The following is a 115,343-nucleotide window of genomic DNA, read 5'->3' on the forward strand; positions in this document are numbered from 1 at the left end:
TGCCGCGCCTGAAGGCCGGCCGAAAGTTTTTCGGTGAGCCCGTCGTAGCCCTGGAACTGCTGGATCTCGACGTAGATGTCGTTCTGGGATTCGTTGAAACGGCGGATCAGTGCGGCGAGGACCTCGCCGTTCGTGCCGGCCCAGCCGCTCCAGAACACCACATTGGTGCGACCTGCGAACTCACCGGGCGGATCGACATCGGGTTGACCGAACGAACCGGACGACCCGCCGGCAGGCGAGCCGCACGCGGCCAGGATGGGGACGGACGCCGCGGCGATTCCGGCCACGGTCAGGAACCGACGTCGGCTGAGTGACGGAACGGGTGCGGTGTTTCGTCGGATGGACGGGAACATGAATTCTCCTCGAAGGGGATTCGTGGGGAAGGGGAGGTCAGCGCCGTGCGGCAGCGCCGGCGAAACCGGCGATGATGTAGCGCTGGGCGAACAGGAACAGCAGGAGCATCGGCAGGATCACCAGGACGGTGCCGGCCATGATCGGGCCCCACTGGTCGACACCTTCGGTCTCCTTGAGAAACATCAGACCGATGGGCAGCGTGCGGGCCTGCAGAGTGTTGGTCACGAGCAGCGGCCAGATGAAGTCGTTCCACTCGTCGATGACCGCGATCAGCGCCACCGTGACGACGGCGGGACGCGACATCGGAAGGACGAAGTGCACGAGTCGGCGCAGATGACCGCAGCCGTCGAGCTCGGCGGCTTCGAGCACTTCCTTCGGCAGTGCCAGGAAGTGTTGACGCAGAAGGAAGGTCCCGAAGGCACTCGCGAGACCGGGAAGGAAGATGCCCGCATAGGTATTGATCAGACCGAGGTTGCCGATGGTGATGTAGTTGATCAGCAGGGTGACGTGGCCCGGCACCATGAGCGCTCCGAGGACGGCGAGGAAGAAGATCTTCTTGCCCGGAAAACGCAGGAACGCGAAGGCATAGGCGCTGAAGACCGCGAGCAGCACCTTCAGCGTCGATCCGACCGCGGTGACGATCACCGAGTTGACGAAGAACTGTCCGAACGGCACCGCCTCCCATGCGCGGGCGAGATGCTCGAGCGTGATCGTCGACGGAATCCATTGCGGCGGCCACGAATAGATCTCGTGTTCCGGTTTGAACGCCGAGGAGACCATCCAGTAGAAGGGGACGAGGAAGACTGCGGCGACGACGACGAGCCCGAGGACGGTGAGGGGCTTGCCGATTCGTCGTCCGCGGAGACGGCGACCGGGCTTCGTGCTGCGCACCCTGAAGGGGCGTTCGACGGTGGTGGTCATCGGTAGTGCACCTTCTTCTCGACGAAGCGCATCTGCAGAACGGTGACGACCATGAGCAGGACGAACATGATCATCGCGCCGGCCGCGGCGGATCCGGCCTTGAATTGCCGGAATCCCTCGTTGTAGATGAACCAGCTCAACGTGGTGGTCGCACCGGCCGGTCCGCCGCCGGTCATCATCGCGATGAGGTCGAACGACTGGAACGCGCCGATGACCTGGGTGACGAGCAGGAAGAACGTCGTGGGGGAGAGCAGGGGCATCGTGATGTGCCGGAAGGTCTGCCATCGCGACGCGCCGTCGAGTCGCGCGGCTTCCATCACGTCCCGGGGGAGGGCGAGAATCGCCGCGAGGTAGACGATGGCGACGAATCCCACGCCTTTCCAGACGGCCACGATGATGAGCGCGGGCAGTGCCCAGCTGCTCGAGGTCGTCCAGTGCGGGGAGTCGAGTCCGAAGGTGTCGAACAGGATGCGGGACAACCCGTAGTTGGGATCGAAGAGGAACAGCCAGATGGCGGCGACCGCGGCACCCGACAGGATGTGGGGTGAGAATGCCAGTGCCGAGACCGCCGATCGCCCTCGGTTTCCGGAGGCGAACAGCAGGGCCAGCGCGAGGCCCCCGGTGAGGCCGATGCCGACGACGGCGAGGACCCAGACCGCTGTGATGCGAAGAACTCTCAGGAACGACGGATCGCTCAGCAGGGTGACGTAGTTGTCGAGCCCCACGAAGGTGGGGGACGGCGCGATCATGTCCCATCGCGTCAGACTCAGCGCGGCGTTACCGAGCACCGGCCAATAGGCGAACACGACGATCAACGCGAGATTGGGGAATGCGAACAGCGCGAACAACAGGTACTCGCGCCGCTTTCGGTCGCGGGCGCCGCGGCGGCGGTCGGACCGCCTGCCCGGGGGAGCTGCTGGGGTGACGGGCGCCGCCGTTGCCCGCACGGGTGTGTCGGGAGCGCGCTGGGCGGTGACGGACATGTCCGCCCTCCTTCCGAGTTATCAACGAACTGTTATTTCCGGGGTGGAATGCCGATCATGGTGGCACTGCCGACGGGGGTGGTCAAAATGGACGTCGGCACCCCTGGTGAGAGCTGTCGGTATGTTGATATGTGAGATGAAGGCTTGTGATACAACGCAATTCACGGGAATGTCGGTCATCGCTCACCGTGGGTGTCAAGTTCCGTTGGGTCGGGATCCAGCGAAGTTTCCTTTCGTGTTCACAACCCGTTAATCACATGAAAAGTGATATAAACAGCGTCACCGATCCCCGATTCGACGATGGAGGCGACCGCTGTGCCCTCGAAAGCCATCAGCACGTCACGCCAGGAACGGCTCGATGCGATCATCGAAGTGCTGCTCGCCGACGACACGACCTCGGCGCAGGCGCTCGCCGAGACGTTCGGGGTCTCGCTCATGACCGTCCACCGCGATCTCGACGAACTTCAGCGCCGCGGCATCGTCCGCAAGTTCCGTGGTGGAGTCAGCGTGGCGCGTACGAGCACGTACGAGATCAGTGCCGCGCTGCGCCGACGCCTGGCCGTGCCGGAGAAATCTGCGATCGCCGCAGCGGCGGCCCGCACGGTGACGCCCGGAAGTTCGATCCTGCTCGACGATTCGACCACGGTGGCGATCATGGTCGACCACTTGCTCGACGTCGAGGACCTGCACGTGGTCACCAACTATCTGCCCACCCTCACCCGTCTCGGGCGTGCCGCCACCGGAGTGGGAAGCAGCACCGTGACGGGACTCGGAGGCACCTACAACGTGAGTCACGAATCGTTCCTCGGGGTCGGCGCCGTGAGTGCGATCCGGGCGCTCCGCGTCGACGTCGCCTTCCTGTCCACCACGACGGTCGACACAGAAGGCCTCTACCATCAGGAGGAATCGATCGTGGCGGTCAAGTCCGCCATGATCCGCTCCGCGCGCCGCAGTGTGCTGCTGGCCGATTCGACCAAGCTCGGGGCCACGTCGCTCCACCGCATCTGCGACTGGGACGTCGTCGACGAGTTGATCACCGATGCCGGTGCTCCCGTCGACCTGCTCGACACGATCCGTGCCCGCGGGGTGCAGGTGACCACGGTCGACGCCGAACGGGACGAGAACGCAACCGCCTGCTCCGAACGAGAGCAGGGCGCCGAAGAACACGACGAGGAGAACACGTGAGCCAGACGGACACCGACCGGACACCGCGGGTGCAGATCGACACCGGCGTCCATGCCGTGCTGTGGGACATGGACGGCACGCTCGTCGACACCGAACCGTACTGGTTCCGGGCCGAGACCATGCTCACAGCCGAACACGGTGTTCCGTGGACTCACGAGCAGGCGGCCGCACTGGTGGGCAACTCGCTGCCCACGTCCGCTGCGATCCTGCGGGAGGCCGGCGTCGGCCTCGGAATTCGGCAGATCATCGACACCTTGGTCGACTCCGTGGTCGAGCAGGTCCGTGAGGCCGTGCCGTGGCGCCCGGGCGCCCGGGAACTGCTCGCCGAGATCCGGGATGCCGACGTCCCGTGTGTCATGGTCACGATGAGCGAGCGAAAGCTGGCCTCCGAGATTCACCGGCTCCTGCCCTCCGGCACCTTCGAATTCGTGATCAGTGGCGACATGGTCGAGCGCGGGAAGCCCGATCCGCAGCCCTACGATCTGGCCGTGGAACGACTCTCCGCGACCCGCGGAGTCCTCTCGCGTGAGCGGATCGTGGCCATCGAGGACTCGCTGCCCGGTCTCGCGTCGGCCAAGGCGGCGGGTGTCGTGACCCTCGGTGTGCCGAACATGGTGGCCTTGCCCGACGGTCCCGGCCACACGCTGTGGCCGACACTCGAAGGTCGTGGTCTCGCCGACCTCGGTCGTTTGCTCGACGCGGCCTGACAGTGGCGGCGGGACCCGCGCGGGTCCCGCCGCGGTGGGGTCTATGCGCTCAGCCGACGACCGGTGACCCCATCGAAGAGGTGCACCGCCGACGCATCCGGACGCACGCGCACCGTCGTGTCCACCGCAGGATGATTGTTTCCGTCGGTGCGCACGGTGAGCGGGTACGAGTACTCCGCACCGGTCACCCGTCCGTACAGATAGGCATCGGCACCGAGAACCTCCACGGCATCGACGATCATGTCCACACCGTCGGAATCCCCGGTGAGATGCGCGGATTCGGGTCGAACACCCACCGTGACCTGCCCGCTCGTGACCGCTCTCGAGACCGTCCGCTCCACCGGAACGACGGTACCCGCGAAGTCGACGCCACCGTCGACGAGCGGCAGATCGAACAGACTCATGGCCGGTGATCCGATGAACCCGGCGACGAACCGGTTCGCCGGACGTTCGTAGAGCGCGCGCGGGGTGTCGACCTGCTGCAGGAGCCCTCCGTCGAGCACTGCGACACGGTCGCCCATCGTCATCGCCTCGACCTGGTCATGCGTGACGTACACGGTGGTGACGCCGAGACGGCGTGTCAGCCGCGAGATCTCGTTCCGGGTCTGCACACGCAGCTTGGCATCCAGATTCGACAGCGGCTCGTCCATGAGGAAGACCTGCGGATTGCGGACGATGGCGCGTCCCATCGCCACCCGCTGACGTTGTCCACCGGACAGTGCGGAGGGCTTACGCCCGAGATGCTGTTCGAGATCGAGCATGCGCGCTGCCTCCGTCACGCGGCGGGTGCGTTCGTCCTTCGAGACCCCGGCGATCTTCAGGGCGAATCCCATGTTGTCCGCGACGGTCATGTGCGGATAGAGCGCGTAGTTCTGGAAGACCATCGCAATGTCGCGTCGCGAGGACTCGACATCGGTGACGTCGGTGTCGCCGATGAACAGATGCCCCGCATCGATTTCCTCGAGACCGGCGAGCATGCGCAATGAGGTCGTCTTGCCGCAACCGGACGGGCCCACGAGCACGAGGAACTCGCCGTCGGCGATGTCGAGGTCGAGCCCGTCGACCGCGGGACGGGGCGCGCCGGAATAGTGCCGGGTGACGCCGTCGAAAGTAACTGTTGCCACGAAATATTCCTCTCACGGGCAGGAACGTGCCCGACGATCCGAAGTGAAGAGACGTCCGAGACGGACCGATGCATCACATCGGGTCTCCGTGAACGACAGGCAGCGTCGATCCGAACGGGATGTGGACCGTGCGAGAGGAGTGTGCGGGGGACCGTTCGAGCACCGGGACCCCGAGCACGTCACGCGATCAGCGAGCGGTGTTCGCCGGTCGGCCCGCACCTCGTCGTGCAACGATGTCGTCGAACGCATCGATGAGACCGGCGGGATACCAGCGGGAATTCGTATCCGCGGTGGTGGCGACGAGCAGCAATTGCCGTTCGCTTGCGCCGGTCGCGATCGCGGCGAGCCGCTCCCGTCCCTCGTCGTCGAGCGCCGCGACCGCTGCCGCAAGGTCGGCGACGAGGAGCACGCGCGGGGGTCCGACGATCGGTGAATCGAGTGCGGCCACGACACGGGTGATCTGCTCGGCGGTCGTAGCCCAGCAGCTCGGCCCCGAGGGAAGCGGGGCCGATCCTCCGAGCCAGCGATGCCGACGGTGGGGGTCGACGACGACCAGATCATGGGTGTCGCCGGTCAGCGTCGTCATGGCGATCAGATCGAGCGACACGCTGGGCGCCGAGCGGCGCTCGTCGCGTTGGATCAGCAGGTGTCGTCCGGCGGAGAGATCCCACGAGACGGGTGTGCCGTCGCTGTCGCGCCCGAACGGGATCGTCGTTCTACATATGGTGGCCCGTGTGGTGAGTCCACGAGCAGATCGCATCGGGAGGGAAGGCCGGCACGATCGATGTGTGGGCGGCATGGCGGGCATCGGCATGGCGGATCCGTTTCGTATCGCTGGGTCCGGAGCGATCCCCGGACGGCAGAACTCTAGAGGGGGCTACCGACAGGAACGGTCGAGCGCAGGTCGCAGCCGTTACGGAGCGCCGACTTCGGGGTAATCGCCGTCATGCGCCCGATTGCGACAGTCCTCGCCGTAGCCACCATCACCGCCTTCGGCGGTCACCTCGCCTCCGCAGCGCCCGCTCCGATCGTGGACGACAGCGGCGCAATCGCCGCCCCGAGCAGTACACAGATCTCGTTCGCCCACACCCCGAGCGGTCTGCGCGCCGGCACCGCGAACGAACACGAGTCCCGCGCCGGTGTGTCGATCGTCAAGCTGTACCTGGCCGAGTACGTCCTCACCTCCGGCGAGCCCGCGGACCATGCCGACGCGACCGAGATGATCCGGTCGTCGAACGATGCGATCGCCGACCGTCTGCACGCGAAATACCCGCAGGCGATCTCCTCGATCGCAGCGGAATTCGGACTCACCGACACCTACGTGCCCGGCTACTGGGGTGTCGGCACCACGTCGACGCACGACATGGTCACCTATCTCGAGACGAAGAAACGCACCGATCCCGGTTCACCGGTGCTCGCCGCGATGGCCTCGGCCTACGACACCGCGGCCGACGGATATCCGCAGGATTACGGCACGGCGCTGATCGCCGGTGTCATCGGCACGAAATGGGGATGGAGCGACGACCGCTCGTTCCACGCCTCCGCCTCGTTCGGTCCCGACTTCTCCGTCGCGGCGTCGACCTACGGCTCTGCCGCACAATTGTCCGAGCATGTCCTCGGCGCATTCACCGAAGGGGTGCCGCCCGGACCGGAACCCGGTCCTCGGCTGCAGGACTGCCCGCCGCTCGGTCTGCTCGCCGGCGATCCCCTCCTGGGAGCACCCGCGCAGGACCTCCTCGACGGACTGCCGCCGGTCGTCACCGATCCGATCTGCGGCTGACCACGACAACGATCAGATGCGGCGCATGACGGACACGACCGTGCCCAGCACGATCGCCTCGTCACCGTCGAGGACGGGGTAGGCGGAGTTCCGCGGTTCGAGATAGACGTGACCGGACCGGCGTCGATACACCTTGACCGTCGCTTCGCCGTCGATCATCGCCGCGACGATCTGACCGGAGTGGGCCTCGTGCTGCCGCCGAACCACCACCGTGTCGCCGTCGCAGATCGCCGCATCGACCATCGAATCGCCGCGCACACGCAACGCGAAGACGGTGCCGGAGCCCACCAGATCGCGGGGGAGTGTGAGCAGGTCGTCGGTGTGCTCCTCGGCGAGAATCGGTGCGCCCGCCGCGATGTCGCCGACGACCGGCACGGTCACGGTGTCGTCGGACGCTCGTTCCCCACCGGTTGCGCCGAGGAACGGGCGCACGTCGAGCTGTCGGGCGACGGCGCTGCCGCGGCGCAGGAAGCCCTTCTCTTCGAGGCTCGCGAGATGCTTCGACACCGTCGACGTCGACCGGAGACCCACCGATTCGGCGATCTGACGGGTGCTCGGCGACGACCCCTGAGCGACGATCCAGTCCCGGATCGCAGCCAGGATCTGCTGCTGGCGCAGCGGCAGGGAAGCGGGGTCGAGGCCCCCGAACATGTCGAAATCGTCGTAACCGGTCACCCGGCGAATCGTAGTGGGCGAGACGGGCTCGGTCCGCTGCGGGCGGCGGACCGGACGAGAGAGCGGAGCCGGCACCGCTACGCGGTCTCCGCCAGGTCCGGGGGAGTACCGGCGGAGCCCGGTCCGTTCTGCAGCTGCTCCATCGCGCGGCGTTCCCTCAACGCACGGATGAGCTGCCGGTCCTGCACCTCCGCCGGATCGGCGGACAGGGCCGGAATCGAGAATCCGACCAGGGCGCCGCCCAGCAGCGCGAGGGCCACCCGGACCGAGTCGTCCTCCCGGATGTTCAGGACGAGCTCCAGGAACACGAGGGCGCCGACGACCAAGAGCACGACTCCGGCCAGAGCCAGGATCCGGCGCACCCGAGGCTTCGGGCGCGATCCCGGTGGCAACGGCATCGACTGGGCCGCCAGATGCCACAGCCGGGCATCGATGCTCTCGCGGACCGGACGCTTCCGGAACTCGTCGCCGAGTTCGTTGTAGATGGCGAGATCGGCTGCGATCCGGATCCGGAGGTTTCTGCGGGCCAGCTCGCGCGACAGGCGTACGGCTGCCCACGCCACCGTCCCGGTGACGAGTGCAACGACGACAAGAATCCAGATACTCACGTCGGAACATTACGACAGGGAAGCAGGAATCGGCGGGAGGCGGCCGGCTTCGTGCGGACCGCGCGGCGCCGGCCGAGAAATGGGCCGACCGAGAAGCGAAAGGCGGTGCCCCCGGTGAGACTCGAACTCACACTGGACGGGTTTTGAATCCGTTTCCTCTGCCAATTGGGATACGGGGGCGTTGCGGACACCACTGTAGAGGATCGGGCGAAGCGGGCGCGCACCGGTACCCTTCTTACGTTCCACCCCCGCACCGGGGACCGCCAGTACCGAGGGGAAGGCCCGACCATGACCTCCGCGCCGCACGACAGCACACCAACTCCGCGTCGGGTCGTCGTAGCGGAAGACGAGGCCCTGATCAGGCTCGATCTCGTCGAGATGCTGCGGGAAGAGGGCTACGAGGTGGTCGGCGAGGCCGGCGACGGACAGCGCGCCGTCGAGCTCGCCGACGAGCTCCGTCCCGATCTGGTGATCATGGATGTCAAGATGCCGCGACGCGACGGCATCGACGCCGCGTCCGAGATCGCACAGCGCCGCATCGCCCCTGTGGTCATTCTCACAGCCTTCAGCCAGCGCGAACTCGTCGAACGCGCCCGCGACGCAGGCGCTATGGCGTACCTCGTCAAGCCGTTCTCGAAGAGCGATCTCGTGCCCGCCATCGAGGTGGCCGTGAGTCGCTTCTCCGAACTGCGCGAACTCGAGCGCGAGGTGCAGGGCCTCAACGAGCGCTTCGAGACCCGCAAACTCGTCGACCGGGCCAAGGGTCTGCTCATGGAGAAGCACGCGATGACCGAGCCGGAAGCGTTCCGGTGGATCCAGCGGGCAGCTATGGACCGCCGCACCACCATGAAGCAGGTCGCCGTGGTGGTTCTCGAGACCCTCGGAAACGACACCACCGAGTAGCTGTCCGAACCGGTTTCGCGTGCTCACGGCGCTGTGCCGTGTTACCGCCACATCAAATCTCCGCCCCGCAGATAACGGTCGTATCACAAGGATTTCGGCCCGGTTCGCGGGGTCCTTCCGACCGCTATGTTTCGACCACATCCGGAATCCGCCGGATGCGGTGTCAGGCGTTCGAAGGAGAGTTGAATGGCAAGACGGACTCTGGTCCGCGCCGTAGCGGTACTCGGTGCTGCGACGCTCGCCCTCGCCGGGTGCAGTTCGGACAGTGACGATTCGACGTCCGGCACGTCGGCCGGCGACGAGGGATCGGCGGCCGCGACGACCGTCGAGACCGATTGCGAACCGCAACAGGCCACAGCAGGGGCGACTCCCGCCACGGGACCGCTGAAGATCGGCACGATCCTCCCCGAGACCGGCAGCCTCGCCTTCCTCGGACCGCCCGAGGTCGCCGCCGTCCGACTCGCCGTCGACGAGATCAATGCCGCGGGTGGAGTTCTCGACCAACCCGTCGAACTGTTCCCCGGCGATTCCGGCGACACGACGACCGATACCGCGAACACCACCGTCGACCGGCACCTCGCCAGCGGCACCCAGGTGATCGTGGGCGCAGCCTCGTCGTCGGTCTCGCTCAAGGTGATCGACAAGATCGTCAGCGCCGGCGTCGTGCAGTTCTCGCCGGCGAACACGTCCGACCAGTTCGTCTGTTATCCCGACCGCGGGTTGTACTTCCGTACCGCCCCCACCGACGTGCTCCAGGCGCAGGCGCTCGCGCAGTTGATCGCCGAGGACGGAGCGCAGCGCGTGTCGATCCTGGCGCTGAACGATCCGTACGGCACCGGCCTCGCCGAGAACACCGTGAGCAACCTCGTCGACGCCGGTATCCCGGAGGACCAGATCCAGAAGATCATCTACGACCCCAACGCGCAGTCGTTCAACGCGGAGGTCGACCAGGTGGTCAACTTCGGACCGGATGCGGTGGCGCTCATCGGGTTCGAGGAGTCGGCGAAGATCATCACCCGCATGCACGAGGTGGGCATCGGCCCGTCCGACGGCACAGCGGTGTTCGGCGTCGACGGCAACATGGGTAATGCGCTGGGCGAGAACGTCGCCGAGGGACTGCTCGACGGCATGGCCGGCACCACACCGCTGACCGACACCGGGCAGGAGTTCCAGCAGCGATTGCTCGGCGTCGATCCCGGTCTGATCGACTTCAACTATGCCGGTGAGTCGTACGACGCGGTAGTGGTCTCGGCGCTGGCCGCCGTGCAGGCAGGATCGACCGCCGGGGTGGACATCGCCGCGAACATCAACTCGGTGACCCGTGACGGGGCGAAGTGCACCAGTTACCAGCAGTGCCTCGACCTTCTCCGTGCGGGTGAGGACATCGACTACGACGGTGCCACCGGCGAACTCACCTTCGTGGACGCGGGCGAACCGGGTGTGGGGTCGTACGGCCGACTCGTGTTCGGTCCCGACAACACGCTGACCACCGAGGACTACATCGTGGTCGGGGAGTGACCGGCAGGTCGTGAGCGAAGGGGTGGCCGCCGGTGGGCGGTCACCCCTTCGGCTTCTCCCGGCTGCCGGCGAGAGTACCGAGATACAGTTCCACGACCTTCGGGTCGTGCATGAGATTCGTGCCGGTGTCGGTGTAGGCGTTGCGGCCCTGGTCGAGAACGTAACCGCGGTCGCAGATCTGCAGGCAGCGCCGTGCGTTCTGCTCGACCATGATGATCGAGACCCCCGCGGCGTTGATCTTCTTGCAGCGGATGAAGACCTCGTCCTGGAACATCGGAGACAGTCCGGCCGACGGCTCGTCGAGGAGCAGCACCGACGGCTCCATCATCAACGCCCGGCCCATCGCGACCATCTGGCGCTCACCGCCGGACAGCGCCCCCGCCTTGACCTTCCGGCGCTCGGCGAGCAGCGGGAACAGCGACGCCACCCGCTCGAACTGCTTCTCGAACGCCTTGGGGCGCAGATAGATCCCCATCTCGAGGTTCTCCTCGATGGTGAGCGAGGGGAACACGTTCTGCGTCTGCGGCACGTAGCCGATCCCTTTGCGCACGAGGACGTGCGCGGGCGCCGACGTGATCGGGTCCCCGCCCAGCGTGACGGTACCGCTGCGGATGGGGATGAGACCGAACAACGCCTTGAGCAGAGTGGACTTGCCGGCTCCGTTCGGACCGATGATGCCCACGATCTCTCCGTCGCGCAGGTAGAAGTTGCAGCCGCGCAGGATGTCCACCCCGGGGAAGTAACCGGCCACGAGGTCGTCGGCGCGCAGGAGTGCGTCGGTGGCGAGGCGGGCATGCTCCTCCGGGGACGCCGCACGCTCGGCCGGCGTGGTCCCGGTGGGCGTGGTTCGGGTGGGTATCGCCTCGGCGGGTGTCGTCTCGGTGGGCGTAGGAGGGATGTTTTCACTCACGGCTTCTCCAGTGTTCTCGCCGTCGTGTCCGTCGACGCGGCATCGGACAGGTCGCCTCCGGCTTCGAGGGTCTGCGCCTCCGCGTCGGCGAGGGCGTCGGCGAGTTCGGCGGTCGCGCCCACGGGATTGCCGTCGTCGTCGAATTCGAGTGCCTGATCGTGATGACTGCCGAGATAGGCGTCGACCACGGCGGGATCGGACGACAACGCCTCCGGTGGTGCCTCCGCGATCACCGAACCCTGCGCCATCACCACCACCCAGTCGGAGATGTCGCGGATGACGTCCATGTCGTGCTCGACGAACACCACCGTCGTCCCGTCGTCGCGCAATGTCTTGATGTGCCCGAGCAGGCTCTGCGTGAGCGCCGGATTGACCCCGGCCATCGGCTCGTCGAGCATGACGACGGTCGGCTCGGTCATCAGCGCCCGTGCCATCTCGAGCAGTTTGCGCTGGCCACCGGACAGCGAACCGGCGAAGTCCTCGGCCTTCGCCGCCAGCCCGAAGCGGTCGAGCAGTTCGTGCGCGCGTGCGGTGATCTCGCGTTCCTGCCGGCGCCACGTCCACGGCAGCAGCGCACCGGCCATGCGCTCCCCGGTCTGGTGCCGGGCGCCGAGGCGGACGTTGTCGAGGACGGTCATCTTCGACAACGCCTTGGTGAGCTGGAAGGTGCGCACGATCCCGCGGCGTGCCACCTGATGGGGATGAAGTCGGCCGAGCCGGACGCCGTCCATCGCCCACGTGCCGGTGTCGGGCCGGTCGAAACCGGTGAGGAGATTGAACAGGGTGGTCTTGCCGGCGCCGTTCGGGCCGATCAGACCGGTGATGCACGAGCGTTGGATCTCGAGATGGCCCACGTCCACGGCCTTGAGTCCCCCGAAAGTGCGGCACAGGTCGTCGACGACGAGGATCGGGTCGGGTTTGGCGGCACCGGGCGTGCGGGGGACGCCGGCGAACAGGGCGGCGCGTTCGTCCGCGCCGAGGATCGTCCGGGACGTCTGCGGGTCGGGTCGGATCGTGTCAGGCATCGAGTTGCACCTTCCGCTTACTTCCCAGGATGCCTTGTGGCCGGAAGACCATCATCACCGCGATGAGAACGCCGAGCAGTACGTACCGCATCGCGCCGACCTGCTGTTCGGTGAGGGGTAGCAGCGGGTCGGGTCCCGCGATCGCCTGACGCAGGAAGGCGTCCGGGAGGGTGAGCAGGAACCAGAACACCATCGCACCGAGCACCGGTCCGAAGACCGTTCCCGCCCCGCCGAGGATGAGCGCGCCGAACGCGAAGAACGTCTGCGCCGTCGAGTAGAAGTCGGGGTTGATCGACTTGGTTTGCAGCGCGTTGAAGATACCGCCGAGACCACCGATCATGCCGCCGAGCACCAGGGCCTGCATCTTGTAGGCGAAGACGTTCTTGCCCAGCGCCCGGGCCGCGTCCTCGTCCTCGCGCACCGCTTCGAGGACCCGCCCCCACGGACTGTGGGAGAGGAGATAGACCAGGCCGCACAGCAGCAGCACGAGCGTCCATCCGACGACCATCGCCCACAGGTCGTCGCCGTAGAACCGCATGCCGAGCAGGTTGTACTGGCGACTCGAGTCGAACGGGCTCAGAGAGGTGAACGGGTCGGCGAATCCCCACAGGCCGCGGGTGGAGCCGGTCACGGAGTCGGATGCGGTGGAGCGGAACACCAAGCGCAGGATCTCCGCCGCGGCGATCGTGGCGATGGCGAGATAGTCGGCGCGCAACCGCAGGGTGGGGATGCCGAGGACCAGGGCGAGCACACCTGCCAGGGCGAGGCCGACGAGGATGCCCACCCACAACGGCTGGTCGTAGGTGACGGTCATGATGCCCACGCCGTAACCGCCCAGCAGCGCGAAGCCGATCTGCCCGAAGTTCAGCAGGCCGGCGTAACCGTAGTGCAGGTTCAGCCCGATCGCGAGCAGGGCGTAGAAGATCGCCGACGGGCCGATGAGCTGGGCGAAGGAAACCTGTAGTACCGCAACGAGATCCATGGGTCAACCGATCCTTGTCCGACTGCCGAGGATGCCCTGGGGGCGGATGACCAGGATCACGATGAGTACGAGCAGACCGCCGATGTACTTCAGGTCCGGGTTGATCAGGAGGGTGGACAGCTGGACGAGGAGGCCCACCACCACGCATCCGACCAGCGCGCCGTAGGCGGTACCGAGGCCGCCGAGGATGATGCCGGCGAACATCAGCAGGAGAAGTTTGAAGCCCATCTCCCACTGCACGCGCCCTCCGAGCTCCGACAGGCCGAAGAGCACACCGCCGAGTGCGGCGAGTCCGCCGCCGAGCCCCCACACGAAACGGATGACGTGTTCGACGTCGATCCCCGATGACGCCGCGAGGTCGCGGTTGTCGGCCACGGCGCGCATGGCTTTGCCGATCCGGGTGCGCTGCAGCAGCAGGGCCACCCCGACGAGCACCACGAGGCTGATCACGATGCACGCGAGGTTGACCGGTGTGATCGCGATCGGCCCCCATACCAGCTGTTGCTGGGCCTGGTAGTCGTCGAAGGGCTGTGTGCGGTCGGAGAAGAAGGCCAGGATGAGATACCGCAACGAGATCGCGAGGCCGATCGAGACCACCAGCTGAGCGATCAGGCCGGTGCGGCGCCGCCGGAGCGGAGCCCAGATCAGCGTGTTGTTGAGCAGGCCGATGATGATGCCGACGATCACCGCCAGGATCGTGGCGGGTATCAAGTGGACGCCGAGCGTGACGTTGAAGATCCACGCCGCGACCGCCCCGAGGGTCACCAACTCGCCGTGGGCGAAGTTCGTCAGGCCCGTGGTGCCGAAGATGAGGCTCAGGCCCACCCCTGCGATGGCGATGACCAGGCCGAAACGCAGACCGTCGACGATCGTGCGCACCAGCGTCTCGCTCCAGGCGACCGTCGAGCCGGTGCGTGCCTCTCCGAACGAGAAGATCACCGTGTTGGCCTGTCCCGGCGCCACTTCCCGGGTGACGGAGGTCTGGACGGTGACGTCGTCGGGCAGGCTCTCGGTGTCGATGTCGAAGACGTAGGTGCCCGGCGGGACGGTGAGTTCCCAACGTCCGCCGTCGGCCGACTCGGCTTCGGCGACCACCTCGCCGCCACTGGTCGTCGCACGGACGACGACGCCGTCGAGGCGTTCACCGGCGTTGTTGAGTGTGCCGCGGACCGTCACCCCCTCCGCGGACTCCTCGCCGGGGGACGCCGGTGCCGTGTTCGCGGGCGGCGAAGGTGGATCCGGGGGATCCTGCGCGGAGGAGAATCCGACGCCGAGAAGGACGAACAGGACACTCGCGAGCGTGACGAGTGCGGCGCGGACCGATCGGCGGAGTGTCGACGTCGGTGGTCGCCGACATCCCGAGGTTGGGGCCACGCAGGTCCTCCCGGTCGGTGCGCTGTCATCGAGCGCGGCACCGCGCCCGAGGTGTCATCCGAACAGGGATGACACCGGACTACGGTGTCGTGACAGGGGACTCTATCGGCTGCGACGCGGCTCGAGGGAAAAATTGGATCACCCGGACGTTTCGGTCTCGTTTCTTCGGTCGACGAGCGTTCGCAGATGGCGGCGGGACGCAGGTCGGGCGGTGTGGCCGACGCTGTCGCCCACGGTCCCTAGACTGGCACGCGTGACCCGTGCATCCACTTCCGCGACGTCCACCGCGGCCACCGACGACCGCCCGACCCTGCTGCTCCTCGACGGCCATTCGCTCGCGTTCCGCGCGTTCTACGCGCTGCCCGCCGAGAACTTCAAGACCCACAGCGGGCAGACCACGAACGCGGTCTACGGGTTCACCTCCATGCTCATCAACCTGCTGCGCGACGAACAGCCCACGCACGTCGCGGCGGCATTCGACGTCAGCCGCAAGACCTTCCGTGCCGAACTGTTCGCCGCCTACAAGGCCCAGCGCAGCGCCGCGCCCGACGATTTCAAGGGCCAGATCGACCTCACCAAGGACGTCCTCGGCGCGATGGGTATCCCGGTCATGGCGATCGAGGGTTACGAGGCCGACGACATCATCGCCACGCTCGCCACGCAGGCGCATGCCCAGGGCTTCAAGGTGCTCGTGGTGACGGGCGACCGCGACGCGCTCCAGCTCGTCAACGGCGACATCACGGTGCTGTACCCGCGGCGCGGCGTCTCCGACCTGACGCGGTTCACCCCCGAGGCGGTGGAGGAGAAGTACGGGCTCACCCCCGAGCAGTATCCCGACTTCGCGGCGCTGCGCGGCGACCCGAGCGACAATCTGCCCGGCATCCCCGGTGTCGGCGAGAAGACCGCCGCGAAGTGGATCCGCGAGTACGGAAGCCTGAGCGGACTCGTCGACCGGGTCGACGAGGTACGCGGGAAGACCGGAGACGCGCTGCGCGAGAATCTGTCCAACGTGCTGCTCAACCGTCAGCTCACCGAGATGGTGCGCGACGTGGCGGTGCCCTACGCCCCCGAGCAGCTCGCGCTCGCCCCGTGGGACCGCGACCGGATCCACCGCCTCTTCGACGATCTCGAGTTCAAGGTGCTGCGCGACCGGCTGTTCGAGACGCTCTCGTCGGCCGAGCCCGAGGCCGAGGAGGGCTTCGAGGTGCGCGGCGGGATCGTCGAGCCGGGTGCTCTCGGCGACTGGCTGGCCGAACACGCTCCGGCGGGCCGACGACACGGACTCGCCGTGGTGGGCACCGGCACCCCCTACGGCGGCGACGCGACCGCGATCGCCGTCGCCGGGGCCGACGGCGAGGGTGCCTACGTGAGCACCGTGGCGCTCACCCCCGAGGACGAGAACGCCCTCGCTGCATGGCTCGCAAATCCTGCGGTGGAGAAGGCGGTGCACGAGGCGAAGCCCGCCATCCACGCGCTGCGCGGTCGCGGCTGGTTGCTCGCCGGCATCACCAGCGACACGGCGCTCGCCGCCTATCTGGTGCGGCCCGGGCAGCGCTCGTTCAAGCTCGACGACCTGTCGCTGCGCTACCTCAAGCGGGAGCTTCGGGTGGAAGAGTCCGGGGCGCAACAACTCTCGTTGCTCGACGACGAGGACGCGGCCGACGCACAGGCGGCCGAGGCCCAGATCCTCGCGGCGCGCGCCGTCGTCGACCTCGCCGCGGCCCTCGACACCGAACTCGGCGACATCGAGTCGGTGCGGCTGCTCACCGAGATGGAACTGCCTCTGCTCGAGGTCCTTGCGGACCTCGAGGCCACCGGCATCGCCGTCGACGCGACGCACCTGCACGACCTGCAGTCCGAATTCGCGGCCCAGGTCGCCGCGGCCGCGAACGCCGCCTACGAGGTCATCGGCAAGCAGATCAATCTCGGTTCGCCGAAGCAGCTGCAGGTGGTGCTGTTCGACGAGCTCGAGATGCCGAAGACGAAGAAGACCAAGACCGGCTACACCACCGACGCCGACGCGCTGCAGAACCTGTTCGACAAGACGGGCCACCCCTTCCTCGAACACCTGCTCGCGCACCGTGAGCACACCAAGATGAAGACCACCGTCGACGGGCTGATCAAGTCCGTCGCCGACGACGGCCGCATCCACACCACCTTCAACCAGACCGTCGCGGCGACGGGCCGGCTCTCGTCGACCGAGCCGAATCTGCAGAACATCCCGGTGCGGACCGAGGCCGGTCGCCGGATCCGCGACGGCTTCGTCGTGGGCGACGGCTTCGACGTGCTGCTCACCGCCGATTACAGCCAGATCGAGATGCGCATCATGGCGCACCTGTCGGCCGACGAGGGGCTCATCGAGGCCTTCCGCACCGGCGAGGACCTGCACACCTTCGTGGCGTCGCGCGCGTTCGGGCTGCCGCTCGAGGAGGTCACCCCGGAGCTGCGTCGCCGGGTCAAGGCGATGTCCTACGGCCTCGCCTACGGGCTGAGCGCCTACGGATTGGCCCAGCAGCTGAAGATCTCCACCGACGACGCCCGCGAACACATGGAGGCCTATTTCACCCGCTTCGGCGGCGTGCGCGATTACCTCTACAACGTGGTCGAGGAGGCCCGCAAGGTCGGCTTCACGTCCACCCTGTACGGCCGCCGGCGGTACCTGCCCGACCTCAACAGCGACAACCGGCAGCGCCGGGAGATCGCCGAGCGCGCCGCGCTGAACGCCCCCATCCAGGGCACGGCCGCCGACATCATCAAGGTCGCGATGATCGACGTGCAGAAGGCGCTGAACGAGGCCGGGTTGCGGTCGCGGATGCTGCTGCAGGTGCACGACGAACTCGTGCTCGAGGTGGTCGAATCCGAACGCGAGCAGGTCGAGGCGCTCGTGCGCGACAAGATGGATTCGGTGATCGAGCTGTCGGTGCCGCTCGAGGTCTCGGTCGGCTACGGCCGCAGCTGGGACGCCGCCGCACACTGAGCCCTACAGGAACACCGAGACGCACATACGACGGCGCCCGCCCCCGGAATTCCGGGGGCGGGCGCCGTCGACGCGAGTGGGTCAGCCCTGCTCGGCGCGAGCCTCCGCGATCTGCTTGCGCACATCGTCCATGTCGAGGTTCTTCACCTGCGAGACGAGATCCTCGAGGGCGGCAGGCGGAAGAGCGCCGGCCTGGTTGTAGACGAGGATGCCTTCGCGGAACGCCATGATCGTGGGGATCGAGCGGATGTTCGCCGCCGCCGCGATGGCCTGCTCGGCTTCGGTGTCGACCTTCGCGTGCACGACGTCGGGGTGCTTGTCCGAGGATGCCTCGAAGGTGGGCGCGAACTGCTTGCACGGGCCGCACCAGTCGGCCCAGAAGTCCACGAGCACGATGTCGTTGCTCGTGACGACCTCGTCGAAGTCCTGCTGAGTGAGAGCCTTGGTTGCCACGGAAATCCTTTCGGTCGGGCGTGTCGACGGGTCCAACATCCGGCCGCCGTTGTTTCTTCCCGTCACGTGTTCCTTTCGCCCACGCTACGTGACGGCACCGCTTCGGGGGACGCGTCGAGACGGGCGAATCGACGGATGCGTCACACGCCTACAGGCTCGACGGCGCGACGGAAGGTTCGGCGATAGGCCTGCGGTGTGGTCTGCCGCAGCCGCAGGAAATGCTGACGCAGCACCGCGGCGGTGCCGAACCCGACACGGTCGGCCACCACGTCCACGGGAAGGTCCGTCTCCTCGAGAAGCCGCTGGGCGGCCAGTACCCGCTGGTCGCGGAGCCAGCGGGCGGGGGTGGCCCCGACTTCGGCGACGAAACGACGCGCGAACGTGCGTGCCGACATGTGTGCCTTCCGGGCCAAGGCGGCCACGGGGAGTTCCTGATCGAGATGTGCGCTCATCCAGTCGAGCAGCGGCGCCAGCGACTCGTCCTTGCATTCGGGCAGCGGCATCGCGACGTACTGTGCCTGTCCGCCGTCGCGATGCGGCGGTACGACCATGCGCCGGGCGATCGTGTTGGCGACCTGCGCTCCCTGCACGGTGCGCACGATGTGCAGGCACAGGTCGATGCCGGCCGCGGTGCCTGCGGCGGTGAGCACGGACCGGTCGTCGACGTAGAGCACGTCCCGGTCGACCTGTGCTGTCGGGTACATCCGGGCGAGACGATCGGCGTGCATCCAATGGGTCGTGCAGCGGCGCCCGTCGAGTAGCCCGGCCGCGCCGAGGATGAACGCGCCGGTGCACATGCTCGCCACGCGCGCGCCTCGATCGACGGCTGCGCGCAGTTTCGCGAACAGCGGTTCGAGGCGCTCGTCGTCGAGCCCGATGCCCTCGCTGTTCACCGCCGGCAGCAGGATCAGATCGGCGTCGTCGAGCAGATCGAGCGTGTGAGGCACTTCGATGGTGTAGCCGAACCGGGTGTGCACGGGCTCGGTGGTCGCGGCGACGAGGTGGAAGTCGTAGGTGGGCAGGCCGTCGTCGGAGCGGTCGAACCCGAACACCTCGCACGCCACGCCGAGTTCGAACGTCTCGACGTAGGGGAGGAGGGGGACGACCACCTTCTCGAGCCGGCCGGTGATTCGAGGTGTTCCGGACACGGTATCCAGTGTGACAGCGCGATGGCAGAAAATCGAGGTTCTCCGACGATTCTGCCACTGTCGAGGCAGGCTCCGACGCAGCATGCTCGAAGCATGATCCTGACGGTCCTGGTTCTCCTGACGACCTTCCTGCTCCTCGACGTGCTGGCCCTCACCGGTCGCACGCCCGACACCCATCGGGAAGTGACGCAGTTCGGCGACTACCGCTTCTGAACCCCGCCCCTCACCGCGCTCAGGTGAGCAACCACTCCCGCTTGGCGTCGCCGTCCCAGCGCCGCACACCCGCGCTCGACCCGGACAGCTGCCGTTCCGGTGTCTGCGCCGCCACGATTGCCGCCCCGACCCGTGCGGCCGGCACCCGCCGTGCCAGGGTGACGTGCGGTGTCCACTCGCCCGGCCGGATGTGCGCCGGAATCCCCGGGCACTCCGCCAGTGACTCGAACACCCGCGCCTGGAGTTCGAGCAGGTCGATCGACGGCACGACCGTGCGGGCGAGCGTCGCGTACCGGCCGCCGAAGATCACCACACCGCCGAGCCGGACAGTGATCCGCCGGACCGTGATCGCGGCACGCACCGCGTCCTCGAGTTCGGGTGGCACGGCGTGAGCGACGAACAGCGTGACGTGCGGACGGTTGGATTCGGAACGGACGCGCGCCTGACTGTGCAGGCCTGCCTCGAGCAGGCGCGTCCACTCGTCGCGCACCGCCGCGTCGAGCGGGGTGTCGAGGAGGAGTTCCACCGACTGGACCACGGTAGGCAATGATGGCCGGGTGACCGACGACACCGCAATGCTTCAGCGCCACCGCATCGGACTTCTCGAGGGAGACGGCATCGGCCTCGAGATCGTGCCGGCGACCCGCAGGGTCGTCGACACCGCCGTCGCAGCAGTCGGGGGAGTCGCGATCGACTGGGTCCCGTTGCCGGTGGGCGCCACCGCCATCGACACCCACGGCAGTCCGCTGCCGCAGGAGACCCTCGACGCCCTCGCCGAGCTCGACGTGTGGATCCTCGGCCCGCACGACAGCGCCTCCTACCCACCCGAGTTCCGGGGGCAGCTCACCCCGGGCGGACGGATCCGCAAACATTTCGACCTCTACGCGAACATCCGGCCCGCCTGCGCGCTGCCCGGGGTGGCGTCGGTCTCGCCGAGGATGGACCTCGTCGTCGTCCGGGAGAACACGGAGGGCTTCTACGCCGACCGCAACATGGCCGTCGGCAGCGGCGAGTTCATGCCCACACCCGACATCGCGCTCGCGGTCGGGGTGATCACCCGCGCGGCCTGTGAACGCATCGCGCACACCGCCTTCGACCTCGCGTCGCGTCGCCGCAAGCGTGTCACCATCGTGCACAAGGCGAACGTGCTCTCCCGCACCACCGGACTGTTCCGGGACGTGTGCCAGGAAGTGGGACGCCTCTACCCGAGCGTCGCCGTCGACGACCAGCACGTCGACGCGATGGCCGCGCTGCTCGTGCGCCGCGGCGCCGACTTCGACGTGATCGTGACGGAGAACATGTTCGGTGACATCCTGTCCGACCTCGCCGCCGAACTCTCCGGCTCGCTCGGCACCGCGGCGTCGATCAACGCGTCGCGTACCAAGGCGATGGCTCAGGCCGCGCACGGCGCCGCACCGGACATCGCCGGGCAGGGCCGCGCCAATCCGATCGCGCTGATCCTCTCCGCCGCCATGCTTCTCGACCGCCTCGGTGCCCGAGCGGACATCGAGTTCTCCGCCGCTGCCCGCAACATCGAGGACGCGGTACGCGCGACGGTCGCGGCGGGTGTCGCCACCGCCGATCTCGGTGGTACCGCCTCGACGGACGAGTTCACCGCCGCCGTCGTCGCTCGCCTCGGGGCCTGAGCTTCGGGTTTGCATTCGCCCCCCTCCCGGGTTGGATACTGTTCGACTGTGAATCGAGCAGTGCACACCCGCCGCGCGACCTCGTGGGTGCGTGGTGGCGCCCGGATCCTGAGCCGGCTGGCGGGGGGAGTCGCGGTGCTCGCCCTCGCGACCGGGTGCGTGGTGAACACCGAATCGACCGTCCCGCCCGGCGACCGGGTCGGCGTCGAGAAGGTCGACGCCATCGCCGACCGGTTGCCACCCGACATCGCCGACGGCGGAACCCTCGACGTCGGGGTGAACGTCCCGTACGCCCCCAACGAGTTCAAGGACGACGACGGGACCATCGTCGGCTTCGGTGTCGAACTCGTCCAGGCCCTCGGCGACGTCCTCGGACTCGAGGCGGTGCTCAACGAAGCGGACTTCGACCGGATCATCCCGGCCGTCCAGGCCGGCACGTTCGAGATGGGCTCGTCGTCGTTCACCGACACCAAGGAACGCGAGGAATCGGTCGACTTCGTCACCTACTACAGCGCCGGGGTGCAGTGGGCGCAGCGCACCGGCGAATCCGTCGACCCCGCCAACGCGTGCGGACTGCGGGTGGCGGTGCAGACCACCACGATCGAGGACCTCGAGGAGGTCCCGGCCAAGAGCGAGGAGTGCGTCGCCCGCGGGCTGCCGCCCATCGACAAGGTCAAGTACGACAGCCAGGACGAGGCCGCCAACGCCCTGATCCTCGGCCGGGTGGACGCACTGTCCGCCGACTCGCCGGTCACGGCGTACGTCATCTCCCGCAGCGAGGGACGACTCGAGCCTGCCGGTGAGGTCTTCGACGCTGCGCCCTACGGATTCGTCGTCGCCAAGGGCTCGCCGTTCGGTCCCGTACTGCAGCAGGCGATGCAGTACCTCATCGACTCCGGTGCGTACGACGAGATCATCGCGCGCTGGGGCATGGAGGACGGCGCCATCACCACGTCGCAGATCAACGGCGCGACGAGCTGAGAAAGGGAACCATGAGCGAGTCCACGTCCGCGAGACCCGCGGAACAGCGACCGAACGAACCGGAGCCGATACGCGCAGTACCCCTGCGTCATCCCGGGCGATGGATCTCCGGCGCAATCGTCCTGATCGCACTCGGGCTGTTCGCCTGGGGAGCGGCCACCAACGAGGCCTACCGATGGGACATCTACGCCCAGTACCTGTTCGACGCCCGCATCACTGCGGCCGCCTGGAAGACCGTGCAGCTGACGGTGCTGGCGATGCTCATCGCCGTGCTCCTCGGCGTGGTGCTCGCGGTGATGCGCCTGTCCCCGAATCCCGTGCTGCGCTCGGTGGCGTGGCTGTACCTGTGGGTCTTCCGCGGCACCCCCGTGTACGTGCAACTCGTGTTGTGGGGGTTGTTCCCGTCGATCTACAAGCAGATCGACCTCGGAATCCCGTTCGTCCACCAGTTCGTCCACATCGACGTGCAGGGCCTGAACGCGGCGTTCCTGTTCGCCGTCATCGGCCTGGCGCTCAACGAAGCGGCCTACATGGCGGAGATCGTGCGCGCCGGCATCACCTCCGTGCCCGAAGGACAGCTCGAGGCGTCCACCGCGCTCGGCATGTCGTGGTCGCAGACGATCCGTCGTACCGTCCTTCCTCAGGCGATGCGGGTGATCATCCCGCCCACCGGCAACGAGCTGATCAGCATGCTCAAGACCACCTCACTGGTCGCCGCCGTGCCCTACAGCCTCGAGCTGTACGGCCGCGCCCGCGACATCTCGGGTGCGAACTTCCAGCCGATCCCGCTGCTCCTCGTCGCCGCGACCTGGTACCTCGCGATCACCAGCCTGCTCATGATCGGCCAGTACTACCTCGAACGGCACTACTCGAAGGGCCTGACCCGGCAGCTCACCGCCCGTCAGCTGCAGGCACTCGCCGACGCACAGAACGCACCGGTCACCGAGGCCGGCAAGCCGACGCCGAAGCCCGGCGCACCGGGGGAGGAACGCATATGACGTCCGTCGACACGCCGATGGTGCGGGCCGACCGGGTCTGCAAGAGCTTCGGCGCCGTGAAGGTGCTCAAGGGCATCTCGCTCGAGGTCGGACGCGGCCAGGTGACCTGTCTGATCGGCCCGTCCGGATCGGGCAAGTCGACCTTCCTCCGGTGCATCAACCACCTCGAGCGCGTCGATGCCGGTCGCCTGTACGTCGACGGTGATCTCGTCGGCTACGCCGAGCGCGGCTCGAAACTGTACGAACTGCACCCGCGTGCCGCCGCGAAGCAGCGTCGCGACATCGGCATGGTCTTCCAGCATTTCAATCTGTTCCCGCACCGCACCGTGCTGGAGAACGTCGTCGAGGCGCCGATCCTCGTGAAGAGGGTCAAGCGCGGCCAGGCGGTCGAGAAGGCCCGCGATCTGCTCGCCCGGGTGGGGCTGGCCGACAAGGTCGACGCCTATCCCGCGCAGCTCTCGGGTGGCCAGCAGCAGCGTGTGGCGATCGCCCGCGCGCTCGCGATGGATCCCAAGCTCATGCTGTTCGACGAGCCCACCTCGGCTCTCGACCCCGAACTCGTCGGCGAGGTGCTCGCGGTGATGCGCGATCTCGCGGCCGGCGGTATGACGATGGTCGTCGTGACGCACGAGATGGGTTTCGCCCGGGAGGTCGCAGACCAGCTGGTCTTCATGGACGGCGGTGTCGTCGTCGAGGCGGGCGATCCCCGCAAGGTCCTGGCCGACCCGAAGGAGAGCCGCACCCGGGAGTTCCTGTCCCGGCTGCTGTGAAGGCCGAACCCTGAAGCCGGCGTGGGTCGTGGGTCGGGGTCAGGCGGGTTTGCGGCTGCAGAAGATGGCGGTGCCCGGGAAGATCGATCCGCGCAGCGGACTCCACTGCCCCCACTCGCGATCGAGATGCTCGGGCCACTCGGGTTCGACGATGTCGTAGACCTCGAGCCCGGCGGCCACGAGTTCGCGCACCCGGTCGCCCACCGTGCGGTGGTGCTCGGCGTAGGTCGCGCGACCCGTCGGGTCGACCTCCACGTAGGGGGTCCGGTCGAAGTAGGGGAACATCGCGACCAGGCCCTGCTCGCCCGGGTCGTCGGGGAAGATCCACCGCATCGGGTGGTTCACGGAGAACACCCATCGTCCGCCGGGGCGCAGCACCCGCGCGACCTCGCGCATCACCCGGGCGGAATCGGCGACGAAGGGCACCCCACCGAAGGCCGAGCACACGACGTCGAAGCTGGCGTCGGCGAAGGGCAGGTTCTCGGCGCCGGCCTGTACGAGCGGAACCGCCGGGCCGGAGGCGGCCATCGCCGCGCGCCCGCGCTGCAGCATCCCCATGGAGATGTCCAGTCCGACCGCGCGGGCGCCCTGCCCCGCCAGCCAGCGGGCGCACGGGGCCGAACCGCATCCGAGTTCGAGAACGTCGCGTCCGGAGACCGGGCCGAGCAACTGCACATCGGCCTCGTGCAGTCCCTCCGGGCACCACACGAACTCGCCGTCGGTCGAATCCACGCCGAGGAACTCGCCGTGGGTGCGGTGATAGTCCTCGGCGTCGGCGTCCCACCACACCCGGTTCGCGCGTTCGCTTTCGAGGGAGCCGAGGCGGGTGCGGGTGGGCCGGGTCTCGCCGAGAACGGTCTCCGCGTTCGCGTGTCGCGTGGCTTCGTCGGTCCCGTCCGGGTCGCCGGAAAAGTCTGGGGAAGGGGTGTTCGCGGAGCCCGACATGTGCGTGAGCCTAACGGGTCGGCAGGACGGACCACGATATCGGTTTGCCCGGGTCCCCTCGAAGCGCGTAGCCTGGTGATCGCGAGTGTCCGCAGTTCGGCTCCAGGGCCGAGCGAGGAACTCGCCGTGACTCACACATCGCCGTATCGCAGTGGGTGATTCACGTGCCCGACCGAATTTGACCAACCGACTATCAACCCGTCCGGAGCAACTCAACACATGGCCTCCACCACCGTCACCTCGCCGCAGGTAGCCGTCAACGACATCGGCTCCGCCGAGGATTTCCTCGCCGCCATCGACGCCACGATCAAGTACTTCAACGATGGCGACATCGTCGAGGGCACCATCGTCAAGGTCGATCGCGATGAGGTGCTGCTCGACATCGGTTACAAGACCGAAGGCGTCATCCCGTCCCGCGAGCTCTCCATCAAGCACGATGTCGACCCCAACGAGGTCGTGTCGGTGGGCGATGAGGTCGAGGCTCTTGTTCTCACCAAGGAGGACAAGGAAGGCCGTCTGATCCTGTCCAAGAAGCGTGCGCAGTACGAGCGCGCCTGGGGCACGATCGAGGAGCTCAAGGAGAAGGACGAGGCCGTCAAGGGCACCGTCATCGAGGTCGTCAAGGGCGGCCTGATCCTCGACATCGGCCTGCGCGGCTTCCTGCCCGCCTCGCTCGTCGAGATGCGTCGCGTCCGCGACCTCCAGCCGTACGTCGGCAAGGAGATCGAGGCCAAGATCATCGAGCTCGACAAGAACCGCAACAACGTGGTCCTGTCGCGCCGCGCATGGCTCGAGCAGACCCAGTCCGAGGTCCGCAGCGAGTTCCTGCACCAGCTCCAGAAGGGCCAGGTCCGCAAGGGCGTCGTGTCCTCCATCGTCAACTTCGGCGCGTTCGTCGATCTCGGCGGTGTCGACGGCCTCGTGCACGTCTCCGAACTGTCCTGGAAGCACATCGACCACCCGTCCGAGGTCGTCGAGGTCGGCACCGAGGTCACCGTCGAGGTTCTCGACGTCGATCTCGACCGCGAGCGCGTCTCCCTGTCGCTCAAGGCCACGCAGGAAGATCCGTGGCGTCAGTTCGCCCGCACCCACGCGATCGGTCAGATCGTGCCGGGCAAGGTCACCAAGCTCGTTCCGTTCGGCGCGTTCGTCCGCGTCGAGGAGGGCATCGAGGGCCTCGTCCACATCTCCGAGCTGGCCGAGCGCCACGTCGAGGTTCCGGACCAGGTCGTTGCGGTCGGCGACGACGCGATGGTCAAGGTCATCGACATCGACCTCGAGCGTCGTCGTATCTCGCTGTCGCTGAAGCAGGCGAACGAGGACTACACCGCCGAGTTCGACCCGTCGAAGTACGGCATGGCCGACAGCTACGACGAGCAGGGCAACTACATCTTCCCCGAGGGCTTCGATCCCGAGACCAACGAATGGCTCGAGGGCTACGAGAAGCAGCGTGAGGAGTGGGAGTCCCGCTACGCGGAGGCCGAGCGCCGCCACAAGATGCACACCGCTCAGATCGAGAAGATGGCTGCCGACGAGGCTGCCGAGGCTGCGGCCGGCGTGTCCGGTGGCAACTACTCGTCCGAGTCGGGTGCCGAGGCGGCTCCGGAGACCACCGGCGGATCGCTCGCGAGCGACGCCCAGCTCGCCGCTCTGCGCGAGAAGCTGTCGGGCAACGCCTGACATATCGTTCCCACGGACGGCCCCGCACCATTCGGTGCGGGGCCGTCCGCGTTCCGGGGAATCGTTGCGCCGGGCGCGCAGTCGTTCCGGGACATGACGAGACCGACCCCCTCCGGAACGGAGGGGGTCGGTTGTCTGGACTTCGGTAGGCGGGCGTTCAGCTCACGGCGAGCTCAGCCCACGGCAGGAGTGGCCCACTGCGTGGGCAGAGCCGTCGCTCGCTTGCGCATCGCCGCGTGGCTGTGGCGCGCGTTCGTCAGCAGCGCGGTGAACCAGTTCCGCCGGTGCTCGGCGAGGGCGGCAGCAACCTCGGGGATGAGGATGCAGTGAACACCGTTTTCCATGCCGAGGCGATGCCGACCTGTGGTGGAGGTGGAGGATCGCATGGCCTGCCTTCTCGAATGCTCCGGACGAGCCGGGACGGACGCTTCGCAACGACGATATCGGACAGCCCGGCGAATTCTGCGCATTTACCCCAGGTGGGAGGGGGTGTGTCCGGTCGCCGAGTGGTGTTGCGACCGCCCCGTGACCCCGCCGTGATCGGTGTGTGATCCTGCGGGTGCTCCGGACGCTGGTCTCGACCACAGGATGCCCGACGGGCACCCGCACGGACACGACCCGGAGAGGCTCTACGGCACACCCCTTTTCGGTATGCACTACTGCACGACGGACGAGTACGTCGTCGCGCTGTCGCGCCGACGAGGTGCGAAGCGTCGTAGGGACCGCGGAGATGCCTCGGCGGCGCGGTGATGCGAGACTGGCAGCGTGCTGCGAATGGGGTTGACCGGAGGAATCGGTGCGGGCAAGTCGACCGTCGCCAAGGAGCTTGTCGAACTCGGGGCGGTGATCGTCGACTCCGATGTCGTCGCCCGAGAGATCGTCGCTCCCGGCTCCGACGGCCTCGCCGAACTCGTCGACGCCTTCGGCGAGGACATCCTGCACGCCGACGGCACGCTCGACCGCCCGGCGCTCGCGGCGAAGGCGTTCGCGAGCGACGACGCGCGCGCCGTCCTCAACGCCATCACGCATCCGCGGGTCGGCCGCCGCACCACCGAGTTGGTGGCCGCCGCGCCCGCCGACGCGGTGGTCGTGCAGGACATCCCCCTGCTCGTCGAGGGTGGCATGGCGCCGGCCTTCCATCTCGTCGCCGTGGTCCACGCCGACGAGTCCGAGCGGGTCCGCCGCCTCGTCGAGCTGCGGGGTATGCCCGAGGCCGACGCCCGGGCGCGCATCGCGGCGCAGGCGACGGAGGAACAGCGGCGTGAGGTCGCCGATGTCTGGCTCGACAACACCGGAGATCAGCAGGTGCTGGTCGAGCAGGTCCGCAGGCTGTGGAACGAGCGCCTGGTGCCCTTCGAGGAGAATCTGCGCACCGGCGTCGCGGTCGAGGCGGAACCGGTGCTCGTGCCCGCCCGCGAGGAGTGGCATCGTCAGGCCCAGCGGCTCATCGCCCGGCTGGCCCTCGCCGCCGGAGGCGCGGCGAAGCGCATCGACCACATCGGCTCCACCGCTGTGCCCGGTCTGGCCGCCGTCGACGTCATCGACCTGCAGATCACCGTCGGCGACCTCGCGGCGGCCGACGCGCTCGCACCCGCACTCGCTGCTGCGGGCTTCCCGCGCATCGACGACGTGGTGACCGACGAACCGAAGCCGTCCTACGGTGCCGGGGGAGAGACCGACCCGGCCGTGTGGGAGATGCGGTTGCACGGCAGCGCCGATCCCGGCCGTCCGGCGCGGGTGGCGGTCCGCGTGGACGGCTGGCCCGCCCAGCAGTTCGCGTTGCTGCTGCGCGACTGGCTGTCCGCGGTCGACACCGCGAAGCGCGAGTACGCAGACCTCAAGGCCGACGCCGCAGCCGAAGCAGGGCAGCGGTCCGACTCTGCCGAGGCGGCGGCCGCCTATGCGGCGCTCAAGGCGCCGTGGTTCGACCGTGCGCACCATCGCGCGTGGGAGTGGGCCGAGAGCACCGGCTGGTCGGCCTAGAGGCGTCCGGATCCGGCTGGATTCCCACCCGGGAATGTTCTGGGCGCACCGTCCGTTAGAGTAGTTGACAGTTCAACTACTTGACGGAGGTTCCATCGTGCAGTTCGGCATCTTCACCATCGGCGACGTGACGCGCGACCCCACGACGGGCCGGGTCCCCACCGAACACGAACGCATCGTCGCAATGACGAAGATCGCGCTGAAGGCCGAGGAGGTGGGGCTGGACGTCTTCGCGTCCGGCGAGCACCACAATCCGCCCTTCGTCCCGTCCTCGCCGACGACGATGCTCGGCTGGATCGCCGCGAGGACCGAGAAGCTCATCCTCTCGACCGCGACCACGCTCATCACCACCAACGACCCGGTCAAGATCGCCGAGGACTTCGCGATGCTGCAGCACCTCTCCGGTGGCCGCGTCGACCTCATGATGGGCCGCGGGAACACCGGGCCGGTCTACCCGTGGTTCGGCAAGGACATCCGTCAGGGCATCCCTCTCGCCATCGAGAACTACCACCTGCTGCGGCGGCTCTGGCGCGAACGCGTCGTCGACTGGGAAGGCGAGTTCCGCACGCCGCTGCACGGCTACACCTCCACCCCGTGGCCGCTCGACGACACACCGCCCTTCGTCTGGCACGGCTCCATCCGTTCGCCCGAGATCGCCGAACAGGCCGCCTTCTACGGCGACGGCTTCTTCCACAACAACATCTTCTGGAACAAGGAACACATCCAGCAGATGATCACCCTCTACCGGCAGCGATTCGAGCAGTACGGACACGGCGCTGCCGACCAGGCGATCGTCGGGCTCGGCGGACAGGTGTTCATGGCCGAGACGGAGGCCGAGGCGAAACGGATCTTCCGTCCCTACTTCGACAATGCTCCCGTCTACGGCCACGGCCCGTCGCTCGAGGACTTCTCGACGATGACACCACTGACCGTCGGCACACCCGAACAGGTCATCGAACGCACGCTCGGCTTCGCGGACTACGCCGGCGACTACCAGCGTCAACTGTTCCTCATGGACCACGCCGGCCTGCCGCTCGACGTCGTGCTCGAACAGATCGAGATCCTCGGGCGAGAGGTCGTGCCCGTGCTGCGAACGGAATTCGAACGCCGTCGCCCCGCCCACGTGCCGTCCGACCCGCCCACACACAGCACGCTCGCCGCGCAGGGAGCCGACTCGGCGCACCGGCAGGTGATCCCGGCCCGCGTCGACCTCGTGCCGGAAGAGGCGGAGGCCCGATGACCCGCCGCATCGTCGTCCCCTGCTGAGCTACCTGCGCGCTCGTCGTGCCCACGGGGGTGTTCGCCGCGATCGAGGACTTCGGGGCCGGTGCCGCGCTGAGCACCCGAATCGGCAGAGCTGCAGAAGAACTTGCTCGGCAGATCACGCGCGGCACCTGCGCGGTCGGCCCGCCGTCACGAACGATCCCACCGGAAGACCGTCGCGGCGACCGCCGCGCCCACCCCGATCGCGGCGGCGAGACCGATGAGGTTCGCGGGTGCGATCGCGGTGCCGGCCCATGCCGCCGACAACGCCTCGACGGAGGCCCCGAAGGGCAGCCACCCCCCGACCTGCGCGACCGGATCGGGTAGCGCATCGGGACTGCCGAACAACCCGCCGCATGCTCCCAGGGCGAAGAAGACGACGAGTCCGATCGCCACCGCTGCGTTGGGAGTCGGCGCGATCGCCGCGACGATCATCCCCACGGCATACATCGCTCCCATGACCAGAGCGAAGACTCCGACCGCCGCGAACGGATCGACGGGAGGGCGAGCACCGAAGAACGAGAATGCCGCGAGCAGAGCCGCACCGACACCGAGCAGCGTCTGCACGGCGCCGACCACGACCTGGGCGACGAGCATCATCGCGGGTGAGGCGGGCGTGACGGACAGCCTCCGTAGGATGCCCGAAAGCCGGTAGTAGGCGAGAAAACTCGGCATGTTGACGAGACCGATCGTGGCGACCACGATCGCGATCACCAAGGGCAGGACGAACACCTCGAGCACCGTGCGCTCGTTCACCACCGTCTCGGTGCTCGCTGTCGACGCACTCATCGCCAGGATCAGCAACGGCAACCCGACCGGCACGACGAGCCCGGCGGTGTCCCGCATCACCATCTTCGCTTCGCAGCGGACCAGCATCAGCCATGCCGTGGCGCCCGGGCGGTGAGTCCTCGAGGCGGTCATCGCGTCTCCCCGAGGTCCCGGCCGGTGAGTGCGACGAAGGCGTCGTCCAGGTCGGCGGCCCCGGCGCTCTCGACGATCCCCGCAGGCGTGCCGACCGCGACGACGCGTCCGCGGTCCAACAGCACGACCCGGTCGCACAGATGCTCGATCTCCTCCATCGCGTGGCTGACCAGCAGAACCGCGACGCCGTCGGCGCGCAACCGTTCGATCGCCGACCACATCCGGCGCCGCGCTCGCGGGTCGAGACCGGTGGTGAGTTCGTCGAGGACGACCACGCGAGGCCTGCCGACGAGAGCGAGTGCCACCGACAATCGTTGCTGCTGACCGCCGGAGAGATTCTCGAACCGCGTGTCGCCCCGATCGGACAGTTCGACCGAGTCCAGGAGTTCCGCGGCCGGGACAGGGTCGGGGTAGAAGCTGCGGTACAGGTCGACGAGTTCCCGCGCGGTCAGCGCGTGGTGGAGGGTCGCCCGTTGCAGTTGGACGCCGAGCACCTGCCGCAGCGCCGTCCGATCCCGCAGTGGATCGAGACCGAGCACGCGCACCCTGCCGCCGTCGGGTGCCCGCAATCCGGCGATCGTCTCGACCGTGGTCGTCTTTCCGGCGCCGTTCACACCCACGATTCCGACGGTCTCACCGATGCCGACCGTCACGCTCACATCGTGTACGGCGACCGTATTGCCGTAGCGCTTGCAGAGGTGCTCGGCGACGATCGCCGGTGTGCCCTGCTCGTTCTGGAGACCGTCCATGTCCTCGACGCTACGAGTGGACGCTTCCGCGGCGCGCGTGCCGAAAGTCGGGATCGGCGCCCATGACTTTCGGCACGCCCCCACGAGGTCACCGAGCCCTACAGTGGTGATGTGCGTCGATGGACTGCAGACGAGCTGTCGGGCCTGGCGATGCTCGTGATCGTGGTGGCCGTGGGACTTCCGGTGTTGTTCGGAGCCGCGACCCCGAGAATCCCCAGGGGCGTGTGGGCCGCGCTGTTCGTCGTCACCGTGACGGCGTTGTTCTGGGCAGCGGTGATCGAACAGCGCTCGCGGAGAGCCCGTTTCGCACTCGCGGTCGCCGTCGGATCGTCGTGGGCCGTCGTTGCGACCGCCCCGGCGATGGGACTGCTTCCGATCCTGCTGGTCGTCACCGCCGCGGTGAGCGTCTATCTGGTGCCGGTGCAGGTGGCGCTGACGATCGTCGCGCTGAACACGGTCGTGCTCGCCGCGTCCGCCGCGATCCCGGGTGCGGCCGGCGAGATCCCCCTGATGGTCGGCTTCTACCTGCTGATCCAGCTCGCCACCGTCTTCGGATCGGTGTCGCTGCTCCGGGAACAGCGCATGCGCCGGGAACTCACCGAAACCCACGTCGACCTACGGGCCGCGACGGTGCTGCTGGCCGAATCGGCGCGCACCGCCGAACGCCTGCGGATCTCCCGCGACCTCCACGATCTGATCGGCCACCAGCTCACGGTGCTCGCCCTCGAACTCGAGGCCGCTCGCCATCGAGACGGCGACGGCGCACACGAGCACGTCGAGCGTGCGGCCGGGGTCGCGCGCGCACTCCTCTCCGACGTCCGGAACACAGTGGGGGAGTTGCGCGCCGAACCACGCGATCTCGCGGACGCCCTGCACCGGGTGGCGCACGACCTCCCCGGCCTGGACGTGTCGATCGCCGTCGATCCCGAAGTGCGGGTGGGGGACGAGGAAGTCGTCGCCTTCGTGCGGGCGTTGCAGGAGATCGTCACCAACACCCTCCGCCACGCCGACGCCCGCGAACTCCGGGTCGCCGTGACCGGTGACGGCAGGGGGACGGCCATGTCGGCCGTCGACGACGGATCCGGTGCCCGCACGCCGGTGATCGGGAACGGCTTGCGAGGGCTGTCCGAGCGATTCGAGGCGCTCGGCGGAGAAGTGACCGTCGACGGGAGTCGGGGATTCCGCGTGACGGCCCGGGTGCCTGCGCCGTGACCCGTCTCGTGGTGGTCGACGATCAGACCCTCGTACGGCAGGGTATCCGCACCCTGCTGGAGATGGCGGGCTTCGAGGTGGTCGCTGAAGCGGACGATGGGCGGGTCGCGCTCGAGGTCATCGTCGCGACATCCCCGGACGTGGTGCTCCTCGACCTGCGTATGCCCGGTGCCGACGGCATCTGGACACTCGACCGCCTGCGCGAGCAGGGCATCGAGATTCCCGTGCTCGTGCTCACGACCTTCGACGACGACCAACTCGTCCTCGCGGCGCTGCGGGCCGGTGCTCGCGGATATCTGCTCAAGGACGTGACCTTGGACCAGCTCACCCGTGCAGTGCGGACCCTCGACGAGGGAGGCACGCTCGTCGCGCCCTCGATCACCGACCGGCTGCTGCGCGCCATCAGGTCCGCCCCGCTGCCCGACGACACCGTCGGCGTACAGGACTTGACCGCACGCGAAGTCGAAGTGCTGCGATTGATGGCGGAAGGCTTCGGCAACCGCACGATCGCCGAAGCGCTGTTCCTCGCCGAGGGCACGGTGAAGAACCACGTGTCGTCGATCTTGCTCAAACTCGGCGCGCGGGACCGCACGAATGCGGTCCTGCGCGCGTTGCGGGAGGGGATCCTGCACTGAGGATCGGATCTTCGGGGTCGCGGTGCCGGCGCGGAAGAGCGAGTGCTCAGCGCCAGCGGACGGGCGCGCCCCGCTCGCGGAGCCACGCGTCGAGATCGTGACCGTGCGCGGCAATGCCGTCCACCGCCCGCAGCGCCGTGTCGATCGCGGTCTCGGCCGTGGCCGCGTCGATCATGCCGGCGGTGACCGCGACGACCAGTTCGTCGATGTCCTCGACGGCGGTGTCGCGACCGGTGCGGACGATCAGGTCGAGATAGTGGTCGTGGGAGTACCAGACATCGCCGTCGCGCCGGAACTCGCCGACGTCGACGTACCGGTCCTGGTCGCGTTCGTTGCCCGGTGTGAAGTGGAAGATCGAGGCCCGCAGTCGCAGGTCCGGCAGCAGCCACGACTCGAGGTAGTGGAACTGCGGGTGATCGGACGGCCGCGCCATGTAGAGGCCCCACTCCTCGACGCGGTACTCGTCGACGGCGCGCACGAAGCCCTTCGGGTCGATGTTGGTCTTCGCTGCGACGTCGAACGTCTCGGTCTTCACAGGATGCGGGGTCGCGGACACGGGATGCACGCTAGCGGTCGGGCCGTCCCGCGTGCAGGACCACGCTGCGTGTCCCGCACGCAGGAGCACATTGCGTGTCGGTGGGAGCGCTTACTCTGGTTTCCATGGCGTTCGCAAGTGAACATCCCGTCGTCGCCCACTCCGAGTTCCGGCCGGTGGGTGAGATCGAGCGCACCGAGGCCCGCTTCGAGGTCGTCAGCGAATACGAGCCGGCGGGTGACCAGCCCGCCGCCATCGACGAGCTCGAACGCCGGCTGAAGGCGGGGGAGAAGGACGTCGTCCTGCTCGGTGCCACCGGTACCGGCAAATCCGCCACTACCGCGTGGCTCATCGAGCGCGTCCAGCGTCCCACCCTCGTGATGGCGCCCAACAAGACCCTTGCCGCGCAGCTCGCCAACGAGCTGCGAGACATGTTGCCCAACAACTCGGTCGAGTACTTCGTCTCGTACTACGACTACTACCAGCCCGAGGCGTACATCGCGCAGACCGACACCTACATCGAGAAGGACTCGTCGATCAACGACGACGTCGAGCGTCTGCGGCATTCGGCGACTTCGTCGCTGCTGTCGCGTCGCGACGTCGTGGTGGTCGCGTCCGTCTCGTGCATCTACGGCCTCGGCACCCCGCAGTCCTATCTCGACCGGTCCATCCAGCTCGAGGTGGGTGTGGAGGTGCCGCGCGATGCGTTGCTGCGCCTGCTCGTCGACGTCCAGTACACCCGCAACGACATGGCGTTCACCCGCGGCTCGTTCCGCGTCAAGGGCGATACCGTCGACATCATTCCCGCCTACGAGGAACTCGCCGTGCGGATCGAGTTCTTCGGCGACGAGATCGACGCGCTGTACTACCTGCACCCGCTGACCGGCGACGTCGTGCGCAAGGTCGACTCCCTGCGCATCTTCCCCGCCACCCACTACGTGGCCGGTCCCGAACGCATGGAACGCGCCGTCGCGAGCATCGAAGCCGAACTCGAGGAGCGCCTGGCCGATCTGGAGAACCGTGGCAAGCTGCTCGAGGCGCAGCGTCTGCGCATGCGCACCCAGTACGACATCGAGATGATCCGGCAGGTCGGCTTCTGCTCCGGCATCGAGAACTACTCCCGTCATATCGACGGCCGTCCCGCCGGGTCCGCTCCCGCGACGCTCATCGACTACTTCCCGGAGGATTTCCTTCTGGTCATCGACGAGTCGCACGTCACCGTGCCGCAGATCGGCGCGATGTACGAAGGCGACATGTCGCGTAAGCGGAACCTCGTCGACTTCGGCTTCCGCCTTCCCTCTGCGGTCGACAACCGGCCCCTGACCTGGGAGGAGTTCGCCGCCCGCATCGGGCAGACGGTCTACCTGTCGGCCACCCCCGGCCCATACGAGCTCGGGCAGACCGGGGGCGAGTTCGTCGAGCAGGTCATCCGCCCCACCGGCCTCGTCGACCCGCAGGTGGTCGTCAAGCCCACCAAGGGCCAGATCGACGATCTCGTGCACGAGATCCGTGAGCGTGCCGACCGCGACGAGCGCGTCCTCGTCACCACGCTCACCAAGAAGATGGCCGAGGACCTCACCGATTACCTGCTCGAACTCGGCATCCGGGTGCGCTATCTCCACTCCGACATCGACACCCTGCGGCGCGTCGAACTACTGCGGCAGCTGCGGCTCGGCGAGTACGACGTGCTTGTCGGCATCAATCTGCTCCGTGAGGGCCTCGACCTTCCCGAGGTGTCGCTGGTCGCGATCCTTGATGCCGACAAGGAGGGCTTCCTGCGGTCGACGACCTCGCTGATCCAGACCATCGGCCGCGCGGCGCGCAATGTCTCGGGCGAGGTCCACATGTACGCCGACAAGATCACCGACTCGATGGCCCGAGCGATCGAGGAGACCGAACGGCGCCGCGAGAAGCAGGTCGCCTACAACGCCGAGCACGGTCTCGATCCGAAGCCGCTGCGCAAGAAGATCGCCGACATCCTCGATCAGGTCTATCAGGAGGCCGAGGACACCGAGACCGTCGAGGTGGGCGGCTCCGGCCGCAACGCCTCGCGCGGCCGGCGCGCGCAGGGCGAGTCCGGGCGCGCGGTCAGCTCCGGTGTGGTGGAAGGTCGCGACACCTCGACGATGCCGCGGGCCGAACTCGCCGATCTCGTGCAGCAGCTCACCGATCAGATGATGCAGGCCGCACGCGACCTGCAGTTCGAGCTCGCCGCGCGGTTGCGCGACGAGATCTCCGACCTGAAGAAGGAACTGCGCGGCATGGACGCCGCGGGGCTGAAGTAGCCGCCCGGCCCGGTCGAGGGCCGGAGACTCGGTAGGGTCCTTTCCCATGGAGCCCTCATCGGCCGGGCGTGCTGCCCGCGCGCTCGAACTGCTGCACTCGGTCGTCTACTTCGCACCGGAGGTCGCGAGTGAACTCGCCGCGCTGGGCGTCGAGGGGCCGGCCGCACAGTATTTCGGTGGACGCTCGGCGCCCCTGGGTGCCGTCGGACCCGGCGTCGTAACGGCGACGTTCTACAGTTTCTCGCCCCGTCTGGTGTCCTCGGCCGTCCCGGCGGTGTGGGAGACGGCTGCGCCGGCGGCGATCACGACAGCGCGGTTGCGCGGGCTCGACGCGCTCTATCGGCGCGTCCTGGGGCAGGACGTGCTCGACTCCGCGGAGATGAGCGAGGCAGCGGATCTTGCCGCCACCGCGGCCCGCGCGATTCCCGGCCCCGACGGGCGACCGCTCTACGCCGCTTACGCCGACCTGCCCTGGCCCGAACAGGTGCATCTCCGCCTGTGGCACGCGCTGACACTGCTGCGCGAGTACCGCGGGGACGGCCATATCGCAGCGCTGCAGACGGCGGGGCTGTCGGGGATCGAGTCGCTGGTCACTCACACGGCGACCGGTATCGGATTCGCCACCGATCCCGCCCGGAAGCTTCGCGGATGGTCGCGGGACGACTGGGCGGACGCAGAGAAGGGACTGCGTGGGCGCGGCCTGCTGGACAAGCGCGGCGAGCTCACCGGGGAAGGGTTCGAGGTCCGCGAGCTCGTCGAGGATCTGACCGACGACCTGGCGGTCGCCCCGTGGGGTGTGGTCGGGGAGGACGGTGTGGAGCGTCTGCTCGACCTCGCGTTGCCGTGGCGCGACGCGTTCGTCGACGCCGAGGTGTTCCCTGCCGGTCTGTTCGGTCCCCGTTACGGTGACGCGCGGTAACATCAAACGCAATTGTGGGATGAGACCCAAACGTCCCACCCGGGCCGCTCGTCCCGCTACTGTCGACGCAGCGTATGGCGGGGGAGCGTGCGTGTCCTCCGTCGACGACGGCATCGGCGGCACGCGTCGATGGACCACACACTCGATGGAGGATGAATGAGCGCCTACCGGACCATAGTCGTCGGAACCGACGGTTCCGAATCGTCGTATCGGGCCGTGGAGAAGGCAGCTGCTCTGGCCGGCGACGCCGGCGCCCAACTGGTGATCGCCTGCGCCTACTACCCGGCCGACCCCAAGGACACCGCGCAGGCCGCCGACGCGCTGCGCGAGGAGGCGTACCAGGTCACCGGTTCGGCACCGACCTACGAGATCCTGCGCACCGCACGGGAGAAGGCGACCGTGGCGGGCGCCCGCAAGATCACCGAGCGCCCCATCGTCGGTGCTCCCGTCGAATCGCTCCTCACGCTCGTCGAGGAGGTCGACGCCGATCTCATCGTCATCGGCAACCGCGGTCTCAACACGCTGACCGGACGCTTGCTCGGCTCCGTCCCCTCGGACGTCGCCCGCAAGGCCCTGTGCGACGTGCTGGTGGTGCACACCGTCCGCTGACGGATCAGCAGTACTCCTCGCGGGCAATCCCGAGGTAGCGGACGGCGGCGTCGTCCGCTGTCATCTGCGACCCCGTGGCCCCCGCGGCATAAGCGGCGATCGGCCGGAGCGTGGCGAGGACGTCACGCTCCGGCACTCCCGCATTCAACTGGTCGCACACCCCGCGCACCACCGCGAGCACGGTGTCGTCCTTGACGTCGGCGACCAGACCGGACGCTTCCAGTGCCTCCTTCACCCGCAGGAAGCGCGCGTCGGGCGGGGTCGTCGACGTCGTCGGCACGATCGAGGCCGTGGAGGTCGCGGCCTGCGCCTCGTCCGGGGCGGGCGCCCCCGACCCGCAGGCGGCGGAGACGAAGAACCCGATCAGCGCCGCGATCGCCGCGCACCCCGCTCGACGTACCCGATGGTGCGCTGCCGAATAGGCCACTTGTTCGTTCCTCCGCGGATGATCCGTCCCGTGTCCCTGCCCGGAAGGACGGTACCCTCCTTCCGGCCGGCCATGGGTCGGCTCAGCAGCGGGTCGGCGCCGCGAGACCCGAGAGCACGTCCGGCAGCGGCTCCGAGTGCACCACCCCGAGACGCTGGGTCGCGCGGGTCAACGCCACGTACAGATCGTTCATCCCGCGCGAGGAGTCGGCGAGGATCTCGGCCGGTTCGACGAGCAGGACCGCATCGAACTCCAGGCCCTTGACCTCCTTGACGGTCGCGACCGTGACCGAATCGGACGCGAGATGTTCCCACGCGCCCACGAGGCGTGCGGGAGCGAGCACGGCCGTCGTGCCCGGGCCGGTCTCGGCGTCGAGAGCGGCCCGCACGGTCGCGGAGACCGCCTCCGCGTCCACGTGCTGCGCCCACGGCTCGAAACCGGATTCGCGCACCGATTGCGGCGGCACCTGATCGGGATCGATCTCCGCCAGCACCGCATGCGCGACCCGCATGATCTCCGCGGGGGTGCGGTAGTTGACGGTCAGCTCGGTCTTCTTCCACCGGTTCGCGACGTACGGTTCGAGGATCTGCTGCCACGACTCGGTTCCCGCCGGATCACCGGTTTGTGCGGTGTCGCCCACCAGGGTCATCCAGCGATTCGGAATGCGGCGCATGATCGTTCGCCACGCCATCGCGGAGAGCTCCTGCGCCTCGTCGACGATCACGTGACCGTAGGTCCAGGTGCGATCTCCGGCCGCCCGCTCGGCCGTGGTCTCGTGGCGGCGGTGGTTCTGCCGTTCGGCGAGCTGAGTGGCATCGATGAGGTCGTACGCCATGAGCAGTTCCGGATCGAGATCGTCCTCGAGGTCCTGGGGCGCCGAACCGGTGAGGATGTCGAGAGCGCCCTGAGCGTCGGCGATCTGCTTGCGCCAGCGCCGTTTCGCGCGTTCGCGCTCGGCGGCGTCGTCCACGCCGAGCAGTTCGGCGAGTTCGTCGAGCAGGGGAGCGTCGGCCGCGCTGAAACGTCCCGGTGCGCCTGGCCGGTGCAGCGCGTCGATCTGCTCGTCGGACAGCGCCGGAGCCGCCGACGCGATCCGGTCGCGCGAAGCGAGCAGGTCCGAGAGCACTTGCTGCGGAGACAGTTCCGGCCACAACGCGTCGATCGCGGCGATGATGTCGCGGTCCGAACGCATCTCGGACCGGATGTCCTGGATGTCCTCCCGGCTCAACAGATTCGCGCCGCCGAGAGGATTCGATCCGATGATCCCCGCGAGCTGGTCGGCAAGTGCGTCGATCACCCCGCTCACGAAGATCGGCCGGGCCAGGTTGTGCGGTCGGCGGGACGACCGGGCGCGACCGCGTGCGCGGGTGACGATCTTGCGGTCGAGCGTGAGCGCATAGGTGTCGAAGCTCAGGTGCACGGGGGAGCGGGGCACCTCCTGCCGGTCGCGGACGGCCTTCTCGAGCACCTTCACCATGTCCGGGGAACCCTTGAGCTCGCCGCCCTCGGGGCTGTCCTCGACGGTCGGCGTCACCCCCGGATACAGATCGCCGACGGTGGAGAGCAGCACTCCGGTCTCACCGAGCGACGGCAGCACCTGACCGATGTAGTCGAGGAAGCGGCTGTTCGGCCCCACGATGAGCACACCGCTCTTGGCCAGCTGCTTGCGGTAGGTGTAGAGCAGGTAGGCCGCGCGGTGCAGTGCCACCGCGGTCTTGCCGGTTCCCGGACCACCCTGGACGACGAGCACACTGCGATGCTCGGAGCGGATGACCGTGTCCTGCTCGGCCTGGATGGTCGCTACGATGTCGTGCATCTGCCCGGTGCGCGCGGCGTTCAGTGCGGCGAGCAACGCCGATTCACCCGCGACGCCCCCGGCCGCCTGGGTGTCGGCGTGTTCGAGGGCAGCGTCGAGGTCGAGGTATTCGTCGTGCAGTGCGGTGACGGTCCGGCTCCGGCTGCGGATGTGCCGTCGCAGCACGACGCCGTCCGGAGCGGCGGGGGTGGCGAGGTAGAAGGGGCGGGCCTGCGGGGCCCGCCAGTCGAGCAGCAGCGACTCGTAGTCGTTGTCCTCGTCGAGGATGCCGAGCCGACCGATGTACCGGGTCTCCGTGCCGTCCTCCGTCGTCACTTCGGCGTCGGTCCCGTCGTCGCGGACATCGATGCGGCCGAAGCACAGGCCGTGCTCGGCGGCGTCGTATTTCGCGATGTCCTCGGTGTACATCTGCGTGAAGGACTCGCGTTCGCTGCGCGCCTGAGGGGTGCCTCCCGTCTCCTTCAGCACGCGGGTCAACCGAGTCTTGGCATAGTCGCGCAGCGCGTCGAGATGCGTGTAGAGCATCGCCACGTAGGCCTGCTCGCGATCGAGCTCCGGATGGGACGCGCCATCAACCGGCACAGGGACTCCTCGGGATAGACAGGACGAGATCGCTCCGCCGTGCGCGGGGTGATGCGTCGACGAAAGTGCCCGAGAAGTCTAGTCGTCGCCGGAAGGAAACGGACAGAAATCCTGGTCACAGCAGTGCGGGCGTGCGATCTGTTCGCACGCCCGCACTGCTGTGCCGTACTCGATTACTTCTTCTTCTCGAGCGCCCTCAGGTTCTTCGCGAGCTTCTTCTCCGCCTTCGTGCCCTGCTTGCGGGCGGCCTCGGCGCGCAGGCGTGCCTTCTCTGCGGCGACGTGGGCCCGAGCGTTCAGGATCGCGGACTGCTCCTCGGCAAGCTTCGCCCACTCCGAGCTGCGATCGACCGTCGTGTCCCACAGCTTCGACCCACGCTTGCGGGCCACGTCGGCCAGCTCGGGGGTGCGCTCCCGGGCCAGCCCGAGCAGCTCGGTGCCGCGTTCGCGGGCACCCTCGGCGAGCTCGGGGGCACGCTCACGCGCAACCCCGAGAATCTCGGCGCCGCGATCGCGCGCCCGCTCGGTCAGCACCGGGCCCCGGTCGCGGGCGACCTCGAGCAGTTCGGTGCCGCGTTCGCGCGCGACTTCGGCGAGTTCCGGTCCACGTTCCTTGGCGATCTCGAGGAGATGGCCGCCCTGTTCACCGGCCTCTTCGGTCAGTGCCTTCACCCGTCCGGCGACGGTGTGCAGCGCTTCGGCCGTGTGGCCGTCCGAGGCGTGGCCGGGCAGGGCGGCGGCCACCGACTTCTGCGCGGCGCGCGCGGCACGACGGCCTCGCCAGCCGAGCGACGGCTTGCCTTCGGTGTCGACGGCCGCGATGAGCAGTCCGCCGATCAGGCTCACGTTCTTGATGAGCTGAGTGCGCTGCTGGGCGCGGGCCTCCGGGTCCTCGACGTTCCAGAAGTCGTGGCCCGCAACGGTGGTGGGCACGAGGCTGCCGACCAGGGCGAGAGCGGACAAGCGCGGCGCCTTGCCGAGGGCGAACAGGGTGCCGGCGCCGATCTGGACGGCGGCGTTGATCTGTACGAGAGTCTCGGGATTGCTGGGCAGCCGGTCGGTGATCGATGCCGGCAGTGCGTTCACAGCCTGATCGAGCCCGGGCTGCGCGGCCCCTGCCTTCGGCTCGGGCTTCCGCAGGGCGTCGATACCCCCGGCGATGAAGATGGACGCGAGCATGGGCCGCGCGATTCTCCGGACGAGCATGTGGTTCCTCCCGTGGTCGGCTGTGTTTCCAAACCTTGACACAGGTACCCCGGGCGTCACGGGAATATGCGTGAAGCAAGGCCAAAGGGCACAGAACAGTATTTCGGATGGTACGGAAACCAGTTAATAACAGAATACATCGCGGTGGAGTACCGCCCCTCCCGCATCACTTCGACGGCCTGCCCGCCGCGCGGGCCGACGAGATCCGGGGCGGCCGATCCTCGGTGGTCAACGGCAAGTCCGCGACCTTCTCGAACAGATGCGTACCAGCTGCGGTATCGATGCTTCGCTCGACGGTCAGATGCGCGACACGGCCTCGCGTCCGGAGCGTGGCGATCTGATTTCCGAAACTCGGTCCCGACATCCTCGACCACGAGAACGACGCGACGGGAACTGCCGTCACGCGACCGAGCAGTAGCCGCACGACATGCTCCGCCGTGCGGCTCCATGCAGCGCGGAAGGCGACTCGGACGGCTGCGGGGACATGGTTGTGCAACGGTGAACAGGTCAACTGGTAGACCGCACCGGCGGTCGGCGTCCCGAACCGGACACGGGCGGCATACGCATGGTGCACGTCGCCCGAGAGGACACAGATCGTCGCGGGCGCACGACCGGACGTCCCGGCGCGCCGCCCGGCGGCGACGTCCCGCAGCAGCCGTCCGAGTCGCTCGAAAGAGTCGCGAAAGGCCGACCAGTGTTCGAGATCCGCAGCACGACGAAGCTTCTCGGCCCAGCGAGCCCAGCGGTCTCCGCGCGCACCGGACGCGAGTTTCTCGTCCCAAGCCTCGAGGTCGTGCATCGCGCGAGGGAGCAGCCACGGCAGCGACGTGCCGACCAGCAGATGGTCGTAGTCGCCGTCGGTCTGCTGCTCGATCCAGTCGAACTCCGGATCGGACACCATGTCCCGCCGGTCGGGCGCAAGCACTCGCCCGCACCGCGAGTCGATCACCAGCAGACGCACCGACCCGAAATCGCGGCGGTAGGACCACCGTGCACCCGGACCCCCGTCCGCTTCTTCGTCGGCACCGGATGCGAAGACGCGCAGGATCGGTTCGGCGTCCCCGGCGCAGTTCCGCACCCGCTCGTAGAGCGGCTCCTCGTCCAGCTCGGCGGGGGAGAGGTTTCCGAGATGCTGGTAGATCCAGTACGACGCGAGTGCCCCGACGATGCGTTCCTCCCACCACGCGGATGCTTCCATCTCCCTGCGCCACGAGTAAGAGGTGTTCCAGTCGTCGTGCACGTCGTGGTCGTCGAAGATCATCGACGTCGGCACGTTCGACAGCAGCCACCGGACGTTGTCTTCGGACCACGACCGGTGGTACAGCCAGGTGTACTCCTCGAAGTCACGGACCTGCGCCCCTGGTGGTTCCGACAGATCGTGCCGCTCACCGACCCGCCGCTTCATTTCCGGGGACAGCTCGTCGGCGTACACCTGATCGCCGAGCAGCAATAAGGCATCGGGCCACTCGTCGGTGGGCAGGGAGTGCATGCGCTGCGCGTACGCGACGAGCGCGTCCTTCCCCATGACGGCCGTCGGTTCTGCGCTCTCCGACGCCACGCGGCACGACCCGAACGCGAGCACGAAGTTGTCGGTGTCGCCCCCCGAAGTCCGGATCGACGGGGCTGCGTCACCGGCCGGCGGCCACACGAGGTGTCCGTCCGCTCTCACCTCGTAGGGCGTCTCCGATCTGGCTTCCAGCCCTCGGACGACGATGAGCGCGTAGTGATGGCCCGCGACGGTCCACGTGCGTTCCGAACTGCCGAGCACCTCGACCGTGCAGGGCTCGGACGTCTCCACCCAGATCGTGGCGTCCGTGTCGCCGATGTGCCGGAGTACCGGCCCGAGTACGAGATCCGCCACGGTGTCAGCGCCTTCGTGCTCGAGCGAGCTCGTCATGGGTTTCGAGCGTACTCGCGGCGGTCCTGCCCAGGATGGTTCCGGCGAACTTCGATTCCGGTTCGGCCTCCGGGATGCCGCGACGGGGAGCACCCTGGAACGGACGCATCCGAATCGACCCACATGGGTCGGTGCTGCGTAGTGGAAGGGGGCCCGGACATGACCGACGCAGAGGAACCGACCCGCTGGGACACGCTCGACGAGGACGAGCAACGGCAGGCACGTGAAAAGGCCGAGGAGATCGACCGGATGTACGAGCCCGGGGTTCGGCCGACCACCGTCGTGCCGGGGACGAACGGGATGGTCTCGGGAACGGCGTTCGCCGACATGGTCGACGAACACGCGAAGGATGAGCTCCCGGCCGGCGGGCAGTCGACAGCGGGGAAGTCCGACGCGGACGCGAACAGGGAACGCTCGGACGATTGAGGCGCTGCCGTAGCCGTGAGGCCGTCGGCCACGACCGTGGGCCGACTACGGCCGCTGCGATCCGGGCTCGGTGCCCGCTGCTGCCCGCACCGCACGGATGATGCCCTGATAGCCCGTGCACCGGCACAGATTGCCGGAGAGCCCTTCGCGGATGTCGTCGTCGCTCGGCTCGGGGTTGTCTCGCAGGAAGGCGGTGGCCGAGACGATGAATCCGGGTGTGCAGAAGCCGCACTGCAAGCCGTGCTGGTCGCGGAAGGCTGCCTGCACCGGTGACAATTCTCCGTCCGGCCCGGCGAGTCCTTCGATGGTCGTCAGTTCTGATCCGTCGACCTGGACGGCGAACAGTAGGCATGCCCGCACCGCCTCGCCGTCGAGCAGCACCGTGCACGATCCACAGACGCCGTGTTCACATCCCAGATGGGTGCCGGTGAGTCCGCAGCGATCGCGGAGATAATCGGCCAGGGTCAGGCGCGGCGGGACCCGGTCGGTGCGATTCGAGCCGTTGATGCGTACTCGAATGTCGATGTCGGTCACAGGGCCTCCTTCAACGCTCGCGCCCACGCGCGCGTGACCATCACGGCGCCCACTCGTCGTCGGTACTCAGCGGTGCCGTGGATGTCCGACGGCACCGAGTCGAGCAGATCGGTTACCGCGCCGCCGAGATCGGTCGCGTCGATCTCGGTCGCCGCCCGGCCGACGAGCTCCGCTTCCACCGCACGGGCGCGTGCAGGAGCCGGCGAGAGACCGAACACGGTGATGGCGCACTGCTCGATTCGCGCGTCGGCGTCGAGTTGCACGGCCACCGCCGCTCCGGCGATCGCGAAATCGCCGCTGCGCCGGGTGAATTCTTCGATCGCGAAGCCCCACCGGCCGTGCAGGACAGGGAAGGCGATGTCGGTGACGAGTTCGTCGGGTTCCATGGCGGTGGTCCACATGCCGCGGAAGAACTCGGATGCGGCGATGCTGCGCCGGCCGCGTGGGGACAGGGTGCCGATCGTGGCATCCAGGGTCAGCGCGACAGCCGGATATTCGGCGGCGGCATCGGCGTGCGCGAGGGATCCGCCGAGGGTGCCGCGATTGCGGATCTGGAAATGCCCGATGAGCGGTGTGGCCCGGGCGAGGAGGGGCACGAGTCGCCGGATATCGGCGTCGCGGCCGATCGATGAGTGCGTGGTCGTTGCGCCGATCCGCACTGTGGTCCCTTCCGTCCGGATACCGTGCAACTCGGTGAGTCGACGAAGGTCGACGAGATGTCCGAAGGTGGCGAGTCGCAGCGTCAGCAATGGCATCAGGCTCTGGCCGCCCGCGATGAATTTCGCGTCGTCGCCGAATCGGGAGACGAGATCGACTGCTTCGGCCGGGGTGTGCGGGGCGTGGTACTCGAACGCCGCGGGTTTCACAGCGCCTCCATCTTTTCGGCGTGCGCCCGATCGATCATCGAGACGATCCTGGCCGGCGAGAGCGGCAGGTGGGAGATCTCCACCCCGAACGGACTCAGCGCATCCGCTACCGCGTTGAGTACGGCCGGGGTCGCGCCGATCGCGCCGCCCTCTCCGACCCCCTTGACATTGCCCGGTCCCGGACTCGGGGTCTCGATGTGCCCGATCTCGATCGTCGGTGCCTCGGTCGCGGTCGGAAGCAGATAATCCATGAAGGTCGTGGCGATCGGGTTCCCGGCATCGTCGTAGGGCAGGTGTTCGTAGAGTGCCCCGCCGATTCCCTGCACCGTGCCGCCGCAGATCTGACCTTCGACGACGTTCGGGTTGATCATCGCGCCGCAGTCCTCGCTGACGATGTACCGCAGCAGGGTCACCTTGCCGGTTTCGATATCCACCTCGCAGGTGCACAGGTGGGTCGCGTTGGCCCAGATCGCCATATGAGGTGTGCGGTACCGGCCGCTCGCTTCGAGTCCCGGCGGAACACCGGGCGGCAGGCCGTCGCCCTGGAAGTACGCGATGTCGGCGATCTCGGCGATCGTCAGTCGTGGACCGGGATCGTTCCGGAGCCTCGCGATCCCCTCGGCGAACACCACGTCCTCGGGCAGAACATTCAGGCGGTGAGCGGCGATCGCGACGATGCGTTCTCGCAGTACCGACGCGGTCTCGGCAATCGCACCCGCGGTCATCGAGCCCGAGCGACTGCCGCCGGTACCGCCACCGAACGGGGTGATCGAGGTGTCACCCTGGATCGTGCGAACGTCGGCGATCGGGACGCCCAGAGCGTCCGCCGTCAACTGCACGACGGTCGTCTCGATACTGTTGCCCGCCGAACCTCCCGCCACGTACACGTTGACCTTGCCGGACGGTTCGATCCGGATGGTCGCGCCTTCGGTGCTGTGGAATGCGGTGCTGCCGGTCGTCGGCTCCAGATACGTGCACGTGCCTACGCCGAGATAGCGGCCCTGCTCGCGGGCGCGACGCTGATCGGCGCGGAACCCGTCGTAACCGAGCATCCTGACCGCCTGCTCGAGGGTCTCGAGCGGCGAGACATGGTCGTGCGGCATGCCGTTCGGGTTCATCATCGGCAGGTCTTCCTGCCGCAACATGTTGCGTCGACGAAGTTCTATGGGGTCGATGCCGATTCGGCGGGCAGCCTGGTCGAGGAGGAGTTCGCGGGTGACCGACTCGAACTGCCACGGACCGCGATAGGCGAGGCGCCCGACCGTGTTGGAGTACACGAACTTCGAACTGAACGACGCGTCGGTGATCCGGTACGGCCCGGGAAACAGGAGGCCGACGACCACACCTGCGGTGATGGGCGACGGAGTGGGGTATGCACCGACGTTCTGCACGTGATCGATCCCCGCCGCCAGGATTCGGCCGTCGGAATCGAAAGCCATTCGCACATCGGCATGTTCGTGGCGTGCCATACCCGACGCCATCAAGTGTTCCTGCCGGTCCTCGATCCACTTGACGGCGCGGCCGAGTTTGCGGGCCGCGAGTTGCACGCAGATCTCCTCCCGCAGCGGCGCCACCTTGAGCCCGAAGCCACCGCCGGTATCGCGGGCGATCACGCGCACCTGATGCTCGTCGATCCCGAGGAGCCGGGCACAGAAGCCCCGTACCTCGTGCGGTGACTGCGTCGAGATCCACACGGTCATCTCCGCGGTGGGAGCGGACCACTCGGCGACGACCCCGCGGGTTTCCATCGGCACCGGGATGTAGGCCTGCTGGAAGATCGTCTGCTCCACCACGTGTGGAGCGGTCTCGAAGATCGGATCGAGATCCGCGGCCGGACGACCGGCCATCTCGCCGGCCGAATTCCCGGCGAACCCGGCGTGGACCAGGTGGGGGGACGTGTGGGCGGTGGTGTAGTCCACCACCGCGTCGAGTGGTTCGTAGTCGACATCGACGAGTTCGACCGCGTCCTCCGCCACGTACCGGTCGCAGGCGATCACCATCGCGACCGGGTCGCCCACGAATCGAACCTCCTCCTCGGCCAGAGGCGGGCGGGGCACGGGAGGTAGGCCGGGCATGTCCAGCGCGTAGGAGATGCGGTGCGCGACGGGCCCGAGTTCGGCCGCGGTGTACACGGCGACGACCCCGTCGAGTTCGGTTGCGGCGGCGACGTCGATATCGATGATGCGCGCACGGGCGAAGGGGCTGCGCACGAAGCACACGTGCACCATGCCGGGGCGGGTGACGTCGTCGACGAACGTTCCCGCACCGGTCACCAACCGCAGGTCCTCGACCCGCGGAACGGATGTGCCCACGCTCCCGCGGGTGGGGGGTGCCGCTATGTCGGTCATGCGTCTCCTCGCTCCGCCGGAGGACCAGAGGGTCGTACTTCAGTACGAGACGAGAAATGTGCACAATCGAGAATTTCGCTCTCGATCGGGGCAGACGATACACCGCGGTGCACGTTCGGTGACCGAAACGGGTAGATCCGAGTCATCGTTGCGCCGGTATGTCGACGCCGTTCGAAGTGCGGTCTCCGGGCGACCCGACGTCTACGACCACACCCGCGAGCGGACGGTGTCTGTCATCGGAAGGCGCTTGCTGCCCGCCCGACGACGTGTGCTGCGTGCAGAACGGTCACCAGCCGCGCTCCCGCCACTCTCCGAGATGCGGTCGCTCGGCTCCGAGGGTCGAGTCCTTGCCGTGCCCCGGATAGAAGATCGTCTCGTCGTCGAACCGGTCGAAGATCTTGGACTCCACGTCGCCGAGCAGGGAGCGGAAGGCGTCGTCGTCCGGGGTCTTGCCGACCCCGCCGGGGAAAAGCGAGTCGCCGGTGAAGATGTGCGCGCGGCCCGCGCCCTGTTCCGTGAGGACCAGTGCGACCGACCCCGGGGTGTGCCCTGAGAGGTGGATCACCTCGAGATTCAGCTCACCGATCTGCACAGTGTCGCCCTCGGCCAGGATCCGGTCGGGCGTCACCGGCAGGGGAGCGGCGTCGAGTTCGTGCGCCGCCGTCGGCACACCGGTCTCCGCGGCGACCCGCTCGAGGCCCTGCCAGTGATCCCAGTGCTGATGGGTGGTGACGATCAGCTCGAGTTCCGGTGCGTTGTCGCGGAGGAACTGCACGAGCCGTCCGGGTTCGTTTGCGGCATCGATGAACACGGACTTGCCGGTCGCGTCGTCGGTGACGAGATAGGTGTTGTTGTTCATCTCGCCGACGGCGAGTTTGACGATGCTCGCTCCGGGAATCCTTCGGCGTTGCGCGGGTCCGCCGGGAGTGACGTCGCCGGTGTAGGTGTCCTCGATGATCACGGGCTGCTGCGTCATGCAGCCAACCTACCTTCGCGTGCGCGCGCAGGAGTGCCGGACGTGCGGTTCGTCGACCGGGATGCGGTTCGTCGGCACGGAAACGTGTCGGTACCCGCGCCTACCATGGCTGAGGGCCGAACTGCGGCCTTGTCTACAGGAAGGATGTGGCGTGGCAGACCGCCTGATCGTGCGAGGAGCCCGGGAACACAACCTGCGTGGTGTCGACCTGGATCTGCCGCGCGACAGTCTGATCGTTTTCACCGGACTGTCGGGTTCGGGCAAGTCGAGCCTCGCGTTCGACACCATCTTCGCCGAGGGGCAACGGCGCTACGTCGAGTCGCTGTCGGCCTACGCCCGTCAGTTCCTCGGGCAGATGGACAAGCCGGACGTCGACTTCATCGAGGGTCTCTCGCCCGCGGTGTCGATCGACCAGAAGTCCACCAACCGCAACCCGCGGTCCACCGTCGGCACCATCACCGAGGTCTACGACTACCTGCGTCTGCTCTACGCCCGTGCCGGCACCCCGCACTGCCCGGTGTGCGGTGAGCAGATCTCCCGGCAGACGCCGCAGCAGATCGTCGACCAGGTGCTCGACATGGAACCCGGTGCCCGGTTCCAGGTCCTCGCACCCGTCGTGCGTACCCGCAAGGGCGAGTTCGTCGACCTGTTCGAGCAGCTCACCATCCAGGGCTACTCCCGCGTGCGGGTCGACGGCGTCGTTTATCCACTGTCGGATCCCCCGAAGCTGAAGAAGCAGGAGAAGCACGACATCGAGGTCGTCGTCGACCGCCTCGCCGTCAAGCCCAGCGCGCAGCAGCGCCTCACCGACTCCATCGAGACCGCGCTCCGGCTCGCCGAGGGGGTCGTCGTGCTCGACTTCGTCGATCGCGAGGAGGACGCCCCCGACCGCGAACGCCGGTTCTCCGAGACCCTCGCGTGCCCGAACTCGCACCCGCTGTCCATCGACGAGCTCGAGCCACGGTCGTTCTCCTTCAACTCGCCCTACGGCGCGTGCCCCGAGTGCGCCGGCCTGGGCGTGCGCAAGGAGGTCGACCCCGATCTCGTCGTTCCCGATCCGGATCTGAGCCTGGCCGACGGCGCGATCGCACCGTGGTCGATGGGCCAGAGCGCCGAGTACTTCGGCCGGTTGCTGTCCGGTCTGGCCGACGCCCTCGGATTCGACATCGACACCCCGTGGCGGAAACTGCCCGCCAAGGTGCGCAAGGCCGTGCTGGAAGGCAGCACCGAGCAGGTGCACGTGCGGTACAAGAACCGCTACGGCCGCGTTCGCTCGTACTACGCCGAGTTCGAAGGCGTCATGCCGTTCCTGCACCGCCGCCTCGAACAATCCGAGTCCGACCAGGCCAAGGAACGCTACGAGGGCTACATGCGGGAGATCCCGTGCCCGGCCTGCGCCGGTGCGCGGTTGCGCCCGGAGATCCTCGCCGTGACGGTCAGCGCGGGCGACTTCGGGGCGATGTCCATTGCCGAGGTGAGCGACCTGTCGATCGCCGAGTGTGCGCGTTTCCTCGACGGTCTCGTCCTGGGCACGCGGGAGGCGGCGATCGCGGGGCAGGTCCTCAAGGAGATCCAGGCCCGGCTCGGCTTCCTGCTCGACGTCGGACTCGACTACCTCACCCTGTCGCGCGCGGCGGGAACCCTGTCCGGCGGTGAAGCGCAGCGCATCCGTCTCGCCACCCAGATCGGTTCCGGTCTCGTCGGCGTGCTGTACGTGCTCGACGAGCCGTCCATCGGTCTCCACCAGCGCGACAACCGTCGCCTCATCGACACCCTGACTCGGCTGCGCGATCTCGGCAACACGCTCATCGTCGTCGAGCACGACGAGGACACCGTCCGCGCCTCCGACTGGGTCGTCGACATCGGTCCCCGCGCGGGCGAGCACGGCGGCAAGGTCGTCCACAGCGGCACCTACAAGGAACTGCTCGACAATCCCGACTCGCTCACCGGGGCCTATCTGTCCGGGCGCGAGGAGATCGAGATCCCCGCGGTTCGCCGACCCATCGACACGAGCCGGCAGGTCACCGTCGTCGGTGCCCGCGAGAACAATCTGCGCGAGATCGATGTGTCGTTCCCGCTCGGCGTCCTCACCTGCGTCACCGGTGTCTCCGGCTCCGGGAAGTCGACGCTCGTCAACGACATTCTCGCCACCGTGATGGCCAACAAGCTCAACGGCGCGCGGCAGGTCCCCGGGCGGCACACCCGCATCAACGGGCTCGACCAGCTCGACAAGCTCGTCCAGGTCGACCAGTCGCCGATCGGCCGCACACCGCGGTCGAATCCGGCGACCTATACGGGCGTGTTCGACAAGATTCGCACCCTGTTCGCGTCCACCACCGAGGCGAAGGTGCGCGGCTACCAGCCGGGCCGGTTCTCGTTCAACGTCAAGGGCGGCCGGTGCGAGGCGTGCTCGGGCGACGGCACGTTGAAGATCGAGATGAACTTCCTGCCCGACGTGTATGTGCCGTGCGAGGTGTGCCACGGCGCCCGCTACAACCGCGAGACGCTCGAGGTGCACTACAAGGGCAAGACCATCGCCGAGGTGCTCGACATGTCGATCGAGGAGGCCGCCGAGTTCTTCCAGCCGGTCACCTCCATCCACCGCTACCTCAACACGCTGGTGGAGGTCGGTCTCGGCTACGTCCGCCTCGGCCAGCCGGCGACGACCCTGTCCGGCGGTGAGGCACAGCGCGTCAAGCTCGCCGCCGAACTGCAGAAGCGCTCCAACGGGCGTACCGCCTATATCCTCGACGAGCCCACCACGGGCCTGCACTTCGAGGACATCCGCAAACTGCTCGGGGTCATCAACGGTCTGGTCGACAAGGGCAACAGTGTGATCGTCATCGAGCACAACCTCGACGTCATCAAGACCGCCGACTGGATCATCGACATGGGTCCGGAGGGCGGTTCCGGGGGCGGCACGGTCGTTGCGCAGGGCACCCCGGACGAGGTGGTCACGGTGGAGGAGAGCTACACGGGACGCTTCCTCGCGGAGATCCTCGACGGTCGGTCCGCCGCGCCCACCCGCGCTCCGGCACGCAAGCGTGCCGCGAAGACGAAGACCACCGCGACGAAGACGACCGCGAAGGCCAAGACCGCCAAGAAGAAGGTAGCCGCCGCGAGCTGACGACCCGATCCGCCCGCCTCAGGGGCGGGCGGATCCGGTCGTACGGGTCGGAGGTGGGGCGGAAACGGTGCTGCGTCGGGTCAGTAGACCGGACCGGTGTATTTCTCGCCCGGACCCTTGCCCGGTTCGTCGGGCACCGCGGACGCCTCGCGGAAGGCGCGCTGCAGCGCCTGCAGTCCTTCGCGCAGCGGGCCGGCGTGCGGACCGAGATATTCCACCGAGGAGGTGATCAGTCCGGCGAGTGCGGTGATCACGCGGCGGGCCTCGTCGAGGTCGAGTCGTGTGCTGCTGTCGGGATCCTCGTCGGCGAGACCGAGCTTCTCGGCAGCCGAACTCATGAGCATCACGGCTGCGCGGCTGATCACCTCGACGGCCGGAATGTCGGCGAGCTCGCGCACATCCTGTGCCGCAGCGTCCTGATCGGGGGTCTCGGGAGCGTCCGTCATAGGGACGAGCATAGGGTCGTCGCTCGTCGCCGACGGCGCGGGTGGGGCGCGAATGCGCCGATTCGTCGTCGACGTGCATTTTTGTTAGACTGACTCTCACGACCGCCCGCGGTGATCCTCCGTGGGCAGCAAAGTGGAGTCCGACTCCCACCTCTGGCGGCACATCGATGCAGCTCAGGGGTCCGGTCCTCCGGGTGCGTACGCTCCGGATGTCCGCCCTTCATCGGGCGGTGCGGATCACGCAGCGCGAGCTGGGTGCCGCCGACCGGTCGGTATCGGACCCCGCGTGGAGCCTCGGCGCCACAGCGGGGTCTTCTTGTCGAGGAGTAGGGCCACGTGCTGCGGTGCGGTCAGACCGACCACACCGCTCTACCTAGGAGGCCCCATCAGCGCTGAGACCCGCATCAACGAACGCATCCGAGTTCCCGAGGTCCGACTCGTCGGACCCGGCGGTGAACAGGTCGGAATCGTGCGTGTTGAAGATGCCCTCCGCCTGGCAATCGAAGCCGACCTCGACCTCGTCGAGGTGGCACCCGACGCCCGGCCGCCGGTCTGCAAGATCATGGACTACGGCAAGTTCAAGTACGAAGCCGCGCAGAAGGCGCGCGAATCGCGCAAGAACCAGCAGCAGACCGTGATCAAGGAGCAGAAGCTCCGCCCGAAGATCGACGACCACGACTACGAGACCAAGAAGCGCAACGTCGTGCGCTTCCTCGAAGCCGGTTCGAAGGTCAAGGTCACCATCATGTTCCGTGGCCGCGAGCAGTCGCGCCCCGAACTCGGATTCCGGTTGCTGCAGCGCCTCGGCGCCGATGTCGCCGAACTCGGCTTCATCGAGACCAGTCCGAAGCAGGACGGCCGGAACATGACCATGGTGCTGGCCCCGCACAAGGGTGCGAAGACCCGCGCGAAGGCTCAGGAAGCCGCGCAGGCCGCACCGGCGCAGGCCGCTCCGCGCCCGGCAGCCTCCGCCGCCCCGACCACGGAGTCCGCGCCGGCTCCCGAGACGGGCGACGCCCCGAGCAACTAGCCCGCTCAGGCAGCACATCCGGTGCTGTCCGTGAGCACCGATGTACGCACACGACAAGAACTGAGGACTCCATGCCCAAGTCGAAGACCCACAGCGGCACCGCGAAGCGATTCAAGGTGTCCGGTAGCGGAAAGGTCCTGCGCCAGAAGGCGGGTCGCCGCCACCTGCTCGAGCACAAGTCCTCGCGGGTGACGCGTCGCCTCGACGGCAAGGCCGTCGTCGCCGATGCCGACGCTCCGCGCGTCAAGCGCATGCTCGGGCTCTGAGCCTCTCCGACCGATCCACCCGGGGACGGACACCTCGTCCCCCGAACTCTGACAGGACATAACCAGTGGCACGCGTGAAGAGGGCCGTCAACGCCCAGAAGAAGCGTCGTTCGATTCTCGAGGCCTCGAAGGGCTACCGCGGACAGCGCTCGCGCCTGTACCGCAAGGCCAAGGAGCAGCAGCTTCACTCGCTGACCTACGCCTACCGCGACCGTCGCGCCCGCAAGGGTGATTTCCGCAAGCTGTGGATCAGCCGCATCAATGCTGCTGCCCGCGCCAACGACATCACCTACAACCGCTTCATCCAGGGCCTGAAGGCCGCCGGTGTCGAGGTCGACCGCAAGATCCTCGCCGAGCTCGCCGTCTCCGACGCCGAGGCCTTCGCCGGTCTCGTCGCCGTCGCCAAGGCTGCACTGCCGGCCGACGTCAACGCTCCGGCTGCCTGAGTGCTGCCCTGAGCAACGACAACATCCAGGAACGACCCGTGGACACGCTCACCGAGCGCACACCACGGGTCGTTTCTGCTGTGAAACTGCTCCGGACCGCCGAGCGTCGCAAGACCGGGCGGTTCCTCGCCGAGGGTGAGAACTCCGTCACCGAGGCGCTCGCCGCCGCACGGGTGCACGAGTTGTTCGTCACCGAGGCCGCCGCCGGTCGCTACGGCCGACTCGTCGACGACGCTCGCAGCCGCGGTGTGCGCGTGGGGATCGTCACCGAACGGGCCGCCGCCCGGCTGTCCGACACCGTCACCCCTCCCGGTCTCGTCGCCGTGTGCGACACCCTCGACGTGCCGCTCGCCGAAGCCGTGACCGCGCAGTCGCGGCTGCTCGCCGTGCCCGTCGCCGTCGCGGAGCCCGGCAACGCCGGCACCCTGATCCGCGTGTCCGACGCGGTCGGCGCCGACGCCGTGGTGCTCGCCGGCGACAGCGTCGACCCGCACAACGGCAAGTGCGTGCGCTCCTCGGCCGGCAGCATCTTCCACCTGCCGGTCGCCCGTGAGCGCGACACCGACCGGGTCCTGGCCGCCCTGACCGACGTCGGCGTGCAGATCCTCGCGACCGCCGCCGACGGCGAGATCGACCTCGACGACGCCGACGATCTGCTCGCCGCACCCACCGCGTGGCTGTTCGGCAACGAGGCCCACGGGCTCGACCCGCAGGTCGCCGCCCGCGCCGACCACCGCGTCCGCATCCCCATCCGCGGACGCGCCGAATCGCTCAACCTCGCCACCGCCGCCTCGATCTGCCTGTATGCGAGCGCGCGGGTGCAACATCGGGCCGCTCGGCCCATCACATAGGATTTCCCCCGGTGCGCCGCGGACTCCGGCCCGGACCGCACCTACCGAGATCACCCGTTTCGTCCGAAGAAGGAGATGCACCGGTCGTGGCCAAGAAAGAGGGCGGCACCCCGCCGGCAGTCGATCCGAGCGCTCTGACCGAGGATGCGCTCACCGCCGCCGAGAAGTCCGCGATCGACGCGTTCGCCGCTGCGAGCGACCTCGACGCGCTCGCCCAGGCGAAGATCGACCACCTCGGCGACAAGGCGCCCATCTCCCTCGCCAAGCGCGCCCTCGGCGCGCTGCCCGGCAACGAACGCGCCGACGCCGGCAAGCGGGTCAACGCGCACCGCACCGCCGTGCAGGCGGCCTTCGACGACCGCAAGGCGGCGTTGCAAGCCGAACGCGACGCCGCGGTCCTCGTCGCCGAGGCCGTCGACGTCACCCTGCCTGCGACCCGCAGCGCGCTCGGCGCCCGCCACCCGATCTCGATCATCTCGGACGAGATCGCCGACGTCTTCGTCGCGATGGGCTGGGAGGTCGCCGAAGGCCCCGAGGTCGAGACCGAGCACTTCAACTTCGACGCACTGAACTTCCTGCCCGACCACCCGGCGCGCACCATGCAGGACACCTTCCACATCGCCCCGGAAGGCTCGCGGCAGGTGCTGCGCACCCACACCTCGCCCGTGCAGGTCCGCACCATGCTGCACCGCGACATCCCGATCTACGTCGTGTGCCCGGGCCGCACCTTCCGCACCGACGAACTCGACGCCACCCACACCCCGGTTTTCTCGCAGGTCGAAGGTCTCGCCGTGGACAAGGGCCTGACCATGGCGCATCTGCGCGGCACCCTCGACGCGTTCGCGCGGGCACTGTTCGGACCGGAGACCCGCACCCGGATGCGGCCGAACTACTTCCCGTTCACCGAACCGTCCGCCGAGGTCGACGTGTGGTTCCCGAACAAGAAGGGCGGCGCAGGCTGGGTCGAATGGGGCGGCTGCGGCATGGTCAATCCCAATGTGCTCCGGGCCTCGGGCATCGACCCCGACGTCTACACCGGCTTCGCGTTCGGTATGGGTCTCGAACGCACCCTGCAGTTCCGCAACGGCATCCCCGACATGCGCGACATCGTCGAGGGCGACGTGCGCTTCACCCTGCCGTTCGGCGTGCAGGGCTGAGAGCCCCGGCCTCTCTGACGCCGCCTCCCGACACCGATTCCATCGACCGACGACCGAACGAAAGAGCTGAGCACAAGTGCGAGTAGCGCAGTCCTGGCTGACCGAGATCCTGCAGCGCGCCACCCCGGAGTGGAACGTCACCGCCGAGGAACTCGACGCGGGATTCGTCCGGGTCGGACTCGAGGTCGAGGACGTCGAGACCCTCGGCCGCATCGACAACCTCGTCGTCGGGCGGGTCGCGGAGATCACCGAGCTCACCGAGTTCAAGAAGCCCATCCGCTTCTGCAAGGTCGACGTCGGTGAGGACGAACCGCGCGGCATCGTGTGCGGCGCCCGCAACTTCGCCGAGGGCGACCTCATCGTCGCCGCACTGCCCGGCGCCGTGCTCCCGGGCGACTTCGTCATCGCCTCCCGCAAGACGTACGGGCACATCTCCGACGGCATGATCTGCTCACTGGCCGAACTGGGCATCGGCAAGGACCACTCGGGCATCCTCGTGCTCGAACCGGGCAGTGCCGAACCCGGCACCGACGCCAACGACCTGCTCGGTCTCGGCGACACGCTCGTCGAGCTCAATATCACCCCCGACCGCGGTTACTGCTTCTCCGTCCGCGGGCTCACGCGCGAACTCGCGTGCGGTTTCGACCTCGAGTTCGCCGATCCGGCGACCGTGCCGGCGCTGCCGTTCGACGGTGGAGAGGCCTACCCGATCCGGCTCGACGCCGAGACGAACGCGACCCGGTTCGTCGCGCGCCGCGTCACCGGCATCGACCCGAAGGCCGTCACCCCGTGGTGGATGCAGCGTCGCCTGCTCACCGCCGGTGTCCGCCCGATCTCGCCCGCGGTCGACGTGACCAACTACGTCATGCTCGAGCTCGGCCAGCCGCTGCACGCCTTCGATGCCGCGACCCTGCAGGGCGAACTGGTCGTGCGGCGTGCCCGGCCAGGGGAGAAGCTCACCACCCTCGACGGTGTCGAGCGCGACCTCGATCCCGAGGACGTCGTCATCACCGACGACTCCGGGGTGATCTCCCTCGCCGGCATCATGGGCGGCGCCACCACCGAGGTGAGCGACTCGACCACCGACGTGCTGCTCGAGGCCGCCACCTGGGACCCGCTCGCCGTCTTCCGCGGCAACCGTCGGCACAAGCTCAGCAGCGAGGCCGGCAAGCGCTTCGAGCGCACCGTCGACCCGGCCGTGGCCCGCGCCGCGCTCGACCGGGCCGCGAGCCTGCTCGTCGAGATCGCCGGTGGCCGGGTCGAGCCGACGCTCACCGACATCGTCGTGCCCACCGAGAGCCCGACGATCCGCATGGACATCGACCTGCCCGACCGCGTGGCCGGGGTGAGCTACCCGAACGGCACCGCCGCCCGCCGCCTCACGCAGATCGGCTGCACCGTCGAGGTCGGTGTCGGCAACGACGGTCACGGCCAGCTCGTGGTGACCCCGCCGACCTGGCGTCCCGATCTGCGTCAGCCCGCCGACCTGGTCGAGGAGGTGCTGCGTCTCGAAGGACTCGAGCAGATCCCGTCGGTGCTGCCCACCGCCCCGGCCGGTCGCGGCCTGACGGCCACACAGAAGCGTCGCCGCGCCGTCTCCCGCGCCCTGGCCTACGACGGCTACGTCGAGGTGCTCGCCCCGGTGTTCCTGCCGGCGGGCGTGTTCGACACCTGGGGCCTCGATGCCGACGATCCGCGCCGGGTCACCACCACGGTGCTCAACCCCCTCGAGTCGGACCGCCCGGAGCTGGCCACCACGCTGTTGCCGGGCCTGCTCGAGATCCTCGGCCGCAACGTCTCGCGCGGCCAGCGCGACCTGTCGCTCTACGCGATCGCGCAGGTCGTGCAGCCCACCCCGGAGACCAAGCCGGTCGACGCGCTGCCGGTGGACCGTCGTCCCACCGACGACGAGATCGCCCTGCTCGAAGGGTCGCTGCCGCAGCAGCCGGTCCACGTCGGCGGTGTGCTCGCCGGTCTGCGCGAACCGGCCGGACCGTGGGGCACGGGGCGGGCCGCGGATGCCTTCGACGCCTTCGCCGCCGCGGAGAGCGTGGCGCGCGCCGCGGGAGTGCGTCTCGAGCGCCGCGCCGCGCAGTATCTGCCGTGGCATCCGGGACGCTGCGCCGAACTGCTCGTCGACGGGGTCGTCGTCGGTCACGCCGGTGAACTGCATCCCGCGGTGATCGAGCGGGCGGGCCTGCCCGCACGCACGTGCGCGTTCGAAGTCGACCTGGACGCCTTGCCGATCGTGGAATCTCTTCCGGCCCCGATCGTCTCGCCGTTCCCGGCGGTCCTGCAGGACGTCGCGGTCGTCGTCGATGCGAGCGTTCCGGCCGCCGATGTCGAGAGCGCCCTGCGCTCGGGTGGCGGCGACCTGCTCGAGGACATCCGCTTGTTCGACGTCTACGAGGGCGCCCAGCTGGGCGAGAACCGCAAGTCGCTCGCGTTCGCGCTGCGCTTCCGCGCCCCGGACCGCACCCTTACCGAGGACGAGGCCAGCGCCGCCCGCGAGGCGGCCGTCGCCGCCGCGGCCGCCGCGGTCGGCGCGCAGCTACGCGCCTGAGGTGACGCCCGTGTCCCCGCCCGGCAGCCACACGTCGGGCGGGACCGTGGCGACCTTGCGACCCGCCCGGTCGAGGACGTGTCCGGCGAGTTTGTGGATGCGCAACACGAGGACACGATCGCGGATCGTCAGATCGGGGCACCGCGCGAGCACCCGGGCCTCGAAGTCGGGAACGTCGGCAGGGGAGTGCAACCACGCCTGCACCACGAGGTTCGAGGCGCCGATGACGGCGAAACAGTTGCGCACTTCCGGTTCCCGGCTCACCACCCGCCCGGTGGCGGTCAGCCGTCCGACGGGCACCGTGCACCACAACGTGACGAGCACCGCGAACCCCGCTGCGGGATGAGCGAATTCGCACCGAAGGCCGACCACTTCGGCGGACAGCAGTGCCTCGACCCGGCGCTTGACCGTCGCCGCGCCGGCACCGGCGATCTCCGCGAGAGTGCGCATCGGGGTCCGACCGTCGACCGCCAGGGCCGAGAGAATCGCCCGGTCGGTGGCGGTGACCGTCGTGCGTCCGCGACGTTCACCCGCCCGGCGGGCACCCGGCGCCGAGGTCAGTTCCCCGCGCTCGCCCGGGCCGAGCGCGTTCAGTCGCCACGCCCCGCCCTCGGTGAACCACTCCGAGACCACGTGCGTGCGGATCGACGCGACACCCGGCAGCTCGGCCAGGTCGTCGACGACCAGCCGGGTCATCTGCTCGTAGGTTGCGGTGGCGGCGGTGACGAGCAGATCTGCCCCCGCGGACGGCACCTCGACGGTCACCGCGTGCGGACGCCCGGTCATCGCCTCGTTGACCGAATTCCTCGCGCCGGGCATCACGGTGATCTCGAGGAGCGCGGTGGTCACCTGCTCGAGGATGCGCGGGCCCGGAGTGATCGTCGTCCACGCGAGGTGTTCGCGTTCGAGGCGACGCCAATGGCGGGCCAGGGTGGCGGCGTCGAGACCGAGCGGACCGGCCAGCGCATCCCAGGTGGAACGTGGGGACCACTGGAGCGCATTGATTATCCTCAGGTCGATTTCATCGATCGATCGCGCACTTCCGTACTCGGAATCGTCCATTTCGTCATTATCCTGCAAGATTCGTCTCTGATCGGCGGGGCCTGCCAGCCTACGAATCATGCAGACGGAGCAGAAGTATGCGCTGATCGGGGCGGGCCCATCCGGGCTCGCCGGAGCCCGCGCGCTGTCCCGGCAGGGCATCGGCTTCGTCGGCTTCGAGTCCCACAGCGCCGTCGGGGGGCTGTGGGACATCACCAATCCGGTGAGCACGGTGTACGAGTCGGCACACCTGATCTCCTCGAAGACCACGACGGAGTTCGCCGAGTTCCCCATGTCGCCGCAGACGCCGGACTATCCGGACCATGCGGCGCTCGCCCGCTATTTCCGGGACTACGCCGACGCCTTCGGGTTGCCCGAGCACTACCGCTTCGGAACCACCGTCACCCGCGTCGAACCTGACGACGACCGGTGGCGGGTGACCGCCACGGACCGGACCGGCACCGAGACCACCGAGCTCTACCGCGGGGTCGTGGTCGCCAACGGCACCCTCGCCACGCCGAACCACCCGTCGATCCCCGGCGCATTCGACGGCGAGATCCTGCATACCAGTGCCTACAAGGACGCGGCGATCTTCCGCGGCAAGCGGGTGCTGATCGTGGGCGCCGGCAACAGCGGCTGCGACATCGCCGTCGACGCCGTCCATCACGCCAGGTCTGTGGATCTGAGCGTGCGCCGCGGCTACCACTTCGTCCCCAAGTACCTGTTCGGGCGCCCCGCCGACACCCTCACCCGCGGACGGCCGCTTCCGGCGCCGATCAAGCAACGTCTCGACGCGCTGCTGCTGCGCCAGTTCACCGGCGACCCCACCCGATTCGGGCTGCCGGCCCCCGACCACCGCCTCTATGAATCGCACCCGGTGGTCAACTCACTGATCCTGCACCATCTCGGTCACGGGGACGTGCAGGTCCGGCCCGACATCGAGCGCTACGACGGCGCCGAGGTCCGGTTCCGGGATGGCTCCGCCGCCGAGTACGACATGATCGTGCACGCCACCGGCTACGTCCTCGACTACCCCTTCGTGGACCGCGACCTTCTCGACTGGCGCGGCCACGCCCCCGACCTGCTGCTGAACATGATCAGCCGCCGGTTCCCGGACCTGTTCGTCCTCGGCATGGTCGAGTCGTCCGGGCTGGGCTGGCAGGGACGCTACGAACAGGCCGAACTTGCCGCCGCCGCGATCCGCCTCGCCGACGCCGACCCGGCAGCGGCCGAGCGGTGGCGCGCGGCGCTGGCCGCCTCGCCCCCGGATCTCACCGGCGGCTACCGCTACCTGAAACTCGGCCGGATGGCCTACTACGTCAACAAGGACGCCTACCGTACCGCGCTGCGCAAGCAGACCCGCGCGGTCCACGAAGCCCTCACGCCGACGAGCGCGGCGGGCGCGCGGTGAATGTCGACGACGCCACGCTCTCCTTCGACTCCGGTTCGCTCGTCGTACTCAACGTCGTGCTCGCCGCGATCATGCTCGGCATCGCCCTCGACACCTCCGTCGACGACTTCCGCCGGGCGCGCGCCGAACAGGACGCAGCGGGAGCCGGGCGACGTAGCCTGGATGCATGAACAAGGACGAAGCCGGCCGGATGCCGTCACCGGAGGAGCCCGACAGACCGGAGCAGCCCGTCCCCGACGTGACTCCGGCCGGGCCGGAGACGCCGACCGTGCCGGATGTGCCGCCGGGCCCGGACATCCCGGACGTGCCGCCGATCGACCCGGAACCGAGCCCCGATCCCGACGTGACCCCGCGCGATGCCGCGAATCCGCACGCTGTGCAGGTTCACGACGCCGAGATCGTCGACCCGGGAGTCGTCGACACCGGAGTTGTCGACAGCGGGGTCCGTGCTCCCACGATCGAGGAGATCACCGGCTACACCGCGGACGGGGTGCCGACCTTCGAGTCGGTGCGTGAGAAGATCGAGCAGCGCTCGGCGACCGCGCTCGGCGCCGAGGAACTCGCTCACGCGACCGGCGTGGGTCGCACGCTCGACGAGCAGTACGAGGACCGTAAGGCGGCCGCTGCCGACCGGCTCGCGGAGATCCGACGGTCGATGCGGTCGGAGTGAATCCTCCCGAAAGGGACACCCGGTATGAAACGATTTGCATGAGAGTGCATAATCATTCGTATGGGTACTTCACCGGACTTCACCGCCACCCCCGAGTCGCCGCTACGGGTCGCCGTGGCCGGCGCCAGCGGCTACGCGGGCGGCGAGATCCTGCGCCTGCTTCTCGGCCATCCCGGCTACCAGGACGGGTCCCTCGTCATCGGCGCCCTCACCGCCGGAGGTAACGCCGGCGCCACCCTGCGTGAGTTCCACCCCCATCTGCTGCCGCTCGCCGACCGCGTGCTCGGCGCCACCGACATCGACACCCTGCTCGGGCACGACGTCGTCTTCCTCGGCCTTCCGCACGGCCACTCCGCCGTGATCGCCGAGCAGCTGCCCGACACCACCGTCGTGATCGATTGCGGCGCCGACTTCCGGCTCGAGAACGCCGCCGACTGGCAGCGCTGGTACGGCAGCGATCACGCCGGCACCTGGCCCTACGGCATGCCCGAGCTGCCCGGCAAGCGCGACGCCCTCGTCGGCGCCACCCGCATCGCGGTCCCCGGTTGCTATCCGACCTCCGCCTCACTCGCCCTCGCCCCGGCCGTCGCCGCCGGCATCGTCGAACCCGTCGTGCAGGTCGTGGCGGTCTCCGGCACCTCCGGGGCCGGGAAGTCCCCGAAGGTCGACCTCCTCGGCTCCGAGGTCATGGGCTCGGTCCGCGCCTACGGCATCGGCGGCGCCCACCGCCACACCCCGGAGATCAAGCAGAACCTGTCCGCCCTCGCCGGCACCGACGTGAAGGTCTCGTTCACCCCGGTCCTCGCTCCCATGCCCCGCGGCATCCTCGCGACCTGCACCGCACCGACCACGGTGACTGCCGTCGAGGCGCGTGCCGTCTACGAGAAGGCGTACGCCGACGAACCCTTCGTGCAGCTGCTGCCGGAGGGCGCGCTGCCCACCACCGGGGCGGTGGTCGGCTCGAACGCCGTCCAGATCGCCGTCACCGTCGACACCGATGCGGGCCTGCTCGTCGTGATCGCCGCGCTCGACAACCTCACCAAGGGCACCGCCGGTGCCGCCGTGCAATCGATGAACCTGGCGCTCGGTCTGCCCGAGACCGCCGGCCTGTCCACCGTGGGAGTGGCCCCGTGACCGAGAACAAGTACGCAGACGACGTCTACACCGGCGCCACCGAGATCGCCGGGGGACGCCTGATCCGCAGCCAGGGCGTCACCAGCCCCGCCGGATTCCGGGCCGCCGGCATCCCCGCGGGCATCAAGATCTCCGGCAGGCAGGACCTCGCGCTCGTCGTCAACGAAGGGCCCGAACTCACCGCCGCCGGCGTCTTCACCACCAACAAGGTCAAGGCCGCCCCCGTCCTGTGGTCCCAGCAGGTCCTGAAGTCGGGCAGCCTGCGCGCGGTGATCCTCAACTCCGGTGGCGCCAACGCGTGCACCGGCGCCGGCGGTTTCCAGGACACCCACGCCACCGCCGAGGCCGTGGCCGACGCTCTGAGCAACTGGGGCACCGAGACCGGGGCCGGTGAGGTCGCCGTGTGCTCGACCGGCTTGATCGGCGACCGCCTACCGATGGACAAGGTCTTGTCCGGCGTGCAGGAGATCGTGCACGAACTCGCCGGCGGCATCTCCGGCGGCACCGACGCCGCCTACGCCATCATGACCACCGACACCGTGCCCAAGCAGGCCGCCCTGCACCACGCCGACAAGTGGAACGTCGGCGGCATGGCCAAGGGTGCCGGCATGCTCGCCCCCGCCCTGGCGACCATGCTGTGCGTGGTCACCACCGACGCCGTCGCCACTGCCGAGCAGCTCGATGCCGCGCTGCGCCACGCGTCCCGGCTCACCTTCGACCGCCTCGACGTCGACGGCGCGACCTCCACCAACGACACCGTGCTGCTGCTGGCCTCCGGCGCCAGCGGGATCACCCCGGGCCAGGACGACCTGAACGCCGCCGTCCTCGCCGTGTGCGACGACCTCGCCGAGCAGATGATGGCCGACGCCGAAGGCGTCACCAAGCGCGTCACCGTCACCGTCCGCGGCGCCGTCAGCGAATCCGACGCCCTCGTCGGTGCCCGCACCGTCGCCCGCGACAGCCTCGTCAAGACCGCTCTGTTCGGCTCCGATCCCAACTGGGGCCGCGTCCTCGCCGCCATCGGCATCGCCCCGATCGAACTCGACCCCGACAAGATCGCGGTGTCGTTCAACGGCAATCCCGTGTGCATCGACGGCGTCGGTGCCCCCGGCGCCCGCGAGGTCGACCTGTCTGCCGCCGACATCGCCCTCGACATCGACCTCGGTCTCGGCGACGCGCAGGTGTCCATCCGCACCACCGACCTCTCGCACGCCTACGTCGAAGAGAACTCGGCGTACTCGTCGTGACCGGCACGAGCACAGGAGACGACGTGACCGACTCACTGATCGCCGACCTCACCTCGCACCAGAAGGCGTTCGTCCTCGCCGAGGCCCTGCCGTGGCTGCAGAAGTTCCGTGACAAGATCGTCGTCGTCAAGTACGGCGGCAACGCCATGATCGACGACACCCTCAAGTCCGCCTTCGCCGCCGACATGGCGTTCCTGCGCACCGTCGGCATCCACCCCGTCGTGGTCCACGGTGGTGGTCCGCAGATCAACGCCATGCTGAAGCGACTCGGCCTCGAAGGCGAGTTCCGCGGCGGCTTCCGCGTCACCACCCCCGAGGTCATGGACGTCGTGCGGATGGTGCTCTTCGGACAGGTCGGACGCGAACTCGTCGGTCTGATCAACAGCCACGGTCCCTACGCCGTCGGCACCTCCGGTGAGGACGCCGGACTGTTCACCGCGACCCGCCGCACGGTCGTCGTCGCCGGCGAGGACACCGACATCGGTCTTGTCGGTGATGTGACCAGCGTCGATCCCGGCGCGGTGCTCGACCTCATCGCCGCCGGCCGCATCCCTGTCGTCTCCACGATCGCGCCCGACGCCGACGGCGTGGTGCACAACATCAACGCCGACACCGCCGCGGCCGCCCTGGCCGAAGCGCTCGGCGCGGAGAAGCTGGTCGTGCTCACCGACGTCGAAGGCCTCTACACGAACTGGCCCGACCGCGGCTCGCTCACCTCCCGGATCGACGCCGACGCCCTCACCGCGCTGTTGCCGTCGCTCGACTCCGGCATGGTCCCCAAGATGGAGGCGTGCCTGCGCGCCGTGCAGGGCGGAGTGCCCACCGCGCACGTCATCGACGGGCGCCGACCGCACTCCGTGCTCCTCGAACTGTTCACCGAAGAAGGCATCGGCACCATGGTGGTGCCGGCCTCCGAGAAGGAAGGCCCCGCATGACCGGCACGTCCGACCTCCAGCAGCGCTGGGCGGGTTCGCTGATGAACAACTACGGCGTGCCCAAGGTCGCCCTGGTCGCCGGTGACGGCGCCGTGCTCACCGACGCCGACGGCAAGCAGTACCTCGACCTGCTCGGCGGCATCGCCGTCAACAGCCTCGGCCACCGTCACCCGGCGATCATCGAGGCCGTGACCGCCCAGTTGAACCAGCTCGGCCACGTGTCGAACCTGTACGCCTCACCGCCGGTGCTCGAACTCGCCGAGAAACTTCTCGCGCATTTCGGCCACGAGGGCCGCGCCTTCTTCTGCAACTCCGGCACCGAGGCCAACGAGGCGGCGTTCAAGATCGCTCGGCTCACCGGACGGCCGAAGATCGTCGCGTGCGAGAAGGCCTTCCACGGCCGCACCATGGGCGCGCTCGCCCTCACCGGCCAGCCCGACAAGCGCGCGCCCTTCGAACCGATGCCTGCCGGCGTCGAGTTCGTGCCCTACGGCGATCTCGACGCGCTCGATGCCGCGATCGACGAGAACACCGCCGCCGTCTTCCTCGAACCGATCATGGGCGAGTCCGGCGTCGTCGTCCCGCCCGAGGGCTATCTCGCCGGCGCGCGCCGCCTCACCACCGAACGCGGCGCCCTGCTCGTGCTCGACGAGGTCCAGACCGGCATCGCCCGCACCGGTACCTTCTTCGCCCACCAGGCGGCGGGAATCACCCCCGACGTGATCACCCTCGCCAAGGGGCTCGGTGGTGGTCTGCCCATCGGCGCCGTCCTCGCGACCGGCCGGGCCGCCGAGCTGTTCCAGCCCGGCAAGCACGGCACCACCTTCGGCGGCAACCCGGTGTGTGCCGCGGCCGCCCTCGCGGTGCTCCGCACCATCGACGAGCAGGGCCTGCTCGACCACGTGAACGCTGTCGGCAAGACCCTCGCCGCCGGCATCGAGGAACTCGCGCATCCGCTCGTGTCGCACGTGCGCGGTTCGGGGCTGCTCCTCGGTGTCGTCCTCACCGCCGCGAAGGCACCGGCCGTCGAAACCGCCGCCCGCGAGGCCGGTTTCCTCGTCAACGCCGCCGCCCCCGAGGTGATCCGTCTCGCGCCCCCGCTGATCCTCACCGAACAGCAGGCCGAGACCTTCGTGACGGCGCTCCCCGCGATCCTCGACACCGCCGACCAGGAAGGGAACTGACCCGTGCTTCGTCACTTCCTGCGCGACGACGACCTCACCCCGGCCGAACAGACCGAGGTGCTCGAACTCGCCGCCGAACTCAAGAAGGCGCCGCTGTCCCGCCGCCCCCTCGAAGGCCCCCTCAGTGTCGCCGTGCTGTTCGACAAGACCTCCACCCGCACCCGCTTCTCCTTCGACGCCGGCATCGCCCAGCTCGGCGGCCACGCCATCGTCGTCGACACCGGCGCCACCCAGATCGGCAAGGGCGAAACCCTCGAGGACACCGCCCGGATGTTCTCCCGGTTCACCGAAGCAGTGGTGTGGCGCACCTACGGCCAGGACCGCATCGAGACGCTCGCTGCGCACTCCACCGTGCCCGTCGTCAACGCACTCACCGACACCTTCCACCCCTGCCAGGTCCTCGCCGACCTGCAGACAGTCCGCGAACGCAAGGGCAGCACCGCGGGGTTGCGCATGACCTACTTCGGTGACGGTGCGAACAACATGGCGCACTCGCTCATGCTCGGCGGCGTCACCGCCGGCATGCACGTGACCATCGCGTCCCCGGCCGGGTTCACGCCCGACCCGCAGGTCGTCGCCGCCACCCGCGCGCGGGCCGAGCAGACCGGCGGCAGCGTCACCGTCACCGACGACCCGCGGGCCGGAGCCGCCGACGCCGACGTGCTCGTCACCGACACCTGGGTGTCGATGGGGCAGGAAGACGACGGCAAGGACCGCGAAGCCCCCTTCCGGCCGTTCCAGCTGAACGACGAACTCGTCTCCCTCGCCGACACCGACTCGATCGTGCTGCACTGCCTGCCCGCCTACCGCGGCAAGGAGATCACCGCCGAGGTCATCGACGGGCCGCGTTCGGTGGTGTGGGACGAGGCCGAGAACCGCCTGCACGCACAGAAGGCCCTGCTCGTGTGGCTGCTCGAGCAGAGCCGGAGCTGACCGTGAGCACGGCGGCGAACCATGCGGACAGCGCGGCGAGCGCACCGACGCGCGCGGCGCGGCAGGCCCGCATCGTCGCTCTGCTCGCCGCGCACCCCGTGCGCAGCCACACCGAACTCGCCGCTCTGCTAGCCGCGGACGGCATCGAGGTGTCCACCGCCACCCTCTCCCGCGACCTCGAGGAACTCGGCGCCGTCAAACTCCGCGCGGCCGACGGGGGAGCGGGGGTGTACGTCGTCCCGGAGGACGGCAGCCCCGTGCGCGGCGTGACCGGCGGCACCGACCGCCTGTCCCGGCTGCTCGGCGAACTCCTGGTGTCGACGGACTCGAGCGGCAACATCGCCGTGCTGCGCACCCCGCCGGGGGCAGCGCACTATCTGGCCAGTGCACTCGATCGGGCATCATTACCCGAGGTGGTCGGAACGATCGCCGGCGACGACACCATCGCGGTCATCGCCCGCGAACCGACGACGGGAGCCGAACTGGCCGCGAAAATCGAATCACTCACCTGACCTACCACTCATAGACGCACGTCGAAATACAAAGGAGCACAAAGACAATGGCCGAACGCGTCGTACTCGCCTATTCGGGCGGGCTGGACACCTCCGTCGCCATCAGCTGGATCGGCAAGGAGACCGGCAAGGAGGTCGTCGCCGTCGCCATCGACCTCGGCCAGGGTGGCGAGGACATGGAGGTCGTGCGTCAGCGCGCCCTCGACTGCGGTGCCGTCGAATCGATCGTCGTCGACGCCAAGGACGAGTTCGCCAACGAGTACTGCCTGCCCACCGTCCAGGCCAACGCGCTCTACATGGATCGCTACCCGCTGGTCTCGGCCATCAGCCGCCCGCTGATCGTCAAGCACATCGTGCAGGCCGCCCGCGAGCACGGCGGCACCATCGTCTCCCACGGCTGCACCGGCAAGGGCAACGACCAGGTCCGCTTCGAGGTCGGCTTCGGTGCCCTCGCCCCCGACCTCCAGGTCATCGCACCGGTCCGCGACTACGCCTGGACCCGCGAGAAGGCCATCGCCTTCGCCGAGGAGCACAGCCTGCCCATCAACGTCACCAAGCGCTCGCCGTTCTCCATCGACCAGAACGTGTGGGGCCGCGCCGTCGAGACCGGCTTCCTCGAGGACCTGTGGAACGCCCCCACCAAGGACGTCTACGACTACACCGAGGACCCCACCGCCCACTGGCAGGCTCCCGACGAGCTGATCGTCAGCTTCGAGGCCGGCCGCCCGGTCGCCATCGACGGCAAGCACGTCACCGTCCTCGAGGCCATCCAGGAACTCAACCGTCGTGCCGGCGCCCAAGGCGTGGGCCGCCTCGACATGGTCGAGGACCGCCTCGTCGGCATCAAGAGCCGCGAGATCTACGAGGCCCCCGGCGCCATCGCCCTCATCACCGCACACCAGGAACTCGAGCACGTCACCCTCGAGCGCGAACTCGGCCGCTACAAGCGGCGCGTGGAGGAGCGCTGGAGCGAGCTGGTGTACGACGGCCTGTGGTTCTCCCCGCTGAAGACCGCCCTCGACGCCTTCATCAAGAACACCCAGGAACGCGTCACCGGCGACATCCGCATGGTCTTCCACGGCGGCCACATCACCGTCAACGGACGTCGCAGCCCCGAGTCGCTGTACGACTTCAACCTCGCCACCTACGACGAGGGCGACAGCTTCGACCAGTCCAACGCCAAGGGCTTCGTCCAGATCCACGGCCTGTCCTCGAAGGTCGCCGCGAAGCGCGATCTGGGCCTGTAGTCATGACGGCTCACGGCACCAACGAAGGTGCCCTGTGGGGCGGCCGGTTCGCATCCGGACCGGCCGCCGCCATGGCGGCGCTGAGCAAGTCCACGCACTTCGACTGGGCCCTGGCCCCGTACGACGTGCGCGCCTCGCAGGCCCACGCCAAGGTCCTGCACCGCGCCGGACTCCTCACCGACGACGACCTCGCCACGATGCTCGACGGCCTCGACCGCCTTGCCGCCGATGTGGCCTCGGGTGCGTTCGGTCCCGCCGAGTCCGACGAGGACGTGCACGGCGCGCTCGAACGGGGACTCATCGAGCGGGTCGGTCCCGAGGTCGGTGGCCGGCTCCGCGCGGGCCGCTCCCGCAACGACCAGGTCGCGACCCTGTTCCGGATGTGGCTGCGCGACAGCGCGCGGCGCATCGCCGACGGTGTCCTCGACGTGGTGGAAGCGATCGCCGGTCAGGCCGCGGCCCACCCCGATGCCGTGATGCCGGGCAAGACGCATCTGCAGGCGGCGCAGCCCGTGTTGCTCGCACACCACCTGCTGGCCCACGCGCACCCGCTGCTCCGCAACGTCGACCGGCTACGCGACTTCGACAAGCGCGCGGCGGTGTCGCCGTACGGTTCGGGTGCGCTGGCCGGATCGTCGCTCGGTCTCGACCCCGAGGCGATCGCGGCGGACCTGGGCTTCGACTCCGCGGCCGACAACTCCATCGACGCGACCAGCGCTCGCGACTTCGCGGCGGAGGCGGCCTTCGTCTTCGCGCAGATCGCCGTCGACCTCTCCCGTATGGCGGAGGAGGTCATCCTGTGGAGCACCCCCGAGTTCGGGTACGTCACCCTCGCGGACGAGTGGTCGACGGGGTCGTCGATCATGCCGCAGAAGAAGAACCCGGACGTCTCCGAACTCACCCGCGGTAAGGCCGGTCGCCTCATCGGCAACCTCACCGGTCTGCTGGCCACGCTCAAGGCGCAGCCGCTGGCCTACAACCGCGACCTGCAGGAGGACAAGGAGCCGGTCTTCGACTCCGTCGCGCAACTGGAGCTGCTGCTTCCGGCGATCGCCGGTCTCGTCTCGACGCTGACCTTCCACACCGAGCGCATGGCCGAACTCGCTCCCGCCGGATTCACCCTCGCGACCGACATCGCCGAGTGGATGGTCCGGCAGGGCGTGCCGTTCCGCGTCGCCCACGAGGCGGCCGGTGCGTGCGTGCGGGTCGCCGAAGGCCGTCGGGTGGGCCTCGAGGACCTCACGGACGACGAGCTGGCCGGTGTCGATCCGGCACTGACCCCGCAGGTGCGGGACGTGCTCACCGTCGAAGGCTCGATCGCCTCGCGCGACGCGCGCGGTGGTACCGCCGGTGTGCGGGTCGCCGAGCAGCTCGGCCGTGTGCGCGACGCCGCGGTGCAGCTGCGCGGCTGGGTCCGCGGCTGACACACCTGCCGTCCCGGGCGCGCCCCGAGTTGCCCGGGACGGTCACGGTGGTGTGGCAGGCTGGCACATACTCTCGGCATGCAGCGGGTACCGGTGTAGAACCGCAGGTGCCGGGGGCCGGTGCGGATACATCGTCGAGAAGGGGAGCGGACCGTGGGACTGGACGCCGATGTAGTGACCGAATCGGTGCGACGGCTCGTCGCCACCGCCCAGAACGGTCTCGAAGTCCTGCGGTTCGGTGGCCTCGAACCCGGCCGATCGTCCTCGCCGTACCAGGTCGTCGAACGCACCTCCATGTACCGGCTCCGCCGGTACTTCCCCGAATCGGACACCGCCTCCACGGGCATTCCGATCGTCCTCGTGCCGCCCATGATGGTGTCCGCCGAGGTGTACGACGTCACCCGTGACGCCGGCGCCGTCGGCACCCTGCACGAAGCGGGTCTCGACCCGTGGGTCGTGGACTTCGGCTCGCCGGACCAGGAGGAGGGCGGCTGGAAACGCACCCTCACCGATCACCTCCTCGCCCTCGACGAGATCGTCGACTGCGTGCGCGCCTACACCGGCCGCGACGTCCACCTCGGTGGATACTCGCAGGGCGGAATGTTCTGCTATCAGGTTGCCGCGTACCGGCGCAGCCGCGGCATCGCGAGCCTGATCACCTTCGGCAGCCCCGTCGATACCCTCGCCGCGCTGCCCTTCGGGATTCCCGAGATCGTCGCGACCCACTCCGCGGACTTCCTCGCCGACCACGTCTTCAACCGGCTCGCGATCACCGGGTGGATGGCGCGGACGGGCTTCCAGTTGCTCGATCCGGTCAAGACCGTGCGATCACGCATCGACTTTCTCCTCCAGCTCCACGACCGGGAGGCGCTGCTGCCGCGGGAGCCGCAACGCCGGTTTCTCGACACGGAAGGATGGGTGGCGTGGTCCGGTCCGGCGGTCGCCGAGGTACTGCGCCAGTTCATCGCTCACAACCGCATGGTGAGCGGAGGATTCGTCATCAACGACCGGGCGGTGAGCCTCGCCGAGATCACCTGTCCCGTCCTCGCGTTCGTCGGCGAGGTCGACGACATCGGGCAACCGCTCGCCGTGCGCGGCATCCGCAGAGCGGCACCCCGTGCCGAGGTCTACGAATACACCTTACGTGCAGGGCATTTCGGGCTCGTGGTGGGCAGCATTGCCGGTCAGCAGACGTGGCCGTCCGTCGGCGAATGGGTGCAGTGGCGCGAGGGAGTCGGTGATCGTCCCGTCGGTATCGCGCCGATGGTCGTGCCCGATCCGAAGGACGAGGGCACCGGCGTCTCGGTCGCATCCCGCATCACGCACACCGTCGCGACCCTCGCCGATGTGGGAACGGACTTCGGTAAGGGAGTCGCAGGGATCGCCGTCGGCGCCGTCCGCGGCGCACGCGACCTCACCGGTGAGGCCGCACGCGCGTTGCCCCGGCTCGCGCGGCTCGGACAGATCCAGTCGCGCACCCGCATCTCCGTCGGAGGTCTGCTCGCCGAGATCGGCCGCAAGTCGCCGAAGCGTGAGTGCTTCATCTTCGAGGATCGCGTCTACACCTTCGACGCCGTCAACCGACGAATCGACAACATCGTCCTCGGCCTCGTCGACAACGGTATCCGTCCCGCGATGCACGTCGGAGTCCTCATGGACGTCCGCCCGAGTGCTATGGCGGCGGTCGCCGCGATCTCCCGCCTCGGAGGCGTCTCGGTGTTGATCCCGCCCGGACCGGACGTCGCGGAGGCCGTGCGCCTCGGCGGTGTCGAGAAGATCGTCGCCGATCCGGAGAACCTCGATGCGGCCGTGGTGGCCGGTCTGCCCGTGCTCGTGCTCGGCGGTGGCGACGTCCGCGACCTCGACATCGAACCCGGCACCGACGTCGTCGATCTCGAACGACTCGACATCTCGTCGGTGCAATTGCCGGGGTGGTACGTCCCCGATCCCGGTCTCGCCCGAGAGCTCGCGTTCGTCCTCTTCTCCGGCAGCGGCGACACGCTCGCGGTGCGGCGGGTCACCAACTACCGGTGGGCGCTGTCGGCCTTCGGTACGGCGACCGCCGCCTCGCTCGGTCGCGGAGACACGATGTATTGTCTTGCGCCGCTGCACCATTCGTCGGGCCTTCTGGTCAGTTTCGGTGGCGCGCTGGCGGGCGGGGCGCGTATCGCGTTGTCCCGTGGGCTGAACCCGTCACTGTTCAGCGACGAGGTACACCGCTACGGCGTCACCGTCGTCACCTACACCTGGTCGATGATGCGCGAGGTGCTCGACAGCCCCTCGCTGCACATCGATGCCATCCATCCCATCCGGTTGTTCATCGGCTCCGGCATGCCCCCGGGGTTGTGGCGCCGCACGCTCGACAGGTTCCAGCCGGCGCGGGTACTCGAGTTCTACGCCTCGACCGAAGGCAACGTCGTGCTCGCGAACGTCTCCGGTTCGAAGATCGGCTCGAAGGGCCGGCCGTTGCCCGGCAGCGCCGACGTGCGGCTCGCCGCCTACGACGCCGGCGCGGGCCGACTCGTCGAGGACGACCGTGGGTTCGTGCGGGAGGCGCAGGTCGGTGAGGTCGGGCTGCTGCTCGGCAAACCCGGCCCCGCTGCCTCGGCGCTCACCGGTGTCATGCGCGGCGTGTTCGAACCGGGCGACGTGTGGGTGCCCACCGACAACCTGTTCCGGCGCGACGCCGACGGCGACTTCTGGCTGCTCGACAGCCGACGGACGGTGATCCCCACCTTCCACGGTCCGGTGTTCACCCAGAGCGTGACCGACGTCCTCGAAGCGATCCCGCGCGTCGACCTCGCCGTCGCCTACGGGATCTCGGTGGGCGGGCGCGACATCGCGGTGGCCGCGTGCACGTTGCGGGGCAACCGGGCACCGACGGCGGCGGAGATCACCGTGGCGTTCGACGCGATCGCGCTCGACGAACGGCCGGATCTGGTGCACATCGTGCACGACATCCCGTTGGGGCCGTCCTATCGGCCGGCGGCCGACGGGCTGCGCGAACGGGGACTGCCGGTTCCCACCGTCCGCACCTGGTACCTGAACCCCGACAGCGGGACGTACAAGAGGTTCACCAAGTCGGTCGCGGTGGCCTGGAAGGCGGGCACGGCCGGTTCGCCCGCCGGGGCGCGGTAGCCTGGATCCGGTTCGGTTCCGCCTTTCGAAAGGACATCCGTGGCTGTCGATCCCACGTTGCTGAGCATTCTGGCCTGTCCCGAGGACAAGGGGCCGTTGCTTCTCGTCGACGACGCGGTCCTGTACAACCCGCGCCTGCGGCGGGCGTATCCGATCGAGAACGGCATCCCCGTCCTCCTCGTCGACGAGGCCCGCGAGGTCACCGATGCCGAGCACGAGGACTTCGCCGCGCGCGGTGTCGCCGGATGGAGTGCGGACTGAGCCGCTACCGCAGAGCCGTTCGCGGCGAGCTCGAGGGACTCGATCCGGTCGAGGCGGCCGAAGCGCTGCTCGGGGCGACTATCCGGGTGGGGGAGACCACCGTCCTGCTGACCGAGGTCGAGGCCTACGGCGGACCCGAGGACGGACCGTGGCCGGACCCCGCTGCGCACTCGTATCGAGGGCCCACCCCGCGCAATTCCGTCATGTTCGGGCCCGCAGGACATCTGTACGTCTACCGGAGCTACGGCCTGCACTTCTGCGCGAACATCTCCCTCGGTCCCGACGGCACCGCCGCGGCAGTGCTGTTACGAGGTGGGGAGGTCGTCGACGGAGAACAGGCAGCCCGCGCCCGTCGCACCCCCGGCACGCCGTTCGCCAACCTCGCTCGAGGACCCGGGAATCTGGCCGCGGCCCTCGGCCTCGACCTGGCCGACAACGGTATCGACGTGAGTGCATCCGATGCCCGGGTGCGCCTGGAGCTTTCGGCCGAGCCGCTGGTCGGCGAGGTCGCACGGGGTCCGCGGGTGGGGATCAGTGTCGCCGCCGACAGGCCGTGGCGGTTGTGGGTTCCCGGTGCCATCGGAGTCTCCGCGTACCGGCGCAGCCCACGCGCACCCGCCGCCCCTCGGGGGTGATGGGATGATCGAACGGTGACTGAGCACATCCTCGACGAACTGACCTGGCGCGGTCTCATCGCGCAATCGACCGATCTCGACGCACTTCGAGGCGAACTCGACAAGGGTCCGATCACCCTCTATGCCGGTTTCGATCCGACCGGCCCGAGCCTGCACGCCGGTCACCTCGTTCCGCTCCTCGCTCTCAAACGCTTCCAGCGCGCCGGCCACCGGCCCATCGTTCTCGCAGGTGGCGCAACCGGCATGATCGGCGACCCGCGCGATGTGGGGGAGCGGACCATGAACTCCGCCGACACCGTCGCCGAATGGGCAGGACGGATTCGGGGACAGCTCGAGCGGTTCGTCGAGTTCGACGACTCCTCGACGGGAGCCGTGGTCGTGAACAACCTCGACTGGACCCGCAACCTGTCCGCCGTCGATTTCCTGCGCGACATCGGAAAGCACTTCTCGGTCAACGTGATGCTCGCTCGCGACACCGTCAAGCGCCGGCTCGAGGGCGACGGCATCTCCTACACCGAGTTCAGCTACATGCTGCTGCAGGCCAACGACTACGTGCAGCTGCGCCGCGAGTACGGATGTGCGCTGCAGGTCGGCGGTTCCGACCAGTGGGGCAACATCATCGCCGGTGTAGAGCTCAACCGGCGAACCGACGGCGCGAGCGTGCACGCCCTGACCGTTCCGCTCGTGACCTCCTCGGACGGCAAGAAGTTCGGCAAGTCCACCGGCGGTGGCAGCCTCTGGCTCGATCCCGAGATGACCAGCCCGTATGCCTGGTACCAGTACTTCGTCAATGCGGCCGACGCCGACGTCATGAAGTACCTGCGCTGGTTCACCTTCCTCGACAAGGACGAACTCGTCGAACTCGAGACCGCCACCGCCGAGCGCCCTCACGCACGCGAGGCCCAGAAGCGGCTTGCTGCGGAGATGACGACGCTCGTTCACGGTGCGCACAACACTGCGTCCGTCGAGTTGGCCAGTCGCGCACTGTTCGGCCGAGGGGAACTCGCCGAGCTCGACGAGTCCACCCTCGCGGCCGCGCTGACCGAGGCATCCGTGACCGAGCTCCGCGCGGGCGAGCCGGACACGATCGTGGACCTGCTCGTCGCGTCGGGACTGTGCGAAAGCAAGGGCGCTGCGCGTCGCGCCGTGAAGGAGGGCGGGGCGTCGGTCAACAACGTCCGGATCTCCTCGGAGGAGTGGACCCCGCAGGACGGAGAGCTGCTGCACGGTAGCTGGCTCGTCCTGCGTCGGGGCAAGCGGAACTTCGCCGGCGTCCGCGTCGTCCGCGACTGATGCTGTTTGTCGACGCTGGCGAGCCTCTGACCAGCGGATTTGACGGCTCGTTAGCGTCGGCGTAACTTAGTCGTCGTTCGAGCGACACCGAACAGCCCGCCGGACCGAGAGGTTCGGAAACAGGCATGTTCGATGTCGCATCGATCGGCTCTCACGGAAGAGGCAAGGAACGCGACGAGTTGCGGCTCTGGATTCGGATGTGATAGCTTGGAACGGTTGCCTCAGAGCGAGTCGGACAGGTGTCCGGAACGTGATGGTGTGTGCGTGTTCTTTGAGAACTCAACAGTGTGCCGATGAATGTCAGTGCCAAATAATTTTTGGTGCGGCCATCGAATTTTGTTCGGTGGTTGTTGCTGGACATCGCATTCTTCCGTCTGCGGTGGTTCAGTGTTTTGCTAGTTTGAGTTTTTTGCTAGTGATTTGACTCTTTGGTCTTTGACTGATTGCCCTTTCGGGGGTGATTGTGAGTCTTCAACGGAGAGTTTGATCCTGGCTCAGGACGAACGCTGGCGGCGTGCTTAACACATGCAAGTCGAACGATGAAGCCCAGCTTGCTGGGTGGATTAGTGGCGAACGGGTGAGTAACACGTGGGTGATCTGCCCTGCACTTCGGGATAAGCCTGGGAAACTGGGTCTAATACCGGATATGACCTCTTGCTGCATGGTGAGGGGTGGAAAGTTTTTCGGTGCAGGATGAGCCCGCGGCCTATCAGCTTGTTGGTGGGGTAATGGCCTACCAAGGCGACGACGGGTAGCCGGCCTGAGAGGGCGACCGGCCACACTGGGACTGAGACACGGCCCAGACTCCTACGGGAGGCAGCAGTGGGGAATATTGCACAATGGGCGCAAGCCTGATGCAGCGACGCCGCGTGAGGGATGACGGCCTTCGGGTTGTAAACCTCTTTCAGCAGGGACGAAGCGCAAGTGACGGTACCTGCAGAAGAAGCACCGGCCAACTACGTGCCAGCAGCCGCGGTAATACGTAGGGTGCGAGCGTTGTCCGGAATTACTGGGCGTAAAGAGCTCGTAGGCGGTTTGTCGCGTCGTCTGTGAAAACCCGCAGCTCAACTGCGGGCTTGCAGGCGATACGGGCAGACTCGAGTACTGCAGGGGAGACTGGAATTCCTGGTGTAGCGGTGAAATGCGCAGATATCAGGAGGAACACCGGTGGCGAAGGCGGGTCTCTGGGCAGTAACTGACGCTGAGGAGCGAAAGCGTGGGTAGCGAACAGGATTAGATACCCTGGTAGTCCACGCCGTAAACGGTGGGCGCTAGGTGTGGGTTTCCTTCCACGGGATCCGTGCCGTAGCCAACGCATTAAGCGCCCCGCCTGGGGAGTACGGCCGCAAGGCTAAAACTCAAAGGAATTGACGGGGGCCCGCACAAGCGGCGGAGCATGTGGATTAATTCGATGCAACGCGAAGAACCTTACCTGGGTTTGACATGTACCGGACGACCGCAGAGATGTGGTTTCCCTTGTGGCCGGTAGACAGGTGGTGCATGGCTGTCGTCAGCTCGTGTCGTGAGATGTTGGGTTAAGTCCCGCAACGAGCGCAACCCTTGTCCTGTGTTGCCAGCACGTGATGGTGGGGACTCGCAGGAGACTGCCGGGGTCAACTCGGAGGAAGGTGGGGACGACGTCAAGTCATCATGCCCCTTATGTCCAGGGCTTCACACATGCTACAATGGTCGGTACAGAGGGCTGCGATACCGTGAGGTGGAGCGAATCCCTTAAAGCCGGTCTCAGTTCGGATCGGGGTCTGCAACTCGACCCCGTGAAGTCGGAGTCGCTAGTAATCGCAGATCAGCAACGCTGCGGTGAATACGTTCCCGGGCCTTGTACACACCGCCCGTCACGTCATGAAAGTCGGTAACACCCGAAGCCGGTGGCCTAACCCCTCGTGGGAGGGAGCCGTCGAAGGTGGGATCGGCGATTGGGACGAAGTCGTAACAAGGTAGCCGTACCGGAAGGTGCGGCTGGATCACCTCCTTTCTAAGGAGCACTTCTCCCGGCGAGGGTTCACACAGGTGAATTCCTCACGGGCAGAGACTGTTTCGTTCCCACAGGTGGAACGGCAGAAGCTCATGGGTGGAACGCTGACAAGCATCATCGCAATGTGGGAAGGCCATGTTCTTCTCCGCGGTGGTTATATCGGTGCACTGTTGGGTCCTGAGGGAACACGCGATGTGTTTTTTCAGCGACGATGTCGAAGAAAGTTCCGTTGTAACGGCGGGGTGAGTATTCGGTGTTGTGTGTTGTTTGAGAACTGCACAGTGGACGCGAGCATCTTTGTTGTAAGTGTTTATGAGCGTACGGTGGATGTCTTGGCACCAGGAGCCGATGAAGGACGTGGGAGGCTGCGATATGCCTCGGGGAGCTGTCAACCGAGCTGTGATCCGAGGATTTCCGAATGGGGAAACCCAGCACGAGTGATGTCGTGTTACCCGCATCTGAATATATAGGGTGTGTGGAGGGAACGTGGGGAAGTGAAACATCTCAGTACCCACAGGAAGAGAAAACAACATGTGATTCCGTGAGTAGTGGCGAGCGAAAGCGGATGAGGCTAAACCGAGTACATGTGATACCTGGCAGGGGTTGTGTATTCGGGGTTGTGGGGTTCGTTGTGTCGGCGCTGCCATGCCGGCCGACAGTGAGAAATCGTCGTGTTAGTCGAAGTGGTCTGGAACGGCCCGTCGTAGAGGGTGAGAATCCCGTAGACGAAAACACGGCGACTGTCGATACGAATACCCGAGTAGCACCGGGCCCGTGAAATCCGGTGTGAATCTGTCGGGACCACCCGATAAGCCTGAATACTCCCTGGTGACCGATAGCGGACAAGTACCGTGAGGGAAAGATGAAAAGTACCCCGGGAGGGGAGTGAAATAGTACCTGAAACCGTGCGCTTACAATCCGTCAGAGCCGATGCACGATTCAGTTCGTGGTGGGTGATGGCGTGCCTTTTGAAGAATGAGCCTGCGAGTTAGCGGCATGTCGCGAGGTTAACCCGTGTGGGGTAGCCGTAGCGAAAGCGAGTCCGAATAGGGCGACCTGTAGTGGCATGTTCTAGACCCGAAGCGGAGTGATCTACCCATGGCCAGGGTGAAGCGACGGTAAGACGTCGTGGAGGCCCGAACCCACTTAGGTTGAAAACTGAGGGGATGAGTTGTGGGTAGGGGTGAAAGGCCAATCAAACTCCGTGATAGCTGGTTCTCCCCGAAATGCATTTAGGTGCAGCGTCGCGTGTTTCTCACCGGAGGTAGAGCTACTGGATGGTCTAGGGGGCCCACAAGCTTACCGAAATCAGCCAAACTCCGAATGCCGGTGAGTGAGAGCGCGGCAGTGAGACTGCGGGGGATAAGCTTCGTAGTCGAGAGGGAAACAGCCCAGATCGCCGGCTAAGGCCCCTAAGCGTGTACTAAGTGGAAAAGGATGTGGGATCGCTGAGACAACCAGGAGGTTGGCTTAGAAGCAGCCACCCTTGAAAGAGTGCGTAATAGCTCACTGGTCAAGTGGTTCTGCGCCGACAATGTAGCGGGGCTCAAGTACACCGCCGAAGCCGCGGCATTCACACAACACCCACTTGTTTCTGCGGAAACTTGTGCAGTGGTGTGGATGGGTAGGGGAGCGTCGTGTGGCCGTGGAAGCGCCGGAGTGATCCAGGTGTGGAGGCCATGCGAGTGAGAATGCAGGCATGAGTAGCGAAAGACGAGTGAGAAACTCGTCCGCCGGATGACCAAGGGTTCCTGGGCCAGGTTAATCCGCCCAGGGTGAGTCGGGACCTAAGGCGAGGCCGACAGGCGTAGTCGATGGACAACGGGTTGATATTCCCGTACCCGTGTATCCGCGCCCAATGGCGAATCAGTTGTGCTAACCGTCCAAAAGTCTCCTGTGTCCCTTCGGGGGCTCGGGGGATGGCTGCACGGGACCCCGATTGTAGTAGTCAAGCGATGGGGTGACGCAGGAAGGTAGCTGGGCCAGGTGATGGAATACCTGGTGTAAGCCGGTAGGGCGAATGGTAGGCAAATCCGCCATTCACACAGCCTGAGAGGTGATGCGTACCCGTTGAGGGGAATTCAGTGATCCTATGCTGCCGAGAAAAGCCTCTAGTGAGTTGGTACACGGCCCGTACCCCAAACCGACACAGGTGGTCAGGTAGAGAATACCGAGGCGATCGAGAGAACTGTGGTTAAGGAACTCGGCAAAATGCCCCCGTAACTTCGGGAGAAGGGGGACCACGCTCGGTGACCGGACTTGCTCCGTGAGCTGGGGGTGGTCGCAGAGACCAGAGAGAAGCGACTGTTTACTAAAAACACAGGTCCGTGCGAAGTCGTAAGACGATGTATACGGACTGACGCCTGCCCGGTGCTGGAAGGTTAAGAGGACCGGTCAGCCATTTCGGTGGCGAAGCTGAGAATTTAAGCCCCAGTAAACGGCGGTGGTAACTATAACCATCCTAAGGTAGCGAAATTCCTTGTCGGGTAAGTTCCGACCTGCACGAATGGCGTAACGACTTCTCTGCTGTCTCGACCACAGACTCGGCGAAATTGCATTACGAGTAAAGATGCTCGTTACGCGCGGCAGGACGAAAAGACCCCGGGACCTTCACTATAGCTTGGTATTGGTGTTCGGTTCGGTTTGTGTAGGATAGGTGGGAGACTGTGAAGCTCATACGCCAGTATGGGTGGAGTCGTTGTTGAAATACCACTCTGATCGTATTGGACCTCTAACCTCGGACCATGATCTGGTTCAGGGACAGTGCCTGGTGGGTAGTTTAACTGGGGCGGTTGCCTCCCAAAATGTAACGGAGGCGCCCAAAGGTTCCCTCAGCCTGGTTGGCAATCAGGTGTCGAGTGCAAGTGCACAAGGGAGCTTGACTGTGAGACTGACAGGTCGAGCAGGGACGAAAGTCGGGACTAGTGATCCGGCACCGGCATGTGGAAGCGGTGTCGCTCAACGGATAAAAGGTACCCCGGGGATAACAGGCTGATCTTCCCCAAGAGTCCATATCGACGGGATGGTTTGGCACCTCGATGTCGGCTCGTCGCATCCTGGGGCTGGAGTAGGTCCCAAGGGTTGGGCTGTTCGCCCATTAAAGCGGCACGCGAGCTGGGTTTAGAACGTCGTGAGACAGTTCGGTCTCTATCCGCCGCGCGCGTTAGAAACTTGAGGAAGGCTGTCCCTAGTACGAGAGGACCGGGACGGACGAACCTCTGGTGTGCCAGTTGTCCCGCCAGGGGCATGGCTGGTTGGCTACGTTCGGAAGGGATAACCGCTGAAAGCATCTAAGCGGGAAGCCTGTTCCAAGATGAGGTTTCTCACCCCCTCGAGGGGGTAAGGCCCCCGGCAGACCACCGGGTTGATAGGCCGGAACTGGAAGCCCAGCAATGGGTGGAGGTGACCGGTACTAATAGGCCGAGGACTTACCACGAAGATGTTACGCGTCCACTGTGCGGTATCTGAAACAACACACACATCAGAACCGGAAACACCCCGCGGGGTGAACCCGGTTCGGTGCGTGGTTACTGTTTCATAGAGTTACGGCGGCCATAGCGACAGGGAAACGCCCGGTCCCATTCCGAACCCGGAAGCTAAGCCTGTCTGCGCCGATGGTACTGCACTCGACAGGGTGTGGGAGAGTAGGACACCGCCGAACACCCGTTCCGAAAGGGGACCCACTCGTTTGGGTCCCCTTTCGCGTTTTCATGAGAGGATTTTTCTGTGTCCGACGGCAACGGTGAACGTCGGTCCTTCAGGAGTGGAGGATCCACTCCGTGGTCGGGCCGCAAGAACGAACGCGACGAACGCGCCGACGACAGCCGCGGCGAGCGTGCACCGCGCGACCGCGACGAACGCGGGCGCGGTGACGACCGCCGGCAGGGCGGTTACGGAACCGGCGGACGTTCGTCCGGCCGGGAGGACGACCGTCGTCCCCAGCGCGGTGACGATCGACGTCCTCCGCGCAGCGATGATCGGCATCCTCAGCGAAGTGAGGACCGTCGCCCTCGAAGCGGCGACGATCGCCGTCCCCAGCACGGCGACGACCGCCGCACCTACCAGGGTGGAGACCGCCGCGATCGCGGCCGCGACGACGCCCGTTCCGACCGCGGCGACCGTCCCTACCGCGAACGCTCCGGAGGCGACGAGCGCCCCCGTCGCAGCGAGGATCGTCCCGGTCGCAGCGACGACCGCGGTCGGCAGTACAGTGACCGTCCCCGCCAGGGTGCGGACCGTCCCCGCGGCGAGCGCAGCTATGGCACTCGCGACGACCGTCGCGGTAGCGACCAGCGCGGTAGTGACCAGCGCGGTGGAGGCGACCGCCGGGGCTACTCGGGCGACCGTCGAGGACCCCAGTCCGGCGACCGCCGCGGCGAGGGTGCACCCCGCCGTCGCGGTGGTGAAGGTGGATTCGGTCCGTCTCGCGGGCGCGAAGGTGTCGCGCCACAGCGTCGCGACGCACGTCCGGACGAGCCCGATCTGCCCGACGACGTCGAGGCGTCCGAGCTCGATCCCACCATTCGTCGCGACCTGCTGAGCCTGGACAAGTCGAACGCGAACAGCGTCGCCCGGCATCTGGTGATGGCCGGTCGGTTGCTCGAGGACGATCCCCGTGCCGCGCTGTCCCATGCCCGGGCCGCCCGACAGCGCGCCGGCCGCATCGCCGTCGTCCGCGAGGCCGCCGGCATCACGGCGTATCACGCCGGTGAGTGGGCGGAGGCACTGTCCGAACTCCGTGCAGCCCGCCGTATGTCCGGTGGCACGGGACTGCTCGCCGTGATGGCCGACTGCGAACGCGGCCTCGGCCGTCCCGAGAAGGCACTCGAGCTGGGACGCGGCGACGATGCACGCAAGCTGACCGGCGACGACGCCGCCGAGCTGCGCATCGTCCTCGCCGGCGCCCGCATGGATCTCGGCCAGTACGACCAGGCCGTCGTCACGTTGCAGACGCCCGACCTCGATCCGGAACGCACCGGGACGCCTGCAGCCCGACTCTTCTACGCCTACGCCGACGCCCTCGTGGCCGCCGGACGGACCGAAGAAGGCCTGCAATGGTTCCTGCACTCCGCAGCCGCAGACATCGAAGGCGTCACCGACGCCGAGGAACGGGTGGAGGAGCTCACCGGAGAGGCGCCGTGACAGACGGCACCGATCCGGCCACAGGTACCGCCCCCCGCGACACACTGCGTCGGATCTACGACGTCCTGCTGCTCGACCTCGACGGCACCGTCTACCGGGGCGCCGAACCCGTCCCGGGCGCCCGCGAGGCGCTGGCTACCGGTGACGACACCGTTCTGTACGTCACGAACAACGCCAGCCGCCGGCCCGGGGAGGTCGCGTTGCACCTGCGGGAACTCGGCTTCCCGGCCGAGGATTCGTCCGTGGTGACGAGCTCGCAGTCCGCTGCGCGCCTGCTCGCCGAGCGGTTCCCCGCCGGCACACCGGTGCTCGTCGTCGGAACCGACGCCCTCGCCGAGGAGGTGGCCGCGGTCGGTCTCACCCCGGTTCGGTCGGCGGACGCGCATCCGGTGGCCGTGGTGCAGGGGCATTCCCCGGATACCGGTTGGGCGATCCTCGCGGAGGCGACGCTCGCCGTCCGCGCCGGCGCCCTGTGGGTGGCCACGAACGTCGACTCGACCCTGCCCACGGAACGCGGGCTCGTCCTCGGTAACGGATCGATGGTCGCGGCGGTGCGCAACGCCACCGGCGCGACCCCGATCGTGGCGGGCAAGCCCGCTGCGCCGCTGCTCGAGGACGCGATCCGTCGCGGTGGCGCCCAGCGTCCCCTCGTGATCGGCGACCGGCTGGACACCGACATCGAAGGCGCCAACGCCGTGGGTGCGGATTCTCTCCTCGTGCTGACCGGGGTGAGCACCGTCGACGATCTGCTCCGGGCCCCGGCCGAGCAACGCCCGACCTATGTCGCAGCCTCGCTCGCGAGCCTCGATCAGCCTGCCGACCGACTTCGCGTCGCTCCGCACACCTCGTGGGACGTCAGGGTCGACGGAGGTGATCTTCACCTCGCTGCCACGCAGTCGGCGATCGATCCTATGGAGGCGCTTCGGGGTCTTCTCGACATCGCCTGGGCCAACCCCGGTTTCGGGCAGGTCCGGCCGCTGGGCGAGCATGCGCGCTCCGTCGTGGACGCGTGGACGGCGACGGTCTGATCGGCACCGGAGGGTGTGGCGCGGTCGCACCCATCGACTAGCGTGGACCGTGATGAGCACGCCGATTCCACGTCCGGGCGAACACCTTCCCGGCACGCGCCCCACTGTCGATCCCGCACGCGTCCGCGAAGAGGTCGACGCGTTGTTGACGCGTGTGCGGGAGGGCGCACCCGTCGCCGACGCCGCGAGCACCGACCAGTCCGTCTTGCTCGACCAGGCCGAGATGCTCGAACAGGCCCACGAGGTCCTCGTGCAAGCCTTGTCGACCGTGGACAAGATCTGACGTGGCACGCCGGGCACGCGTCGACGCGGAACTGGTAAGGCGGGGTCTGGCGCGCTCACGTGAGCACGCCAGCGAACTGATCACCGCAGGTCGGGTGCTGATCGCGGGCACCGTGGCCTCCAAGCCGGCGACCGCCGTCGAACCGAACACCCCGCTGATCGTCACCGAGGTGAGCGACGAGGTCTCCTGGGCATCCCGTGGCGCCCACAAGCTCCTCGGTGCCCTCGAGGCATTCGCGCCGGAGGGACTGCAGGTGACGGGGCGTCGCTGTCTCGACGCCGGCGCGTCGACCGGTGGTTTCACCGATGTGCTGCTGCACGAAGGTGCCGCGGAGGTCGTCGCGGTTGACGTCGGGTACGGCCAGCTGGTCTGGCGGCTGCAGTCCGACGAGCGTGTCCACGTGATCGATCGAACAAATGTGCGTAGCATCGACGCCGAGACGATCGGTGGGCGCGTCGACCTGGTGGTCGCCGACCTGTCGTTCATCTCCCTGACACTGGTGTTGCCGGCGTTCGTGGCCTGTGTCGCCCCGGGCGGCGACCTACTGCCGATGGTCAAACCCCAGTTCGAGGTGGGGAAGGACCGAGTCGGCAGCGGCGGTGTGGTGCGCGATCCCGCATTGCGCACCGAGGCGGTGCTCGACGTCGCGCGCGAAGCGCAGCGGCAGGGCTTGCGCACCCTCGGAGCGGTGGCGAGCCCGCTGCCCGGGCCGTCCGGCAACGTCGAGTACTTCTTGTGGCTGCGGGCCGGCGAGCCGGGGCCGGAGGATCTCGACCCATCGGTGATCGAACTGATCGAGCGTGCGGTGCAGGAAGGACCACAGTGAGCGAAGAGACCGTCGCGGCGCGATCGGGCCGGGAAATCCTGTTGGTCTCCCATTCGGGGCGCGATGAGATCGCCGGCACCGCGCTGCGGGTCGCCAAGATTCTCGGCGAGGCCGGCATCGGCCTGCGCACCCTCGACGACGAGGCCGTGAGCAACGGACTCGGTGTCCTCGCCCTGCCGGGCAGCTTCATCAGCGTCGTCGAACCCGGCCCGGAAGCGGCCGCCGGCTGCGAGATGGTGATCGTCCTCGGCGGCGACGGCAGTTTCCTCCGGGCCGCCGAACTCGCGCAGTATTCGGCGGTGCCGGTCCTCGGCATCAACCTCGGCCGCATCGGCTTCCTCGCCGAGGCCGAGGCCGAACACCTCGAAGAAGCGCTCATGCAGGTGGTGCGCCGCGAATACCGCGTCGAACAGCGCATGACTCTCGACGTGACCGTGCGCATGGACGACGAGGTCCTCGACCGCGGCTGGGCGCTGAACGAAGCCAGTCTCGAGAACAAGTCGCGGCTCGGGGTGCTCGAGGTGGTCCTCGAGGTCGACGGCCGTCCCGTCTCCTCCTTCGGCTGCGACGGTGTCCTCGTCGCCACCCCGACGGGGTCGACGGCCTACGCCTTCTCGGCCGGCGGACCGATCGTGTGGCCCGAACTCGAAGCGCTGCTGGTGATCCCGAGCAACGCGCACGCGTTGTTCGCGCGTCCGCTGGTGACCAGCCCCGAGTCGATCATCGCCGTCGAGACCCTCGCCGGTGGCCATGACGGGGTGGTCTTCTGCGACGGCCGCCGCATCCTGGACGTCCCGGCCGGTGCGCGGCTCGAAGTGGTGCGGGGATGCGATCCGGTCCGCTGGGTGCGGCTGGATTCGGCACCGTTCGCCGATCGGATGGTGCGCAAGTTCGAACTTCCGGTGAAGGGCTGGCGGGGAAGGAAGCTCTGATGCTCGCAGAGATCCGGATCGACAACCTGGGTGTGATCTCCGAGGCGTATGCGCGCTTCGACGGGGGTCTGACGGTGCTCACCGGCGAGACCGGTGCCGGTAAGACGATGGTCGTGACGAGCCTGCACCTGCTCTCCGGGGTGCGCGCCGACCCGTCCCGGGTGCGGGTCGGGGCGAACCGCGCCGTGGTGGAGGGGCGTTTCGAGATCGAACCGGCGCCCAGCCATGTCGAACAGCGGATCGCCGAGTTGCTCGAGGCCACCGGCGCCCAGCGCGACGAGGACGGTAGCATCATCGCGGTCCGCACCGTCGGCAGCGACGGCCGCTCCCGCGCCCATCTCGGGGGGCGCAGTGTGCCGGTGGGGGCGTTGTCGGAATTCACCGGCCCACTGTTGACCGTGCACGGGCAGAACGACCAGTTGCGGCTGCTGCGCCCCGACGAACAGCGCGCCGCGCTCGACCGGTTCGGGGGCAAGACCGTCGCCGGTCTGCTCGAGCGGTACCGCACCCGACGGCGCCGCTGGCTCGAGGCCCGCACCGAACTGCAGGAACGCACCGAGCGGTCACGCGAACTCGCGCAGGAGGCCGACCGGCTGCACTTCGGGCTCGACGAGATCGACCGCGCCGCACCCGAACCGGGGGAGGACACCCGCATCGTCGACGAGGTGCGGCGCCTGTCCGATCTCGACTCGCTGCGCGAGGCGGCCACCCTCGCGCACGACGCCCTCGCGGGCGACGACAACGGCGACGCCGACGCGTACTCCGCGGCGCTCGACCTGCTCGGCGAGGCCCGCGCCCGCCTCGAAGGCAGCGACGATCCCGCTCTGCGCGAGCTCGGCCCCCGCCTCGGCGAAGCGATCGCGGTGGTCACCGACGTCACCGCTGACATCTCCGGTTACCTGTCCGACCTGCCGTCCGACCCGAGCGCTCTCGAGACGCTGCTCAACCGGCAGGCGGAGCTGAAGAACCTCACCCGTAAGTACGCCGCCGACATCGACGGAGTGCTCGAGTGGGCCCGCGAGGCCCGCGAACGCCTGTCCGGTCTGGATGTCTCCGCCGAGGCGATCGACAAGCTCACCGCCGAGGTCGAGGCCGAAGCGGCCGCGACCGCGGAAGCCGCCACCGCCCTGTCGACGGCACGACACAAGGTCGCCGGCAAGCTGGCGAAGGCCGTGAGCAAGGAACTGTCGGGTCTCGCGATGGGGCGCGCCGTGCTCGACGTGAACATTGCCGACCGCGCGGCGACCGCAAGCGACACGGCACCGTTGCAGGTCGGCGACCGGCTGCTGCACGCCGGCGAATCGGGGATCGACGAGGTGGAGTTCCGGCTCGCGCCGCACAGCGACGCCCCGGCCCGCCCGCTCGCCCGCAGTGCCTCCGGCGGTGAACTCTCCCGCGTCATGCTCGCTCTCGAAGTGGTGCTCGCCGGCTCCGAGCGCGGCGCCACCATGGTCTTCGACGAGGTCGACGCCGGGGTCGGTGGCCGCGCGGCCGTCGAGATCGGGCGGCGCCTCGCGCGCCTGTCGCGCACCCATCAGGTCATCGTGGTCACGCACCTGCCGCAGGTCGCGGCGTTCGCCGACACCCATCTCGTCGTCGACAAGGTCGACGACCGGGCCGGGGTGATCAGCAGCGGGGTGCACACCCTCAGCGAGGAGGAGCGGGTCACCGAACTCGCCCGGATGCTCGCCGGGCTCGACGACACCGAAACCGGGCGTGCGCACGCCGAAGAACTGCTCGCCGTCGCCCACGCCGAACGCACCGGCTGAGCCCGTCGGGGTGCCGGGATGATGTTCACACGACTCCCGGCGCGCCTCCACAACCTCACTCGTATACCAGCGCATCATCTCTTCCATGAAGATGCCGGCGCTGCTGTCCCGTAACAACGAAACGTTGCCCGGAGTGAGTGGCATTGCCCGGGTCGACAGGAACACCGCGAAGCTGCTGCGCCGGATCGGTCCCGGCGACGTGGTCGTCCTCGACGCCGTGGACCTCGATCGCGTCACCGCCGACGCGCTCGTCGAGGCGGGCGTCACCGCGGTGATCAACGCGTCCCCGTCGATCTCGGGCCGGTACCCGAATCTCGGCCCCGAGGTGATCGTCGCGCACGACATCGTGCTGGTGGACAACGTCGGCACCGAGGTCTTCAAGAAGATCAAGGACGGTGCGAAGGTCCGGGTGCACGAAGGTGGGGTGTACGCGGGGGAGCGGATGCTCATCGAGGGCGACGAGCAGACCGACATCGAGATCTCCGACCGCATGATCGAAGCCCGGACCGGGCTCGTCGACCACCTCGAGGCGTTCTCGGGCAACACCATCGAATTCATCCGGTCGGAGAGTCCGCTGCTCATAGACGGCGTCGGCATCCCCGACATCGACCTCGATCTGCGCGACCGGCACGTGGTCGTCGTCTCCGACGGTCCCGGGCACGTGCAGGACCTCAAGGACCTCAAGCCGTTCATCAAGGAGTACTCGCCGATCCTGGTGGGTGTCGGTCCCGGCGCCGACAGCCTCACCAAGGCGGGTTACCGTCCCGACCTCATCGTCGGGGATCCCGACGAGATCGGCACCGCGACCCTCAAGTCCGGTGCCGAAGTGGTGCTGCCCGCCGACCCGGACGGCCACGCCCGGGGCCTCGAGCGCATCCAGGATCTCGGTATCGGCGCGATGACCTTCCCCGCCGTCGGTACGCCCACCGATCTGGCGCTGCTGCTCGTCGAGCATCACGGTGCAGCGCTGGTGGTGACGGTCGGCAGCACCGTCTCGCTCGACGAGTTCTTCGACCACGGTCGCCGCGACACCAACCCGTCGGCGGTGATGACCCGCCTGAAGGTCGGACCGAAACTCGTCGACGCGAAAGCGGTGGCCACCCTTTATCGCAGCCGGGTCTCGGGCGGGGTGATCGCCCTGCTCGTCTTCGCGGCCCTGATCGCCGTGATCGCCGCGCTCGCGGTGTCCAACCTCGGGGGCGACGTCGTCGAACTCGCCCGCCAGTGGTGGGAGAACGCCGTCGAGTGGATTCGGGGTCTGCGCGCGTGATCTCGATGCGCCATCACGTCGTCTCCCTGGTGGCGGTGTTCCTGGCCCTGGCAGTCGGAATCGTGCTCGGCTCCGGGCTGCTGGCCGACAGTGTCGTCACCGGCCTGCGCGACGACAAGGCGGAGCTGCGCCGGGAGGTCCAGCAAGCCGAGGACCACGGCAGCCGGCTCGAGGCGCAACTGCTCGCCGGCGACGGTTTCGACTCCACCGTCGGCCCACGCATCGTGCGCGACGAGCTCCTCGACCGCACGATCCTCGTCGTGACCACCCCGGACGCGGCACCCGAGGACGTCGACGCCGTCGTCCGCTCCGTCGGTGACGCCGGGGGTCGCGTCACCGCCCGCATTGCGCTGACCGACTCGTTCGTCGACGCGACCGGAGCCGACCAACTCCGCACGACCGTCACCAACGTCGTGCCGGCCGGGGTGGAACTGCAGACCGGCGCCGTCGACCCCGGCAGCCTCGCCGGGGATCTGCTCGGCGCGGTACTGCTCGTCGACCCGGCCACCGGCCGGCCGCGGAGCACCCCGGAGGAACGTGCCCTGGCGCTCACCACGCTGCGCAGCGGCGGCTTCGTCACCTACGAGGACGACCAGGTCGAACCGGCCCAGAGCGCGCTCGTCGTGACCGGCGACCACAGCGGCAACGCCGAACGCGGCGGCAACCGCGGTTCGCTGATCGCCCGCTTCGCCGGGGTCGTCGACGGCCGCGGCGCCGGCGCGGTCCTCGCGGGCCGAACCGGGGCGGCGGAGGGCAACGGCCCCATCGCGGTGGTGCGGGCCGATGCCGCGCTCGCCGCGGGCCTGTCCACGGTGGACAACCTCGACCGCGAATCGGGGCGCCTGACGACGGTCCTCGCGTTGCGCGAGCAGTTCGACGGTGGCAGCGGCCGGTACGGGACCGGACCGAGCGCGACCGCCGTCACGGTCGGCTCCCCGGCCCGCTGAGCGTCGCCGCGGCCGTCCTCAGCCGGGCGGGCGTGTGACGTCGATTGCACCGGGGGCCCGCAATCGCGAGTCGGGTACGCGCCCGCCCACGGAGGTGTTACCGTGAAGTTCCGTGGGTCGGCAGGCCCCAGCTGTATCGCATCAGTCCAAAAGTCCTGCACCTGACGTCACGGGAGCTTCTTTGCCACAGTCACGCCACTCGCGTACCCCTACCAAGCACATCTTCGTCAGCGGGGGCGTCGCGTCCTCGCTCGGCAAGGGGCTCACAGCGTCGAGCCTGGGCACTCTGCTCACCGCACGCGGCATGCGCGTGACGATGCAGAAGCTCGACCCGTACCTCAATGTCGACCCCGGCACGATGAATCCGTTCCAGCACGGCGAGGTCTTCGTCACCGAGGACGGCGCCGAGACCGACCTCGACGTCGGCCACTACGAGCGCTTCCTCGACCGGGACCTGTCCGCCGACGCCAACGTCACCACCGGCCAGGTGTACTCCACGGTCATCGCCAAGGAACGCCGCGGGGAATATCTCGGCGACACCGTGCAGGTCATCCCGCACATCACGGACGAGATCAAGCGCCGCATCCTCGCGATGGCCGCCCCCGATGCCGAGGGCCAGGTCCCGGATGTGGTGATCACCGAGATCGGCGGCACCGTCGGCGACATCGAATCGCAGCCGTTCCTCGAGGCCGCCCGCCAGGTCCGGCACGAGGTCGGTCGCGAGAACTGCTTCTTCCTGCACGTCTCGCTCGTGCCCTATCTCGGCCCGTCCGGTGAGCTGAAGACCAAGCCCACCCAGCACTCGGTGGCGGCGCTGCGCAACATCGGCATCCAGCCCGATGCCCTCGTGCTGCGCTGCGACCGCGACGTCCCGGCCTCGCTCAAGGCCAAGATCTCGCTGATGTGCGACGTCGACGTCGCCGGCTGCATCTCCTGCCCCGACGCGCCGAGCATCTACGACATCCCGAAGGTGCTGCACAGCGAAGGCCTCGACGCCTACGTCGTGCGCCAGCTCGGCCTGCCCTTCCGCGACGTCGACTGGACGGTGTGGGGCAACCTGCTCGAGCGGGTCCACAACCCCCGCGAGACCGTCGACGTCGCGCTCGTCGGCAAGTACATCGACCTGCCCGACGCCTACCTGTCGGTCACCGAGGCGCTGCGCGCCGGCGGTTTCGCGCACCGCGCGAAGGTCAAGATCCGCTGGGTCGCCTCCGACGAGTGCGAGACCGAGGCCGGCGCCGAGAAGCATCTCGGCGATGTCGACGCGGTGCTGATCCCCGGCGGTTTCGGTATCCGCGGCATCGAGGGCAAACTCGGCGCGATCCGCTTCGCCCGCACCCGCAAGATCCCGCTGCTCGGTCTGTGCCTGGGTCTGCAGTGCGTCGTCATCGAGGCCGCGCGTTCGGTAGGCATCGACGACGCCTCGTCCACCGAGTTCGATCCCGACACCACCGCCCCGGTCATCTCCACGATGGCCGACCAGGAACAGGCGGTCGCGGGCGAGGCCGATCTCGGCGGCACCATGCGCCTGGGTGCCTACCCGGCCGTGCTGAAGAAGGGCTCGGTCGTCGCCAGGGCCTACGGCAGCGAGCAGGTCTCCGAACGGCACCGGCACCGCTACGAGGTCAACAACGCCTACCGCGACCAGATCGCCAAGTCCGGTCTGGTGTTCTCCGGCACTTCCCCGGACGGACGTCTCGTCGAGTTCGTCGAGTACCCGGCTGCCACGCATCCGTTCTTCGTCGCCACGCAGGCGCACCCGGAGCTCAAGAGCCGGCCCACCCGCCCGCACCCGCTGTTCTCCGGTCTCGTCGCCGCCGCGCTGCAGTACAAGGCGGCCGAGCGGCTCCCGGTCGAGATCCACGGTGAGAACACCGCTGCCGAGGAGGCCACCACGGCCGCGTCGACGTCCACCACAAGCGACGCCGAGTAGTCGACATGGCGCAGCGACACGATTTCCGCACCCTGGCGAGCCGGCGGATCTACACGGGCGCCATCGTGTCGCTGCGCGTCGACGATGTGGCGATGCCCGACGGGCGCACCGCCGAACGCGAAGTGGTCGAACATCACGGCGCGGTGGCGGTCGTGGCCGTCGACGAGCAGGACCGGGTGGTGCTCGTGCACCAGTACCGTCACCCGCTCGGCCGGCGACTGTGGGAACTTCCCGCCGGGCTGCTCGACGCCCCCGGAGAGGATCCCCTCGACACCGCCCGTCGCGAACTCGCCGAGGAGACCGGTCTGGCCGCCGCCGAGTGGGAACTCCTCGTCGACATCGCGCTCTCACCCGGATTCACCGACGAAGCCGTGCGCGTCTTCGCCGCCCGCGGCCTGAGCGAGGTCGACCGCCCCGATCCGGAACACGAGGAGGCCGATCTCGAGGTCCGCCGCGTCCCCGTCGACGACGCTGTGGCGATGGTGCTGCGCGGGGAGATCGTCAACGCCACCGCGGTGTCCGGTCTCCTCGCGTTCGCGACCGCCCGCGCGACGGGTACCGCGACCCGCGCACCGGACGCACCGTGGCCGGACCGGCCGCTCGCCTTCGCCCGCACCCGCGCGGAGGGGTGAGCAGTGCTGCCCGGTGAGGAGCGTCCCGCCACGCAGGTCGCTCCGCAGCCGTCCCCGATACTCACCGGGCAACTCGACGCTTATCTGGCGCACCTGACCGTCGAACGAGGGGTCGCGGCGAACACTCTCGCCTCCTATCGGCGCGATCTGCTGCGCTACGTCGAACACCTCACCGACGCGCACGTCGGCGACCTCGCGGACGTCCACGAACACCACATCAGTGATTTCGCCGCGGGCCTGCGCCGCGGTGATCCGGAACGGAACCGCCCGGCGCTCGCGGCGAGCTCGGCCGCCCGGGCCCTGATCGCCGTGCGCGGTCTGCACCGCTTCGCTGCCGCCGAGGGGCAGACCCCCGTCGATGTCGCTCGCACCGTCAAACCACCGGCGCCCGGACGCCGCCTGCCCAAGGCACTGACCGTCGACCAGGTCAGCGCGATCCTCGACGCCGCCGCGCCCGAGGCCGACGGTCCCCGCGACCTGCGCGACCGGGCGCTGCTCGAATTGCTGTACTCCACCGGTGCCCGCATCTCCGAGGCCGTCGGGCTCGACGTCGACGACATCGACACCGAATCGCGCACGGTGCTGTTGCGCGGCAAGGGCGGCAAACAGCGGCTCGTGCCGGTCGGGCGCCCGGCGCTCGGCGCGCTCGACGCCTATCTCGTGCGCGGACGACCGACGCTGGCGACCGGCCGCACCGCGGCGGTCTTCCTCAACGCCCGCGGTGGACGTCTGTCGCGGCAGAGCGCGTGGAAGGTGCTGCAGACCGCCGCCGACCGCGCCGGAGTGGATGTCGGGGTCTCCCCGCACACGCTGCGACACTCGTTCGCGACCCACCTGCTCGACGGCGGCGCGGACGTACGTGTGGTGCAGGAGTTACTCGGGCATGCTTCTGTGACGACCACGCAGATATACACCCTGGTCACCGCCGGTGCCCTCCGAGAGGTGTGGGCGCAGGCCCATCCCCGGGCGCGATGACCGACTCCGCGGCGGACGCGTGTCCGTGCGGTGATCCAGGCGACGAAGCGGTAGCGTTCCGGGGAAGAGCCGCCGGGCCACCCGACGGATCGACGAGAGAACATCTGGGTCGCAAGACAGGGGGAGTACCGAACGTGGGCACACCTCGGCCACCCGCCACGTACATGGAGCCGGAGCACCTCCGGCCGAACACCGTCCCGGTCGGCACGCACGGCCGCGAGGACGCCGACAGATCGTCCACCACCGAGCAGACCACCACCGCAGGAACCGTCGCGGAGCCCGATCTCGGACCGACCGGCCGGCCGCGCCGACCCGTCCCGGAACCGGTGCCGCTGTCCACCCACGGACCGGCCCGCATCATCGCGATGTGCAACCAGAAGGGCGGGGTCGGCAAGACCACCTCGACGATCAACCTCGGCGCGTCCCTCGCCGAATACGGGCGCCGCGTCCTGCTCGTCGATCTCGATCCGCAGGGTGCGCTGTCCGCCGGACTCGGTGTCGCCCACCACGACCTCGACCTCACCGTGCACAACCTGCTCGTCGAACCGCGGGTGTCCACCGACGACGTGCTCGTACGCACCCACGTCGAGGGCCTCGACCTGCTGCCGAGCAACATCGACCTGTCCGCGGCGGAGATCCAGCTCGTCTCCGAGGTCGGCCGCGAACAGGCCCTCGGCCGGGCGCTGTACCCGATGCTCGACCGTTACGACTACATCCTCGTCGACTGCCAGCCGTCGCTGGGGCTGCTCACCGTCAACGCGCTCGCCTGCGCCGACTCGGTGCTCATCCCCATGGAATGCGAGTTCTTCAGCCTGCGCGGCCTGGCCCTGCTCAACGACACCGTCGCCAAGGTCCGCGACCGGCTGAACCCGAAGCTTGCAGTCGCGGGCATCCTCGTCACCATGTTCGACTCGCGCACCCTGCACGGACGCGAGGTGATGTCCCGGGTCGTGGAGGTCTTCGGCGACCTCGTCTACGACGCCGTCATCAACCGCACCGTGAAGTTCCCCGAGACCAGCGTCGCCGGTGAACCCATCACCCGCTGGGCGCCCACCTCCGCCGGCGCCGAGTCGTACCGCGCGCTCGCGCGGGAAGTGATCCACCGGAGCGGTCGCTGAGCTCCGTGCACGCTCCCGTCCACGACACCGCGGACACCGGCACGGCACCCGACGCGGAGGCCGACGCGGTGGTTCTGGAGGAATCCAGCCGGCCGACCCCTCCGGAGGTGGAGACCACCTCGGGGTTCCACGTGCGCCTGCGCAATTTCGAGGGCCCGTTCGACCTGCTGTTGACCCTCATCTCGCAGCGGCGCCTCGACGTCACCGAGGTCGCCCTCCACGAGGTCACCGACGACTTCATCGCCTATACCCGCAAGCTCGGACCCGAACTCGGCCTGGACCAGACCACCGAGTTCCTGGTCGTCGCCGCGACTCTCCTCGACCTCAAGGCCGCGCGGCTGCTGCCCTCCGGTGAGGTCGACGATCCCGAGGACCTCGCGCTGCTCGAGGCGCGCGACCTGCTGTTCGCGCGACTGCTGCAGTACCGCGCCTACAAGCAGATCGCCGAACAGTTCGCCGCGTTCGAGGCCGCCGCCCTGCGCCGTTATCCGCGCGCGGTGTCCCTGGAGGACCGCTTCGAGAATCTGGTGCCCGAGGTCGTGCTCGGCGTCGACCCACAGCGTTTCGCCGAGATCGCCGCCGCGGCCTTCCGGCCGAAACCGCCCCCCACCGTCGGTCTCGACCACCTGCACACCCCGAAGGTGTCGGTTCCCGAGCAGGCCGCCCACGTCCTGGCCTTGCTCCGCGCCCGCGGCGCCGGCGCCTGGGTCGGTTTCGACGAACTCGTCGCCGATTGCGACCATGGGCTGCTGGTCGTCGCACGGTTCCTGGCGTTGCTCGAGCTGTACCGCGAACGCGCGGTCACCTTCGAGCAACCCGACCCGCTGGGGCACCTGCAGGTCGCGTGGACGGGGGAGGCCGACAGCGCTGTCGATTTCGAGGAGGACTACGGGTGAGCGACGACGCCGTCGCGCAGGAGCGCGCAGGGGACACCGTCGCGCAGGAGCGCGCAGGGGACACCGTCGCGCAGGAGCATGTGAGCGATGCCGCCGCGCCGGAGCGTGCATGGGACGGTGAGCTCCTCGATATCGCCGACGACGAACTCACCGCGGCCCTCGAAGCTCTGTTGCTCGTCGTCGACACCCCTGCACCCACCGAGCCGCTCGCCACCGCCATCGGGGTCACCGCCGACCGTGCCGAAGCCGCGCTGCGGCGTCTCGCGCAGGACCTCACCGCGCGCGGATCCGGTATCGACCTGCGGTACGCGGGCGACGGATGGCGCTTCTACACCCGTCGCGATTTCGCGCCGTACGTCGAGAAGTTGCTGCAGGGTGGCGCCCGCACCAAACTCACCCGCGCCGCACTCGAGACTCTCGCCGTGATCGCTTATCGTCAGCCGGTCACCCGCAGCCGTGTCGGCGCGGTGCGCGGCGTCAACGTCGACGGGGTGATGCGCACGCTGCTCGCCCGCGATCTGATCGCCGAGGCAGGCACCGATCCCGAGACCGGTGGCACTCTCTACATCACCACCGAGTTGTTCCTCGAACGTCTCGGCCTGGCATCTCTTCAGGATCTTCCGCCCGTTGCGCCGCTTCTGCCCGATGTCGATGTGATCGACGACATCGCCGACAGTCTCGAGTCGGACCCACGATTTGAGAGAATGGGTAAGAACGCGCGTCCCGAGACTCTCTCGCCCGCGGAGTTCGATCCAGAGAACTGACAGGAATCAAGTGAATACACCCGCTCGCCGTGATGGCACACCGGACCGTAGAAGAAACAATCCCCGCAGCGCGAGTACGCGCAACGTCGGGGCATCCCGCTCGGGACGCGCAGAATCCCCGCGTTCCGGAGGGCGCACCGAAGCACCGCGTTCCGGAGGACGCACCGAAGCACCGCGTTCCGGAGGACGCACCGAAGCGCCTCGCTCGGGACGCGCAGGAGCTCCCCGTTCGGGGGAGCGCGCCGAATCACCCCGCTCCGATCGCCGGGCGAATCCGGCCCAGCCGGCCGCAGGCCGCAATCCTGCTCAGCCGGCCGCGGGCCGCAATCCGGCCCAGCCGGCCGCAGGCCGCAAACCCCACCGTAAGGGCACCTCGACCGGCAAGCCCGGTCGTCCCGCCGCCAAGCGCACCCCGCAGCGTGTCGTTCCCACCGTGAGCAACGCGCGCCCCGCGCGTCACCAGCATCGCGAAGCGGGCCCCGTGCAGCTTCCCGCTGGTGAAGGCGTGCGGCTGCAGAAGGTGCTCGCCCAGGCCGGTGTGGCCTCGCGCCGCGCGGCCGAGGAACTCATCGCCGCAGGTCGCGTCGAGGTCGACGGCAACATCGTCGTCGAACAGGGTCTGCGCGTGGACCCGGAGAACGCCGTGATCCGGGTGGACGGCGTCCGCGTCGTCGTCAACAAGGATCTCGTGCACCTCGTGCTGAACAAGCCGCGCGGTTGGCAGTCCACGATGTCCGACGATCTCGGTCGTCCCTGCGTCGGCGACATCGTCTCCGAACGCGTCGCCGCCGGGCAGCGCCTGTTCCACGTCGGTCGTCTCGACGCCGACACCGAAGGGCTGCTGCTGCTCACCAACGACGGCGAACTCGCACACCGGCTCATGCACCCGTCCTACGAGGTCCCGAAGACCTACCTGGCGACGGTCAAGGGTGTGCTCGCGCGCGGGGTCGGCAAGCAGCTCAAGGCCGGTATCGAACTCGAGGACGGGCCGGCCTCGGTCGACGAGTTCGCGCTGCTCGAGGTTCACGAAGGCCAGTCGCTGGTGCGGCTCGTGCTGCACGAGGGCCGCAAGCACATCGTGCGACGTCTGCTCGACGCTGTCGGTCATCCCGTGATCCGGCTCGTGCGCACCAACATCGGGCCGGTCGCGCTCGGCGATCAGCGTCCCGGCACGCTCCGTGTCCTCGGCCGCAACGAGGTCGGCGGCCTGTACCAGGCGGTGAAGCTGTGACGGCCGCACCGGCCGACGCGTTGATCGTCGCGATGGACGGACCGTCCGGCACCGGCAAGTCCACCGTTTCCAAGCGCCTCGCGCAGCATCTCGGTGCCGCCTACCTCGACACCGGCGCGATGTATCGCATCGCGACGCTGCACGCCCTACGCCGCGGCACCGATCTGACCGATCCGGCCGCGATCGCCGCGGTCACCGCCGACCTGCCGTGGTCGATCGGCACCGATCCCACCATCGAGGACATCCGTCTCGACGGGGACGACGTGCGCGAGATCATCCGCGGCGCCGAGGTCACGGCCGCGGTCTCCGCGGTCTCCGCCGTTCCCGAGGTGCGCACCCTGCTCGTCGAGGCGCAGCAGCGTCTCGGGCGCGCCGAGCACCGCGTGGTGGTCGAAGGACGCGACATCGGCACGGTCGTCTTCCCCGAGGCCGACGTGAAGATCTTCCTCACCGCCTCGGCGGAGGCCCGCGCGCATCGGCGCAACAACCAGAACATCGCCGAGGGTCGCGGCGACGACTACGAGGCGGTCCTCGCTGCGGTGCAGCGCCGCGACCACCTCGACTCCACCCGCGCGGTGTCCCCGCTGCGCGCGGCGGACGACGCGGTCGTCGTGGACACCAGCGACATGAACATCGACGAGGTGATCGCCGCGTTGCTCGCGGTGGTCGCCGAGCAGACTGGAGCGAAGCTGTGAGCGACGACGTGAGCACCGACTACACCGGTTTCGCCGGCGACGGCACCTGGTCGGAGGAAGCCGACTGGGATGTCGAGTTCGCCGACGGCAGCGAGCTCGAGGAGTTCGTTCCGGTCCCGACCGTCGCCGTGGTCGGCCGTCCCAATGTCGGCAAGTCCACCCTGGTCAACCGCATCATCGGCCGACGCGAAGCCGTCGTCGAGGATGTCCCCGGCGTCACCCGCGACCGTGTCTCGTACGAGGCGTCGTGGAACGGTCGGCGATTCATGGTGCAGGACACCGGCGGGTGGGAACCCGACGCGAAGGGCATGCAGCAATCCGTGGCCCGCCAGGCGGAGGTCGCCATGCGCACCGCCGACGCGATCCTCGTCGTGGTGGACGCCACCGTCGGCGCCACCAGCGTCGACGAGGCCGTCGCGAAAGTGCTGCGCCGGTCGAAGACACCGGTGCTGCTGGTCGCGAACAAGGTCGACGACGACCGCGTCGAATCCGAGGCCGCGACGCTGTGGTCGCTCGGGCTCGGCCAGCCGTATTCGGTGTCGGCCACCCACGGTCGCGGCACCGGCGATCTGCTCGACGAGTTGCTCGCCAAGTTGCCCGCCACGCCCCGCGAAGGCTCCGGCGGTGAAGGACCTCGCCGGGTCGCGCTGGTGGGCAAGCCGAACGTCGGCAAGTCGAGCCTGCTGAACAAGCTCGCCGGGGACGAACGGTCGGTGGTCCACGACGTCGCGGGCACCACCGTCGACCCGGTGGACTCGATCGTCGAACTCGGCGGCAAGCCGTGGCGTTTCGTCGACACCGCAGGTCTGCGCAAGCGTGTCAACAGTGCGTCCGGCGCCGAGTTCTACGCGTCGCTGCGCACGCGCGGCGCGATCGACGCGGCCGAGGTGGCGGTACTGCTCATCGACGCCTCGCAGCCCATCACCGAGCAGGACCAGCGGGTGATCACGATGGTCGTCGAATCGGGTCGCGCCCTGGTGATCGCGTTCAACAAGTGGGATCTCGTCGACGAGGACCGCCGCTACGAGCTCGGCCGCGAGATCGACCGCGACCTGCTGCGGGTGCCGTGGGCGTCGCGCGTGAACATCTCCGCCAAGACCGGCCGTGCCGTGCAGAAGCTCGTCCCGGCGATGGAGACCGCGCTCGAGTCGTGGGACAAGCGCATCTCCACGGGACGTCTGAACTCGTGGCTCAAGGAGGTTGTGGCCGCGACCCCGCCGCCGATGCGCGGCGGTCGCCTGCCCCGGGTGCTGTTCGCCACCCAGGCGGCCACCCGGCCGCCGACCTTCGTGCTGTTCACCACGGGCTTCCTCGAGGCCGGCTACCGCCGCTTCCTCGAGCGTCGCCTGCGCGAGGAGTTCGGCTTCGACGGCAGCCCCGTGCGGATCTCGGTGCGCGTGCGGGAGAAGCGCGACCGCCGGAAGTGAACCCCCGACGACGCTCGGTCGCGAAAACGCGCTGACCAGCCGATTAGTGTTTCGGTCCGTTCCTGTTGTAATCTCTGAGAGCGCTCGGAGAGAGCGCGGACGGGCTGTGGCGCAGCTTGGTAGCGCACTTGACTGGGGGTCAAGTGGTCGCAGGTTCAAATCCTGTCAGCCCGACAGTGAAACCCCTTCCGACTTCGGTCGGAAGGGGTTTTCTCGTTCGCGGACGCGCCTGCTCACCCGGCGCGTCGTGCAAGGGGAAACGACAGGATGAAGAAATTCGCCAGGAGTGTGCGTTCGCGACAGCCGCGGCGGCAGGACTCGTACTCGGTGGATCCACCACGGCCGCAGCGGACACCGGTTCCGCCGGATATTTCGGTACCCCGCACTGCCTGCTCCGGTCCCTTCTGACCTACGGGACGCTCGGTGCCGGCGATGCCGGCGCCTTCCTACCGGGGTGCGCGCCCTTCTGAGCGCAGGCGAGCGCACCGAACGCTCCCGGATCCGGTACGCACCGCTCACGATGAGAAGTGCGTCGGCGGACGGTCACCACCGGTAGGGCACCGAGCGTGCCCTACCGCACCCGCGAAAGGATCACGATGACCACTCGATTCAATCCCTATCTCGCATTCCGCGATTCCGCGCGCGAGGCCATGGAGTTCTACAAGTCGGTGTTCGGCGGCGAACTGACGGTGAGCAGGTTCGCCGACATGCACGCCTCGGACGATCCGAGCGAGGACGACAAGGTGATGCACTCGATGCTCACCACCGACCGCGGCTTCGTGCTCATGGCCTCGGACACCCCGAACAGCATGGATTACTCACCCGGCACGAACTTCTCGCTGTCGCTCAGCGGGGACGACGAGGGCGTGCTCCGCAGTTGGTGGGAGGCGTTGAGCGAAGGCGGTCGCGTCGACATGCCGCTCGAACGTGCCCCGTGGGGCGATCTGTTCGGCATGTGCACCGACCGCTTCGGAGTCTCGTGGATGGTCAGCATCGGCGACCAGCAGGGCTGAACCCGCGCCTCGGCGGCCGTCAACCGGCGCGCGCGTCGAGCTCGCGCACCAGCTTCGGTGGCGCGGTCTCCCGGTAGGACATGTCGAGCAGCTCGGCGACCTCGCCCCAATCCACCTCCGGACGGGCGAGGTCGTACCCGATCCACCCGGACGGCCCGAAGTACATCGGCAGGTAGATGTGCGGCTCCTCGAGCAGCGCGCGGCGCTCCTCTTCGTCGGGTTTGACGATGATGGAGCGGGGAAACGGTGCGCGGGTGTCCTTCTCGGCGCCTCCGTAGACCGCGAAGGCCGTCCGGGTGGAGAAGAACGGCCGACCGTGCGAGATCTTCTCGGAGGCGCCGGGCAAGGTCAGCGCGAGCGAGCGCACACGGGCGAGCAGTGGATCCGCCTCGTCGAACATCACCGGATGCGGCATGAGCCGAGCGTACCGAGCGACTATGACAACGGTCCCGGGGTCGACTCTGCCGACCGTTCGATGCCGACAGATCAGTGCCGACCGTCGAGGGCGTCGATGCCGGCGCGCAGCAGCGGCTCGACACCGCGACCGAGTTCCTCGAAACCGTCGCCGACGGTCTTGCCCTGACGGAAGCGGAAGTAGATGCCCTCGAGGATCACGGCGAGCTTGTAGTAGGCGAGGGCGAGGTGGAATGCCATGTCCGACAGGTCCCGTCCACCGGACGCCTCGTAGCGGGCGAGCAGGTCGTCGTCGCCGAGGAAACCCGGCGCGCGGGAGACCGTCGAGACGGGGAACTCCGTGTTCTCCCGCGCCAGCCGCTGGTAGACCAGCAGCAACGCCACATCGGTGAGCGGATCGCCCAAGGTGGCCATCTCCCAGTCCAGCACCGCGACCACCTCGTCGTCGTCCACGAGGACGTTGTCGAGCCGGTAGTCGCCGTGCACGATGCCGACCTCGCCGTCGCCCGGCAGGTTGTCGACGAGCAGCCGGTGCAGCTCCTCGGCGCCGGTGAGATCCCGGCTGTGCGAGTTCTCGAGTTGGGTGGTCCAACGGCGCACCTGCCGCTCGAGGAAACCTTGCGGGCGACCGAAGTCCTCGAGTCCCACGGTGGCGGGGTCCACCGCGTGCAAGGCCGCCAGGGTGTCGACCATCCGCTCGGAGATGACCCGCGTGCGCGCGGCACCGAGGGGTTCGAGTTCCTCGGCGGTGCGATAGGGCGTTCCCACGACGAGATCCATGAGGTAGAACGGCGCGCCGAGCACCGAATCGTCCTCGCACAGCAGATAGGTGCGGGGGACCGGTACCGCGGTGCCGTCGAGCGCGGAGATGACCCGGTACTCGCGAGCCATGTCGTGGGCGGTGGCGAGGACGTGTCCGAGTGGGGGACGGCGCAGCACGAGCCGCCGTTCGCCGTCGGTCACCTCGTAGGTGAGGTTCGATCGCCCGCCACTGATCAGGCGGGCGCGGAGGGGACCGGAGAACAGGTCGGGGGCGGAGGTCTGCAGGTAGGCATCGAGCGCATCGAGGTCGAGGCCGGCGGGCACGTCGTTCATCGAGCTCCTTTCCGTCGGTTCCCACTATGACGGCGGGCAGGGATCCGTGTCCGGAGAACTCCCACCCGGGCTGATGATCCGGACCATACGGAAACCAGCGATATTCCGAATATCCCTCGGCCTGGGAACTGCGACACCCGCAACAGCTACGACGTGCGCCTACCCGCCGGTACGGACGGGGCGAACTACTGTCGATCCATGCCCGCTCCGCACCCCCTCGACCGAGACAACGTCCGTGACGCGCTGGACGCGTTCGACTCCCGCCGTCTGCCGCTCGACGGTCGCCGGCACGCAGCCGTCGTCGTGGCGGTGCTCGACGGCGGGGACGGCAACCCCGTCATGCCCCTCACACGGCGGCCGACGCGCCTGCGAGCCCATCCCGGCCAGTTCGCGCTGCCGGGTGGCCGTCTGGACGAGGGGGAGGAGCCGGAGCAGGCAGCCCTCCGTGAACTGCACGAGGAGCTCGGACTCGACCTCGGCTCCGACGCCGTCCTCGGCCGACTCGACGACTATGTCACCCGATCCGGCTACGTGATGTCGCCGTTCGTCGTGTGGTCGCACACCGCCGTGACCGATCTGAAGCCGAGCCCCGACGAGGTCGACGTGCTCTTCGCCGTCACCGCGGACGAACTCGACGTCGACCCGCGCTTCGTCGGCATCCCCGAATCCGACAAGCCGGTGATCCAGTGGCCGTTCCGCGGTCATCTCGTGCACGCACCGACCGCCGCGGTGGTCTACCAGTTCCGCGAAGTCGTCCTCCGCCGGCGGGCCACCCGGATCGACGACCTCGAGCAACCGGTCTTCGCCTGGCGCTGACACCCGGGGATCTCCGGTCGCACGGCTGTGGAAGGCTGGACTGCGCACCCGAACCGGGACTCCGGTGGGGGCATCACGAGAACGACCTCACGAGAACACGGAGCGGCCCCGCCATGACCGATGCGACCGGAACCGCCGACACGCGCGGATCGGACCGCATCCTCACCGTGCCGAACGTCCTCAGCTTCATCAGGCTCCTGGGCGTACCCGTCTTCCTCTACCTCGTCCTCGTCGCCCACGCCGACGTCTGGGCGCTGATCCTGCTGGCCGCGAGCAGCATCACCGACTGGGCTGACGGCAAACTCGCCCGGCTGCTCGACCAGACCTCTCGCCTCGGTGCCCTCCTCGATCCCGCCGTCGACCGCCTCTACATCGTGGTCACCCTCGTCGCCCTCGTGGCGCGCGACATCGTGCCGTGGTGGATCGCGGTGATCCTCGTCGGCCGTGAACTCGTCCTCGCCCCGACGCTCGCCGTCTACCGGCGCCGGGAACTGCCGCCACCGGAGGTGCTCTATCTCGGCAAGGGCGCCACCTTCCTGCTCATGTGCGCGCTGCCGCTCATGCTCGGCGCCGTCGCCGTGCCGGCCTCGGAACCGATCACCGGCCCGCTCGGCTGGGCCGCCCTGATCTGGGGGACCGTGTTGTACGTGTGGACCGGTCTGTTGTATCTCGCGCAGGCAATCGTGACGGCACGGATCGTGCCGGCCGGGCGGTGATCCGATGAGCCGCGCGTGGGAACGCATCCGGCGCAATCCGGTGCCCTCGCTGCTGAAGTCGCTTCTCGAGGATCATCTCGATCCTGGCTACGCCGCGTCCGCTGCGGACCGGGCGGCGGGGCGTTCGAGCACCACCCCGCGAGCCTCCCGTGCGTGGCTCGGCGCCGGCGTTCTCCTCGCCGGACTCGTCATCGGCGTCGCGTACGCGCAGAACGTCGACGTGGAGGCCGGCACCGACAACACCCGCGCCGAGATCCTCGCCTCCCTCCGAGCGGGCGATCAGCGGATCGCCGCGCTCACCGCGGGGCGGGACGAACTCGATGCCGCGATCGACGAACGACGTACTGTGCTGTTCGCCGACGGCGGTGACGGCGCGAGCATCCTCGACGAACTCCGGGACGCCGAGACCGCGGCCGCCGCGACATCCGTGCGCGGACCCGGGATGAGCGTCACCCTCACCGAACCCGCCGCGCGCCCGAACCTCTCGGACGCGGCGCGACTCGAGGACCGGCCCACCGCGCTCGTCCTCGACCGCGACCTGCAGTCGGTGGTCAACGCGCTCTGGGCCGCCGGTGCGGAGGCCGTCGAGGTCGGCGGCGTGCGGGTGGGTCCCGGCGTGACCATCCGCCAGGCCGGGGGAGCGATGCTCGTCGACAACCGGCCCGTATTCTCCCCGTACACGGTCTCGGCGGTGGGGTCCCCGTCCCGGCTGCAGACGTCCTTCGTCGTCAGCGACGCCTACCTGCGCATCGCGGGTATACAGCAGCTCTACGGGGTGGGATTCACCGTCACCGAGGAGGACGATCTCGAGCTTCCGGCCGCCACGGTCCGGAAACTCGGCAGCAGCGGAGAAACGGGGTACAGGTGAAGCGGCTCGAACACGGTCACGCGCTCTATGCGGTGCTCGCACTGGCGATCGGGATCGGCGCCGGAATCGTGTTCAGCCCGCAGGTACCCGACGTCGTGCAGCCCTATCTGCCCATCGCGGTGGTCGCCGCGCTCGACACGGTCTTCGGCGGCTTACGCGCCTATCTCGACGACATCTTCGACGCGAAAGTGTTCGTGGTGTCGTTCGTCTTCAACGTCCTCGTCGCGGCGCTGATCGTGTGGCTCGGCGACCAACTCGGGGTGGGCGCCCAGCTCTCGACGGCGGTCATCGTCGTCCTCGGTATCCGCATTTTCGGAAACGCGGCCGCTCTGCGCCGTCGACTGTTCGGAGCTTGAAACCGTGACCGAACCGCAACAGCCCGACCCCGAGACCGGCGATGCGACTGCGCCGGTGCCCACCGCCGATCGCGCCACCCGATCGCATCGCGTCTTCCTCGTCCTCGCCGGGATTCTCGTCGTCCTGCTCGGCGCCGGCATCGCCACGCAGGTGCGCACCACCGACACCGGCGACGCCCTCGATTCGGCGCGCCCCGCAGACCTGCTGGTGCTGCTCGACAACCTCAACCGCCGCGAAGCCGCTCTCCGCCAGGAGATCACCGAACTCGAGCGCACCCTCTCGAGTCTCGAACAGGAAGGCTCGGAAGCCGCACTCGAGGAAGCCCGCACGCGCTTGCACACGCTGTCGGTACAGCTCGGTACCGCACCCGCCACCGGGCCCGGAGTGGTCCTCACCGTCGACGATCCGCGCGAGGGTGTCGGGTCGGAGGTGCTGCTCGACATGATCCAGGAGCTGCGCGCGGCGGGTGCCGACACGATGCAGATCGCCGGAGCGAACGGGGAGACCGTGCGCATCGGCGTCGATTCGTGGGTCACCGGACCCGCGGGCGAGATCACCGTGGACGACCGCGGACTCGACGCTCCGTACACGGTCACCGCGATCGGCGACGGACCGACACTCGCCGCCGCCTTGAACATTCCCGGCGGAGTGGTCGACACCGTCGCCCGTGCGGGCGGATCATTGTCCGTGGAACAGTTTCCGCAGGTGGACGTGTCCGCCTTGCGGGAGATCGAACCGCGCCAATACTCTCAGCCCGGTAACTGAATCCGGCGTTCCGGTCGAACGTCGTCTCCGAAAGGACCAGTCTTGACCGATTTCGCGACACCCGAGGATCTGCGGTACACCCCCGAGCACGAATGGGTGCGCAGGACGGGCGCGACGACCGTGCGGATCGGGATCACCGACTACGCACAGTCCCAACTCGGCGACGTGGTCTTCGTCCAACTGCCCGATGCCGGATCCGAGATCGTCTCCGGCGAGTCCTTCGGAGAGGTCGAGTCCACCAAGAGCGTGTCGGACGTCTTCGCCCCGCTGAGCGCGAAGGTGCTTGCCGTCAACACGGAACTCGACACGAATCCCGAACTGGTGAACAGCAGCCCGTACGAGGAAGGCTGGCTCGTCGACGTGGAGGTCGGCAGCGAGAGCGAACTCGACGAGGCCCTCGCGCAGACGGTCGACGCGGATGGTTACCGCGGGATCACGGAAGGCTGACAGACCGGACAGGTAACGTGACCGCGACTGTCTGCGGCAGTACCCCCGCGCGGGGTACGGTCGGATATGGCGTGTGCCGTGTCGGACCTGTACGGGGCGAACGAATCAGCGACCGTCCGGGATCACCCGGGTGGTCGAACGGATAAGGAGAAACGGTGAGCGAGAACGGCAACGCGGGCTACGAGGAGACTCCTGCAGAGACCACTTCGGTATTTCGCGCCGACTTCCTGAACGAAGTGGAAGGTGCAGGCTCGGCCACCACCGAAGCGCCCGTCTCGGGTGTCGAGGGCCTGCCCGCCGGATCGGCGCTGCTGGTGGTCAAGCGGGGGCCCAATGCAGGATCGCGCTTCCTGCTCGACCAGCCGACCACCTCGGCGGGCCGACATCCCGACAGCGACATCTTCCTCGACGACGTGACCGTCAGCCGTCGGCACGCCGAGTTCCGCCAGGACGAGGGCGAATTCCAGGTCGTCGACGTGGGGAGCCTCAACGGCACCTACGTCAACCGCGAGCCGGTCGATTCCGCCGTCCTCGCGAACGGCGACGAGGTGCAGATCGGCAAGTTCCGGTTGGTGTTCCTGACCGGTCCGCGAGGTAACCAGGGCGCAGGTAGCTGATGACCGCGGCCCGCCAGCCGGCGCCGGCCGGAATGTCGATCGGGTCGGTGCTCGACCGCCTGCGTCCGGAGTTCCCGGACGTGACGATCTCAAAGATCCGGTTCCTCGAAGCCGAGGGACTGATCAGCCCGGAACGCACACCTTCGGGCTACCGACGCTTCTCGATCGCCGACTGCGAGCGTCTGCGGTACGTGCTCACCGCGCAACGCGATCAGTACCTTCCGCTCAAGGTGATCAAGGAGCAGCTCGAGGCGATCGACCGGGGCGCCGCCACGGTGGGATCGGTCGATACCCGGATCACCCGGCCGCGCCCGCTGGCGGTCGCCCGCGGTGAGGTTTCACCCGAGGATCTGCGCAGCGACCGTGAGATCCGGGTGAGCCGCGACGATCTGTGCACTCGCGCCGGCATCGACGCGGCCTTCCTCACCGAACTGGTGGGTGCAGGTCTGGTCAAGCCGGGGGCGGCCGGATTCTTCGATGAGGACGCGGTGCTGCTCGCCCGCACGGCGAAGGCGATGGCGGAGTTCGGCCTCGAGGTTCGGCATCTGCGGGCGTTCAAGCTCGCCGCCGACCGCGAGGCCGCGCTCGTCGCGCAGATCGCCGGTCCGATCGCGAAGGGCCGCGACGCAGGGGCGCGGCAGCGTGCCGAGGAGATGGTGCGCGAACTGGCAGCACTGTCGTTGACCTTGCACACCTGCCTGGTGAAAGCGGCGGTGCAGGGGGCACTCGACCGCTGAGGCGACGAACTCGGCGCCGATTGCGACCAGGGGCCCACCCGTCGGGGTCGTGACCTACGGCACCTGACGGATGCGCTGGAGGACACTAGAATTCCAGGCAGTACCTGTCGGGTGGTCCACCACCGACGAGCAGCAGGACGGAGGCATCGCGATGAGCGAGATGCGGATAGTAGGGATTCGTATCGAACAGCCGCAGAACCAGCCTGTCCTCCTGCTGCGGGAGGTCGACGGCGATCGATACCTGCCGATCTGGATCGGTCAGAACGAAGCGACCGCCATCGCCCTCGAACAGCAGGGGGTCGAACCGGCACGGCCACTGACCCACGACCTGATCAAGAACCTCCTCGAGGCCTTCGGTCACAACCTGCGCGAAGTGCGCATCGTCGACCTGCGCGAAGGGACGTTCTACGCGGATCTGATCTTCGACGGAGGAATGCGCGTGTCCTGCCGGCCTTCCGACGGGGTGGCGGTAGCCTTGCGCATCGGCGCGCCGGTCCACGTCGAGGAGCAGGTGCTCACCGAAGCAGGACTGGTCATGCCGGACGAGCGGGAGGACGAGGTCGAGAAGTTCAAGGAGTTCCTCGACTCCGTCTCGCCCGACGACTTCAAGGCGACGGACGGCTGAGTGCCGTCCGTCCGTACGGCGACGAGCGTTGGCGCGCGCGTCGGCCGTAGCGGTAGTAATGTCGAACGTTGCCTTCCGGTCGGCGTGTTGCAGCCCAGCGCCCAACACCGGAGCGTACGCTGAGTTGATCCGCCAGGGATGACTCGGTGAGCCTGGGAGCGCTCGATGATCGGATGTGGTCGGGGGGATCCGCCAATCGGTCGTTGCGAGGCAGAACTGGGCGCGCGAGAGGGAGTCAGTAGTGCGAGATCGGACGAAGGGACAGCCACTCGGCGTCGATTCCGGCGATCGCTCGAATCCGGCGCCACGGACGAACGAGACCGACGAGATCCAGCCGGGCCTGTTTCCGGACAACTCGGTGCCCGATGAACTCGTCGGCTACCGTGTGCCCATCGCCTGCCAGATCGCGGGAATCAGTTACCGCCAGCTCGACTACTGGGCCCGCACGAATCTGGTGGTCCCGTCCATCCGTGGGGCCGCCGGCTCCGGTAGCCAACGGCTGTACTCGTTCAAGGACATCCTCGTCCTCAAGATCGTCAAACGCCTGCTCGACACCGGCGTCTCGCTGCAGAACATCCGGGTGGCTGTCGATCACCTCCGCAGCCGCGGAGTGGGCGATCTCGCGAAGATCACCCTCTTCTCGGACGGCACCACCGTCTACGAATGCACGTCGCCGGAAGAGGTCGTCGATCTGCTGCAGGGCGGGCAGGGCGTCTTCGGGATCGCAGTGAGCGGCGCGATGCGCGAGCTCACCGGCAGCATCGCCGACTTCCCCGCCGAACGCGCCGACGGCGGCGGCGTCGAGGAACGCCCCGAGGACGAACTGGCGTCGCGTCGGCGCGAGCGCATCAACCGCCGCATCGGCTGACCGCACCGCCGATCCGCCTCCCGCCACCGGGGCCTATCCACACCTGCGGTATTTCGACCCCCGCGGCGTGATCTAGAATCGAAGTCGCGTCGCCATCACGCGGGAGAGACCCGGACACCGAGCCGGGCGCCGAAGGAGCAGCACCTCCCCGTCAATCTCTCAGGCAACCGGGACCGCGTGAGCTCCGACGTCTCTGGAAAGCGGCGGGAGCACCCGCCCGCCCACGGGGAAAGGCTCTGGCCGGCCGAATCTCTCAGGCGCTCGCACCGCGAGCTCACGACAGAGGGGGAGGAACCACTTCGCGCGACCGCGCACGTGGACCTCGCCGACCAGCCCGGGAGCTGCGATGACAGATGCCGTCACCTCGAACTTCGCCGATCGCCACATCGGCCCCGACACCGCCGGCCTGAACCGGATCCTCGACGTCGTCGGAGTCGACTCCCTCGACGCCCTCGCTTCCGCGGCGGTGCCGGCCGCCATCCTCGACGATCGCGCCGACAACGTGCCGACCGGACTCGACGTGCTCGACGCGCCCCGCTCCGAGCACGAGGTGCTCGCCGAACTGAAGGCGCTCGCGTCGCAGAACACCGTGGCGACGTCGATGATCGGTCACGGCTACTACGACACGCTCACGCCGCCCGTGTTGTTGCGCAACATCATCGAGAACCCGGCCTGGTACACCGCCTACACCCCCTATCAGCCGGAGATCAGCCAGGGACGCCTCGAGGCGCTGCTGAACTTCCAGACCATGGTCGCCGACCTGACCGGCATGGAGATCGCCAACTCGTCCATGCTCGACGAGGCCACCGCGGCCGCCGAGGCGATGACCCTGCTACGCCGCGCCAACCGCAGGTCCAAGAGCCCGCGTCTCGTCGTCGACCTCGACCTGTTCGAGCAGACCGCGGCAGTGCTGGCGACCCGCGCCGAACCGCTCGGCATCGAGATCGTCACCGTCGACCTCGCCGTCGACGGACTGCCCGACGGCGAGTTCTTCGGTGTGATCCTCCAGGTTCCCGGCGCTTCGGGACGCATCGTCGACGCCGCGCCGATCATCGCAGCCGCCCACGACCGCGGCGCGCTCGTCGCCGTCGGAGCCGACCTGCTGGCCATGACCCTCATCACCCCGCCCGGCGAACAGGGCGCCGACGCGTGCTTCGGTACCACCCAGCGGTTCGGTGTGCCCATGGGCTTCGGTGGCCCGCACGCCGGTTACCTCGCCGTCGGTAGCGCCCACACCCGCACTCTGCCGGGTCGGCTCGTCGGTGTCTCGGTGGACGCGGACGGCAACCCGGCCTACCGCCTCGCGTTGCAGACCCGCGAGCAGCACATCCGCCGCGAGAAGGCGACCAGCAACATCTGCACCGCCCAGGTGCTCCTCGCCGTGCTCGCGGCGATGTACGCCTCGTACCACGGCGCGGAGGGCCTCGCGGCCATCGCACGTCGCGTCGCCGGGCATGCGCGGCGCCTCGCGGATGGTCTGAAGGGCGGTGGCGTGGAGGTCGTGCACGACGAGTTCTTCGACACCGTCCTCGTGCGCGTTCCGGGACGCGCCGACGCCGTGCTCGCCGCCGCACGCGAGGCGGGCATCAACCTGTACCGCGTCGACGACGATCACGTGTCGATCTCCTGCGACGAGGCCACCACCGCCGCGCACGTCGACGCCGTCCTGCGTGCCTTCGGCACGACCGGTGGAGACGCCCCCGAGGCAACGGCGCTGCCGGAGGCTCTGGCCCGCACGAGCGAGTTCCTGCAGCACGAGGCGTTCACCCGCTACCGCACCGAGACCGCGATGATGCGTTACCTGCGGCGCCTGTCCGACAAGGACCTCGCGCTGGACCGCACGATGATCCCGCTCGGCTCGTGCACGATGAAGCTCAACGCCGCCGCAGAGATGGAAGCCATAACCTGGCCCGAGTTCGCGGGTCTGCACCCCTTCGCTCCGGCGGATCAGACGGCAGGGATCCGCCGCCTCATCGCCGATCTCGAAGGCTGGCTCGCCGCGGTCACGGGCTACGACGCCGTGAGCCTGCAACCCAACGCCGGCAGCCAGGGTGAATACGCGGGTCTGCTCGCGATCCGCCACTACCACCTCGACCGCGGCGACACCGATCGGGACATCTGCCTCATCCCGTCGAGCGCACACGGCACCAACGCCGCGTCCGCCGTGATGGCAGGGATGCGCGTCGAGGTCGTCGCGTGCCGCCCCAATGGCGACGTCGATCTCGACGATCTGCGCGCCAAGATCGCCGACCACGGTGCGCGACTTGCCGCGATCATGATCACCTATCCGTCCACGCACGGTGTCTACGAGCACGACATCGCCGACATCTGCGGTGCCGTGCACGATGCCGGCGGCCAGGTGTACATCGACGGCGCCAACCTCAACGCGCTCGTGGGTCTGGCACGACCGGGCAAGTTCGGCGGCGATGTCAGCCACCTGAACCTGCACAAGACCTTCTGCATTCCGCACGGCGGCGGCGGACCGGGCGTGGGGCCGATCGGGGTCCGGTCGCATCTGGCCCCGTACCTGCCGGGTCATCCCGCGGAGCCGGGTCTCGGGGGAGTCGGGCCGGTCTCGGCGGCACCCTTCGGATCGGCGTCGATCCTGCCGATCACCTGGGCGTACATCAAGATGATGGGTGCCGAGGGGCTGCGCCGCGCGTCGTTGACGGCGATCGCGTCGGCCAATTACGTCGCCCGGCGTCTCGACGAGTACTTCCCGGTGCTGTACACGGGGGAGAACGGCATGGTCGCCCACGAGTGCATCCTGGATCTGCGTCCGCTGACGAAGGCGACCGGGGTGACCGTCGACGACGTCGCGAAGCGCCTGGCCGATTACGGCTTCCACGCCCCGACGATGAGCTTCCCGGTGGCGGGCACCCTCATGGTCGAGCCCACCGAGAGCGAGGACGTTGCCGAACTCGACGCGTTCATCGACGCGATGATCTCGATCCGCGGTGAGATCGACAGGGTCGGGGCAGGGGAGTGGCCGGTGGAGGACAACCCGCTGCGCGGGGCTCCGCACACCGCGGAATGCCTGGTGGACGAGTGGAGTCACCCGTACTCGCGGGAGATCGCGGTGTTCCCGATGGGGAAGAGCCGGGCCAAGGTGTGGCCGGCCGTGCGACGCATCGACGGTGCGCACGGCGACCGGAACCTGGTGTGCTCGTGCCCGCCCTTGGAGGCGTACAGCGGCTGAGGCTGCGGGTGGCCGACGGATGTTTCCGTCGGCCACCCTGATCTTCGAGTAAACTCCGACTTATACGGAAACCAATAAAATCCAGAAACTGTCCCCGTTGACAACGCAACTCACCGATCCCCGAAAAGGAGGCGATCAGTTCCCGGTCGTCAGCTCGAGGACGGAGATCTCCGGTGGGGTACCGACCCGCACGGGCGGTCCCCAGGCGCCGGTGCCCTGGGATGTGTAGATCTGTGTGTCGCCGAAGCGGTCGAGCCCGGTGACGGTGGGGTTGGCGAGGGAGACGAACGGCCGCAGCGGCCACATCTGGCCGCCGTGGGTGTGGCCGGACAGCTGGAGATCGACGCCGAGCTCCCGGGCTTCGTCGAGGTGCCGGGGCTGGTGCGCGGCGAGGATCACGGGGGTACCGTCCGCGATGCCGTCGAGGGCGGCGGGCATGTCGGGATGGTGGGGTTCGGTGGCGGTGTAGTCGTGGACGCCGGCGAGCGCGACGACGTCGCCGTCGCGTTCGAGGAGGACGTGTTCGTTGCGCAGGGCGCGCACACCGAGGGTCTCCCAGCGGTCGAGCCATGACTCCGCGTCGTCGGAGTAGTACTCATGGTTGCCGCTGACTCCGTACACCCCGAGTGGGGCCTGCAGCCGCCGGAGCGGTTCGAGGTCGGAGCCGACGAGTTCGACGGTACCGTCGGCGAGGTCGCCACCGAGCACGATCAGGTCGGGTTGCTGCTCGGCGACGAGGTCGACGACGCGCTGCACGAACTCGGCGCCCCTGGCCGGACCGACGTGCAGGTCGGTGACGAGGGCGACGCGGACACCGTCGAAGCCGTCGGGCAGGTCCTGCAGGGCGACCGGCACGGTGACGATCTGCGGGCGGTCGGCCTCGACCGTGCCGTATCCGACGGCGGCGAGGGCGGCCACGACGAGCGCGGCGGTGGCGATGCGCAGGCCGCGTCGCGCGGGCGCGGCGTCGGATGTGCCGTCGTCGGGTGTCGGCCCGGATCGGCCACGTCGGACGATACGGGTGATCAGCAGGCCCACGCCGATGAGCAGGAGCCCGAGCATCAGGTACAGCACCACCGCCAGCCAGGTCCACCCGAGGAATCCGATGGGGCGGGCCCAGGCGGGGTCGAGCACGGTGCCCACCTCGGCGGCGCCGAGCGTGAGCACGAACATCGCCACGAGGACGAGGTCGGCGGCGAGAGCGGCAGGACGCGGTAGGCCGGGTGCCCGGACGAGTCGTCGATGCAGCAGGTAGGTGAGGAGGGCGAGGAAGATCCCCACGACGAGAAGTCGGAGCACGGTCAGGACGTCAACTTTCGGAGGAGGTCGGTGAGATCGGCCGGGTCGGTGGTGTCGAGGACGGTGAGGCTGCCGTCGGTCGCCTCGACGGCCTGCTCGAGGGTGGGGTCGGTGCGATCGCCGAGGACGACGACGTCGATCCGCACGGGGGTGTCGGGGGACGAGAGTTCGTCGATCGCGGCGAGCAGGTCGCGGGCGGCCGCGTCGTCGGGGTCGTCGCTGTCGACGACGGCGAGCACGGAGTTCGGTCGGGTCGGATCGTAATTGTCCACGGCGTCGCGATAGGCGGCGGTGAGGGTGGCGTAGACAGGTTCGTCGTCGACGAGGTCGATGTCGTCGAGCACCGAGGACATCGCCGCGCGCTTGGCGTCGGTGAGTCCGTCGCGGATGACGGCGACGCGGTGCCCGCTGGGAGTGTCGGCGAAGACGTACATGCCCATCACCGAGTTGATGGAGGCGCGTCGCATGGCCTCGCGCACGGCGCCGGCGGTGGCGCCGAGCCGCGTGCCGTCCCCGGCGGGGGCGCCCATGGAGGTGGAGGTGTCGACCACCATCGTGACCTTGCGTGGGGACACCGGGGCGAGACGCAGGGCGACGAGGACGTCGTCGACGGTGGGGGCGGCCGGGGCGAGGGCGGTCTCGACGCGGGGCAGCGGCAGTTCCCCGGCGGGTTCCGGGGTGGCGTCGGCGGTGCGGAAGCCGTGCGCGGTGAGGGTGTCGGCCTGTTCGGGGCGGCGGGCGTAGTCGGTGAACTCTGCGGCCGCGCGGGCGAGGGTCTCGTCCACCCAGGGAGCATCGACGACGGCGGTGGGGAAATCGACCACGGGTGCGGCGCCGATGGGCAGGTGACCGGTGAGTCCGCGGATCTGTCCGTCGGTGAGGGCGCGGTGCAGTTGCTGCTCGATGACGGGCACGGCGTGGACGGGGGCCTCGGTGTCGGGGTCGGCGCCGAGTGCGGTAAGGGTGTCGGCGGTGGTGCCGATCGCGCCGAGGGTGTCGGCGCCGAGCGCGAGGGTGCTCACGGCGGTGATGGCGGCGGGGGTGGCGGCCTGTTCGAGGGTGACCGGACCGGCGCCGATGCCGGTGGTGGCGGCGGTGACCGCTTCGAGGGCGAGGGTGGTGGCGTGGGTCTCGGTGCCGGTGGGCAGGGCGAGGCCGAGGGCGCCCCAGATGTCGAGTCCGCTCTCGCGCATGGCGACCGGGTCGTTCTGGAGTCGGGGCAGGTCCTGCCAGCGGACGGTGGCGGTGGTGAGGGCACGACCGAGGTCGGTGGGGACGGCGAGCACGACCGGGGAGGTGGCGAGGGAGCGGGGTGTGCCGTCGACGGCGTCGGAGGCGCGGGCGCTCATGCGGCTGTCGAGGGGCACCCACAGGGCGGGTTCGGGGGCGAGGACCGGGTCCCAGTTGCCGGTGGCGAGGGTGTCGGCGGCGACGAGGCTGTCGACGGAGGTGATCTCGGTGGTGACGCAGCGGTCGCGGATGACGCGGACGCCGTCGTCGGTCCAGCGGTCGGCGAGTTCGGTGAGGGCGGGGGCGATGAGGGGGTCGGCGGCGATGTTCAGGACGGTGTCGCCTTCGACGCAGGTTTCGGCGGCGGCGGTGGCCTGGTTGTCGATGTTGTCGCGGAGGCGGAACCAGCCGAGGACG

104 protein-coding genes, 2 tRNA genes, 3 rRNA genes, 1 pseudogene and 1 riboswitch (2 of these 111 running past the window's edge) are annotated in these 115,343 nt (G+C 68.3%); of the genes and pseudogenes, 75 read left to right on the top strand and 35 right to left on the bottom strand.

Translation table 11 applies throughout. From position 1 onward, the window contains the following. The 3 genes in view from GON09_RS03825 to GON09_RS03835 are tightly spaced (at most 37 nt apart) and all read right to left on the bottom strand, a layout consistent with a single transcriptional unit that may run on beyond the window. On the bottom strand, positions 1-353 hold the 5' end (the start) of the coding sequence (locus GON09_RS03825) for an ABC transporter substrate-binding protein (protein ID WP_244865372.1). The gene continues 1,033 nt to the left of window position 1, outside the view; 353 of the gene's 1,386 nt are visible here — the first part of the coding sequence; it begins with the start codon at positions 351-353; its stop codon lies off the left edge, out of view. Between the two features lie 37 nt (positions 354-390). Next, positions 391-1,275: a carbohydrate ABC transporter permease gene (locus GON09_RS03830; protein ID WP_213930672.1), complete on the bottom strand. Its 885-nt coding sequence runs from the start codon at positions 1,273-1,275 to the stop codon at positions 391-393. Further along, positions 1,272-2,258 (bottom strand): carbohydrate ABC transporter permease, encoded by a 987-nt coding sequence (locus tag GON09_RS03835; RefSeq protein WP_213930673.1) that lies wholly within the window; start codon positions 2,256-2,258, stop codon positions 1,272-1,274. Before GON09_RS03835 ends, GON09_RS03830 begins: the two co-directional genes overlap by 4 nt. Before the next feature lie 315 nt (positions 2,259-2,573). Between GON09_RS03835 and GON09_RS03840 the strand changes: the two genes are divergently transcribed. Beyond that, positions 2,574-3,443 (top strand): DeoR/GlpR family DNA-binding transcription regulator, encoded by an 870-nt coding sequence (locus tag GON09_RS03840; RefSeq protein WP_307854302.1) that lies wholly within the window; start codon positions 2,574-2,576, stop codon positions 3,441-3,443. Further along, positions 3,440-4,150, top strand: a complete 711-nt coding sequence (locus tag GON09_RS03845) for an HAD family hydrolase (protein WP_213930675.1) — start codon at positions 3,440-3,442, stop codon at positions 4,148-4,150. The genes GON09_RS03840 and GON09_RS03845 overlap by 4 nt, the downstream gene beginning before the upstream one ends. 41 nt (positions 4,151-4,191) lie before the next feature. Here GON09_RS03845 and GON09_RS03850 read toward each other — a convergent pair whose 3' ends face one another. Next, a complete protein-coding gene (locus GON09_RS03850) occupies positions 4,192-5,274 on the bottom strand; it encodes an ABC transporter ATP-binding protein (protein WP_213930676.1) in 1,083 nt (360 codons plus the stop codon). Between the two features lie 187 nt (positions 5,275-5,461). Then, a complete protein-coding gene (locus GON09_RS03855) occupies positions 5,462-6,034 on the bottom strand; it encodes a hypothetical protein (protein WP_060652914.1) in 573 nt (190 codons plus the stop codon). A 186-nt stretch (positions 6,035-6,220) separates the two neighbouring features. Here GON09_RS03855 and GON09_RS03860 point away from each other — a divergent pair, with 186 nt between their 5' ends. Beyond that, entirely contained in the window at positions 6,221-7,054 is an 834-nt protein-coding gene (locus tag GON09_RS03860; RefSeq protein ID WP_213930677.1) for a hypothetical protein, read from the top strand. Positions 7,055-7,066: 12 nt separating this feature from the next. Here the strand turns inward: GON09_RS03860 and lexA are convergent, their stop codons facing one another. From lexA to GON09_RS03875, 3 genes are all read right to left on the bottom strand, one after another. Beyond that, positions 7,067-7,729: a transcriptional repressor LexA gene (gene lexA / locus GON09_RS03865; protein WP_213930678.1), complete on the bottom strand. Its 663-nt coding sequence runs from the start codon at positions 7,727-7,729 to the stop codon at positions 7,067-7,069. A 77-nt stretch (positions 7,730-7,806) separates the two neighbouring features. Further along, positions 7,807-8,337, bottom strand: a complete 531-nt coding sequence (locus GON09_RS03870; protein WP_213930679.1) for a hypothetical protein — start codon at positions 8,335-8,337, stop codon at positions 7,807-7,809. Between the two features lie 106 nt (positions 8,338-8,443). Continuing rightward, positions 8,444-8,517: transfer RNA gene (locus GON09_RS03875), tRNA-Leu, on the bottom strand. A 108-nt stretch (positions 8,518-8,625) separates the two neighbouring features. Here GON09_RS03875 and GON09_RS03880 point away from each other — a divergent pair. Both GON09_RS03880 and GON09_RS03885 read left to right on the top strand, forming a co-directional pair. Beyond that, entirely contained in the window at positions 8,626-9,240 is a 615-nt protein-coding gene (locus GON09_RS03880; RefSeq protein ID WP_213930680.1) for an ANTAR domain-containing response regulator, read from the top strand. 186 nt (positions 9,241-9,426) lie between these two features. After that, positions 9,427-10,758, top strand: a complete 1,332-nt coding sequence (locus tag GON09_RS03885) for an ABC transporter substrate-binding protein (protein ID WP_213930681.1) — start codon at positions 9,427-9,429, stop codon at positions 10,756-10,758. A 40-nt stretch (positions 10,759-10,798) separates the two neighbouring features. Here GON09_RS03885 and GON09_RS03890 read toward each other — a convergent pair whose 3' ends face one another. From GON09_RS03890 to GON09_RS03905, 4 genes are read right to left on the bottom strand one after another with little or no spacing between them, the layout of a single operon-like run. Further along, positions 10,799-11,617 (bottom strand): ABC transporter ATP-binding protein, encoded by an 819-nt coding sequence (locus GON09_RS03890; RefSeq protein ID WP_213934263.1) that lies wholly within the window; start codon positions 11,615-11,617, stop codon positions 10,799-10,801. Between the two features lie 47 nt (positions 11,618-11,664). After that, positions 11,665-12,693: an ABC transporter ATP-binding protein gene (locus GON09_RS03895; RefSeq protein WP_213930682.1), complete on the bottom strand. Its 1,029-nt coding sequence runs from the start codon at positions 12,691-12,693 to the stop codon at positions 11,665-11,667. Then, positions 12,686-13,675, bottom strand: a complete 990-nt coding sequence (locus GON09_RS03900; protein ID WP_213930683.1) for a branched-chain amino acid ABC transporter permease — start codon at positions 13,673-13,675, stop codon at positions 12,686-12,688. Before GON09_RS03900 ends, GON09_RS03895 begins: the two co-directional genes overlap by 8 nt. A 3-nt stretch (positions 13,676-13,678) precedes the next feature. Beyond that, the gene (locus tag GON09_RS03905) at positions 13,679-15,049 is read right to left on the bottom strand and encodes a branched-chain amino acid ABC transporter permease (protein WP_213930684.1); all 1,371 of its coding nucleotides are present in this window, start codon (positions 15,047-15,049) and stop codon (positions 13,679-13,681) included. Positions 15,050-15,302: 253 nt separating this feature from the next. Here GON09_RS03905 and polA point away from each other — a divergent pair, with 253 nt between their 5' ends. After that, the gene (gene polA / locus GON09_RS03910) at positions 15,303-18,026 is read left to right on the top strand and encodes a DNA polymerase I (protein WP_213930685.1); all 2,724 of its coding nucleotides are present in this window, start codon (positions 15,303-15,305) and stop codon (positions 18,024-18,026) included. An 81-nt stretch (positions 18,027-18,107) separates the two neighbouring features. On the opposite strand, the gene trxA is transcribed toward polA, so the two are convergent. From trxA to GON09_RS03925, 3 genes are all read right to left on the bottom strand, one after another. Next, entirely contained in the window at positions 18,108-18,479 is a 372-nt protein-coding gene (trxA, locus tag GON09_RS03915) for a thioredoxin (protein ID WP_016691445.1), read from the bottom strand. A 140-nt stretch (positions 18,480-18,619) separates the two neighbouring features. Further along, on the bottom strand, positions 18,620-19,588 hold the full coding sequence (locus GON09_RS03920) for a GlxA family transcriptional regulator (protein WP_374195383.1): 969 nt from the start codon (positions 19,586-19,588) through the stop codon (positions 18,620-18,622). A gap of 271 nt (positions 19,589-19,859) precedes the next feature. Beyond that, the gene (locus tag GON09_RS03925; protein WP_213930687.1) at positions 19,860-20,378 is read right to left on the bottom strand and encodes a 2'-5' RNA ligase family protein; all 519 of its coding nucleotides are present in this window, start codon (positions 20,376-20,378) and stop codon (positions 19,860-19,862) included. 37 nt (positions 20,379-20,415) lie between these two features. Here GON09_RS03925 and GON09_RS03930 point away from each other — a divergent pair, with 37 nt between their 5' ends. The 4 genes from GON09_RS03930 to GON09_RS03945 all read left to right on the top strand — a co-directional run bounded on the left by GON09_RS03930 (position 20,416) and on the right by GON09_RS03945 (position 24,235). Continuing rightward, positions 20,416-21,486 (top strand): isocitrate/isopropylmalate dehydrogenase family protein, encoded by a 1,071-nt coding sequence (locus GON09_RS03930; RefSeq protein ID WP_213934264.1) that lies wholly within the window; start codon positions 20,416-20,418, stop codon positions 21,484-21,486. An 87-nt stretch (positions 21,487-21,573) separates the two neighbouring features. Continuing rightward, positions 21,574-22,467, top strand: a complete 894-nt coding sequence (locus tag GON09_RS03935; protein ID WP_213934265.1) for an ABC transporter substrate-binding protein — start codon at positions 21,574-21,576, stop codon at positions 22,465-22,467. Positions 22,468-22,478: 11 nt separating this feature from the next. Beyond that, the gene (locus GON09_RS03940; RefSeq protein ID WP_213930688.1) at positions 22,479-23,465 is read left to right on the top strand and encodes an amino acid ABC transporter permease; all 987 of its coding nucleotides are present in this window, start codon (positions 22,479-22,481) and stop codon (positions 23,463-23,465) included. Continuing rightward, positions 23,462-24,235 (top strand): amino acid ABC transporter ATP-binding protein, encoded by a 774-nt coding sequence (locus GON09_RS03945; protein WP_280521623.1) that lies wholly within the window; start codon positions 23,462-23,464, stop codon positions 24,233-24,235. Before GON09_RS03940 ends, GON09_RS03945 begins: the two co-directional genes overlap by 4 nt. 39 nt (positions 24,236-24,274) lie before the next feature. Here GON09_RS03945 and GON09_RS03950 read toward each other — a convergent pair whose 3' ends face one another. After that, on the bottom strand, positions 24,275-25,180 hold the full coding sequence (locus tag GON09_RS03950) for a class I SAM-dependent methyltransferase (protein WP_213930689.1): 906 nt from the start codon (positions 25,178-25,180) through the stop codon (positions 24,275-24,277). Positions 25,181-25,399: 219 nt separating this feature from the next. Here GON09_RS03950 and rpsA point away from each other — a divergent pair, with 219 nt between their 5' ends. Continuing rightward, a complete protein-coding gene (rpsA, locus tag GON09_RS03955; RefSeq protein WP_016934980.1) occupies positions 25,400-26,860 on the top strand; it encodes a 30S ribosomal protein S1 in 1,461 nt (486 codons plus the stop codon). 173 nt (positions 26,861-27,033) lie between these two features. On the opposite strand, the gene GON09_RS03960 is transcribed toward rpsA, so the two are convergent. Next, entirely contained in the window at positions 27,034-27,246 is a 213-nt protein-coding gene (locus tag GON09_RS03960; protein ID WP_213930690.1) for a hypothetical protein, read from the bottom strand. Positions 27,247-27,625: 379 nt separating this feature from the next. On the opposite strand from GON09_RS03960, the gene coaE reads away from it, so the two are divergent. The 3 genes and pseudogenes from coaE to GON09_RS28250 all read left to right on the top strand — a co-directional run. Further along, positions 27,626-28,843 carry a dephospho-CoA kinase gene (coaE, locus tag GON09_RS03965; RefSeq protein ID WP_213930691.1) on the top strand — a complete coding sequence of 406 codons (1,218 nt, stop codon included), beginning with the start codon at positions 27,626-27,628 and terminating at the stop codon, positions 28,841-28,843. A gap of 97 nt (positions 28,844-28,940) precedes the next feature. Next, positions 28,941-30,083, top strand: a complete 1,143-nt coding sequence (locus GON09_RS03970; protein ID WP_213930692.1) for an LLM class flavin-dependent oxidoreductase — start codon at positions 28,941-28,943, stop codon at positions 30,081-30,083. A gap of 13 nt (positions 30,084-30,096) precedes the next feature. After that, positions 30,097-30,239: pseudogene (locus GON09_RS28250) on the top strand (oxidoreductase); the annotation flags it as partial. A gap of 17 nt (positions 30,240-30,256) precedes the next feature. Here the strand turns inward: GON09_RS28250 and GON09_RS03975 are convergent. Continuing rightward, positions 30,257-31,027: an ABC transporter permease gene (locus GON09_RS03975; RefSeq protein ID WP_213930693.1), complete on the bottom strand. Its 771-nt coding sequence runs from the start codon at positions 31,025-31,027 to the stop codon at positions 30,257-30,259. Beyond that, positions 31,024-31,776, bottom strand: a complete 753-nt coding sequence (locus GON09_RS03980; protein WP_159418116.1) for an ABC transporter ATP-binding protein — start codon at positions 31,774-31,776, stop codon at positions 31,024-31,026. The genes GON09_RS03975 and GON09_RS03980 overlap by 4 nt, the downstream gene beginning before the upstream one ends. Positions 31,777-31,887: 111 nt before the next feature. Between GON09_RS03980 and GON09_RS03985 the strand changes: the two genes are divergently transcribed. Next, a complete protein-coding gene (locus tag GON09_RS03985; RefSeq protein WP_272268748.1) occupies positions 31,888-32,988 on the top strand; it encodes a sensor histidine kinase in 1,101 nt (366 codons plus the stop codon). Beyond that, a complete protein-coding gene (locus GON09_RS28840) occupies positions 32,985-33,623 on the top strand; it encodes a response regulator (protein WP_213930694.1) in 639 nt (212 codons plus the stop codon). The genes GON09_RS03985 and GON09_RS28840 overlap by 4 nt, the downstream gene beginning before the upstream one ends. 46 nt (positions 33,624-33,669) lie before the next feature. Here GON09_RS28840 and GON09_RS03995 read toward each other — a convergent pair whose 3' ends face one another. Further along, entirely contained in the window at positions 33,670-34,188 is a 519-nt protein-coding gene (locus GON09_RS03995) for a DUF402 domain-containing protein (RefSeq protein WP_213930695.1), read from the bottom strand. 95 nt (positions 34,189-34,283) lie between these two features. Between GON09_RS03995 and uvrB the strand changes: the two genes are divergently transcribed. From uvrB to GON09_RS04010, 3 genes are all read left to right on the top strand, one after another. Further along, positions 34,284-36,443 carry an excinuclease ABC subunit UvrB gene (uvrB, locus tag GON09_RS04000; protein ID WP_213930696.1) on the top strand — a complete coding sequence of 720 codons (2,160 nt, stop codon included), beginning with the start codon at positions 34,284-34,286 and terminating at the stop codon, positions 36,441-36,443. A gap of 46 nt (positions 36,444-36,489) precedes the next feature. Next, positions 36,490-37,362 carry an SCO6745 family protein gene (locus GON09_RS04005; protein ID WP_213930697.1) on the top strand — a complete coding sequence of 291 codons (873 nt, stop codon included), beginning with the start codon at positions 36,490-36,492 and terminating at the stop codon, positions 37,360-37,362. Between the two features lie 156 nt (positions 37,363-37,518). After that, entirely contained in the window at positions 37,519-37,971 is a 453-nt protein-coding gene (locus GON09_RS04010; RefSeq protein ID WP_213930698.1) for a universal stress protein, read from the top strand. Positions 37,972-37,975: 4 nt separating this feature from the next. Here GON09_RS04010 and GON09_RS04015 read toward each other — a convergent pair whose 3' ends face one another. The 4 genes from GON09_RS04015 to GON09_RS04030 all read right to left on the bottom strand — a co-directional run bounded on the left by GON09_RS04015 (position 37,976) and on the right by GON09_RS04030 (position 43,862). Beyond that, the gene (locus GON09_RS04015; RefSeq protein WP_213930699.1) at positions 37,976-38,398 is read right to left on the bottom strand and encodes a DUF732 domain-containing protein; all 423 of its coding nucleotides are present in this window, start codon (positions 38,396-38,398) and stop codon (positions 37,976-37,978) included. 82 nt (positions 38,399-38,480) lie between these two features. Further along, the gene (locus GON09_RS04020; RefSeq protein WP_374195273.1) at positions 38,481-40,796 is read right to left on the bottom strand and encodes a HelD family protein; all 2,316 of its coding nucleotides are present in this window, start codon (positions 40,794-40,796) and stop codon (positions 38,481-38,483) included. A 173-nt stretch (positions 40,797-40,969) separates the two neighbouring features. After that, positions 40,970-42,001 (bottom strand): DoxX family protein, encoded by a 1,032-nt coding sequence (locus GON09_RS04025; RefSeq protein ID WP_213930700.1) that lies wholly within the window; start codon positions 41,999-42,001, stop codon positions 40,970-40,972. A 166-nt stretch (positions 42,002-42,167) separates the two neighbouring features. After that, positions 42,168-43,862, bottom strand: a complete 1,695-nt coding sequence (locus tag GON09_RS04030; RefSeq protein WP_213934269.1) for an alkaline phosphatase D family protein — start codon at positions 43,860-43,862, stop codon at positions 42,168-42,170. Between the two features lie 195 nt (positions 43,863-44,057). Here GON09_RS04030 and GON09_RS04035 point away from each other — a divergent pair, with 195 nt between their 5' ends. Beyond that, positions 44,058-44,324 carry a hypothetical protein gene (locus tag GON09_RS04035; protein WP_213930701.1) on the top strand — a complete coding sequence of 89 codons (267 nt, stop codon included), beginning with the start codon at positions 44,058-44,060 and terminating at the stop codon, positions 44,322-44,324. Positions 44,325-44,369: 45 nt separating this feature from the next. On the opposite strand, the gene GON09_RS04040 is transcribed toward GON09_RS04035, so the two are convergent. The 4 genes from GON09_RS04040 to GON09_RS04055 form a co-directional block, all read right to left on the bottom strand. Next, a complete protein-coding gene (locus GON09_RS04040) occupies positions 44,370-44,858 on the bottom strand; it encodes a (2Fe-2S)-binding protein (RefSeq protein ID WP_213930702.1) in 489 nt (162 codons plus the stop codon). After that, positions 44,855-45,724 carry an FAD binding domain-containing protein gene (locus GON09_RS04045; RefSeq protein WP_213930703.1) on the bottom strand — a complete coding sequence of 290 codons (870 nt, stop codon included), beginning with the start codon at positions 45,722-45,724 and terminating at the stop codon, positions 44,855-44,857. The genes GON09_RS04040 and GON09_RS04045 overlap by 4 nt, the downstream gene beginning before the upstream one ends. Continuing rightward, positions 45,721-48,072, bottom strand: a complete 2,352-nt coding sequence (locus GON09_RS04050; RefSeq protein ID WP_213930704.1) for a xanthine dehydrogenase family protein molybdopterin-binding subunit — start codon at positions 48,070-48,072, stop codon at positions 45,721-45,723. Before GON09_RS04050 ends, GON09_RS04045 begins: the two co-directional genes overlap by 4 nt. A 286-nt stretch (positions 48,073-48,358) precedes the next feature. Then, entirely contained in the window at positions 48,359-49,048 is a 690-nt protein-coding gene (locus GON09_RS04055) for an MBL fold metallo-hydrolase (RefSeq protein WP_213930705.1), read from the bottom strand. A 151-nt stretch (positions 49,049-49,199) separates the two neighbouring features. Between GON09_RS04055 and uvrA the strand changes: the two genes are divergently transcribed. Then, positions 49,200-52,175, top strand: coding sequence for an excinuclease ABC subunit UvrA (uvrA, locus tag GON09_RS04060; RefSeq protein WP_213930706.1), 2,976 nt, complete (start codon positions 49,200-49,202; stop codon positions 52,173-52,175). Positions 52,176-52,255: 80 nt separating this feature from the next. Here the strand turns inward: uvrA and GON09_RS04065 are convergent, their stop codons facing one another. Beyond that, positions 52,256-52,621, bottom strand: a complete 366-nt coding sequence (locus GON09_RS04065; protein WP_213930707.1) for a DUF1844 domain-containing protein — start codon at positions 52,619-52,621, stop codon at positions 52,256-52,258. Positions 52,622-52,937: 316 nt separating this feature from the next. On the opposite strand from GON09_RS04065, the gene infC reads away from it, so the two are divergent. The 6 genes from infC to pheT all read left to right on the top strand — a co-directional run bounded on the left by infC (position 52,938) and on the right by pheT (position 58,934). Then, positions 52,938-53,651: a translation initiation factor IF-3 gene (gene infC / locus GON09_RS04070; RefSeq protein WP_213930708.1), complete on the top strand. Its 714-nt coding sequence runs from the start codon at positions 52,938-52,940 to the stop codon at positions 53,649-53,651. 71 nt (positions 53,652-53,722) lie between these two features. After that, on the top strand, positions 53,723-53,917 hold the full coding sequence (gene rpmI, locus GON09_RS04075; RefSeq protein ID WP_006553978.1) for a 50S ribosomal protein L35: 195 nt from the start codon (positions 53,723-53,725) through the stop codon (positions 53,915-53,917). Between the two features lie 65 nt (positions 53,918-53,982). After that, positions 53,983-54,363 (top strand): 50S ribosomal protein L20, encoded by a 381-nt coding sequence (gene rplT / locus GON09_RS04080; protein WP_006553977.1) that lies wholly within the window; start codon positions 53,983-53,985, stop codon positions 54,361-54,363. 38 nt (positions 54,364-54,401) lie between these two features. Further along, positions 54,402-55,214, top strand: a complete 813-nt coding sequence (locus GON09_RS04085) for a TrmH family RNA methyltransferase (protein WP_213930709.1) — start codon at positions 54,402-54,404, stop codon at positions 55,212-55,214. Between the two features lie 86 nt (positions 55,215-55,300). Next, positions 55,301-56,371 carry a phenylalanine--tRNA ligase subunit alpha gene (gene pheS, locus GON09_RS04090; protein WP_213930710.1) on the top strand — a complete coding sequence of 357 codons (1,071 nt, stop codon included), beginning with the start codon at positions 55,301-55,303 and terminating at the stop codon, positions 56,369-56,371. A gap of 76 nt (positions 56,372-56,447) precedes the next feature. Next, a complete protein-coding gene (pheT, locus tag GON09_RS04095; protein ID WP_213930711.1) occupies positions 56,448-58,934 on the top strand; it encodes a phenylalanine--tRNA ligase subunit beta in 2,487 nt (828 codons plus the stop codon). Here the strand turns inward: pheT and GON09_RS04100 are convergent. Then, the gene (locus GON09_RS04100; protein ID WP_213930712.1) at positions 58,923-59,996 is read right to left on the bottom strand and encodes an Lrp/AsnC family transcriptional regulator; all 1,074 of its coding nucleotides are present in this window, start codon (positions 59,994-59,996) and stop codon (positions 58,923-58,925) included. The two genes, pheT and GON09_RS04100, sit on opposite strands and share 12 nt — an antisense overlap. 58 nt (positions 59,997-60,054) lie before the next feature. Between GON09_RS04100 and GON09_RS04105 the strand changes: the two genes are divergently transcribed. From GON09_RS04105 to rrf, 18 genes are all read left to right on the top strand, one after another. Beyond that, positions 60,055-61,386 (top strand): flavin-containing monooxygenase, encoded by a 1,332-nt coding sequence (locus GON09_RS04105; RefSeq protein WP_213930713.1) that lies wholly within the window; start codon positions 60,055-60,057, stop codon positions 61,384-61,386. Further along, positions 61,383-61,556, top strand: coding sequence for a hypothetical protein (locus tag GON09_RS04110; protein WP_244865377.1), 174 nt, complete (start codon positions 61,383-61,385; stop codon positions 61,554-61,556). Before GON09_RS04105 ends, GON09_RS04110 begins: the two co-directional genes overlap by 4 nt. Next, positions 61,553-62,056 (top strand): PspA/IM30 family protein, encoded by a 504-nt coding sequence (locus GON09_RS04115; RefSeq protein ID WP_213930714.1) that lies wholly within the window; start codon positions 61,553-61,555, stop codon positions 62,054-62,056. The genes GON09_RS04110 and GON09_RS04115 overlap by 4 nt, the downstream gene beginning before the upstream one ends. A gap of 60 nt (positions 62,057-62,116) precedes the next feature. After that, on the top strand, positions 62,117-63,190 hold the full coding sequence (gene argC / locus GON09_RS04120) for an N-acetyl-gamma-glutamyl-phosphate reductase (protein WP_213930715.1): 1,074 nt from the start codon (positions 62,117-62,119) through the stop codon (positions 63,188-63,190). Continuing rightward, positions 63,187-64,437 carry a bifunctional glutamate N-acetyltransferase/amino-acid acetyltransferase ArgJ gene (gene argJ, locus GON09_RS04125; RefSeq protein ID WP_213930716.1) on the top strand — a complete coding sequence of 417 codons (1,251 nt, stop codon included), beginning with the start codon at positions 63,187-63,189 and terminating at the stop codon, positions 64,435-64,437. The genes argC and argJ overlap by 4 nt, the downstream gene beginning before the upstream one ends. After that, positions 64,434-65,372, top strand: coding sequence for an acetylglutamate kinase (gene argB / locus GON09_RS04130; protein ID WP_213930717.1), 939 nt, complete (start codon positions 64,434-64,436; stop codon positions 65,370-65,372). Before argJ ends, argB begins: the two co-directional genes overlap by 4 nt. Continuing rightward, the gene (locus tag GON09_RS04135) at positions 65,369-66,556 is read left to right on the top strand and encodes an acetylornithine transaminase (protein WP_213930718.1); all 1,188 of its coding nucleotides are present in this window, start codon (positions 65,369-65,371) and stop codon (positions 66,554-66,556) included. Before argB ends, GON09_RS04135 begins: the two co-directional genes overlap by 4 nt. 3 nt (positions 66,557-66,559) lie before the next feature. Then, on the top strand, positions 66,560-67,489 hold the full coding sequence (argF, locus tag GON09_RS04140) for an ornithine carbamoyltransferase (RefSeq protein WP_213930719.1): 930 nt from the start codon (positions 66,560-66,562) through the stop codon (positions 67,487-67,489). Between the two features lie 2 nt (positions 67,490-67,491). Further along, positions 67,492-68,001 (top strand): arginine repressor, encoded by a 510-nt coding sequence (locus tag GON09_RS04145; RefSeq protein ID WP_213930720.1) that lies wholly within the window; start codon positions 67,492-67,494, stop codon positions 67,999-68,001. Positions 68,002-68,048: 47 nt separating this feature from the next. After that, positions 68,049-69,248 (top strand): argininosuccinate synthase, encoded by a 1,200-nt coding sequence (locus tag GON09_RS04150; protein ID WP_213930721.1) that lies wholly within the window; start codon positions 68,049-68,051, stop codon positions 69,246-69,248. Positions 69,249-69,250: 2 nt separating this feature from the next. Next, the gene (gene argH / locus GON09_RS04155; RefSeq protein WP_213930722.1) at positions 69,251-70,672 is read left to right on the top strand and encodes an argininosuccinate lyase; all 1,422 of its coding nucleotides are present in this window, start codon (positions 69,251-69,253) and stop codon (positions 70,670-70,672) included. A 153-nt stretch (positions 70,673-70,825) separates the two neighbouring features. Further along, on the top strand, positions 70,826-73,810 hold the full coding sequence (locus GON09_RS04160) for an AMP-binding protein (RefSeq protein WP_213930723.1): 2,985 nt from the start codon (positions 70,826-70,828) through the stop codon (positions 73,808-73,810). Positions 73,811-73,849: 39 nt separating this feature from the next. Continuing rightward, entirely contained in the window at positions 73,850-74,071 is a 222-nt protein-coding gene (locus tag GON09_RS04165; protein WP_213930724.1) for a Trm112 family protein, read from the top strand. Next, positions 74,056-74,706 carry a DNA-3-methyladenine glycosylase gene (locus GON09_RS04170; RefSeq protein WP_213930725.1) on the top strand — a complete coding sequence of 217 codons (651 nt, stop codon included), beginning with the start codon at positions 74,056-74,058 and terminating at the stop codon, positions 74,704-74,706. Before GON09_RS04165 ends, GON09_RS04170 begins: the two co-directional genes overlap by 16 nt. A gap of 15 nt (positions 74,707-74,721) precedes the next feature. After that, positions 74,722-75,999: a tyrosine--tRNA ligase gene (tyrS, locus tag GON09_RS04175; RefSeq protein WP_213930726.1), complete on the top strand. Its 1,278-nt coding sequence runs from the start codon at positions 74,722-74,724 to the stop codon at positions 75,997-75,999. Between the two features lie 471 nt (positions 76,000-76,470). Continuing rightward, positions 76,471-77,992: ribosomal RNA gene (locus tag GON09_RS04180) — 16S ribosomal RNA — on the top strand. A gap of 300 nt (positions 77,993-78,292) precedes the next feature. Further along, positions 78,293-81,428: ribosomal RNA gene (locus tag GON09_RS04185) — 23S ribosomal RNA — on the top strand. 108 nt (positions 81,429-81,536) lie between these two features. After that, a 5S ribosomal RNA gene (rrf, locus tag GON09_RS04190) occupies positions 81,537-81,653 on the top strand. The 16S, 23S and 5S rRNA genes sit together here, the layout of an rRNA operon. 47 nt (positions 81,654-81,700) lie before the next feature. On the opposite strand, the gene GON09_RS28960 is transcribed toward rrf, so the two are convergent. Continuing rightward, the gene (locus tag GON09_RS28960; protein ID WP_374195274.1) at positions 81,701-82,570 is read right to left on the bottom strand and encodes a hypothetical protein; all 870 of its coding nucleotides are present in this window, start codon (positions 82,568-82,570) and stop codon (positions 81,701-81,703) included. 6 nt (positions 82,571-82,576) lie between these two features. On the opposite strand from GON09_RS28960, the gene GON09_RS04195 reads away from it, so the two are divergent. The 19 genes from GON09_RS04195 to GON09_RS04285 all read left to right on the top strand — a co-directional run bounded on the left by GON09_RS04195 (position 82,577) and on the right by GON09_RS04285 (position 100,873). Then, on the top strand, positions 82,577-83,134 hold the full coding sequence (locus tag GON09_RS04195; RefSeq protein WP_374195275.1) for a hypothetical protein: 558 nt from the start codon (positions 82,577-82,579) through the stop codon (positions 83,132-83,134). Then, positions 83,131-84,162: an HAD-IIA family hydrolase gene (locus GON09_RS04200; protein WP_213930727.1), complete on the top strand. Its 1,032-nt coding sequence runs from the start codon at positions 83,131-83,133 to the stop codon at positions 84,160-84,162. The genes GON09_RS04195 and GON09_RS04200 overlap by 4 nt, the downstream gene beginning before the upstream one ends. A 52-nt stretch (positions 84,163-84,214) precedes the next feature. Next, positions 84,215-84,445 (top strand): hypothetical protein, encoded by a 231-nt coding sequence (locus tag GON09_RS04205; RefSeq protein ID WP_213930728.1) that lies wholly within the window; start codon positions 84,215-84,217, stop codon positions 84,443-84,445. 1 nt (position 84,446) lies between these two features. Then, positions 84,447-85,271 carry a TlyA family RNA methyltransferase gene (locus tag GON09_RS04210; protein ID WP_213930729.1) on the top strand — a complete coding sequence of 275 codons (825 nt, stop codon included), beginning with the start codon at positions 84,447-84,449 and terminating at the stop codon, positions 85,269-85,271. After that, positions 85,268-86,203 (top strand): NAD kinase, encoded by a 936-nt coding sequence (locus tag GON09_RS04215; protein ID WP_213930730.1) that lies wholly within the window; start codon positions 85,268-85,270, stop codon positions 86,201-86,203. Before GON09_RS04210 ends, GON09_RS04215 begins: the two co-directional genes overlap by 4 nt. After that, positions 86,203-87,972 (top strand): DNA repair protein RecN, encoded by a 1,770-nt coding sequence (gene recN, locus GON09_RS04220; protein ID WP_213930731.1) that lies wholly within the window; start codon positions 86,203-86,205, stop codon positions 87,970-87,972. Before GON09_RS04215 ends, recN begins: the two co-directional genes overlap by 1 nt. 85 nt (positions 87,973-88,057) lie before the next feature. After that, positions 88,058-89,242 carry a putative cytokinetic ring protein SteA gene (steA, locus tag GON09_RS04225; RefSeq protein ID WP_213930732.1) on the top strand — a complete coding sequence of 395 codons (1,185 nt, stop codon included), beginning with the start codon at positions 88,058-88,060 and terminating at the stop codon, positions 89,240-89,242. Then, positions 89,239-90,189, top strand: coding sequence for a copper transporter (locus tag GON09_RS04230; protein WP_213930733.1), 951 nt, complete (start codon positions 89,239-89,241; stop codon positions 90,187-90,189). The genes steA and GON09_RS04230 overlap by 4 nt, the downstream gene beginning before the upstream one ends. Before the next feature lie 181 nt (positions 90,190-90,370). Next, the gene (locus tag GON09_RS04235; protein ID WP_213930734.1) at positions 90,371-92,122 is read left to right on the top strand and encodes a CTP synthase; all 1,752 of its coding nucleotides are present in this window, start codon (positions 90,371-90,373) and stop codon (positions 92,120-92,122) included. A gap of 5 nt (positions 92,123-92,127) precedes the next feature. Further along, positions 92,128-92,754, top strand: coding sequence for an NUDIX domain-containing protein (locus GON09_RS04240; protein WP_213930735.1), 627 nt, complete (start codon positions 92,128-92,130; stop codon positions 92,752-92,754). Between the two features lie 57 nt (positions 92,755-92,811). After that, positions 92,812-93,729, top strand: a complete 918-nt coding sequence (xerD, locus tag GON09_RS04245) for a site-specific tyrosine recombinase XerD (RefSeq protein WP_213934270.1) — start codon at positions 92,812-92,814, stop codon at positions 93,727-93,729. 134 nt (positions 93,730-93,863) lie between these two features. Beyond that, entirely contained in the window at positions 93,864-94,847 is a 984-nt protein-coding gene (locus tag GON09_RS04250) for a ParA family protein (RefSeq protein WP_374195276.1), read from the top strand. A gap of 68 nt (positions 94,848-94,915) precedes the next feature. Next, positions 94,916-95,743 carry a segregation and condensation protein A gene (locus tag GON09_RS04255; RefSeq protein WP_307854497.1) on the top strand — a complete coding sequence of 276 codons (828 nt, stop codon included), beginning with the start codon at positions 94,916-94,918 and terminating at the stop codon, positions 95,741-95,743. Further along, the gene (gene scpB / locus GON09_RS04260; RefSeq protein WP_374195277.1) at positions 95,740-96,507 is read left to right on the top strand and encodes an SMC-Scp complex subunit ScpB; all 768 of its coding nucleotides are present in this window, start codon (positions 95,740-95,742) and stop codon (positions 96,505-96,507) included. The genes GON09_RS04255 and scpB overlap by 4 nt, the downstream gene beginning before the upstream one ends. A 10-nt stretch (positions 96,508-96,517) precedes the next feature. Continuing rightward, positions 96,518-97,738 (top strand): pseudouridine synthase, encoded by a 1,221-nt coding sequence (locus GON09_RS04265; protein WP_307854304.1) that lies wholly within the window; start codon positions 96,518-96,520, stop codon positions 97,736-97,738. Between the two features lie 32 nt (positions 97,739-97,770). Then, positions 97,771-98,433, top strand: coding sequence for a (d)CMP kinase (cmk, locus tag GON09_RS04270; protein ID WP_213934274.1), 663 nt, complete (start codon positions 97,771-97,773; stop codon positions 98,431-98,433). Then, positions 98,430-99,860, top strand: a complete 1,431-nt coding sequence (der, locus tag GON09_RS04275) for a ribosome biogenesis GTPase Der (RefSeq protein WP_213930737.1) — start codon at positions 98,430-98,432, stop codon at positions 99,858-99,860. The genes cmk and der overlap by 4 nt, the downstream gene beginning before the upstream one ends. Positions 99,861-99,960: 100 nt before the next feature. After that, positions 99,961-100,034, top strand: a tRNA-Pro gene (locus tag GON09_RS04280). A gap of 422 nt (positions 100,035-100,456) precedes the next feature. Further along, entirely contained in the window at positions 100,457-100,873 is a 417-nt protein-coding gene (locus GON09_RS04285) for a VOC family protein (RefSeq protein WP_213930738.1), read from the top strand. Positions 100,874-100,892: 19 nt separating this feature from the next. Here GON09_RS04285 and GON09_RS04290 read toward each other — a convergent pair whose 3' ends face one another. Beyond that, positions 100,893-101,288, bottom strand: coding sequence for an MmcQ/YjbR family DNA-binding protein (locus tag GON09_RS04290; RefSeq protein WP_213930739.1), 396 nt, complete (start codon positions 101,286-101,288; stop codon positions 100,893-100,895). A 71-nt stretch (positions 101,289-101,359) separates the two neighbouring features. Then, positions 101,360-102,382: a phosphotransferase family protein gene (locus GON09_RS04295; RefSeq protein ID WP_213930740.1), complete on the bottom strand. Its 1,023-nt coding sequence runs from the start codon at positions 102,380-102,382 to the stop codon at positions 101,360-101,362. Between the two features lie 198 nt (positions 102,383-102,580). Here GON09_RS04295 and GON09_RS04300 point away from each other — a divergent pair, with 198 nt between their 5' ends. The 11 genes from GON09_RS04300 to gcvP all read left to right on the top strand — a co-directional run bounded on the left by GON09_RS04300 (position 102,581) and on the right by gcvP (position 112,397). Then, the gene (locus GON09_RS04300) at positions 102,581-103,198 is read left to right on the top strand and encodes an NUDIX hydrolase (RefSeq protein WP_213930741.1); all 618 of its coding nucleotides are present in this window, start codon (positions 102,581-102,583) and stop codon (positions 103,196-103,198) included. Between the two features lie 113 nt (positions 103,199-103,311). Continuing rightward, positions 103,312-103,914 (top strand): CDP-alcohol phosphatidyltransferase family protein, encoded by a 603-nt coding sequence (locus GON09_RS04305; protein ID WP_213930742.1) that lies wholly within the window; start codon positions 103,312-103,314, stop codon positions 103,912-103,914. Positions 103,915-103,918: 4 nt separating this feature from the next. Next, positions 103,919-104,782: a DUF881 domain-containing protein gene (locus GON09_RS04310; RefSeq protein WP_213930743.1), complete on the top strand. Its 864-nt coding sequence runs from the start codon at positions 103,919-103,921 to the stop codon at positions 104,780-104,782. Next, entirely contained in the window at positions 104,779-105,138 is a 360-nt protein-coding gene (locus GON09_RS04315; RefSeq protein ID WP_016934925.1) for a small basic family protein, read from the top strand. Before GON09_RS04310 ends, GON09_RS04315 begins: the two co-directional genes overlap by 4 nt. Before the next feature lie 55 nt (positions 105,139-105,193). Then, positions 105,194-105,904 (top strand): DUF881 domain-containing protein, encoded by a 711-nt coding sequence (locus GON09_RS04320; RefSeq protein ID WP_213934275.1) that lies wholly within the window; start codon positions 105,194-105,196, stop codon positions 105,902-105,904. Between the two features lie 42 nt (positions 105,905-105,946). Next, positions 105,947-106,351: a glycine cleavage system protein GcvH gene (gcvH, locus tag GON09_RS04325; RefSeq protein WP_213930744.1), complete on the top strand. Its 405-nt coding sequence runs from the start codon at positions 105,947-105,949 to the stop codon at positions 106,349-106,351. A gap of 155 nt (positions 106,352-106,506) precedes the next feature. Then, positions 106,507-106,968, top strand: a complete 462-nt coding sequence (gene garA / locus GON09_RS04330) for a glycogen accumulation regulator GarA (protein WP_006552746.1) — start codon at positions 106,507-106,509, stop codon at positions 106,966-106,968. Further along, positions 106,968-107,705 (top strand): transcriptional regulator FtsR, encoded by a 738-nt coding sequence (ftsR, locus tag GON09_RS04335; RefSeq protein ID WP_213930745.1) that lies wholly within the window; start codon positions 106,968-106,970, stop codon positions 107,703-107,705. The genes garA and ftsR overlap by 1 nt, the downstream gene beginning before the upstream one ends. A gap of 151 nt (positions 107,706-107,856) precedes the next feature. Next, a complete protein-coding gene (locus GON09_RS04340; RefSeq protein ID WP_213930746.1) occupies positions 107,857-108,330 on the top strand; it encodes a bifunctional nuclease family protein in 474 nt (157 codons plus the stop codon). A gap of 241 nt (positions 108,331-108,571) precedes the next feature. Then, positions 108,572-109,198, top strand: a complete 627-nt coding sequence (locus GON09_RS04345; protein WP_016694271.1) for a MerR family transcriptional regulator — start codon at positions 108,572-108,574, stop codon at positions 109,196-109,198. A 90-nt stretch (positions 109,199-109,288) separates the two neighbouring features. Then, positions 109,289-109,384, top strand: a riboswitch (glycine riboswitch). Between the two features lie 160 nt (positions 109,385-109,544). Beyond that, the gene (gcvP, locus tag GON09_RS04350) at positions 109,545-112,397 is read left to right on the top strand and encodes an aminomethyl-transferring glycine dehydrogenase (RefSeq protein WP_213930747.1); all 2,853 of its coding nucleotides are present in this window, start codon (positions 109,545-109,547) and stop codon (positions 112,395-112,397) included. 135 nt (positions 112,398-112,532) lie between these two features. Here the strand turns inward: gcvP and GON09_RS04355 are convergent, their stop codons facing one another. Further along, complete coding sequence (locus GON09_RS04355) at positions 112,533-113,696, bottom strand: metallophosphoesterase (RefSeq protein WP_213930748.1); 1,164 nt, start codon at positions 113,694-113,696, stop codon at positions 112,533-112,535. 2 nt (positions 113,697-113,698) lie between these two features. Beyond that, a protein-coding gene (locus GON09_RS04360; RefSeq protein WP_213930749.1) for a substrate-binding domain-containing protein crosses the window boundary here: on the bottom strand, positions 113,699-115,343 show its 3' portion. It continues 86 nt past the right edge of the window; the window shows 1,645 of its 1,731 coding nt (coding positions 87-1,731); its start codon lies beyond the right edge, outside the window; its stop codon occupies positions 113,699-113,701.

Source organism: Rhodococcus sp. B50, assembly GCF_013602415.1.
Classification (GTDB): domain Bacteria; phylum Actinomycetota; class Actinomycetes; order Mycobacteriales; family Mycobacteriaceae; genus Rhodococcus.

What these genes read in the sequence shown, in the direction of transcription:
- GON09_RS03860 (WP_213930677.1), top strand. Translation starts at nt 6,221, where the DNA reads ATGCGCCCGATTGCGACAGTCCTCGCCGTAGCCACCATCACCGCCTTC.
- GON09_RS03980 (WP_159418116.1), bottom strand. Translation starts at nt 31,776, where the DNA reads ATGGACGGTCTCCAGAACGAGCAGGGCACACCGGCGATCGTCGCCGAG.
- rpmI (WP_006553978.1), top strand. Translation starts at nt 53,723, where the DNA reads ATGCCCAAGTCGAAGACCCACAGCGGCACCGCGAAGCGATTCAAGGTG.
- cmk (WP_213934274.1), top strand. Translation starts at nt 97,771, where the DNA reads ATGGACGGACCGTCCGGCACCGGCAAGTCCACCGTTTCCAAGCGCCTC.
- GON09_RS03880 (WP_213930680.1), top strand. Translation starts at nt 8,626, where the DNA reads ATGACCTCCGCGCCGCACGACAGCACACCAACTCCGCGTCGGGTCGTC.
- GON09_RS04105 (WP_213930713.1), top strand. Translation starts at nt 60,055, where the DNA reads ATGCAGACGGAGCAGAAGTATGCGCTGATCGGGGCGGGCCCATCCGGG.
- GON09_RS04005 (WP_213930697.1), top strand. Translation starts at nt 36,490, where the DNA reads ATGGAGCCCTCATCGGCCGGGCGTGCTGCCCGCGCGCTCGAACTGCTG.
- GON09_RS04035 (WP_213930701.1), top strand. Translation starts at nt 44,058, where the DNA reads ATGACCGACGCAGAGGAACCGACCCGCTGGGACACGCTCGACGAGGAC.
- GON09_RS04135 (WP_213930718.1), top strand. Translation starts at nt 65,369, where the DNA reads ATGACCGGCACGTCCGACCTCCAGCAGCGCTGGGCGGGTTCGCTGATG.
- GON09_RS03885 (WP_213930681.1), top strand. Translation starts at nt 9,427, where the DNA reads ATGGCAAGACGGACTCTGGTCCGCGCCGTAGCGGTACTCGGTGCTGCG.
- GON09_RS03940 (WP_213930688.1), top strand. Translation starts at nt 22,479, where the DNA reads ATGAGCGAGTCCACGTCCGCGAGACCCGCGGAACAGCGACCGAACGAA.
- GON09_RS03950 (WP_213930689.1), bottom strand. Translation starts at nt 25,180, where the DNA reads ATGTCGGGCTCCGCGAACACCCCTTCCCCAGACTTTTCCGGCGACCCG.
- GON09_RS04050 (WP_213930704.1), bottom strand. Translation starts at nt 48,072, where the DNA reads ATGACCGACATAGCGGCACCCCCCACCCGCGGGAGCGTGGGCACATCC.
- GON09_RS04025 (WP_213930700.1), bottom strand. Translation starts at nt 42,001, where the DNA reads ATGCTCGTCCGGAGAATCGCGCGGCCCATGCTCGCGTCCATCTTCATC.
- GON09_RS04115 (WP_213930714.1), top strand. Translation starts at nt 61,553, where the DNA reads ATGAACAAGGACGAAGCCGGCCGGATGCCGTCACCGGAGGAGCCCGAC.
- GON09_RS04170 (WP_213930725.1), top strand. Translation starts at nt 74,056, where the DNA reads ATGGAGTGCGGACTGAGCCGCTACCGCAGAGCCGTTCGCGGCGAGCTC.
- steA (WP_213930732.1), top strand. Translation starts at nt 88,058, where the DNA reads ATGAAGATGCCGGCGCTGCTGTCCCGTAACAACGAAACGTTGCCCGGA.
- GON09_RS04290 (WP_213930739.1), bottom strand. Translation starts at nt 101,288, where the DNA reads ATGCCGCATCCGGTGATGTTCGACGAGGCGGATCCACTGCTCGCCCGT.
- GON09_RS04065 (WP_213930707.1), bottom strand. Translation starts at nt 52,621, where the DNA reads ATGACGGACGCTCCCGAGACCCCCGATCAGGACGCTGCGGCACAGGAT.
- GON09_RS04195 (WP_374195275.1), top strand. Translation starts at nt 82,577, where the DNA reads ATGGCCGGTCGGTTGCTCGAGGACGATCCCCGTGCCGCGCTGTCCCAT.
- GON09_RS03835 (WP_213930673.1), bottom strand. Translation starts at nt 2,258, where the DNA reads ATGTCCGTCACCGCCCAGCGCGCTCCCGACACACCCGTGCGGGCAACG.
- GON09_RS04010 (WP_213930698.1), top strand. Translation starts at nt 37,519, where the DNA reads ATGAGCGCCTACCGGACCATAGTCGTCGGAACCGACGGTTCCGAATCG.
- GON09_RS28960 (WP_374195274.1), bottom strand. Translation starts at nt 82,570, where the DNA reads ATGCCGGGCGACGCTGTTCGCGTTCGACTTGTCCAGGCTCAGCAGGTC.
- GON09_RS03895 (WP_213930682.1), bottom strand. Translation starts at nt 12,693, where the DNA reads ATGCCTGACACGATCCGACCCGACCCGCAGACGTCCCGGACGATCCTC.
- GON09_RS04285 (WP_213930738.1), top strand. Translation starts at nt 100,457, where the DNA reads ATGACCACTCGATTCAATCCCTATCTCGCATTCCGCGATTCCGCGCGC.
- uvrB (WP_213930696.1), top strand. Translation starts at nt 34,284, where the DNA reads ATGGCGTTCGCAAGTGAACATCCCGTCGTCGCCCACTCCGAGTTCCGG.
- rpsA (WP_016934980.1), top strand. Translation starts at nt 25,400, where the DNA reads ATGGCCTCCACCACCGTCACCTCGCCGCAGGTAGCCGTCAACGACATC.
- GON09_RS04305 (WP_213930742.1), top strand. Translation starts at nt 103,312, where the DNA reads ATGACCGATGCGACCGGAACCGCCGACACGCGCGGATCGGACCGCATC.
- GON09_RS03960 (WP_213930690.1), bottom strand. Translation starts at nt 27,246, where the DNA reads ATGCGATCCTCCACCTCCACCACAGGTCGGCATCGCCTCGGCATGGAA.
- GON09_RS04205 (WP_213930728.1), top strand. Translation starts at nt 84,215, where the DNA reads ATGAGCACGCCGATTCCACGTCCGGGCGAACACCTTCCCGGCACGCGC.
- GON09_RS03830 (WP_213930672.1), bottom strand. Translation starts at nt 1,275, where the DNA reads ATGACCACCACCGTCGAACGCCCCTTCAGGGTGCGCAGCACGAAGCCC.
- GON09_RS04340 (WP_213930746.1), top strand. Translation starts at nt 107,857, where the DNA reads ATGAGCGAGATGCGGATAGTAGGGATTCGTATCGAACAGCCGCAGAAC.
- argH (WP_213930722.1), top strand. Translation starts at nt 69,251, where the DNA reads ATGACGGCTCACGGCACCAACGAAGGTGCCCTGTGGGGCGGCCGGTTC.
- ftsR (WP_213930745.1), top strand. Translation starts at nt 106,968, where the DNA reads ATGACCGCGGCCCGCCAGCCGGCGCCGGCCGGAATGTCGATCGGGTCG.
- GON09_RS03945 (WP_280521623.1), top strand. Translation starts at nt 23,462, where the DNA reads ATGACGTCCGTCGACACGCCGATGGTGCGGGCCGACCGGGTCTGCAAG.
- GON09_RS04310 (WP_213930743.1), top strand. Translation starts at nt 103,919, where the DNA reads ATGAGCCGCGCGTGGGAACGCATCCGGCGCAATCCGGTGCCCTCGCTG.
- GON09_RS04300 (WP_213930741.1), top strand. Translation starts at nt 102,581, where the DNA reads ATGCCCGCTCCGCACCCCCTCGACCGAGACAACGTCCGTGACGCGCTG.
- recN (WP_213930731.1), top strand. Translation starts at nt 86,203, where the DNA reads ATGCTCGCAGAGATCCGGATCGACAACCTGGGTGTGATCTCCGAGGCG.
- GON09_RS04150 (WP_213930721.1), top strand. Translation starts at nt 68,049, where the DNA reads ATGGCCGAACGCGTCGTACTCGCCTATTCGGGCGGGCTGGACACCTCC.
- GON09_RS03855 (WP_060652914.1), bottom strand. Translation starts at nt 6,034, where the DNA reads ATGCGATCTGCTCGTGGACTCACCACACGGGCCACCATATGTAGAACG.
- gcvP (WP_213930747.1), top strand. Translation starts at nt 109,545, where the DNA reads ATGACAGATGCCGTCACCTCGAACTTCGCCGATCGCCACATCGGCCCC.
- argC (WP_213930715.1), top strand. Translation starts at nt 62,117, where the DNA reads ATGGGTACTTCACCGGACTTCACCGCCACCCCCGAGTCGCCGCTACGG.
- GON09_RS04100 (WP_213930712.1), bottom strand. Translation starts at nt 59,996, where the DNA reads ATGGACGATTCCGAGTACGGAAGTGCGCGATCGATCGATGAAATCGAC.
- GON09_RS03900 (WP_213930683.1), bottom strand. Translation starts at nt 13,675, where the DNA reads ATGGATCTCGTTGCGGTACTACAGGTTTCCTTCGCCCAGCTCATCGGC.
- GON09_RS03930 (WP_213934264.1), top strand. Translation starts at nt 20,416, where the DNA reads ATGCTTCAGCGCCACCGCATCGGACTTCTCGAGGGAGACGGCATCGGC.
- GON09_RS04295 (WP_213930740.1), bottom strand. Translation starts at nt 102,382, where the DNA reads ATGAACGACGTGCCCGCCGGCCTCGACCTCGATGCGCTCGATGCCTAC.
- GON09_RS03975 (WP_213930693.1), bottom strand. Translation starts at nt 31,027, where the DNA reads ATGACCGCCTCGAGGACTCACCGCCCGGGCGCCACGGCATGGCTGATG.
- GON09_RS04240 (WP_213930735.1), top strand. Translation starts at nt 92,128, where the DNA reads ATGGCGCAGCGACACGATTTCCGCACCCTGGCGAGCCGGCGGATCTAC.
- GON09_RS04055 (WP_213930705.1), bottom strand. Translation starts at nt 49,048, where the DNA reads ATGACGCAGCAGCCCGTGATCATCGAGGACACCTACACCGGCGACGTC.